Origin of the sequence: Brevibacillus antibioticus (assembly GCF_005217615.1) — a bacterium.
In the GTDB taxonomy this organism is placed as follows: Bacteria; Bacillota; Bacilli; order Brevibacillales; family Brevibacillaceae; genus Brevibacillus; species Brevibacillus antibioticus.
The window spans coordinates 5,923,735-6,036,865 of sequence record NZ_SZNK01000001.1; the positions used below are offsets into that span (position 1 = coordinate 5,923,735).

Annotated in this window: 122 protein-coding genes and 2 riboswitches (2 of these 124 running past the window's edge); of the genes, 86 read left to right on the top strand and 36 right to left on the bottom strand. The window is 47.3% G+C overall.

All coding sequences use genetic code 11. The features are described 5' to 3' along the window. From mtnA to E8L90_RS28475, 5 genes are all read left to right on the top strand, one after another. On the top strand, positions 1-903 hold the 3' portion of the coding sequence (gene mtnA / locus E8L90_RS28455) for an S-methyl-5-thioribose-1-phosphate isomerase (RefSeq protein WP_137032795.1). The gene continues 138 nt to the left of window position 1, outside the view; 903 of the gene's 1,041 nt are visible here — the last part of the coding sequence; its start codon lies beyond the left edge, outside the window; it ends in the stop codon at positions 901-903. Between the two features lie 99 nt (positions 904-1,002). After that, positions 1,003-1,578 carry a GNAT family N-acetyltransferase gene (locus tag E8L90_RS28460; RefSeq protein WP_137032797.1) on the top strand — a complete coding sequence of 192 codons (576 nt, stop codon included), beginning with the start codon at positions 1,003-1,005 and terminating at the stop codon, positions 1,576-1,578. A 135-nt stretch (positions 1,579-1,713) separates the two neighbouring features. Then, on the top strand, positions 1,714-3,456 hold the full coding sequence (locus tag E8L90_RS28465; protein ID WP_137032799.1) for an ABC transporter ATP-binding protein: 1,743 nt from the start codon (positions 1,714-1,716) through the stop codon (positions 3,454-3,456). A 15-nt stretch (positions 3,457-3,471) separates the two neighbouring features. Next, positions 3,472-5,556: an ABC transporter ATP-binding protein gene (locus tag E8L90_RS28470; protein ID WP_137032801.1), complete on the top strand. Its 2,085-nt coding sequence runs from the start codon at positions 3,472-3,474 to the stop codon at positions 5,554-5,556. Positions 5,557-5,584: 28 nt separating this feature from the next. After that, complete coding sequence (locus tag E8L90_RS28475; protein ID WP_137032803.1) at positions 5,585-6,769, top strand: MFS transporter; 1,185 nt, start codon at positions 5,585-5,587, stop codon at positions 6,767-6,769. An 812-nt stretch (positions 6,770-7,581) separates the two neighbouring features. Here the strand turns inward: E8L90_RS28475 and E8L90_RS28485 are convergent. From E8L90_RS28485 to sppA, 3 genes are all read right to left on the bottom strand, one after another. Further along, entirely contained in the window at positions 7,582-8,592 is a 1,011-nt protein-coding gene (locus E8L90_RS28485) for a CAP domain-containing protein (RefSeq protein ID WP_244297442.1), read from the bottom strand. 117 nt (positions 8,593-8,709) lie between these two features. After that, positions 8,710-9,201, bottom strand: a complete 492-nt coding sequence (locus E8L90_RS28490; RefSeq protein ID WP_137032807.1) for an RDD family protein — start codon at positions 9,199-9,201, stop codon at positions 8,710-8,712. 29 nt (positions 9,202-9,230) lie between these two features. Next, positions 9,231-10,196, bottom strand: a complete 966-nt coding sequence (gene sppA / locus E8L90_RS28495) for a signal peptide peptidase SppA (RefSeq protein WP_137032808.1) — start codon at positions 10,194-10,196, stop codon at positions 9,231-9,233. Between the two features lie 185 nt (positions 10,197-10,381). On the opposite strand from sppA, the gene E8L90_RS28500 reads away from it, so the two are divergent. Then, positions 10,382-11,110 carry an amino acid ABC transporter ATP-binding protein gene (locus E8L90_RS28500; RefSeq protein WP_137032810.1) on the top strand — a complete coding sequence of 243 codons (729 nt, stop codon included), beginning with the start codon at positions 10,382-10,384 and terminating at the stop codon, positions 11,108-11,110. A 58-nt stretch (positions 11,111-11,168) separates the two neighbouring features. Here the strand turns inward: E8L90_RS28500 and E8L90_RS28505 are convergent, their stop codons facing one another. Then, a complete protein-coding gene (locus E8L90_RS28505) occupies positions 11,169-11,870 on the bottom strand; it encodes a polysaccharide deacetylase family protein (RefSeq protein ID WP_137032812.1) in 702 nt (233 codons plus the stop codon). Between the two features lie 141 nt (positions 11,871-12,011). Here E8L90_RS28505 and E8L90_RS28510 point away from each other — a divergent pair, with 141 nt between their 5' ends. The 6 genes from E8L90_RS28510 to gcvH all read left to right on the top strand — a co-directional run bounded on the left by E8L90_RS28510 (position 12,012) and on the right by gcvH (position 15,656). Continuing rightward, positions 12,012-12,824 carry a DUF2797 domain-containing protein gene (locus tag E8L90_RS28510; RefSeq protein ID WP_137032814.1) on the top strand — a complete coding sequence of 271 codons (813 nt, stop codon included), beginning with the start codon at positions 12,012-12,014 and terminating at the stop codon, positions 12,822-12,824. A gap of 46 nt (positions 12,825-12,870) precedes the next feature. Next, a complete protein-coding gene (locus E8L90_RS30405) occupies positions 12,871-13,044 on the top strand; it encodes a hypothetical protein (protein ID WP_167497628.1) in 174 nt (57 codons plus the stop codon). 133 nt (positions 13,045-13,177) lie between these two features. After that, on the top strand, positions 13,178-13,543 hold the full coding sequence (locus E8L90_RS28515) for an arsenate reductase family protein (RefSeq protein WP_137032816.1): 366 nt from the start codon (positions 13,178-13,180) through the stop codon (positions 13,541-13,543). Further along, the gene (locus E8L90_RS28520) at positions 13,540-14,730 is read left to right on the top strand and encodes an aminotransferase class I/II-fold pyridoxal phosphate-dependent enzyme (RefSeq protein ID WP_137032818.1); all 1,191 of its coding nucleotides are present in this window, start codon (positions 13,540-13,542) and stop codon (positions 14,728-14,730) included. Before E8L90_RS28515 ends, E8L90_RS28520 begins: the two co-directional genes overlap by 4 nt. 33 nt (positions 14,731-14,763) lie before the next feature. Further along, the gene (locus tag E8L90_RS28525; protein WP_137032820.1) at positions 14,764-15,216 is read left to right on the top strand and encodes a redoxin domain-containing protein; all 453 of its coding nucleotides are present in this window, start codon (positions 14,764-14,766) and stop codon (positions 15,214-15,216) included. Positions 15,217-15,275: 59 nt separating this feature from the next. Further along, entirely contained in the window at positions 15,276-15,656 is a 381-nt protein-coding gene (gene gcvH / locus E8L90_RS28530; RefSeq protein WP_137032822.1) for a glycine cleavage system protein GcvH, read from the top strand. Positions 15,657-15,710: 54 nt separating this feature from the next. Here gcvH and E8L90_RS28535 read toward each other — a convergent pair whose 3' ends face one another. Continuing rightward, positions 15,711-17,765 carry a methyl-accepting chemotaxis protein gene (locus E8L90_RS28535; RefSeq protein WP_137032824.1) on the bottom strand — a complete coding sequence of 685 codons (2,055 nt, stop codon included), beginning with the start codon at positions 17,763-17,765 and terminating at the stop codon, positions 15,711-15,713. Between the two features lie 305 nt (positions 17,766-18,070). On the opposite strand from E8L90_RS28535, the gene E8L90_RS28540 reads away from it, so the two are divergent. The 10 genes from E8L90_RS28540 to sufB all read left to right on the top strand — a co-directional run bounded on the left by E8L90_RS28540 (position 18,071) and on the right by sufB (position 28,612). Continuing rightward, the gene (locus tag E8L90_RS28540; RefSeq protein WP_007726368.1) at positions 18,071-18,511 is read left to right on the top strand and encodes a hypothetical protein; all 441 of its coding nucleotides are present in this window, start codon (positions 18,071-18,073) and stop codon (positions 18,509-18,511) included. A 22-nt stretch (positions 18,512-18,533) separates the two neighbouring features. Continuing rightward, positions 18,534-18,926 (top strand): VOC family protein, encoded by a 393-nt coding sequence (locus E8L90_RS28545; protein ID WP_106839139.1) that lies wholly within the window; start codon positions 18,534-18,536, stop codon positions 18,924-18,926. A 503-nt stretch (positions 18,927-19,429) separates the two neighbouring features. After that, entirely contained in the window at positions 19,430-19,777 is a 348-nt protein-coding gene (locus E8L90_RS28555; RefSeq protein WP_244297445.1) for an SCP2 sterol-binding domain-containing protein, read from the top strand. A 58-nt stretch (positions 19,778-19,835) separates the two neighbouring features. Next, positions 19,836-20,978, top strand: a complete 1,143-nt coding sequence (locus tag E8L90_RS28560; RefSeq protein ID WP_137032826.1) for a M20 peptidase aminoacylase family protein — start codon at positions 19,836-19,838, stop codon at positions 20,976-20,978. Between the two features lie 292 nt (positions 20,979-21,270). Continuing rightward, complete coding sequence (pckA, locus tag E8L90_RS28565) at positions 21,271-22,854, top strand: phosphoenolpyruvate carboxykinase (ATP) (RefSeq protein WP_137032827.1); 1,584 nt, start codon at positions 21,271-21,273, stop codon at positions 22,852-22,854. Between the two features lie 562 nt (positions 22,855-23,416). Next, positions 23,417-24,205: a Fe-S cluster assembly ATPase SufC gene (gene sufC, locus E8L90_RS28570; RefSeq protein ID WP_137032829.1), complete on the top strand. Its 789-nt coding sequence runs from the start codon at positions 23,417-23,419 to the stop codon at positions 24,203-24,205. Positions 24,206-24,226: 21 nt separating this feature from the next. Continuing rightward, positions 24,227-25,525 carry a Fe-S cluster assembly protein SufD gene (gene sufD, locus E8L90_RS28575; protein ID WP_137032831.1) on the top strand — a complete coding sequence of 433 codons (1,299 nt, stop codon included), beginning with the start codon at positions 24,227-24,229 and terminating at the stop codon, positions 25,523-25,525. Continuing rightward, entirely contained in the window at positions 25,525-26,751 is a 1,227-nt protein-coding gene (locus E8L90_RS28580; RefSeq protein ID WP_048034590.1) for a cysteine desulfurase, read from the top strand. Before sufD ends, E8L90_RS28580 begins: the two co-directional genes overlap by 1 nt. Then, complete coding sequence (gene sufU / locus E8L90_RS28585; protein ID WP_007726380.1) at positions 26,738-27,175, top strand: Fe-S cluster assembly sulfur transfer protein SufU; 438 nt, start codon at positions 26,738-26,740, stop codon at positions 27,173-27,175. The genes E8L90_RS28580 and sufU overlap by 14 nt, the downstream gene beginning before the upstream one ends. Before the next feature lie 39 nt (positions 27,176-27,214). Beyond that, the gene (gene sufB, locus E8L90_RS28590) at positions 27,215-28,612 is read left to right on the top strand and encodes a Fe-S cluster assembly protein SufB (protein ID WP_017251432.1); all 1,398 of its coding nucleotides are present in this window, start codon (positions 27,215-27,217) and stop codon (positions 28,610-28,612) included. 81 nt (positions 28,613-28,693) lie between these two features. Here the strand turns inward: sufB and E8L90_RS30000 are convergent, their stop codons facing one another. From E8L90_RS30000 to E8L90_RS28645, 12 genes are all read right to left on the bottom strand, one after another. Next, positions 28,694-28,939, bottom strand: a complete 246-nt coding sequence (locus tag E8L90_RS30000) for a hypothetical protein (protein ID WP_088909202.1) — start codon at positions 28,937-28,939, stop codon at positions 28,694-28,696. A 202-nt stretch (positions 28,940-29,141) separates the two neighbouring features. After that, complete coding sequence (locus E8L90_RS28595) at positions 29,142-30,248, bottom strand: DUF418 domain-containing protein (RefSeq protein ID WP_137032833.1); 1,107 nt, start codon at positions 30,246-30,248, stop codon at positions 29,142-29,144. Between the two features lie 132 nt (positions 30,249-30,380). Then, positions 30,381-30,755, bottom strand: coding sequence for a hypothetical protein (locus tag E8L90_RS28600; RefSeq protein WP_088909200.1), 375 nt, complete (start codon positions 30,753-30,755; stop codon positions 30,381-30,383). Between the two features lie 560 nt (positions 30,756-31,315). Then, positions 31,316-31,597 carry a hypothetical protein gene (locus E8L90_RS28605; protein WP_137032835.1) on the bottom strand — a complete coding sequence of 94 codons (282 nt, stop codon included), beginning with the start codon at positions 31,595-31,597 and terminating at the stop codon, positions 31,316-31,318. Positions 31,598-31,847: 250 nt separating this feature from the next. Next, positions 31,848-32,069, bottom strand: coding sequence for a hypothetical protein (locus tag E8L90_RS28610; RefSeq protein ID WP_137032837.1), 222 nt, complete (start codon positions 32,067-32,069; stop codon positions 31,848-31,850). A gap of 72 nt (positions 32,070-32,141) precedes the next feature. After that, positions 32,142-33,044: an IS3 family transposase gene (locus E8L90_RS28615; RefSeq protein ID WP_162309125.1), complete on the bottom strand. Its 903-nt coding sequence runs from the start codon at positions 33,042-33,044 to the stop codon at positions 32,142-32,144. Beyond that, on the bottom strand, positions 33,011-33,328 hold the full coding sequence (locus E8L90_RS28620; protein ID WP_137032841.1) for a helix-turn-helix domain-containing protein: 318 nt from the start codon (positions 33,326-33,328) through the stop codon (positions 33,011-33,013). Before E8L90_RS28620 ends, E8L90_RS28615 begins: the two co-directional genes overlap by 34 nt. A 243-nt stretch (positions 33,329-33,571) precedes the next feature. Then, positions 33,572-33,976, bottom strand: coding sequence for an arsenate reductase (thioredoxin) (gene arsC / locus E8L90_RS28625; protein WP_137032843.1), 405 nt, complete (start codon positions 33,974-33,976; stop codon positions 33,572-33,574). A gap of 15 nt (positions 33,977-33,991) precedes the next feature. After that, positions 33,992-35,041 (bottom strand): ACR3 family arsenite efflux transporter, encoded by a 1,050-nt coding sequence (gene arsB, locus E8L90_RS28630; protein WP_137032844.1) that lies wholly within the window; start codon positions 35,039-35,041, stop codon positions 33,992-33,994. 18 nt (positions 35,042-35,059) lie between these two features. Continuing rightward, complete coding sequence (locus E8L90_RS28635) at positions 35,060-35,461, bottom strand: ArsI/CadI family heavy metal resistance metalloenzyme (protein WP_137032846.1); 402 nt, start codon at positions 35,459-35,461, stop codon at positions 35,060-35,062. 65 nt (positions 35,462-35,526) lie between these two features. Beyond that, positions 35,527-35,841: an arsenical resistance operon transcriptional regulator ArsR gene (arsR, locus tag E8L90_RS28640; protein ID WP_137032848.1), complete on the bottom strand. Its 315-nt coding sequence runs from the start codon at positions 35,839-35,841 to the stop codon at positions 35,527-35,529. Between the two features lie 113 nt (positions 35,842-35,954). Beyond that, positions 35,955-36,272, bottom strand: coding sequence for a hypothetical protein (locus E8L90_RS28645; protein WP_137032850.1), 318 nt, complete (start codon positions 36,270-36,272; stop codon positions 35,955-35,957). A gap of 297 nt (positions 36,273-36,569) precedes the next feature. On the opposite strand from E8L90_RS28645, the gene E8L90_RS28650 reads away from it, so the two are divergent. The 4 genes from E8L90_RS28650 (at position 36,570) to E8L90_RS28665 (ending at position 39,928) form a co-directional block, all read left to right on the top strand. Then, positions 36,570-37,106: a suppressor of fused domain protein gene (locus E8L90_RS28650; protein WP_137032851.1), complete on the top strand. Its 537-nt coding sequence runs from the start codon at positions 36,570-36,572 to the stop codon at positions 37,104-37,106. A gap of 16 nt (positions 37,107-37,122) precedes the next feature. Next, positions 37,123-37,587 (top strand): NUDIX domain-containing protein, encoded by a 465-nt coding sequence (locus E8L90_RS28655; RefSeq protein WP_026133939.1) that lies wholly within the window; start codon positions 37,123-37,125, stop codon positions 37,585-37,587. A gap of 260 nt (positions 37,588-37,847) precedes the next feature. After that, complete coding sequence (locus E8L90_RS28660) at positions 37,848-38,387, top strand: NfeD family membrane protein (protein WP_137032856.1); 540 nt, start codon at positions 37,848-37,850, stop codon at positions 38,385-38,387. Then, a complete protein-coding gene (locus tag E8L90_RS28665) occupies positions 38,387-39,928 on the top strand; it encodes a flotillin family protein (RefSeq protein ID WP_137032858.1) in 1,542 nt (513 codons plus the stop codon). Before E8L90_RS28660 ends, E8L90_RS28665 begins: the two co-directional genes overlap by 1 nt. Positions 39,929-39,991: 63 nt before the next feature. Here the strand turns inward: E8L90_RS28665 and E8L90_RS28670 are convergent, their stop codons facing one another. Next, the gene (locus E8L90_RS28670) at positions 39,992-40,744 is read right to left on the bottom strand and encodes a polysaccharide deacetylase family protein (protein ID WP_137032860.1); all 753 of its coding nucleotides are present in this window, start codon (positions 40,742-40,744) and stop codon (positions 39,992-39,994) included. 188 nt (positions 40,745-40,932) lie between these two features. Between E8L90_RS28670 and E8L90_RS28675 the strand changes: the two genes are divergently transcribed. After that, positions 40,933-42,336: an aspartate kinase gene (locus tag E8L90_RS28675; RefSeq protein ID WP_137032862.1), complete on the top strand. Its 1,404-nt coding sequence runs from the start codon at positions 40,933-40,935 to the stop codon at positions 42,334-42,336. Here the strand turns inward: E8L90_RS28675 and E8L90_RS28680 are convergent. Continuing rightward, positions 42,267-42,773, bottom strand: a complete 507-nt coding sequence (locus E8L90_RS28680; protein ID WP_137032864.1) for a M67 family metallopeptidase — start codon at positions 42,771-42,773, stop codon at positions 42,267-42,269. The genes E8L90_RS28675 and E8L90_RS28680 overlap by 70 nt on opposite strands. Before the next feature lie 50 nt (positions 42,774-42,823). Between E8L90_RS28680 and E8L90_RS28685 the strand changes: the two genes are divergently transcribed. The 5 genes from E8L90_RS28685 (at position 42,824) to E8L90_RS28705 (ending at position 46,728) form a co-directional block, all read left to right on the top strand. Next, positions 42,824-43,681, top strand: a complete 858-nt coding sequence (locus E8L90_RS28685; protein ID WP_137032866.1) for a DUF72 domain-containing protein — start codon at positions 42,824-42,826, stop codon at positions 43,679-43,681. A gap of 20 nt (positions 43,682-43,701) precedes the next feature. Continuing rightward, the gene (locus E8L90_RS28690; RefSeq protein ID WP_137032868.1) at positions 43,702-44,526 is read left to right on the top strand and encodes a sulfite exporter TauE/SafE family protein; all 825 of its coding nucleotides are present in this window, start codon (positions 43,702-43,704) and stop codon (positions 44,524-44,526) included. 24 nt (positions 44,527-44,550) lie between these two features. Next, positions 44,551-46,005 (top strand): bifunctional metallophosphatase/5'-nucleotidase, encoded by a 1,455-nt coding sequence (locus E8L90_RS28695; protein WP_137032870.1) that lies wholly within the window; start codon positions 44,551-44,553, stop codon positions 46,003-46,005. Positions 46,006-46,051: 46 nt separating this feature from the next. Beyond that, positions 46,052-46,291, top strand: a complete 240-nt coding sequence (locus E8L90_RS28700; RefSeq protein ID WP_137032872.1) for a DUF6154 family protein — start codon at positions 46,052-46,054, stop codon at positions 46,289-46,291. A 134-nt stretch (positions 46,292-46,425) separates the two neighbouring features. Further along, positions 46,426-46,728: a YunC family protein gene (locus E8L90_RS28705; protein WP_017251406.1), complete on the top strand. Its 303-nt coding sequence runs from the start codon at positions 46,426-46,428 to the stop codon at positions 46,726-46,728. A gap of 72 nt (positions 46,729-46,800) precedes the next feature. Here the strand turns inward: E8L90_RS28705 and E8L90_RS28710 are convergent, their stop codons facing one another. Then, the gene (locus tag E8L90_RS28710) at positions 46,801-47,814 is read right to left on the bottom strand and encodes a DUF2804 domain-containing protein (RefSeq protein WP_137032873.1); all 1,014 of its coding nucleotides are present in this window, start codon (positions 47,812-47,814) and stop codon (positions 46,801-46,803) included. Positions 47,815-47,972: 158 nt separating this feature from the next. Here E8L90_RS28710 and E8L90_RS28715 point away from each other — a divergent pair, with 158 nt between their 5' ends. Then, positions 47,973-49,067: an HD-GYP domain-containing protein gene (locus E8L90_RS28715; protein WP_137032875.1), complete on the top strand. Its 1,095-nt coding sequence runs from the start codon at positions 47,973-47,975 to the stop codon at positions 49,065-49,067. On the opposite strand, the gene corA is transcribed toward E8L90_RS28715, so the two are convergent. Beyond that, a complete protein-coding gene (corA, locus tag E8L90_RS28720; protein ID WP_137032877.1) occupies positions 49,068-50,003 on the bottom strand; it encodes a magnesium/cobalt transporter CorA in 936 nt (311 codons plus the stop codon). 389 nt (positions 50,004-50,392) lie between these two features. On the opposite strand from corA, the gene E8L90_RS28725 reads away from it, so the two are divergent. Then, positions 50,393-51,184: a hypothetical protein gene (locus E8L90_RS28725; RefSeq protein ID WP_137032879.1), complete on the top strand. Its 792-nt coding sequence runs from the start codon at positions 50,393-50,395 to the stop codon at positions 51,182-51,184. Between the two features lie 124 nt (positions 51,185-51,308). Next, a complete protein-coding gene (locus E8L90_RS28730; RefSeq protein WP_137032881.1) occupies positions 51,309-52,625 on the top strand; it encodes a globin-coupled sensor protein in 1,317 nt (438 codons plus the stop codon). Between the two features lie 11 nt (positions 52,626-52,636). Here E8L90_RS28730 and E8L90_RS28735 read toward each other — a convergent pair whose 3' ends face one another. Further along, positions 52,637-53,122 (bottom strand): cysteine dioxygenase, encoded by a 486-nt coding sequence (locus tag E8L90_RS28735; protein WP_137032882.1) that lies wholly within the window; start codon positions 53,120-53,122, stop codon positions 52,637-52,639. A gap of 403 nt (positions 53,123-53,525) precedes the next feature. On the opposite strand from E8L90_RS28735, the gene E8L90_RS28740 reads away from it, so the two are divergent. From E8L90_RS28740 to E8L90_RS28755, 4 genes are all read left to right on the top strand, one after another. Then, the gene (locus E8L90_RS28740) at positions 53,526-54,701 is read left to right on the top strand and encodes an MFS transporter (RefSeq protein WP_137032884.1); all 1,176 of its coding nucleotides are present in this window, start codon (positions 53,526-53,528) and stop codon (positions 54,699-54,701) included. 67 nt (positions 54,702-54,768) lie between these two features. Then, positions 54,769-55,494: a sporulation protein YunB gene (yunB, locus tag E8L90_RS28745; protein ID WP_137032886.1), complete on the top strand. Its 726-nt coding sequence runs from the start codon at positions 54,769-54,771 to the stop codon at positions 55,492-55,494. Positions 55,495-55,626: 132 nt separating this feature from the next. Continuing rightward, on the top strand, positions 55,627-56,268 hold the full coding sequence (locus E8L90_RS28750; RefSeq protein WP_137032888.1) for a hypothetical protein: 642 nt from the start codon (positions 55,627-55,629) through the stop codon (positions 56,266-56,268). Between the two features lie 90 nt (positions 56,269-56,358). Further along, a complete protein-coding gene (locus E8L90_RS28755) occupies positions 56,359-56,679 on the top strand; it encodes a LysR family transcriptional regulator (protein WP_137032890.1) in 321 nt (106 codons plus the stop codon). A gap of 58 nt (positions 56,680-56,737) precedes the next feature. On the opposite strand, the gene E8L90_RS28760 is transcribed toward E8L90_RS28755, so the two are convergent. Continuing rightward, positions 56,738-57,184 carry a hypothetical protein gene (locus E8L90_RS28760; protein WP_137032892.1) on the bottom strand — a complete coding sequence of 149 codons (447 nt, stop codon included), beginning with the start codon at positions 57,182-57,184 and terminating at the stop codon, positions 56,738-56,740. Positions 57,185-57,620: 436 nt separating this feature from the next. On the opposite strand from E8L90_RS28760, the gene E8L90_RS28765 reads away from it, so the two are divergent. From E8L90_RS28765 to E8L90_RS28840, 18 genes are all read left to right on the top strand, one after another. Continuing rightward, entirely contained in the window at positions 57,621-58,862 is a 1,242-nt protein-coding gene (locus tag E8L90_RS28765) for a helix-turn-helix domain-containing protein (RefSeq protein ID WP_137032893.1), read from the top strand. 25 nt (positions 58,863-58,887) lie between these two features. Beyond that, the gene (locus tag E8L90_RS31170) at positions 58,888-59,019 is read left to right on the top strand and encodes a hypothetical protein (RefSeq protein WP_279633700.1); all 132 of its coding nucleotides are present in this window, start codon (positions 58,888-58,890) and stop codon (positions 59,017-59,019) included. Between the two features lie 97 nt (positions 59,020-59,116). After that, complete coding sequence (locus E8L90_RS30005; protein WP_162309126.1) at positions 59,117-59,272, top strand: hypothetical protein; 156 nt, start codon at positions 59,117-59,119, stop codon at positions 59,270-59,272. A gap of 57 nt (positions 59,273-59,329) precedes the next feature. After that, entirely contained in the window at positions 59,330-59,638 is a 309-nt protein-coding gene (locus E8L90_RS28770) for a hypothetical protein (RefSeq protein ID WP_137032895.1), read from the top strand. Between the two features lie 634 nt (positions 59,639-60,272). After that, positions 60,273-60,452: a hypothetical protein gene (locus tag E8L90_RS28775; protein WP_137032897.1), complete on the top strand. Its 180-nt coding sequence runs from the start codon at positions 60,273-60,275 to the stop codon at positions 60,450-60,452. 459 nt (positions 60,453-60,911) lie between these two features. Further along, positions 60,912-61,907 (top strand): ABC transporter substrate-binding protein, encoded by a 996-nt coding sequence (locus E8L90_RS28780; protein ID WP_137032899.1) that lies wholly within the window; start codon positions 60,912-60,914, stop codon positions 61,905-61,907. Next, positions 61,904-64,090: a sensor histidine kinase gene (locus E8L90_RS28785; protein ID WP_137032901.1), complete on the top strand. Its 2,187-nt coding sequence runs from the start codon at positions 61,904-61,906 to the stop codon at positions 64,088-64,090. Before E8L90_RS28780 ends, E8L90_RS28785 begins: the two co-directional genes overlap by 4 nt. Before the next feature lie 7 nt (positions 64,091-64,097). After that, complete coding sequence (locus E8L90_RS28790) at positions 64,098-65,477, top strand: sigma-54-dependent transcriptional regulator (protein WP_137032903.1); 1,380 nt, start codon at positions 64,098-64,100, stop codon at positions 65,475-65,477. Between the two features lie 158 nt (positions 65,478-65,635). Next, positions 65,636-66,568 (top strand): c-type cytochrome, encoded by a 933-nt coding sequence (locus tag E8L90_RS28795; RefSeq protein ID WP_137032905.1) that lies wholly within the window; start codon positions 65,636-65,638, stop codon positions 66,566-66,568. A gap of 115 nt (positions 66,569-66,683) precedes the next feature. After that, complete coding sequence (locus tag E8L90_RS28800) at positions 66,684-67,226, top strand: YdbC family protein (protein ID WP_137032907.1); 543 nt, start codon at positions 66,684-66,686, stop codon at positions 67,224-67,226. Further along, positions 67,223-67,885: an HAD family hydrolase gene (locus E8L90_RS28805; protein WP_137032909.1), complete on the top strand. Its 663-nt coding sequence runs from the start codon at positions 67,223-67,225 to the stop codon at positions 67,883-67,885. The genes E8L90_RS28800 and E8L90_RS28805 overlap by 4 nt, the downstream gene beginning before the upstream one ends. 73 nt (positions 67,886-67,958) lie before the next feature. Continuing rightward, positions 67,959-68,107, top strand: a riboswitch (FMN riboswitch). Positions 68,108-68,220: 113 nt separating this feature from the next. Next, a riboswitch (FMN riboswitch) is annotated at positions 68,221-68,365 on the top strand. Positions 68,366-68,495: 130 nt separating this feature from the next. After that, complete coding sequence (ribD, locus tag E8L90_RS28810) at positions 68,496-69,602, top strand: bifunctional diaminohydroxyphosphoribosylaminopyrimidine deaminase/5-amino-6-(5-phosphoribosylamino)uracil reductase RibD (protein ID WP_137032911.1); 1,107 nt, start codon at positions 68,496-68,498, stop codon at positions 69,600-69,602. Positions 69,603-69,621: 19 nt separating this feature from the next. Continuing rightward, on the top strand, positions 69,622-70,278 hold the full coding sequence (locus E8L90_RS28815) for a riboflavin synthase (RefSeq protein WP_137032913.1): 657 nt from the start codon (positions 69,622-69,624) through the stop codon (positions 70,276-70,278). 16 nt (positions 70,279-70,294) lie between these two features. Beyond that, entirely contained in the window at positions 70,295-71,491 is a 1,197-nt protein-coding gene (locus tag E8L90_RS28820; protein ID WP_137032914.1) for a bifunctional 3,4-dihydroxy-2-butanone-4-phosphate synthase/GTP cyclohydrolase II, read from the top strand. A gap of 19 nt (positions 71,492-71,510) precedes the next feature. Continuing rightward, entirely contained in the window at positions 71,511-71,975 is a 465-nt protein-coding gene (ribH, locus tag E8L90_RS28825) for a 6,7-dimethyl-8-ribityllumazine synthase (RefSeq protein ID WP_015893048.1), read from the top strand. Between the two features lie 126 nt (positions 71,976-72,101). Next, complete coding sequence (locus tag E8L90_RS28830) at positions 72,102-73,604, top strand: spore germination protein (RefSeq protein WP_137032916.1); 1,503 nt, start codon at positions 72,102-72,104, stop codon at positions 73,602-73,604. A 4-nt stretch (positions 73,605-73,608) separates the two neighbouring features. Then, entirely contained in the window at positions 73,609-74,697 is a 1,089-nt protein-coding gene (locus E8L90_RS28835; RefSeq protein ID WP_137032918.1) for a GerAB/ArcD/ProY family transporter, read from the top strand. Then, positions 74,694-75,812 (top strand): Ger(x)C family spore germination protein, encoded by a 1,119-nt coding sequence (locus E8L90_RS28840; RefSeq protein WP_137032920.1) that lies wholly within the window; start codon positions 74,694-74,696, stop codon positions 75,810-75,812. Before E8L90_RS28835 ends, E8L90_RS28840 begins: the two co-directional genes overlap by 4 nt. A 23-nt stretch (positions 75,813-75,835) precedes the next feature. Here the strand turns inward: E8L90_RS28840 and E8L90_RS28845 are convergent, their stop codons facing one another. From E8L90_RS28845 to E8L90_RS28855, 3 genes are all read right to left on the bottom strand, one after another. After that, positions 75,836-77,368 carry an aldehyde dehydrogenase family protein gene (locus E8L90_RS28845; protein WP_137032922.1) on the bottom strand — a complete coding sequence of 511 codons (1,533 nt, stop codon included), beginning with the start codon at positions 77,366-77,368 and terminating at the stop codon, positions 75,836-75,838. Between the two features lie 21 nt (positions 77,369-77,389). Continuing rightward, positions 77,390-77,998: a TetR/AcrR family transcriptional regulator gene (locus E8L90_RS28850; RefSeq protein WP_137032923.1), complete on the bottom strand. Its 609-nt coding sequence runs from the start codon at positions 77,996-77,998 to the stop codon at positions 77,390-77,392. A gap of 105 nt (positions 77,999-78,103) precedes the next feature. Next, on the bottom strand, positions 78,104-79,111 hold the full coding sequence (locus E8L90_RS28855; RefSeq protein WP_137032925.1) for a M23 family metallopeptidase: 1,008 nt from the start codon (positions 79,109-79,111) through the stop codon (positions 78,104-78,106). 207 nt (positions 79,112-79,318) lie between these two features. Here E8L90_RS28855 and E8L90_RS28860 point away from each other — a divergent pair, with 207 nt between their 5' ends. The 4 genes from E8L90_RS28860 (at position 79,319) to lipA (ending at position 84,329) form a co-directional block, all read left to right on the top strand. Beyond that, entirely contained in the window at positions 79,319-79,870 is a 552-nt protein-coding gene (locus E8L90_RS28860; RefSeq protein WP_015893041.1) for a DJ-1/PfpI family protein, read from the top strand. A 136-nt stretch (positions 79,871-80,006) separates the two neighbouring features. Beyond that, a complete protein-coding gene (locus E8L90_RS28865; protein WP_137033657.1) occupies positions 80,007-81,134 on the top strand; it encodes a metallophosphoesterase family protein in 1,128 nt (375 codons plus the stop codon). Then, positions 81,131-83,326 carry an ATP-binding protein gene (locus E8L90_RS28870; protein ID WP_137032927.1) on the top strand — a complete coding sequence of 732 codons (2,196 nt, stop codon included), beginning with the start codon at positions 81,131-81,133 and terminating at the stop codon, positions 83,324-83,326. The genes E8L90_RS28865 and E8L90_RS28870 overlap by 4 nt, the downstream gene beginning before the upstream one ends. A 100-nt stretch (positions 83,327-83,426) precedes the next feature. Beyond that, on the top strand, positions 83,427-84,329 hold the full coding sequence (gene lipA / locus E8L90_RS28875) for a lipoyl synthase (RefSeq protein WP_047073014.1): 903 nt from the start codon (positions 83,427-83,429) through the stop codon (positions 84,327-84,329). A gap of 72 nt (positions 84,330-84,401) precedes the next feature. On the opposite strand, the gene E8L90_RS28880 is transcribed toward lipA, so the two are convergent. Then, entirely contained in the window at positions 84,402-85,370 is a 969-nt protein-coding gene (locus E8L90_RS28880; RefSeq protein WP_208759450.1) for a YhcN/YlaJ family sporulation lipoprotein, read from the bottom strand. 79 nt (positions 85,371-85,449) lie between these two features. Here E8L90_RS28880 and E8L90_RS28885 point away from each other — a divergent pair, with 79 nt between their 5' ends. Beyond that, positions 85,450-86,115, top strand: a complete 666-nt coding sequence (locus tag E8L90_RS28885) for a YutD family protein (protein WP_137032930.1) — start codon at positions 85,450-85,452, stop codon at positions 86,113-86,115. A 66-nt stretch (positions 86,116-86,181) separates the two neighbouring features. On the opposite strand, the gene E8L90_RS30410 is transcribed toward E8L90_RS28885, so the two are convergent. The 3 genes from E8L90_RS30410 to glpX form a co-directional block, all read right to left on the bottom strand. Beyond that, on the bottom strand, positions 86,182-86,799 hold the full coding sequence (locus E8L90_RS30410; protein WP_244297451.1) for a hypothetical protein: 618 nt from the start codon (positions 86,797-86,799) through the stop codon (positions 86,182-86,184). A gap of 72 nt (positions 86,800-86,871) precedes the next feature. Next, positions 86,872-87,141 carry a DUF3055 domain-containing protein gene (locus E8L90_RS28895; protein WP_137032932.1) on the bottom strand — a complete coding sequence of 90 codons (270 nt, stop codon included), beginning with the start codon at positions 87,139-87,141 and terminating at the stop codon, positions 86,872-86,874. A 12-nt stretch (positions 87,142-87,153) separates the two neighbouring features. Then, positions 87,154-88,128 (bottom strand): class II fructose-bisphosphatase, encoded by a 975-nt coding sequence (gene glpX, locus E8L90_RS28900; protein WP_137032934.1) that lies wholly within the window; start codon positions 88,126-88,128, stop codon positions 87,154-87,156. Between the two features lie 396 nt (positions 88,129-88,524). On the opposite strand from glpX, the gene E8L90_RS28910 reads away from it, so the two are divergent. The 4 genes from E8L90_RS28910 to E8L90_RS28925 all read left to right on the top strand — a co-directional run bounded on the left by E8L90_RS28910 (position 88,525) and on the right by E8L90_RS28925 (position 91,801). Continuing rightward, a complete protein-coding gene (locus E8L90_RS28910; RefSeq protein ID WP_137032936.1) occupies positions 88,525-88,959 on the top strand; it encodes a DUF86 domain-containing protein in 435 nt (144 codons plus the stop codon). Positions 88,960-89,071: 112 nt separating this feature from the next. Further along, the gene (locus E8L90_RS28915; protein ID WP_015893031.1) at positions 89,072-89,701 is read left to right on the top strand and encodes a helix-turn-helix transcriptional regulator; all 630 of its coding nucleotides are present in this window, start codon (positions 89,072-89,074) and stop codon (positions 89,699-89,701) included. A 125-nt stretch (positions 89,702-89,826) separates the two neighbouring features. Then, positions 89,827-90,897, top strand: coding sequence for a hypothetical protein (locus E8L90_RS28920; RefSeq protein WP_137032938.1), 1,071 nt, complete (start codon positions 89,827-89,829; stop codon positions 90,895-90,897). A gap of 124 nt (positions 90,898-91,021) precedes the next feature. After that, the gene (locus tag E8L90_RS28925) at positions 91,022-91,801 is read left to right on the top strand and encodes a TIGR01457 family HAD-type hydrolase (RefSeq protein ID WP_137032940.1); all 780 of its coding nucleotides are present in this window, start codon (positions 91,022-91,024) and stop codon (positions 91,799-91,801) included. On the opposite strand, the gene E8L90_RS28930 is transcribed toward E8L90_RS28925, so the two are convergent. Continuing rightward, a complete protein-coding gene (locus tag E8L90_RS28930) occupies positions 91,796-92,311 on the bottom strand; it encodes a phosphatidylglycerophosphatase A family protein (protein ID WP_137032941.1) in 516 nt (171 codons plus the stop codon). The genes E8L90_RS28925 and E8L90_RS28930 overlap by 6 nt on opposite strands. A gap of 120 nt (positions 92,312-92,431) precedes the next feature. Between E8L90_RS28930 and E8L90_RS28935 the strand changes: the two genes are divergently transcribed. The 3 genes from E8L90_RS28935 to E8L90_RS28945 are packed head-to-tail and all read left to right on the top strand — an operon-like array spanning position 92,432 to position 95,350. Continuing rightward, positions 92,432-93,517: a protein kinase family protein gene (locus E8L90_RS28935; protein WP_137032943.1), complete on the top strand. Its 1,086-nt coding sequence runs from the start codon at positions 92,432-92,434 to the stop codon at positions 93,515-93,517. Next, positions 93,474-94,433, top strand: coding sequence for a 2-hydroxyacid dehydrogenase (locus tag E8L90_RS28940; RefSeq protein ID WP_137032945.1), 960 nt, complete (start codon positions 93,474-93,476; stop codon positions 94,431-94,433). The genes E8L90_RS28935 and E8L90_RS28940 overlap by 44 nt, the downstream gene beginning before the upstream one ends. Further along, entirely contained in the window at positions 94,430-95,350 is a 921-nt protein-coding gene (locus tag E8L90_RS28945) for an alpha/beta hydrolase (RefSeq protein WP_137032947.1), read from the top strand. The genes E8L90_RS28940 and E8L90_RS28945 overlap by 4 nt, the downstream gene beginning before the upstream one ends. 49 nt (positions 95,351-95,399) lie before the next feature. On the opposite strand, the gene E8L90_RS28950 is transcribed toward E8L90_RS28945, so the two are convergent. Further along, a complete protein-coding gene (locus E8L90_RS28950) occupies positions 95,400-95,627 on the bottom strand; it encodes a NifU family protein (RefSeq protein WP_007715787.1) in 228 nt (75 codons plus the stop codon). Positions 95,628-95,821: 194 nt separating this feature from the next. Here E8L90_RS28950 and E8L90_RS28955 point away from each other — a divergent pair, with 194 nt between their 5' ends. The 10 genes from E8L90_RS28955 to E8L90_RS29005 all read left to right on the top strand — a co-directional run bounded on the left by E8L90_RS28955 (position 95,822) and on the right by E8L90_RS29005 (position 104,764). Further along, positions 95,822-96,745: a PLP-dependent cysteine synthase family protein gene (locus E8L90_RS28955; RefSeq protein WP_137032949.1), complete on the top strand. Its 924-nt coding sequence runs from the start codon at positions 95,822-95,824 to the stop codon at positions 96,743-96,745. Position 96,746: 1 nt separating this feature from the next. Next, complete coding sequence (locus E8L90_RS28960) at positions 96,747-97,880, top strand: bifunctional cystathionine gamma-lyase/homocysteine desulfhydrase (RefSeq protein WP_137032951.1); 1,134 nt, start codon at positions 96,747-96,749, stop codon at positions 97,878-97,880. Between the two features lie 29 nt (positions 97,881-97,909). Further along, complete coding sequence (locus E8L90_RS28965; protein WP_137032953.1) at positions 97,910-98,245, top strand: YuzD family protein; 336 nt, start codon at positions 97,910-97,912, stop codon at positions 98,243-98,245. A gap of 133 nt (positions 98,246-98,378) precedes the next feature. Next, the gene (locus E8L90_RS28970) at positions 98,379-99,596 is read left to right on the top strand and encodes a hypothetical protein (protein WP_167497630.1); all 1,218 of its coding nucleotides are present in this window, start codon (positions 98,379-98,381) and stop codon (positions 99,594-99,596) included. Between the two features lie 115 nt (positions 99,597-99,711). Further along, positions 99,712-100,605 (top strand): hypothetical protein, encoded by an 894-nt coding sequence (locus E8L90_RS28975; protein WP_137032955.1) that lies wholly within the window; start codon positions 99,712-99,714, stop codon positions 100,603-100,605. 144 nt (positions 100,606-100,749) lie between these two features. Continuing rightward, positions 100,750-101,091 carry a hypothetical protein gene (locus tag E8L90_RS28980; RefSeq protein ID WP_137032956.1) on the top strand — a complete coding sequence of 114 codons (342 nt, stop codon included), beginning with the start codon at positions 100,750-100,752 and terminating at the stop codon, positions 101,089-101,091. A gap of 111 nt (positions 101,092-101,202) precedes the next feature. Further along, entirely contained in the window at positions 101,203-102,108 is a 906-nt protein-coding gene (locus E8L90_RS28985; RefSeq protein WP_137032958.1) for an ATP-grasp domain-containing protein, read from the top strand. A 142-nt stretch (positions 102,109-102,250) separates the two neighbouring features. Then, positions 102,251-102,664 (top strand): hypothetical protein, encoded by a 414-nt coding sequence (locus tag E8L90_RS28995; protein ID WP_137032960.1) that lies wholly within the window; start codon positions 102,251-102,253, stop codon positions 102,662-102,664. Beyond that, entirely contained in the window at positions 102,654-103,523 is an 870-nt protein-coding gene (locus E8L90_RS29000) for a tetratricopeptide repeat protein (protein WP_137032961.1), read from the top strand. Before E8L90_RS28995 ends, E8L90_RS29000 begins: the two co-directional genes overlap by 11 nt. Positions 103,524-103,534: 11 nt before the next feature. Then, positions 103,535-104,764 carry an AAA family ATPase gene (locus E8L90_RS29005; RefSeq protein WP_137032963.1) on the top strand — a complete coding sequence of 410 codons (1,230 nt, stop codon included), beginning with the start codon at positions 103,535-103,537 and terminating at the stop codon, positions 104,762-104,764. A gap of 66 nt (positions 104,765-104,830) precedes the next feature. On the opposite strand, the gene E8L90_RS29010 is transcribed toward E8L90_RS29005, so the two are convergent. From E8L90_RS29010 to E8L90_RS29020, 3 genes are all read right to left on the bottom strand, one after another. Further along, positions 104,831-105,691: an MBL fold metallo-hydrolase gene (locus E8L90_RS29010; protein WP_137032965.1), complete on the bottom strand. Its 861-nt coding sequence runs from the start codon at positions 105,689-105,691 to the stop codon at positions 104,831-104,833. Between the two features lie 83 nt (positions 105,692-105,774). After that, positions 105,775-106,245 (bottom strand): NUDIX hydrolase, encoded by a 471-nt coding sequence (locus E8L90_RS29015; RefSeq protein ID WP_137032967.1) that lies wholly within the window; start codon positions 106,243-106,245, stop codon positions 105,775-105,777. 78 nt (positions 106,246-106,323) lie between these two features. After that, entirely contained in the window at positions 106,324-107,391 is a 1,068-nt protein-coding gene (locus E8L90_RS29020) for an NAD(P)/FAD-dependent oxidoreductase (protein WP_137032969.1), read from the bottom strand. 173 nt (positions 107,392-107,564) lie between these two features. Here E8L90_RS29020 and E8L90_RS29025 point away from each other — a divergent pair, with 173 nt between their 5' ends. Further along, on the top strand, positions 107,565-107,828 hold the full coding sequence (locus E8L90_RS29025; protein ID WP_047072975.1) for a DUF1450 domain-containing protein: 264 nt from the start codon (positions 107,565-107,567) through the stop codon (positions 107,826-107,828). Between the two features lie 105 nt (positions 107,829-107,933). Here E8L90_RS29025 and mqnE read toward each other — a convergent pair whose 3' ends face one another. Beyond that, positions 107,934-109,037, bottom strand: coding sequence for an aminofutalosine synthase MqnE (gene mqnE / locus E8L90_RS29030; protein WP_137032971.1), 1,104 nt, complete (start codon positions 109,035-109,037; stop codon positions 107,934-107,936). Between the two features lie 337 nt (positions 109,038-109,374). On the opposite strand from mqnE, the gene E8L90_RS29035 reads away from it, so the two are divergent. From E8L90_RS29035 to E8L90_RS29055, 6 genes are all read left to right on the top strand, one after another. Beyond that, positions 109,375-109,596 carry an aspartyl-phosphate phosphatase Spo0E family protein gene (locus E8L90_RS29035; RefSeq protein WP_106836313.1) on the top strand — a complete coding sequence of 74 codons (222 nt, stop codon included), beginning with the start codon at positions 109,375-109,377 and terminating at the stop codon, positions 109,594-109,596. 150 nt (positions 109,597-109,746) lie between these two features. Next, positions 109,747-110,106, top strand: coding sequence for an iron-sulfur cluster insertion protein ErpA (gene erpA, locus E8L90_RS29040; protein ID WP_007716763.1), 360 nt, complete (start codon positions 109,747-109,749; stop codon positions 110,104-110,106). A 144-nt stretch (positions 110,107-110,250) separates the two neighbouring features. After that, the gene (locus E8L90_RS30015; RefSeq protein WP_162309127.1) at positions 110,251-110,391 is read left to right on the top strand and encodes a hypothetical protein; all 141 of its coding nucleotides are present in this window, start codon (positions 110,251-110,253) and stop codon (positions 110,389-110,391) included. Between the two features lie 98 nt (positions 110,392-110,489). Beyond that, on the top strand, positions 110,490-111,074 hold the full coding sequence (locus E8L90_RS29045) for an RNA polymerase sigma factor (RefSeq protein WP_137032973.1): 585 nt from the start codon (positions 110,490-110,492) through the stop codon (positions 111,072-111,074). After that, positions 111,049-111,966, top strand: a complete 918-nt coding sequence (locus tag E8L90_RS29050; RefSeq protein WP_137033660.1) for a hypothetical protein — start codon at positions 111,049-111,051, stop codon at positions 111,964-111,966. Before E8L90_RS29045 ends, E8L90_RS29050 begins: the two co-directional genes overlap by 26 nt. Before the next feature lie 118 nt (positions 111,967-112,084). Then, a protein-coding gene (locus E8L90_RS29055; protein ID WP_137032975.1) for a DUF4153 domain-containing protein crosses the window boundary here: on the top strand, positions 112,085-113,131 show its 5' portion. The gene runs 435 nt beyond the window's last position; 1,047 of the gene's 1,482 nt are visible here — the first part of the coding sequence; it begins with the start codon at positions 112,085-112,087; its stop codon lies beyond the right edge, outside the window.

The window sequence follows — 113,131 nt, forward strand, 5'->3', positions numbered from 1 at the left end:
TTGGAAGTACGTGGCGCACCAGCGATTGGCATGGCGGCGGCTTACGGGCTCTACCTGGGCATTCGTGGCAGTGAAGCGAGTAACTACGATGAGTTTTGGCAGGAACTGAACCAGCAGGCAGACTACCTGGGCTCTTCCCGTCCGACAGCGGTGAATCTGTTCTGGGCGTTGGATCGTATCAAGGCTCGTGTTGAAAAAGAAAGCGGTGCGTCGATTGCCAATTTGAAGGCGGCAGTGCTCGATGAAGCACTGGCGATACAAAAGGAAGACGCTGAAGTATGCCGGACCATCGGAGAGCATTTGCTCACTCTGTTGCATGACGGTATGGGAATTCTCACGCACTGTAATCCAGGGGCATTGGCTACAGCAGCGTACGGTACGGCTACCGCTCCCTTTTATTTGGCAAAGGAACGCGGCTGGAACCTGAAGGTGTACGCGGACGAAACTCGTCCTGTCCTGCAAGGTGCTCGTCTTACTGCATTCGAATTGCAGCAAGCAGGAATTGATGTCACGCTGATCTGCGACAACATGGCGGCGATGGTCATGTCCCAAGGGAAAGTAGAGGCTGTCATCGTGGGTACAGACCGCGTAGCGGCGAATGGCGATGTCGCCAACAAAATCGGCACGTATGGGGTAGCGGTATTGGCAAAAGCTCACGGCATTCCTTTTTACGTGGCAGCTCCCTTGTCCTCCGTCGATCTGGAGACACCGACAGGCGCAGATATTCCGATTGAAGAGCGTCCAGCTGAGGAAATTACCCACGGCTTGGGCAAACAGGTAGCTCCAGACGATATCAAGGTGTACAATCCTGCGTTCGATGTAACGCCTGCGAAGTACATTACTGCGATCGTTACGGAGACAGGCATTTTCAAGCCGGAAGAGATCGGCAACAGCAAAAAATAAAAGAATCGTTTATAAGCGTTCGCCCTGTTGTTGCAGGCGGGCGCTTTTTGCTCATTTTGGTGTTTTCCAGTAAAATATCCAATAAAAGGGGAGATTCGTATGCAAACGATTCAACGGATAGCCATCAATGAAGATACGTACTTGAAACAATTAGAATTAGCCGATGCTGAGGAGTTATTTTTGCTTACGGATTCAAACCGCAAGAATCTTATGGAGTGGCTGCCATGGCTGAATTATACGAAGAAGGTAGAGGATTCTCGCCAATTCATCCAAGCGACGATCCAGCAGTACAACGATAATCGCGGCATCAACTACGGCATTTGGTACCAAGGGCGTCTGGCTGGAACAGTCGGCGTACATACGGTGGATTGGATCAATAAAAAAACGTCCATCGGCTATTGGCTGGGTGCGCAATTTCAGGGCAAGGGCCTGATGACAGAAGCAGTGGCGACGTACTTGGACGTGTTGATCTTCGGGTCATGGGATTTGGAAAAAGTAACGATTCAGGCTGCTACGGAAAACGACAAGAGCAGATCGATCCCGGAACGATTAGGGTTTCAACTGGAAGGGATACTGCGCCGGAATGAATTCCTTTATGATCATTACGTGGATCATGCCACTTACAGCCTGCTAAAAGAGGAATGGCTTGACTGGAAAACCGATAAAAAATCGTAGGTTGAACTGTATGCTTTGATTGACAATGAAAATTCTGTAAATTACGATGGTGAAGACAGATCAAGAGGGCTGCGCGTGATTCGCAAGCCCTTTTTTAGTCGTGCTGTTAGCTTTGAATAAATAGAGGTGATTTAGATGCAGACACTTCGGCAATTATCTTGGTTTTTTCGTGCCTATTGGAAACGATACGTCATTGGAATCTCAGTGCTGTTTATTATCGATGTCCTCATGCTTTGGCCGCCGAAATTAATCGGGGATCTGGTCGATTCAATTCGCAACAGTTCCCTGACGGACGCTGACTTGACGCAAACAGTGGTCATCTTGCTCGTATTGGGTGTGAGCTTGTATGGGTTGCGGTTTCTCTGGCGGTACTTGTTAAATGGGGGAGCCTTGATTCTCGAGAGGACGTTGCGTGAGCGACTGTTTGCCCATTTGACCAGAATGACCCCGTCGTTTTTTCATCGCAAACGCAGTGGTGATCTGATGGCTGTGGCTACCAACGATATTCCCGCCATTGAACAAACGGCTAGTACAGGAGTGCTTACGCTTGTCGATGCGCTGTTTATGACCTTGTTAACGCTGGGCGTTATGGTGACCTCAATTGATTGGAAGCTGACACTGGCTGCACTGATTCCGATGCCGTTTTTGGCTTGGTCAACGGCGTACTATGGAAAGTTGCTGCATGAGCGCTTTTACTTGGCACAGGAAGCCTTCGGAGAGATGAATGATCATGTTCAACAATCCGTATCGGGTGTTCGGGTTTTGAGAGCATTTGTTCAGGAAAAGGCCGATATTGAGGCATATCGCCGGGTTAGTGAAAAAACGTTGGAGCGAAATGTGAGCGTTTCGCGGATCGATGCCCTTTTCGAGCCGACGATCGGGATTATTATTGGCTTCAGCTTTTTGATCGGTCTGGGCTATGGGACGTATTTGGTGTTCACCAGCGCTATCTCCTTAGGGGATTTGGTTGCGTTCAATTTATACTTGGGACTTTTAATTTGGCCGATGTTCGCCTTTGGTTGGCTGGTCAATGTGTTGCAACGCGGCGGCGCTTCCCACAAGCGTTTTACAGAGCTAATGGTGGAGCAGCCAGATGTGACGGAAGCAGCGAATCCGGTCACGAGCCAAATCGCCAATACCGTAGAAGCACGCCATTTTTCCTTTACATATCCGGGCACTGACAAGCCGGCACTCACCGACATCTCGTTTCGTTTGGGAGAAGGAGAGACGCTCGGGATTGTCGGACGGACGGGAAGCGGCAAGTCGACGTTGTGTCGTTCCTTATTGCATCAATATCAGATGAAGGAACAAGCTCTGTTTATCGGGGGCATCCCGATCGAAGGACTCGCTTTCGATACGCTACGGGAAAAAATCGGCTATGTGCCTCAGGAGCATTTGCTGTTCTCACGGACGATTGCAGAAAATGTTACATTCGGAAAACCACAAGCAACGACTGAGGAAGTGATGCGTGCGTTGGAGCTTGCGGAGATGAAGAGAGATCTGGCGCAATTCAGAGATGGATTGCAAACCATGGTTGGAGAGAAGGGAGTCACCCTCTCTGGGGGACAAAAACAGCGTATTTCCATTGCACGCGCTCTTTTGACGGATGCGGATATTCTGATTCTCGACGATTCACTATCGGCTGTGGATGCGCGGACTGAGGAGAGTATCCTTCGTCATCTGCGACAGGAGCGCGCGGATAAAACGACGATTATCACTGCTCATCGATTGTCTGCCGTACAGCACGCACAACTGATTCTCGTGCTGGATGAGGGGCAGATCGTCGAACGAGGGACACATGACGAGCTGATGCAGCGCAACGGGTGGTATGCGGAGCAGTACCGTCGTCAGCAAATGGAACAGGACGTGGCTGGTTGAAAGGGGGAGCGTTTCATGAGCAAAGAAAAGGTATGGGGGCGTTTGACCGAGTTCGCCAGGCCATTTCAAAAGCAAATACTGGGCGCGCTGTTCCTGCTCTTACTGGGAACGAGTGCAGAGTTGGCGGGTCCTTTTTTAGCCAAGGTCATGATTGATAATCACATCTTGGCGATCCAAAAGCCTTGGTATCAACTGGACGAAGTGCCACCACAAGCAGCGGGGCAGGTCGCCTCATTGAACGGTACAAACTATATTCGAGAAGATGTCGCAGCAATGACGGGTCTTGCTTTGGACAGCATCAAACAAAAGGAAGTAACCGTGCTGACAGAAGGCACGACCTATTACTTGGTCTTTGGTAAGGTGAATCCAAACGCGGAGAAGCAATTCACTCCGATTGCGCCAGAAAACAGCAGGGAGCGCTTCGAGGTAACGACGAAGGATCCATCAGGTCAAAAGATGACCTCCACAGGCATTCGGCTAACCGCAGAGGAAGTCAAGGTGATGTATCAAGGGGATTTCCTGCCCATTGTCTGGCTGTCTGTAGGTTATGGAGCACTGATCTTGCTCTCTGCTGGTTTCAACTACGTCCAGATTTTGTGGCTGCAAAAGATCGCCCAGCGCATCATTCAGCAAATGAGGATGAAGTTGTTTATCCATTTGCAAAAGCTTCCGGTTGCCTTTTTTGACAAAACGCCAGTAGGTGCGCTTGTCTCCCGTGTGAGCAATGATACAGAAGCCATCCGTGAGCTGTATGTAAGTGTGCTCGCCACATTTGTACAGAACGGTCTTTATTTGATTGGAATCTTGATCGCGCTCTACATCTTGCAGCCTGAGCTCGCCTTCTTCTGCTTTTTGACGGTGCCAGTGCTCGTACTGCTAGTCTACGTGTATCAAAAGTATAGCTCTCGTTACTATGCGGTGATTCGCGCGAAGCTCAGTGATATGAACACAACGATCAATGAAATGATCCAGAACATGACGATCGTGCAGGCTTTTCGTCGGGAGAAAGGTGTACAAAAGGAGTTTGCGGATGTAAACGAAGACTACTTCAAGGTGCGGATGAAAGAAATCAATCTCGAATCCTTGCTTTTGCGCCCAGCGGTAGATTTGATCTGGAAAATTTCCTTGACGCTGATCGTGTGGTATTACGGCTCGACTTCCTTCCACAGTGCGATTTCCTTTGGTGCGCTTTTTGCTTTTGTCGATTACATGGGGCGTTTTTTCGAACCAATCAATATGATCATGAATCGGTTGTCGCAAATGCAACAGGCGACCATTTCGGCGGGGCGCGTCTTCGAAATTATGGATGAGATGACGGAGAAGCAAGAAACGGGTGCGCAAATCGAGCGCCCGCGTGGAGAGGTTGTTTTTGATAGCGTATCTTTTGCTTATCAGGGTGATGATTACGTCTTGAAAAACGTCTCCTTTACGGCGCAGCCTGGGCAGACGATTGCGCTGGTAGGGCACACCGGATCGGGAAAAAGCTCCTTGATGAATTTGCTGCTCGGGTTCTATCCGGTGACGAAAGGGAGCATTTTGATCGACGGGCAGGATATGAGACAGATTGATACGCATTCGGTGCGCAGTCATGTCGGTCTCGTTTTGCAAGACCCGTTCTTGTTTACGGGAAGCATTGGATTCAATATTCGCATGTACAAGGATACGATTACGGATGAAGAAGTGAAGCGGGCTGCAAAAGCGGTACGTGCTGATGAATTCATTTCCAAGCTGCCGGGCGGTTATGACGAACCAGTTGTCGAGCGGGGCATGACACTATCCGCTGGCCAGCGCCAATTGATCTCTTTTGCACGTGCATTGGCTGCTGATCCGGCGATGCTGATCTTGGATGAAGCAACGGCAAGCATTGACAGTGAAACAGAGCTAGCCATTCAGGAAGCGTTGCATGTACTATCAAAAGGTAGGACGACATTCATCATTGCACATCGATTGTCGACGATTCAGCACGCCGACCAGATTCTTGTTTTGTCCCGTGGAGAAATCATGGAGCGAGGTACCCATGACGAACTCATGGCGCAAAATGGTCTTTATCAAAAAATGTACCAGCTTCAGCAGGGGAGTGCTTCCGTAGAGAGTGCTTAGTAGGGAGCTAGGGAGGAGAAACAACACCATGTCACAGTCACGTTACACCTTTTGGGTGTTGATTTTGGCTGTCGGTATTGCGGGGGTAAGCCAAGGCTTGACGATCCCGATGCTGACGGTTTTATTGGAAAAACAAGGTGTTTCATCTGTGATGAACGGACTCAACGCCGCTGCCTTGTATATTGGGATGGTCATGGTCAATCCATTTTTAGAAATCCCACTGCGGCGCATTGGATACCGATCCACGATATTATGGGGATTGCTGTTAGTGACGATCGCAACAGCGCTCATCCCGATGTTTAGTCATTTGGCGGTCTGGTTCGTATTACGCTTACTGATGGGTGTGGGCGATAGTGGTTTACATTACGCTAGCCAAATGTGGGTGACGAAGATTGCAGCTCCGGAGAATCGTGGACGTGATCTTTCCATTTACGGGCTGGCATATGGCGTGGGCTTTAGCGTTGGTCCATTAGGCTTAAGCGTGCTCCATTTGGGGATTTGGGTACCTTTTGGCGGCTTGCTCGTTCTGTATCTGATTGCCTTCTTATTATTATCACGGATCAAAAATGAATTCCCAGCACAGATCGAACAAACGGAAAAAAAGCAAAACAAATACGCATTTGTTTTACGACTTGCCTGGCTGGCGCTGATTCCTTCATTTTTGTTCGGATTCATGGAGACGTCACTCAACGGTAGTTTCCCCGTTTATGCCTTGCGTACCGGCTTGTCCATTGAATGGGTTTCCTTGATTCTTCCGTCGTTTGTCGTGGGAAGTATTATCTTGCAGATGCCGCTGGGGGCATTGAGTGACCGTATAGGACGTAAGCAGGTCATGCTCGTGTGTGCGCTTGTAGGGGGATTGGCTTTCTTCTTGTTCCCGTTTGCAGGTGAAAACATATGGCTGATGATGCTACTGTTGGCCATAGCGGGAGCGGCTGTCGGCTCGTTTTACTCGCTGGGCTTGGCTTTTTCGGCAGATATTTTACCAGCATCGATGGTTCCTACCGCAGGAATTATCGCCGGTGTCAATTTTGGTGTCGCCAGTATTTTGGCTCCGAATGTGAATGGCCTGCTGATGGACGTGTGGGAGCCGTGGACGATCTTTTGGCTGATGGGATCGCTGCTCGTTGTTTTTGCGGCAGCTTGCCTGTTTTTCAAGCAAAAGACTACCCAGGAACAGACGTATTCGATGCCGTTGCAAAAACAGGGGTAAAAACAAGGATGGAAAAGCTTCGCCAAGTTTTTGGCGAGGCTTTTATTTTTTGCCCAAAAAAGCATAAACGGGCATCAAGGAGGGAAGCGTATGAATAATAAGTAGAACAGCATGATTGGAAGGGGTTACCCGATGCTGACACCTTGCATTTTCAGAAGAGGCCTTGCCTGGATTTTATTTTTCGTGCTCAGTCTGGTAATCATTCCGTTTTTCTCAGATGACGGCCAGGCTCCGAAACCGTCTGCACCTGCACCTGCTACTACAAATTCAACTTCGCAGCCATAGCAATTGACAAAGAGGCTACAAAAAAGACCGTTGATCTGAGAAAGGTACAGTCACTCACAAAAGATGAGGAGACTGTACCTTTTTCTTTACAAAAAATGCGATTGAACTTATTTGTTATTTGGTATTCGATAAGCCTTTTTTCAAAAACTCCTATAGATTGAAGAGCATGCAGGTGCACATATTTACGAATTTTCACATACGCCTATGATCTCTTTAGGTATTGACTCAAAAACCAACACTTCTGGTTTTAGATAAGGTTTTTTTAACAAGTACTCTTCAAGTGTCATCATACTATTCCAATACAATTTGATCCAATGCTCAAGAGATTCACCAGTATCAAAATCCAACGCATCTTCAAAGGTGAATTTATTATCTTCATAGAATGATTGGTCATATATTCATTGTAATATTCCCATCAAAAACTAAAATTTTATCTTGGATATGATTTTTAGATGGAACATACAAAAGACGACCCTATCCCCAAAAATTTGAGGACAGGGTCGTCTTTTGAATCAGTTCCGCGAAACTTAGCGAGTAACAAAATTTTGCGTGAAATACGGGCGGCCATCTTTCATAACGATACCGACACCGAGTTGCTTGAATTTTGGATTGAGCAAGTTTTGACGATGGCCTGCGGAGTTCATCCAGCTTATGTGGGCTTCGACCCCGTCTAGCTGTCCGTAGGCAATATTTTCACCAGCTGAGCTGTAGCGAATGCCAGCTTTCTTCAAACGGTCAAACGGACTTCCCGTAGATGGGGAGGTATGGTTGAAAAAGTTATGCTGGCCCATGTCTTGGCTGTGTGCTCTGGCCACTACTGCTACTTGTTCATCCCAAGTGATAACGGGCAGTTTGGCACGCTGTCTCGCCACGTTGAGCAAGTCCAAATTTTGTTTCTCGTATGCGAGCGCTGCTTGCTTTATTTGTGCGTCTGTCAGTTTTGGCAGTTCCGGTAATTTCGTATAGGAAATGGGATACATCAAGCCAATCGCAATGGTGGCAAAATGCTCAGGAGTAGAGATGCGTACTCCTGCGACCTTATTTCCACCCAGCTGATCGATGGAGAAGGTGATCACTTGATTGTTTTGGATATAGGTCGGATGAGTAAGGGTATTCTTTTGGATACGCAGACTCGGCATGATCGTCAGCGTGTCTTGCGGTGCACCCCAGCTATTTTGTAGGTCTTTTGTAGTAGATCCAATCGTGATGCCATTCAGATTCAGCTTGGCTCCATTGCTAAACAACGTCACGACTTTGCCGTTTTGCATGCCGACTTGAAGGTAGTTGTTCAAATCTTGATTGTAAATCCACCATTCCACACCCGTATGACTAGGATCAATGCGGGCAGGCTTGCCTAATGCTTGTTCTACCTGTGCTGGGCTCATTCCTAGTTGAAGGTTATAGACGTTATTCGTTTTAACAGCTACTGCTTGAGGGGCAGCAGATGCAACTGAAATAGGAAGGACAGGGGCAAAGTGGCCGAGCAGAGCCAGCGAAAGGCTCAGGGCGAGGATGCTGGTTATTTTCTGTTTACGCATGTATCTTCCTCCTCGGTTGGGATAGGATCTGCCTTGTTGGTAATGGTATCGGCAGGAAGCTCCTACAAAAATAGGGACCAAGGATGCAAAAATAAAACCCCCGCTATAGAGCGGAGGTTATGGTCGACGATCCCGGACGACGTATGTTTTGGCGATCAGATCATGCCAGCCTTGCTTACGTGGGTGCCATGCAACCCATAGATAGCCCAGTCCGAATACAAGTGAAGCGATGAATTTGCCAATGACTTCGCGTAATAATACTTGTCCGCCGGATAGATTGCCTCGCGCCTGTCTGGCACTGATGACACGGATGCCTGTGATCAGTTTTCCCAAGGTTTGTCCGGTCCACCAGGTCAGCAAGATCATATAGAGGAGATCAAATAACACCTCAACCAAATCGATGAAGTGAAAAGAGGCGTAAGGAACGGAAAAAACACGCCGTAACGGATTGAAAACGAGGTAGCTAATCCCGATCAAGAACATCGAATCAAGGAGCGAGGCTACGACACGAATCCAGAAGCCTGCATACGAATGCTGTGGATGGGCTTCATGATAGGGCTCATGGGATACAGGCTCATGTGCTTTTTCATCGTGGGGAAGCTGGTTCATGAGAAGCCACTCCTTTCCTTTTTAACAGGCTAAGGCATGAACTGATACAGGAGGCGAGGTGAGCTTTGGCGGTCCCATATTCGATTGAGACCAAGTGGATCAGGATTCGACCAGTACTGTTTCATGCTAAATAACAGCTTGCTGATGGAGAGCTGGTCTGCATAGCGGATGACCATGGCTTCTTTTTCTCCAGACAAAGAGTGCGCGTAGCGTGTTGCTTCCTCTAAATCACCGAATTCATCGATGAGCCCCAGACGTTTTGCTTGCTCACCGGAATAGACACGGCCGTCAGCGATTTCCAGCACGCGTTGACGGGAGAGGTTGCGGCCCTTGACGATGACGTCGACAAAATGGTTGTAGCTTTCGTTGACGAGTGTTTGGAAAATGTGCTGTTCTGGGTCCGTCAGTGGCCGGGACGGACTACCGATGTCTTTGAAGCGTCCGCTCTTGATCGCGTATTGATGCACACCCAGCTTGTTCGCAGCTTCACTATAGTTAAACAGATTGAAAATCACACCGAGACTGCCGGTTAGTGTGTTGGGATTGGCAAAAATCGCATCGCCTGTTGTGGCCAAGTAATAGCCGCCAGAGGCTGCTGTGGAACCCATGCTGACGACAATGGGAAGATTGCGCACCTGCTTGAGCCGTAGCAAGCGTCTGTGTAATTCATCGGTAGCGACGACCTCTCCCCCTGGACTATCAATGCGAAGGACCACGGCTTTCACTAGTTCATCCTCTTCAATTCGGCGTAGTTGTTCCGTTAATAGCTCCGTCATCGAAGGTAGCCCAGCGCTATTCTGTTGCCCCGAAATAACGCCGTTTACAAACAGCTGCACAATTTTGCTGTTGCCATAGCCCGACACCACATTTTCTTCCCAAGCGAACCCAGGATGGTCGACGAGATCTGTATAAGTCCCGTAAATACCTTCCACCAAAAGCCCTAATAGAAAAACGGCCAGTACGATTACTAGAGCGATCCATTTTTTTCGATGCATGAAAACCACCTCACACTTAGCATGAGCCGTCAAGGGCAGAGTTACGCATGGGGCGAGTGCTGGAAAAAATGGGATGGAGTCGATTGTCTATGGAGAGAATTTGTGTAATTTTTAGATTATTGCGTTAAAATAGAGATGCAAGAACCACAAACGAGCTTGTTTTATCGCAATAGGGGGGCAGACAAATGATTATACAGGTGTCGAATTTGACGAAGAACTACGGCGATCTGAAAGTGTTGAAGGGCATTACGACTCAGGTAGCAGAAAAGGAAGTAGTCTGTGTCATTGGTCCGTCAGGCTCGGGCAAGAGCACGTTTTTACGTTGCTTGAATCAGCTAGAGGAAATGAGCAGTGGAAAGATTGTCATCAACGGACATGATTTGTCAGACCCCAAGACCGATATGAATAAAGTTAGAGAAGAGGTCGGGATGGTCTTTCAGCGCTTTAATCTTTTTCCGCATAAAACGGTGCTGGAAAACGTCATGCTCGCCCCTGTAAAAGTAAAGAAGATGTCTCAGGAAGAAGCTCGCAAGCAAGGCTTGGCTCTCTTGCAGAAGGTAGGACTCCAGGACAAGGCCGATGTGTATCCCGAGCGGCTGTCTGGCGGACAGATGCAACGAGTGGCAATCGCAAGGGCGCTTGCCATGAATCCAAAGGTTATGCTGTTTGATGAGCCGACATCCGCCCTGGACCCGGAGCTGGTAGGAGAGGTGCTTGCCGTCATCAAAAATTTAGCCAAAGAAGGCATGACAATGGTGATCGTGACACACGAAATGAATTTTGCCAAGGAAGTGGGCGACCGAATCATTTTTATGGATCAAGGTATCATCATGGCAGAAGGTCATCCGAGTGAGGTTTTTGGCAATACCGTTAACGATCGCTTGCGTTCGTTCTTGGGCAAGGTATTGGCATAAAAAAGAAGGGCACCAGTTGCTTCGTTTCGTATCATGAAAAACGAGCACTGGTGCCGTATTATTTTGCTGCATCCAACAATTGGCTGACCGTGACAAACCGATAACCTTGCGAACGCAAATCCGTGATGAGCTCCCGCAGTGCAGCGACTGTTTGCCGTTGGTTTAAGCCCCCATCATGAAACAGGATGATATCCCCGGAGGAGACATTACTCTTGACGCTTTTGGCAATGACGTTAGCTGTGCGTGCCAAAGACCAATCACGAGGATCAATCGACCAGTGAATGATGTCGTAGCCACTGGTTTGAACCGCATTCATGACGTCATGTGTCAGGATACCGTAGGGTGGACGGTAGTACTGCGCCAAAATGCCAGTCGTCTTCAAAATGGAGCGCTCTGCATGCTTGATGTCTTCGTACACTTCATGCTCGGTCAGCTTGTTCAGATCAAAATGGTGGTAGCCGTGGTTGCCGATTTCATGCCCAGCCTTGTAAATCCACTGCAAAACTTTTGGATGCTTGTCCACTTGGGAGCCAAGGACAAAAAACGTAGCGCGAACATTGTACTGATGAAGCACCTCAAGAATTTTGGGCGTGTAAATAGCATCTGGCCCATCATCAAAAGTGAGGGCGACGACCTTTTTCACTGTGTCGATTCTGTGGATCGGCTCATACGAAGGCAGTGTTTGCTGGGCAAAAGCAGGTAGGGTGCCGTAGCCAAGAAGGCAGGCGAGTAGCAAGGCGTACCGTATGCATTTGTGCATAAACAATCGCCTCCTTCTTCTGGGATGTGATTAGGTTCACCTCCTGCTAGGCAAAACATGCTACCAAAAGAAAACAGCGGTCAGAGTAGGTGGCGGTTATGTTAAAATGGAAGAACCGTACATAGGAGAGGAGAGAGTTTGGTGGAACTCCGCGGTATGTTGCAAGGACTAACACACGAGTACCATGGAGGGGACAAGCCGGTAGACTACTATTTGAATATCGGCGGGTATCGCCTTCCGCTTAATGAATGGCTGGGCAGTGAATTGACGATTTCGTTTTTAGGCGAAAAAAATTGTATTGCCTGCGGCCGGAAAACAAATAAGACGTTTAACAGCGGGTATTGCTATCCCTGTTTTACCAAACTGCCGGAAAATGACTTGTGCATCGTCAAGCCGCATGAATGTCATTTTGACTTGGGGACCTGCCGGGACGAGAGCTTTGGCGAGAAATATTGCATGATCCCTCATTTTGTCTACCTGGCAGTGTCGAGTGATATAAAGGTAGGATTGACTCGCAAGCATAATGAATTGAGACGCTGGGTGGATCAAGGCGCGATTCGAGCGATTCCGATAGCAGAGCTTCCCACTCGTCGGATGGCTGGGGAGCTTGAATTCCACTTGAGTCAGTTTTTGCCGGACAAGACCAACTGGCGCAAAATGCTCAAGGGAGATGTGAAGGAAATCGACTTGCTCGCCATGCGCGATGAAGTGTACGGTCATTTTCCTGAACAGTTTAAAGCATTCCAATATCGCGAGGACGAATGGGTAGATATTGCCTATCCGATCTTGGAGTCACTGGATAAAATTAATTCCAAGACGCTCGATAAAGAAGAACAACTCGGCGGGCGATTGATCGGTGTGAAAGCACAGTATTTGATTTTTGAAAATGGTGTATTCCAGACGAGAAAGCACGCTGGCTACCAAGTCGAGATCAAAGCAAAACCGTCTGCATAATGACGTGCAAACTCCTCACACTAGGACATGTGAAGGAGGATGGCAGATGGATGAGCACATTGAATATACCATGCCTTTAACCGGGACACTGGCTGAGGCCGTGGAAGACCAGAATGCCGAGCAACTAGGGGTGCCCTTCTCGCCGCTTTCGCAAATGTGGCAGGTAAATCCTGACCCGACGAATGAGAGAGATTATGCAAAGAGAGAGCGCAACGAATAACAGATTCCACATGAGAAGAAAACGTATGACGACAGCCAGAAGAGAGGGACGGCTGTCGTTTTTGTTTGCTACACGTTTACCAATTCTTATACAATAAATACATGAACAGAAACAAAAAAGCGAGGAATTGAATATGACGATGAAAGCCTACCTATACAACAAATGTGATACATGCCGCAAAGCGAAAAAATGGCTTACCGATCAAAATATTGGCTTCGAAGAAATTCCGATTGTAGATGCACCGCCGTCTAAAGAAGAGCTACACCAAATTTGGCAGACAAGCGGCCTCGATTTGCGCAAGTTTTTCAATGTGAGTGGTGTCCATTACCGCGAGCTGGGCTTGAAGGACAAGCTTCCTACGATGTCAGAGGATGAAATGCTTGAGCTGTTGGCTTCTAATGGCAAGCTGATCAAACGGCCTCTACTCGCAAACGATCGTACCGTAACCCTTGGTTTCAAAGAAGAAGAACTCGAGAAGGCTTGGGGAGGGAAGGCATGATGCGCCAACCTTCCAAAAGACTGAATCATCTCTCCGCCGATATTTTTTCAGAGATGGAGGCTCGCAAAAGGGAAGTTGCCAAAACAAGAACGGTATACGACTTGAGCATTGGCAGTCCTGATCAGCAGCCTGACGAGAAGCTTCTGCAAACGCTAATCCATGCTATCTGGCAACCAACCTCTTTTCGCTATCCGTTGAGCGAGGGGACGGCGGCCTTCCGAGAAGAGGTCGCCCGCTGGTATCAATATCGTTTTGGGGTGGAGCTGGCGCCGGATGGGGAGGTTCATTCCTTGATGGGGTCACAGGATGGTTTGGCTCACTTTGCTTTGGCATGGACCGATCCAGGAGATATCGTTCTCGTACCTGATCCTGGGTATCCGATCTACGAAGGCAGTGTTCATTTGGCGGGAGCGGTACCTTACCGGATGCCTCTGCGGGCAGAAAATGAATTTTTGCCAAAGCTGACAGACATTCCAGAGGAGATTGCGGCTCGTGCAACGTTTATAATTCTGAACTATCCGAATAATCCAGTTTCCGCTGTCGCTACCCTCGCCTTTTTTGAAGAGGTGGTGGCTTTTGCCAAGCGCTTTGACATTATCGTGGTTCATGATTTGGCTTATTCGGAGATGGTGTTTGACGGCTACCAGGCGCCGAGCTTTTTGCAAGTGCCGGGAGCGAAGGAAGTGGGAATTGAATTTAATTCGTTTTCCAAGAGCTTCAACATGGCGGGTTGCCGGATCGCTTACGTTGTAGGGAATGCAGACATCATCAAGCCGCTTGCGATTGTAAAATCCAATATCGATTACGGCGTCTTTTTGCCTGTACAGCAAATGGCCATTGAGGCTTTGCGAAAGGATCGGGAATCGGGTGGGGAAAACACAGTCGCGCCCGTATACCAGGAACGGCGTGATGTGCTACTGGGCGCATTGGCAAAAGCAGGATGGAGCATTCCATCTCCCAAGGCGACCATGTTCGTCTGGGCAGCTGTACCAAACGGCTGGACGTCACGAGAGTTTGCCTTCGCGTTACTGGAGAAAGCCGGAGTCGTGGTCGTTCCGGGAAGTGCCTTCGGCGAAGAAGGAGAAGGGTATGTACGAATTGCTCTCGTCCAACCTCCTGAGATCCTGTTAGAGGCCGTGGCTGCCATTGATCAATCCGGAATTCTTCGCATGAAAACAAGTGTGTAGCGGTTGAAGTCAAAAAAGAGGGGATGAGCTTTCATGCGTTTGCGCGAAGAAATGCCTGACTTTCCCGGGATTACGGAGTGGATCAATGGACAAGTAACCAAAGCTGATTTGGCTGGAAGTCCTGTTTTGGTGCATATCTGGTCCGTCAGTTGTTACATGTGCATGGAATCGATGCCAAGCATAAATGAATGGCGAGACCAATACGCTGCAAACGGTTTGAAGGTCATTGGCATTCATACGACTCATTGGGAAAAAGATACAGATATCGAGCTGATAAAGAAGGCGATTGCAGAACAACATTTGACACACCCTATTGCAATCGATAATGATAGAAAGACAGCCGATGCATTCCAGAATGAATACGTCCCCGCTTTTTATTTGTTTGACGAGGCTCTTCAGTTACGTCACTTTCAGGCAGGAGAGAAGGGTCTCCAACTGGTAAAAAAACGCTTGTTCAGAATTTTGGGGATCGAAGAGGAATCCTAGAATGTTCGTCTAATTATGTATGTGTAATGGATTGTACCCGATAGGAGGATATGTAAACGATGGAATTCCCGAAAAATCTACGTTACAGTGAAGAGCATGAGTGGGTGCGAGTAGAAGGAAACAAGGCGTACATCGGAATCACTTCTTTTGCTCAAGCAGAGCTGGGTGACATCGTGTTTGTCGAGTTGCCTGAGGTAGGCGCGACAATCCAACAGGATGAGCCGTTTGGCAGCGTGGAATCGGTAAAAACCGTTTCTGAACTGTACGCTCCTGTAACTGGTAAAGTAGTAGAAGTAAATGGCGAACTGGAAGACGCACCTGAACTGGTGAACTCCTCGCCATACGAGCAAGCATGGATGATCGTCGTCGAATTGTCTGATGCAGCCGGGCTGGACAAGCTGATGGATGCAGACAAATACGAAGCGATGGTAAAAGAATAGGAAACAAAAAAGCCGGGGCTTTTGTGCTCCGGCTTTTCTTTATTGATGGACGAACTACTCCAGCTTGAATGTTCGTACGGCATCATTTAGCTCTTCTGCCATTTTCGCTAGCATCGTTGCAGCCGAAGAGATTTCCTCCATAGAGGCGGTTTGCTCTTCCGCCGCTGCTGCAACCGTTTGAGAGTTGCCGGCTGATTGCTCCGTGATTTGTGTAATATGTGTAATGGCGGATACAATCGTTTGCATTTGCTGACTGATTTTGCTCATTTCGCTTGTCACTTCATTCATACGAACGAGCAACCCCGACGTGGAGCCGGTAATTTGCTCAAATGCATTTCCTGTTGAGCGAACGAGAGTCATGCCTTCTTCCAAAATAGAAGCACCATGATTCATTGCCGCAATTGCTGAGCCTGTGTCCTGCTGAATCACGGTGACGATGTGACTGACCTGCTCGGCGGCAGAACTGGACTGTTCGGCCAGCTTGCGTACTTCGTCGGCTACGACCGCAAAGCCGCGTCCCTGTTCTCCGGCGCGAGCTGCTTCGATAGCGGCGTTCAGAGCAAGCAGGTTGGTTTGATTGGCGATCGTCGTGATGAGTGAGATCATTTCTCCAATCTCTTGGGAGCGTTGGCCTAGCGTATTGACAATGGCAGATGTCTTGGCCATCTGGCTATGGATCACATCCATGTGCTCGACTGTTTTTGCTGCCATCTGATTGCCATCTGTGGCTTGGTGATTCGCTTCTTGTGTGGAGAGATTTACATCCTCAATGCCTTTTTCCATCGCTTCGATGTGTACCGCAATCTCGTTGATGACCTCATAGCCTTGAACAGTCGCGTCCACTTGCTGCTCAGTACCGTAGGCAATTTCTTGAACGGATTGAGCAATCTGCTCTGTTGCTTTGCTCGTCTGTTCCGCACTTGCCATCAATTGCTCAGACGTAGCAGCAACCTGTTGAGCGTTGAAGCTGACTTGACCCAGTGTTTCGCGTAAGGTTGCCGTCATGGAGTTGAATCGATTTGCCATAACCCCGATCTCATCTACTGTCTTAATATCCATAGAAGCGGTAAAATCGCCATTGGAGAGGGCTTGCGACAGCTGGTTGGCACGCTCGATTTGTTTGGTTAAGTATTTGCTGAAGGAATAGATGACAGCAATCATGATCAACAGCCCGATCAGGCTCACTGTACAAAGCTCAAAGAACAAGTCATAGAGTGGATCGGCAATTTCTTTTTCTGGCATTACGAGAGCGATTGTCCAGTTTGTATTACCGAGCTCTTGAAAATAAACGCGATTGATGCCGTTTTCATCGGTAAATGTCTTCATCCCTGACTTCTCTTCTAAAAGAGAAGGACCTATTCCTGCCAAGGATGCATTATCGTCAGATTGAACGGAATGATTCATCAGCTTGTCTGCTTGTGGATGAGCGAGGTATCTCCCTTTTTGATCCACCAAAAAGGCCCAGCCTGTTTCGCCTACTTTTGTACTGGAGACGAGCTTTTCCACGTTAGAGAGTGTGATATCGTCTGTGGCTACACCCAGGAGCTTTTTATCCGGAGTGTAAAAAGGAGCGACTACCGTCACCATCGACACCTTGGAAATTGCGTCAAAGTACGGCTCGGAATAATCGGTTTCCTTCTTGGTTGAAATACCTACCTTGTACCAGTCATGGTTGGGATAGTTATAGGAATCACTGCTGTACTCATCTGTAATGTTAACCTTGCCGTCGTTCTTAGCCCCGTAAGTAGCAACGAGTTTTTTGTTCGGGTCAAAAGCGTAAGGTTCCATGAAAATTCCCATTCCAACCGTCGTATCATTAATGAGAACGGTTTTGGACAGCAGGGAATTTAACTGCGGAAGCGAATTTGTAATAGGAGCCATTTCAATAAAGCGAGCCATACTCAGGGTTACCTTGCTGTGGGCTTCCAGTTGCTTTTCCACATTGCTGCCGACCATATCGAGTTGATAATTCATTTTGTCTTCAATTTCCCGATTCAGTTGGTCGACAGAGAACCAGAAACCGATGCCCACGACGAGCAAAAGAGTCAAAATAATGACAGGCAGAGTAATGGTCAGGGTTCGAGCACGAAGACTTTTGAAACGAAGCATGAAACCGCTCTCCTTTTGAATTTTTGCTAAAATGATTATTATTTCTTATTATCGGATAGATGAAGACAACCTTTTATGATGGATTTAGGCAAATGGGGATGAGTATTCAAACTAGTCAGAAAATGTTGCATGAATCTAAGCAAATCGAGTAAAATGGATAAACCAAATCTTACTTCGATTTATTTATTGGTAGCATTTGCGGGTGGAGTGTCAGTGGGCATATAGGCTACAATGCGGATACAGACAAAGTTTCGACCAAAAAACGGACATGGACGTTTCATTTGGCGAATAGGGAGGGAGACTATATGAGTTTTTGTTGTGGTGCTGGAATGGTAGGTTCCGTAGGCTCAGTCCGTCATTATAAAACGCTTGTACACAATGTCCCGATCATGTTTTGTCCTGTATGTGACAGAATTGAAGTTCATCCTGGTATTGAGGGAGAATACGAAATTTTAGTAGAATATGCTCAAGGAGATCAGGCTCCAGAAGTGGATTTTGCTGACTTTGTGAGTGTTGACAATACATCCGAGTTGTTTGAGAATTGTACCATGACGGATGAAGCTGCCAGCTTCGCCGAAGTGTTAAAACAGCAGATCGATATTTCACTTGATCTGCTCGGGATCGCCAAGGAGTTACAGGATGACGATTGGCGGGAAGCATTGATGATTCGTTTGAGACGGTTAAGCGAGCGATTGAAGCAGTACAATAAAAGAAAAGCTAATGTCGCACAAGAGCGCATGACCTGAGTTGACGTGGGAGGCAGTGTGAATGTTTCATTTGAAAGCCGTTCACCACATCGCTTTGAATTGTAGTGATGTTGTGAAGGTAGCTCGTTTTTTTAAGGACATTTTGGAAGTCCCTATCCCGGAAGAGAATATGACGGAAGGAGCACCTGTCTACTTTCAAATTGGCACATACACACGGATCGGTCTTCATCCTCATGGCGGGGAAGCTGGGAAAGGCGGCGTAGGGCAAGTCGATCATCTCGCCTTCTCTGTGCAGAGCCGTGCTGAGCTGGACTATCTGGTCGATAAGCTAGAGGCAGAGAATATTTGCTATCGTGGCCCAATTACACAGCCTACTAGCTATAATGTGTATTTTGAAACACCCGATGGTCACCACCTTGAGGTGCGACTCGATAAAGACGAGTTTGATGAGTAGTGTTTGCAAAAAGCATCTGCGTAAAGCGGATGCTTTTTTGTTTTTTGTCATCTCATTACTGTGGTGCGGAAAAAGCTGTTGCGGTTGTGGATGGTTTTTAAAAGTTTTAGAAGGTACCGATGAACATACTAAGCTGTTGAGAAGAAAAAGCACAGGGCTCGTAGACCTTGACAAAGCCTCCCCAGTCGGAACTTCAAAAAGGGGACCACGCTTGTCGAACACTTCTTCCTTGAGAAACGTCCGCCCGTAGGGTGGCTTTGGCTCGACGGTCCCCTTTTTGAAGTGTAGACGACCAGTGAATCCTCCTTGCGGGCGTGTCAGAGTCGAAGAGAACTGTGCTTTTTCTTCTCCTCCACTATGTTGACTCAAAAGCTTTCTCTAAAGCTCTTTCTAAAATGTCGAGAAAAAGTGGCCCCCCTGACAACAGCCGACAGTGACTCTCATGCCTCGCCAAAGGATTCGACCTGACAGGCCACGAACCCAATTAGGAAGAGAGGGGTGCCATGCAGATGATCGGAATGGGCAGACTGCTTTTTGAACTGGGCGAGAGACTACAAGGAAAAGCACACTTGCGATTCATTACAGCAGGATGGGAGCGCAGGATCGGAATTGTAGTGGATGATTCACCGTCACAGTGGCAATTGACCATAGCAAAAGGCATTGCATCCTGGGATGTATGGACAGAAGATCAGCCTGCCGATTTGATCATTAGGGGAGCGGAGAAACAAATGCACATGCTCTTTGGCGGCGATGAGCTCGTCTATGTTCTAGCCAAAGAAAAGGTGCAAATAGCAGGGCCATTGCGCGACCAATTGAAGCTCGATACCATTTTGCGACTGACCTGTCGGTGAACTATCCATTGGGCAGTGTGATATAATAGGAAGAAACGGTTTTGGAGGAGGCGCTTTGATGTCTACTGTTATGTCGTTGCAACAAGCGGTTGCTGCACGTAAAGATGCTATTGCCGAAACATTCCGTCATCTGCATGAGAATCCGGAGATAAGCTGGAAGGAAGTAGAAACGACTCGTTATTTGGCTGAGCGCATGCGTGCCTTGGGACTGCGTGTTACGACTTTTGACGATTGTACAGGATTAGTGGCAGAATGGGGCGAAGGGAAGCCAGTTGTAGGCTTGCGCACAGATATCGATGCTCTCTGGCAAGAAGTGGACGGTGAATGGCGCGCGAATCATTCCTGCGGTCATGACGCTCATATGACATTGATCGTGGAAACGGTAGAAGCATTGGTTGCCGCTGGATATCAACCGCCAGGAACGTTAAAAATTTTGTTCCAACCAGCAGAAGAAAAAGGAACGGGAGCATTGAAGCTGGTGGAGAAGGGTGTCGTCGATGACATCGATTATTTGTACGGTGTTCACTTAAGACCGATTCAGGAGATGGCAAATGGAACCGCAGGACCCGCCATCTACAACGGTGCAGCCATGTTTCTCTACGGGGAAATCACAGGAGTCGCAGCGCACGGAGCGAGACCGCATCTCGGGATCAATGTGATTGAAGTAGCGGGAGCGATTATTTCTGGACTCGGACATATACATATCAATCCGATGGTGCCTGCCACCGTCAAAATGACCATGCTGCAAGCCGGGGGAGAGAGCTACAACATTATTCCGGATAAGGCGCGTTTTGCTCTTGATCTGCGAGCACAAACGAATCAGGCGATGGATGACCTAGTGAATCGAGTTCGTCAAATGATCGACGGAGTTGCGGAGTCTTTTCAGGCACGCATAGAGGTAGAGGCCGGGTCGCGCATGGTAGCGGCAGAGGTCGATGATCAAGCGAAGGCATTTATGGAGGTTGCGATCGTAGATGTGCTCGGTCAAGAGAATTTGCGAGCTGCGCCAGTCAGTCCGGGAGCCGAGGATTTCCACTACTATACGGTGGAGCGTCCTCATATCAAGGCGACGATGCTGGCTCTTGGATGTGATTTGGTACCAGGGCTGCATCATCCGCTGATGCATTTTGACCGCTCTGCATTGGAAAAGGGTGTGGCGATTTTGTGTCAGACTGTCGTAAAAACGTTTGAAAATACGTAAATCTTTATGCCTTGTGAGAGCAACACTAGGGGAGTAAACTCTTGGTGTTGCTCTTTTTGTGGGGAAAATGTCTCTGTGTACTTCCCGTATAGTCGATAGACTGATTGGTTTGTGGACAAAATACTGCTGTTGGGGAATAATACGCATGAGGAGGGTTATTCACACATTCTCCATGAGAGATTATAAAATTATGTAGCTTATTTAGCTAAATGTGATATACTAATTACAAATCGAGAGACAATTAGAAAGTCACAATAAATGATACACATTTTGGGAAGGAGATCGTTCACACATGGAAACCAATACGGTTCAAAAGCTTACTGACATTCTTGGAGCTACAAAAGTGTATCATAACTTGCCTGTAGCTAATCTTGTTGAGATGGCAGTGAAGCGTGGCGAAGGGATTTTGACCGATAAGGGGGCGCTCAATGCGCTAACAGGGAAGTTTACCGGCCGTTCGCCAAAGGACAAATTTGTGGTGGACGAAGCTTCCGTACACGATAAAATCAACTGGGGTCCAGTTAACCAACCAATCAGTACTGAAAAATTCCAAGCACTTCAACAAGACGTGCTCCAATACTTACAATCAAAAGATGAACTGTTTGTCTTCGATGGCTTTGCGGGTGCAGATACAACCTATCGCCTGCCAATCCGCGTAGTGAACGAATTCGCTTGGCATAACCTGTTTGCACGTCAGTTGTTCATCCGTCCGTCCGAAGAAGAACTGGCTGCGCATGAATCAGAATTCACGGTTATCTATGCGCCTAATTTCAAGGCCAATCCTGCGGTTCACGGCACGAACTCCGAGACCTTCATTGTGATGAGCTTTGAGCAAAAGACAGTGCTGATCGGTGGCACTGAGTATGCTGGCGAAATGAAAAAGTCGATCTTCAGCGTCATGAACATGCTGCTTCCAGAGCGCAACGTACTCCCGATGCACTGCTCTGCGAACGTAGGTAAAGACGGAGACGTTGCCCTGTTCTTTGGTTTGTCCGGTACAGGAAAAACAACGCTGTCTGCTGACCCGGATCGTTTCTTGATCGGTGACGATGAGCACGGCTGGTCTGACAATGGCGTGTTCAATATCGAAGGCGGATGCTATGCAAAATGCGTCAAGCTGTCTGAAGAAGGCGAACCGCAAATCTGGAAAGCAATCCAGTTCGGTACTGTACTTGAAAATGTAGACGTAAACGAAGCGACTCGTGTAGCAGACTACGATAGCACCAAATATACAGAGAATACACGCGCTGCGTACCCAGTGGAAGCCATTCCGGGTGCTGTGATTCCAGGCGTAGGCGGGCAACCAAATGTCATCGTCTTTTTGACAGCCGATTCGTTCGGTGTATTGCCTCCAATCTCTAAGCTGAGCAAAGAGCAAGCCATGTATCACTTCCTGTCTGGCTACACCAGCAAAATGGCAGGTACAGAGCGTGGTGTAACCGCTCCACAAACAGAGTTTTCAACTTGCTTCGGTTCTCCATTCTTGCCACTACATCCGGTCGTTTATGCAGAAATGCTCGGTAAGAAGATTGACGAGCGCAAGGTTCAAGTATACCTGGTGAACACTGGTTGGACCGGTGGCCCGGTAGGTGTTGGGCAACGTATGAAGCTGTCCTACACACGCGCGATGGTAACAGCAGCATTGAACGGTGAGCTGGAAAAAGTAGACTATGTAGCTGACGACATTTTCGGAGTGCAAGTACCGACTTCTTGCCCGAGTGTTCCTGCTGAGGTTCTGCAACCACGCAATACATGGGCAAACAAGGAAGATTACGACAAGCAAGCGGCTGATCTGGCTGCACGCTTCATTGAAAACTTCGAGAAGAAATTCCCGAATGCAGCAGATATTGCAAATGCGGGCCCTAAAGTAAAGTAATGGAATAGGAAAGAAACGGATAGACGATAAGGTCTATCCGTTTTTTCTTCGTGAAAACGTAAAAAAACCGTCAGCGTGTGACCGACGGTTTTTAGCGTATCCGTTATTTGCTGCCATCGAATACTTTCGAAGTAAGGATGGGGACAACTTTTCCATTTGACTGTCGGAATAGAGTCAGGTAAGCTTCCGAAGGGACCCCTTCAGTGGAATGATAACGATACATAACGAAGTACTCCTGATGACTCATTCCTGTCAGATTGACATATCCTTTGGAAACGACCTCTTCTGAGGCATGCAATCGTTAATCCAGTGGTGTTTTTTACAAAAAGCACCTGGAATTTAGACGGAAATGTATGTACAAAAGTTACAAAGGGAAAAATGCTGCGGAGGCAACAATATTTAGAAGGATTCATGCGCAAAAACGGACTTTCTAAATATAATGATATAAAAAATACAGATATGTTTCATTCCTTGATTTATAATTATTCTTATTATAAGATAGTTATTGAGAATGGATTGAGAATTTACCAACTCACTTTTGACGTGTATGGAGGGAATTCAGATGACAGCAGTACCGCATTTGCAAATAAAAAACCTTCGCGCCAAGATCGAGGACAAAGAGATCCTCAAAGGCCTGAATTTGGAGATCAAGGGCGGCGAAGTGCACGCGATCATGGGACCAAATGGTACCGGTAAATCGACATTGGCATCCACGCTGATGGGTCACCCAAAATATGAGGTAACCGATGGCGAAGTGCTGATCAATGACGAAGACTTGTTGGAAATGGCAGTAGACGAGCGCGCACGTGCAGGTCTGTTCCTGGCGATGCAATACCCGTCCGAAATCAGCGGTGTAACTAACTCTGACTTCCTGCGTTCCGCGATCAACGCACGCCGTGGCGAAGGAAACGAAATCTCCCTGATGAAATTCATCCGTGAGATGGACAAAAAGATGAACACGCTGGAAATGGATGAGGCTTTCTCCCACCGTTACCTGAACGAAGGTTTCTCCGGTGGTGAGAAAAAGCGTAACGAGATTCTGCAAATGATGCTCTTGGAGCCAGCTATCTGTATTTTGGATGAAATCGACTCCGGTTTGGACATCGACGCATTGAAAATCGTAGCGAACGGTGTAAACGAAATGCGCTCCGCAGACCGCGGATTCTTGATTATTACGCACTACCAGCGTTTGCTGAACTATGTAAAGCCTGACTTCGTACACGTCATGATGCAAGGTCGTATCGTGAAGTCCGGTGGTCCTGAGCTGGCTGAACGCCTAGAGGCAGAAGGCTATGACTGGATCAAGGAAGAGCTCGGCATCGAGGACGAAACCGTAAACGCCAACGTGTAGGATGAAGGAGGCAGCAGTGAAATGAGTGTGGATGTACAGCTACGCTTCGATTCCGAGGCGATCACCCAGTACTCCAAAGCTAATCAGGAGCCTGCCTGGTTCCTGGAAAAGCGCCTCGCTGGACTGAAGGCGGCGGGAGAGCTGGCGCTCCCTGCCTTGGAGAAAACGAAGATTGATAAATGGAATACCGTTGATTTCGATCCGTTCCAAACCTCTGCGAAGGTGGCAGCGGCGAATGAACTCAGCGATTTGGTAAAAGCACAAATCGATGTCGACAGCGTGAAAAACCTGTTGGTACAAAAAAATGCTTCTACCGTTTTTCAAGCAGTATCCGATGAGTTGAAGGCACAAGGCGTGATCTTCACGACTTTTGCTGATGCTCTGCAAACTCATGGCGATCTCGTGCAAAAATACTTGCTGAACGTTATCGCTCTTGATGAGCACAAGCTGACTGCTCTGCATACAGCAGTTGTGAATGGTGGCGTATTCCTCTACGTTCCGAAAAACGTAGAAGTAGATGTTCCACTGCAAGCTGTGTATGAAATCGCAGGCGACAACGCTCTATTGGCTCCACATGTTTTGATCGTGGCAGAAGCGAACAGCAAAGTAACCTACGTGGATACATATGTATCTGGCGAAGGCAAAAGCATGGTCGCGAACAGCCTAGTTGAAGTATATGTAGGCGCGGGCGCATCTGTGCAAGTCGCTTCTGTACGTTCTCTGTCTGTAGACGTTCACGACTACAGCTTCCGCCGTGCAACCGTTGAGCGCGATGGAAAAATGGAATGGATTTTGGGTGAGATGAACGATGGCAATACCGTTGCCAACAACACCACCATCCTCAAGGGAACTGCTTCGATCGCAGAGACCAAATCCATTTCTGTAGGGACTGGTTCCCAACGCCAAAACCTTACTTCCCAAGTTCAGCATATCGGTACGCACACAGAGTCTGACATGGTGAGCAAGGCTGTTATGACGGATGAAGCAGTGAGTATCCTGAACGGTATCACGAAAATCGAAAAAGGCGCTGAAAAGGCAAACGGCGTACAGGCGGAAAACATCCTGATGCTGAGCGATAAATCTCGCGGTGATGCCAACCCGATCCTGTTGATCGACGAGGATGACGTTAAAGCGGGTCACGCAGCTTCGGTAGGACGTTTTAGTGAAGAGTCTATCTTCTACTTGATGTCCCGTGGTATTTCCCGTCAAGGCGCAGAACGTCTGATCATTCTCGGCTTCCTGGAGCCAGTTGTTGCTGAGATTCCAGTAGAAGAAGTGAAAAACAGACTCCGTCAGGCGCTTGAAAGGAAGTTAGGCTAATGAACGCCAAGGAGCTTCGGAAATATTTTCCCATCCTACACCAAGAAGTAAACGGACATCCGCTCGTTTATTTGGACAATGGTGCAACCTCTCAAAAACCAATTCAGGTTATTGAGGCGATGGATAAATACTACAGGGAGTATAACTCCAATGTGCACCGTGGCGTGCACACCTTGGGTAACATAGCGACAGATGGGTACGAGGGCGCGCGTGAAAAAGTTCGCGCCTTCATCAACGCCCGTGAAGCCGCAGAAATCGTTTTTACGCGTGGTACGACATCTGCTTGTAATACGGTAGCGTACGGCTATGCTCGCATGTTCCTTAAGCCGGGAGATGAAATCGTGACCACATTGGTGGAGCATCACGCCAATTTCATTCCGTGGCAGCAGGCAGCCAAGGCGACCGGAGCGACTTTTAAGTTCATTCCGCTGGCAGAGGACGGCACCGTTACTCTGGAAGCGGTCAAGGAAACCATTACGGACAATACCAAACTCGTTGCTATTCACCATGTTTCCAACGTATTGGGGGATACTACCCCAATCAAGGAAATTGCCCAAATCGCCCATCAGCATGGTGCACTTCTATTTGTTGACGGCGCGCAGGGTGCTCCACACAAGAAAATCGACGTCCAGGATTTGGATTGCGATTTTTATACGTTTTCGGCACATAAGATGGCTGGCCCGACAGGCGTAGGTGTCCTGTACGGCAAGCGTGAGGTGTTGGAGCGTGTGGAGCCGATGGAGTTCGGCGGAGAAATGATCGACTACGTGGATATGTACGATTCCACGTGGAAGGAGCTTCCTTGGAAATTTGAGGGAGGAACTCCGATCATCGCAGGAGCTATCGGATTGGGAGCAGCGATTGACTTTTTAGAAGAGATCGGAATGGACAATATCGAGCGTCATGAAAAGCATCTCGTGAAATACGCGATGGAACAAATGCGCGAGATCGAAGGATTGAAGATTTACGGCCCACAGCAGGACCGCAGCTGTTTAATTACATTCAACCTGGATACAGTACATCCGCATGACCTGGCGACGGTGCTGGACAGTTACGGAATCGCAGTTCGTGCCGGTCATCATTGCGCACAACCGCTGATGCGTTGGCTGAATGTGACGGCTACCGCTCGGGCAAGCTTCTACCTGTACAACACAGAAGAAGAGGTAGATGTACTGATCGCGGGCTTGAAGAAGACGAAGGAGTATTTCGGCAATGTCTTCTCTTGATGATTTATACCGCCGCGTCATTATGGATCACTACCAGAAACCGCGCAACCGCGGAAAGCTGGAAGAATCCGACGGACTCATTGTGAATTTGAATAACCCGACCTGTGGCGACAGCATCTCGCTCTCCTTGAAAGTGGAGGACGGCAAGGTGGTTGACGCGAAGTTTCTCGGTGAAGGCTGCTCAATCAGTATGTCATCTGCATCCATGATGACGGATGCTGTCAAAGGCAAGCCAGTAGCAGAGGCACTGGAGCTGTCGCAGAAATTCTCTGATATGATGCAAGGCAAAGAAATCGATGACTCGATTGATCTTGGTGATATCGAAGCCTTGTCTGGCGTAGCCAAGTTCCCAGCGCGAATCAAGTGCGCGACATTGGCTTGGAAAGCATTGGAGCAAGGTGTCAAACAGGCGGAGCAGGAATAGGGATAGGTAAGGGACATGAACAAGAAGGAGTGAGCAACGATGGCTGTTAAAGGCCCAGAAATACAGGAGTACCAGTACGGTTTCCACGATAAAGACGTTTCTGTATTCCGTACGAAAAAGGGTTTAACCCGCGAGATCGTCGAAGAAATTTCGAAGATCAAGGATGAGCCAGCTTGGATGCTGGAATTCCGTTTGAAATCGCTGGACATCTTCAACAGCATGCCGATGCCAAAATGGGGCGGCGATCTGGATGACCTCGATTTTGACAGCATCACCTACTACGTAAAGCCTTCTGAAAAGCAAGGCCGTAGCTGGGATGAGGTACCGGAAGAAATCAAGGCAACCTTTGACAAGCTGGGTATTCCAGAAGCAGAGCAAAAGTTCCTCGCTGGTGTATCTGCTCAGTACGAATCTGAGGTTGTTTACCACAACATGCAGGAAGACCTGGAAAAACTGGGCGTTCTTTTCTGCGACATGGATTCCGCAGTAAAGCTGCACCCGGAAATCGTGAAGGAATACTTCGCGACAGTGATTCCTCCAGCAGACAACAAATTTTCTGCACTGAACTCGGCAGTATGGTCCGGTGGCTCCTTCATTTACGTACCAAAAGGCGTAAAAGTGGAAACTCCGCTGCAAGCATACTTCCGTATTAACTCCGAGAACATGGGGCAATTCGAGCGTACGCTGATCATCGCCGATGAAGATTCCTTCGTTCACTATGTAGAGGGCTGTACAGCTCCAATCTACAGCACGGATTCCTTACACTCCGCTGTTGTAGAAATCATCGTAAAAGAACGCGCGCGTTGCCGTTACACCACGATCCAAAACTGGTCCAACAACGTATACAACCTCGTTACCAAACGTGCGGTTGCTTACGCGGATGCGAACATGGAATGGATCGATGGTAACATCGGTTCCAAGCTGACGATGAAATACCCAGCGGTTATCATGAAAGGACCTCGCGCAAAAGGTACTGTTCTCTCCATTGCAGTAGCAGGAAAAGGACAACACCAAGACGCAGGTGCGAAAATGATTCACCTGGCGCCAGATTGCACATCGACGATCATTTCCAAGTCGATTTCCCGTGATGGCGGAAAAGTAACCTACCGTGGTCTGTCCCAGTTTGGACGCAAATCGGAAGGCTCTAAGTCCAACATCAAGTGCGATACGCTGATTCTGGATAAACTGTCCACGTCCGACACGATCCCGTACAACGAGATCATGAACGATAGCATCACCCTTGAGCACGAGGCGACTGTATCCAAAGTATCCGAAGATCAGCTCTTCTACCTGATGAGCCGCGGTTTGTCAGAAGCAGAAGCGACTGAGATGATCGTAATGGGCTTCATCGAGCCATTCACAAAAGAATTGCCGATGGAGTACGCGGTAGAGATGAACCGTCTCATTAAGTTCGAGATGGAAGGTTCTATCGGATAATTATTTCGATAACGTAAAAATACGTGTCTGATTCGTTCAGACACGTATTTTTTATTACACCCGATTCTAATAAGTGGACTTTTAAAAAAGGAAGTATTGAAAAATAACAAACGCATTCACGCCTGTATGCGAAAACAAAGCTCCTTGGAATTTTCCTGTCATCCCTTTTTCTTGTCTATAGTCTAAAAACAGAGAAATAGCAGAAAAAGATAGTAGAAGCGCTATCAATGCTATCTCCATTGTATTCACGAATGTGTGATTCCTTATTGCAACCATTAATGCAACTCCTAAGATACCATGAATAATAAACCGGACAAGTATGAACATAACTTCCCTCCCTATACACATCAATAAATAATCGGATGGCAATATCATACACTCCCATCCGATTATTTTCGATTTTAAAACATTATGGTAGAAGGTTCCGCACAATCCAGTACCTATGTGTGAAAATTGCAAATTTGCGTTCTGATTTTTCCCCCCTTCTTCAGGGTATCTAGAGAAACTGTGCCAGACTTCCCCCTCCCCTTTAATTAACGTGTGTTTGAGAAACCTTATTTCTTATGCGTCCATAAGTAAGAATTCGCCACAGTAACTCCATCGGACCGTGTTGAAATGATTTTAACCAAAGAACACTAAAAACCATCTGGATTACATATATCCCAATTGAAATAAATAGATCTTTTGTTAGTGAGTTGCTTATATTAACACCAAAAACTTTAGCTATGACCATAGCTATTGTCGTTTGAAGTAAGTAATTGGTGAGTGCCATTTGTCCAACACTTCGAATTGGTTGCAAGCATCGCTGGGCTCGTTTTTTTTCAAGTATAAAAACGAGAGTCGAGAGATAGAGCAACGCTAGAGGAATCCCACTGCAATTGACAAATAAAGTTTGTAGATTAGCATGATTTTGGAGTTTGGTTGAGCCTAATAATATTGCAGGGTGTGTCCATATAATTCCATATAAAAGAGGCAGGCTGATTATTAGTGATACTACTTGTACCCTACGGATCAACAAAGATGATTGAGATACACGTGTAAAAATACGAATTTTTCCAACATAGAGTCCCAATAGAAACATTATGCATATCTGAAACTTTGTTCCTGTGAAAAAGGAGATTGCACTAAACATATGAAGGCCATCATTAGGCATAAGGAAATAAATCATACAATAAACTGTAGCCGTAAAATGAATAACTATTAACGCAGCTACCCACGTGAATATAGTTGTAGGCTTTCTATTATAGAAAGGCAATAACAGAATGCCAGATACCGCATAGTCTCTAAGAATATCTCCTTGCCAAATCATGTGGTGTATGAACCCAAAGATAAGTAGCGCTAGAAGACGACGTATAAATAAAAGATATATCCGTTTCTCACCTTTTTCTTCGGCTCGGGACATAAAAATATAAAACCCAATACCAAACAAAAAAGAAAAAATAGTGAAGAATTTCCTTTGAATAAATAGATCATAGGAGAGTCTTAGCCAAGCATCTTCAGTCTGAGGTTCTACAATTTTTGAAAAATCCATATAAAAATCAGGCATATTAACTAGAAGTATAAAAAAAAGAGCTAGACCACGAATAATGTCAATAGATGAAATACGATCCTGTTTAGTAACTTGTTGAGCATTCACTTGCTTCCTTCCTCTCTTGAAGAATGGATATATTCACTGCCTAATCGAAATGTAGCGATACCTTCAATAATGAAATAACACAGATCCCCTTCTTAGTAAACCACAGGGGGCCTGTGTTATTTCGTTTTTGACTTACTTTGCGGTTACAGTGAAAATATATTCATCATCATCAAACCAACCATTTACTTGAATCACATAAGTTCCTGCTGCAGTGAATTTGATAATTTTGCCGTCAATTTCAACATTGCTGCTACTACCAGTGATGATGTCAACATCGTCACCAGATAGTGTGTAAGGAGTATTTACTACCAATGAAACACGAATGTAGTCATCTAGTGGTTTAACTTGTTGAGTTGATTTTTCAGTTGTAGCAGCCTCCTTAGTGGTAACTACATCTGTTGTAGCAGCCTCCTTAGTGGTAACTACATCTGTTGTAGCAGCAAAAGAAGGAGATGCACTAGCTAAAATAGCTGTAGCGGAAAGTAATGCGACTAATTGTTTCTTCATTTTTAAAACCTCCTTAAATTTCCAATTCTTACAATAGATAGAATGCATCATAGTAATAAAATTGTCAATACTGTATTAATTTACAATTTTATCTAATTTGTGAAGTTTTTTATAGTTTATAGAACTATCACAGACCTCATGGAAGTTTCACCTATATTTTATTTCTAGTTTTAGACAGTAGCAAAAGACATTTCACAATACCCCCGGCACTTAAGATAATAGAATATAGAGGGTCTTGTAATGGTCTGGTGATGGTCTATAGACGGTATCTATAGGGTATACATACGCACAGCTTCATGTGTTGATTTAATCGCATTTTTCAGCTATGTCATAAAGTGCTTTAGGAAAGAGACATGTGGCAAATTAAGATAAGCTACTTTATGAGACGCCAATTTCAGCTAATTTTTATTGTGTCATAAAACTTACTTTTTGAAATTGCTCTGAAAAACCACAATTACCACTTATTGTAAGACTGTGACCCAAAATTACACGTATCTCGGCTGTACCCCTATCGATCTGGAACGAACCGGGAAGCGGGAATCCGAAAGGACTGATTTTCTTCATTTCAAATACCTATCCATGTAATCCGAGGTATAAATAAACTGTGTTCCACCATTGATCATGTAGCGTTTCAGTTTCTCCCGAAACGACTGGTCTGCAAGTGCCAGCTCAACTACAAACGCCTGGGCACTCCCTAATGACCGATTTCGTTTCGCCCGACCGTTGAATATGGGATTCCGGAAGTCGAGATTATCTGCAATCTGAATCAAGTTTCCATACATCACTCGTGAATGAGTCGATGACACTCGCGGCAGCTCTACATGCGTTTCCCCGATATCCACGCTTCTCCCCTCCTAGTCTCAATTCAAAATCGTCCTAAAATTAAACATCATTCCGCACACTGCACACTGAGAGTTCCCCACGCAAGCAGCAGAGGATATGTAGCGCTGCACAACGCCCATCACCTATGGATGACGTCACCGCGCTTTATCGTCTCATCAAGAGCTGCTCTAACAAGGTTCTGATCGTCTAAGTTCACTACCCGCCCTGTGCCTATCTCTTCTGCTTGAAGACGTCCACGACTGACCGAAACTACTCGACGTCACCTGCTGGCAATGGTCCAGAGGGAACGTATAGGGCTTGAGCAATCGAGAGGAGCACGCCGAAACTCAATACAGCCAGCAGCCCCCAAGACGTTTTCCGTACCGATCGATCAATGTCGCCGGGATTATCCTCGTCATCTTCCCAGTCATCCTCCTCCAGGTATTCAGGCCGTCTTCGATCCTCGCGGTAATACCTACGCTTTCTAGACATCCGAACTGACCACCCTTCGCACTGGAATGATATTTACCCCCGTCAAGTAGACAGCCTTAAAACTGATAGGTCCTAAGCAACCTTGGTACGGTATTCCACCGGACTAAGGTTGTTTAATTTTGCCTGAAACCTTTCGTAATTATAAAACCGTATGTACTCATCTATAGCGGTTTTGAGCGCCTCTTCAGATTCAAAAGACTGTATGTATAGGCACTCTGATTTAAAATGTCCAAAAAAACTCTCTATACAGGCGTTATCCAAACAGTTGCCCTTTCGAGACATACTTGCTTTCATCTTGTAGTGTTTCAGAAGTTTACTAAAATGCCTAGAAGTATACTGATACCCCTGGTCACTATGGAGGAGGACACCTTTTGTTTCGCGTACATTTCGAGCTTTTTCCAATGTATCAATCACTAGTTGTAAGTCATTCCTGGCACTAAGGTGGAAAGCAATGATTTCGTTGTTGAATAGATCACATATAGCGGACAGGTATAGGTTTTTCTGTTTATACGGAATATAAGTAATATCCGTAACCCATTTTTCATTTGGACAGGTTGCATGGAACTCTCGGTTTAAAACATTATCAGAAACGACACAAACTTCCTTTTTGCCATAAAACCTTTTCTTCTTGCGGATCTGAGCTTGTATCCCCATTTGTTTCATTAAACGATAAATCCTTTTATGGTTTGCATGTATACCATACGTCTTCTTCACCCAAATTTGCATTCGAGGATATCCTAAGATGCCACGTAAGCGTTGATGCCCTTCTAATATCTTTTCTTTTAAAAATTGATCCTCCAGTTGTTTAGACGAAGGTGTACCACGTCTTCGCTGCCATTTGTAAAATCCACTTCTGGATACATGAGCGATTTCACAAAGCATTGAGATACTATATCCATTGACTGAGAGTTGCTCTACAACGGCATATTGGGCGATTTTACTTACGGTTTTCTTTCCCCCCTTTGAAGCGCCCAAAGCTTTTTTAAGTATTCATTTTCCGCGCGTAATCTAATTAATTCCTCTTCAGGGCTCAGAGGGTCCTTTCTCGGCCTGCCTTTGTTCAAACCTTTTGATTTCCCACGTTTCTCTTCTAGCCCAGCCATGCCTTCATTTTCGTAGTATTTAACCCAGCGTCTTATTGAAGCCTCTGGAATATTCAACTCTTTAGCAACGCGTTTATAGCCTAAACCACATTCAAGATACATCTGAACTGCTTTATATTTCGATATAGCTGAATGAGTATGTTGTAATCTTTTCATGAAAAAATCCCCTCCAAATTAACAGTAAGAGTCAATCTCTTAACTGTCTACCTAAAGGGGGATAATATCAAATACCGACGTCAGCTTATAGCCTAGGGCTTATTTCAATGTCTACTAAATGGGGTCTTGACCAACAATCCGGGGGAGGGCTTTTGATCTTGATCATAATCGTTTTTTTACCAGGCGATCACGTAGAAGGTGACTCTGTGGAGCCATCCCATCCTATGATGGAGGGGATGAAATTTATTCTCCTGTCTCGCTAAAATTCTTAATATGCGCGCCAATTTCATCACGAACTCGTTGAAACTCAGACCATTCTTTTCCCGCCGGATCGTCAAATCCCCAATGGACACGTTTTACATGAGTAGGAGTGGTTGGGCAAACAGAATCTGCATGGCTGCATAGTGTCACGATTAGATCGGCCTTGTTTAAAATATTTGGATCTATGACATCTGATGTTTGATGGGAAATGTCTATGCCAACTTCTCTCATCGCTCGAACGGCATTTGGATTCACACCATGGGCTTCAATCCCAGCAGATAAAACATTCCACATGGTACCCAAGTATTTCTTTCCCCATGCTTCTGCCATTTGGCTGCGACAAGAATTTCCTGTACACAAAAAGTAAATTGTTTTTTTGTTTTCCATGATGTACACACCTTTTCAGTTTTCATTAGAAAATGTGCTGCTAAAATATTTGCGCTTGAACCATAAAGCTACATGAACCAATGCAATCATCACAGGAACTTCAACAAGAGGACCGATGACGGCTGCAAAGGCGGCACCTGAATGAATTCCAAACACCCCGACTGCTACAGCGATAGCTAATTCAAAGTTATTACTTCCCGCTGTGAAAGCAAGCGTCGTAGTAACCGGATAATTAGCGCCAATCTTTTTACCCATATAGAAAGAGATAAAGAACATTAAAATGAAATAGATGAGAAGTGGAATCGCGATGCAAACAACATCAAGTGGAACGCTTAGGATGTTTTCTCCTTGTGTTGAGAACATGACAATGATGGTAAAGAGTAAGGCAATCAGAGTCATAGGGCTAATTTTTGGGATGAACACTTTTTCATACCAATATCTGCCTTTCACTTTTACAAAAGTAAAGCGTGTCAGCATCCCTGCAAGAAAAGGAATACCCAGGTAAATAAACACCGATTTTGCTACTTCCGCCATCGTAATGCTAATGACTGCACCCTGAATACCAAGCCATTCCGGAATTACGGTGACAAAGACATACGTATATATCGAAAAAAAAAGCATCTGAAACACAGAATTGAAAGCCACAAGTCCAGCAGCATATTCTGCATCACCTTTTGCGAGGTCATTCCACACAATTACCATGGCAATACAACGTGCCAATCCAATCATGATCAGACCCACCATATATTCAGGTTTATCTGGCAAGAAAATGATGGCTAATAAAAACATCAAAACCGGCCCTATAACCCAGTTTTGAATGAGGGATAGCACAAGAACCTTAAGGTCTTTAAATACACGTCCCATTTCTTCATATCGAACTTTAGCTAAAGGGGGGTACATCATCAGGATTAAGCCTATAGCAAGCGGTACGGATGTTGTACCAATTTGTAAGCTATTTAATCCATTTGTGAAAGTAGGAAAGAAAGTTCCGATAATAACCCCTACTGCCATAGCAAGGAAGATCCAAAGGGTCAAGAAGCGATCTAAAAATGATAATTGTTTCATTGGGCCTCCTACTTTGTCTTAGCAGCAAGATGTGGATTCAATTTTATGAACGTCACTGTCAGACTTTGTGTAGAAAAATTCCCACTCATTACCGTCTGGATCAGTAACCCAAAATTTATTCTGAACGGCATAACAACATGTCGTATCCATCTCGTCACGAGCGAAAAAGCCTTCTTTTTCTAGTCTTTCCTTATGAGTCAGGATTTCATTTGCAGTTGCAACCTGGAATCCGAAGTGGTTGACTTGATTTCCGCTAACCGCGTCCCTAGCATTTAAGGTAAAGTTTAATCCAGGGGTTTCAAGCAGGAATTTAGCGTAATCAGGTTTTACCTTTACTGGATTAACCCCAAAAACTTTCTGATAGAACTCAATAGATTTCTCAAGATTGGTAACGTTAATCCCAACGTGCACATACTTCATTTTCATCTTCCTCCTTTAATTTATATTCTATTAATCAAAAAAAATTGATATAATGTCTAAAAAAATTAGCAGCAGCTTCCTTTACCTGTTTTCCTGAAAATACAACAAAGCTCTTCCGATAACAGATGATTCACTTCGCCATCATTTAAATCATAGTAGCTCCATGTACCTTTCGTCTCTTTTATAATCAGATTGGCGTCCAATAAGATTTTGAGATGGTAAGATAACTTGGATTGAGGCATGTCAAAAATTTCAGTGAGATCACACACGCATGTTTTTCCTCTCTGACAAAGCTCATACATAATTTCTAAACGTTTCTGATCAGCGAGAGCTTTGAATTTTTTCTCATATAGCTCCAACTTTTGCTTGATGTCATTCATGGATTACGACCTCATTCATCAATTTTTTTTGATGCATTTATTATATGCACAGCTTCCATGATAATGCAACATGGTGGTTAAGACGGCAAATTATTCTTCCGTGGAGGGCTTATCTACGTAGACAAACTGAATTTCCACAATAAGATCATAAATGCCGCCATCGGAATGACCCAAAGTAAAGGAATGGCGTTGAGTGCGTAACTCGTTTTGAATTTCAACTTGTGATAGTAGTACCAACTGCCCATCGCTGAGGCAAGTAGTACAAGCGGATACGATAGGATCGTATAGAACACCTCTGGCGCTCCAGTATCATATTCATCTTCAGGTAGAAGCACAATGGTAAAAAAAACAGAAATTACCCAAGCCAATAAGAAAATGGCATATACGCTTTGACTAATAGAAAGGACGAGACAAGCTGTCTTGTTTTTCATAAGTGCCTGATTCCTCCTGAAAAGTGGAATTGCTATTAACAAGACGAGAGGGGATGGAAAAAGGTAACAGTAATCTAATCGTATGGGCTTTTTGTGCGTGTTCAAACATGTACATTCGCTCTACTCAATGATAAAATGTTCGTATATACAAGATAACGCTGCCCACCATCAACGAAGTATGCCTACGTATCCAGGCATGCTTTTTTCGGGCGAGCACAAACCTTTCCACAGCAGTTGCTCTTCTATGAGCAGGCAGTCGTAAGAGGTTTTCATACTTACTGGAGCGGGGTTACACATATGATAGTAGTAAAGCAATTAATGGATCATTGCCACCGCTTTTTTGGGAGTCAAGGCGATCTGTATCAATCGGAAGATGCGGATATCCTGATAGCCGTCTATCCGGCTACGCGCAAGCGAGGATGGTGGACGTATGCTACGCTTGAGCTACACAAAATGGTTGCAACGGAGTACCTCGTTTATTCCTATCAGTTCGAGCAGAGAATGATCACGCATTTGGCAAGAGTAGCAGCCCAGGTAATTCGTCAATGGGAGAGTCAATCTACCCGTATGGAGTCTGGGAGCATCTTTTCGCTCGGGGATACAATCGTGGAAAAATCGGTTTTGAATCATATGGTACTGACCCCTGCCTATTATGAAGAGGCTGGACTTGAATATTATACAAACGGCAAGGACGTAATCAGGTTCATGATGCTTCATGCAATCGCGGATTCTGAAGCAAAGTTCTTGGAACAATATGGACTTATGGCATTACAGGAATGGTTGGCGCACTCCGGTGTCGATTCCCTGAATGTTACGCGTACACCTGCCATCTGAGAAGGGAGCGAGCGAAATGTCAGCGATTCGCTTGAGAGTCACCGTAGTAGTGGAACACGAAGGGAAAGTCCTTCTCATCCGTGAGCAGACACAACGGGGCATCTTTTACAACCTGCCAGGGGGAATCGTAGAGTATTTAGAAGCGATTCCAGACGCGGCGAAAAGAGAAGTGATGGAAGAGACCGGACTCCTCGTGGAAATGGAGCGATTGATCTGGATAGACGATCGGATCGATCAGGAAGGAAACGGAAAGCATACAGTCGGAGTAGGAGTTTTGGCGAAGCTCGTCGGTGAAGAGACGAACCCTACGCCAGGTGGTATCGTCGACGAAGAAATCGAATGGGCTGGCTGGGTCACGCTAGACGAGTGGAAGCAACTGCCGAACGACCACAAGACACGCCCGGATCAAGTCAAGCAAGTCTTGTCTGATCCCACTTATCAACCGATGTACTTGGGAAATATGCTGAGCCGAGCAGAATAAAAACGAAAGACACCGCCCTTTTCTTAGTGAAGAGGAGCGGTGTTTTTTTTACTTACGCTTTTTGCCGAGCGGAAGCGGGCAGGCTGCTACTCACCTATTCGTGGGAGTGCCCGGCAAATATCGAGGAAGGAATTCGCCGTATCCAGAGAGTCCTTCAACAGAAAAAGCGATAAGAAAAGGGATTATTTCCTTATTTATGAAACTAATTTCCACCTCACTCGTATGCACTATAGAGGCAATTTTAGAAAGGGGGAACAGTCGTGGGCGTACTTGAAACCGTCTTCATGGTCTGCCTTGTACTTGGTCTAATCTACACGCTCATCTCGCTGTTGTTTGGCGATACGCTCTCGGATTGGCTGGGACATCTGCATCTGCCTTTTGCACAGCCCATTTTGTTGGTCAGTGGCATGACTGCCTTTGGTGGAGCGGGGTATCTGCTATCTCGATACACTGCGCTTGGTGCGCTTGTCGTGTTGATGCTGGCTGCTGTCATTGGCATCGCTTTGGCTCTTGCCTCTTACTTCCTGTGGGTAAAGCCGATGAGCCATGCAGAAAATTCCACGAGCTATTCCATGAGTCAATTAGGGGGAAAGCTAGGGGAAGTCGGGACGACGATCCCATCAGAAGGACTGGGAGAAGTGTTGCTGCCGATGATTAGTGGAACTACTTACCATATGGCGGCGAGTCTTGAGGGCGAGATTATCTCGCAAGGAACCCGTGTCGTCGTAGTCGAAGTGCGTGACCATGTCTTGTATGTGATCCCCTTTTACACTGAATCTGGCGAAGGAGATGAGAAGTGATGTTAGATCCCGGCGTTTTGACGGTAGTAGGTGTTGTCGTTGCAGTCTTTCTTGTTTTGGGTATTGCCTTTTGGGCCCGTTACAAAACAGTGGGTGCAGATGAAGCCATGATCGTGACGGGTAGCTATCTCGGCTCGAAAAACGTACTCAGTGACGAATCTGGACGCAAAATGAAGATCGTCCGCGGAGGCGGCGCATTTATCCTCCCTATTTTTCAACAAGCAAACTTTCTGAGTCTTCTGTCTCATAAGCTGGACGTATCGACGCCTGAGGTATATACCGAGCAGGGTGTTCCTGTCATGGCAGATGGCGTAGCGATCATCAAGGTAGGCGGCTCGATTGAAGATATCGCGACTGCATCCGAGCAATTCATGGGCAAGAGTGACGAGGCACTGCGCACAGAAGCACAGGAAGTACTCGAAGGCTATTTGCGGGCAATCCTCGGCAGTATGACGGTAGAGGAAATTTACAAGAACCGTGAGCGATTCGCGCAAGAGGTGCAATCGGTAGCGACAAAGGATTTGAAGAAAATGGGGCTGTCCGTTGTCAGCTTCACGATCAAGGATGTCCGGGACAAAAATGGCTATTTAGCTGCCCTTGGAATACCGCAAATCGCTGCAGTGAAGCGCGATGCGACCATCTCGCAGGCTGATGCGGACAAGGAAGCGCGGATCAAGCAGGCGCAGGCAGAGGAAGAGGCACGCAAGGCAGAGCTGTTGAAGGAAACGAACATTGCCGAAGCTGAAAAGGAAAAAGAGCTGAAGGTAGCGGCGTTTAAGCAAGAGCAGGACAAAGCGAAGGCGAGCGCGGACCAAGCCTACAAGCTGCAAGAAGCTGTGGCCAAACAGCAGGTAACCGAAGAAGAGATGAAGGTCGATCTCGTCCGCAAGCAGAAGGAAATCGAGCTGGAGGAAAAAGAAATTCTTCGCCGCGAAAAGCAATATGATGCGGAAGTGAAGAAAAAGGCCGACGCCGACCGCTACTCTGTGGAACAGGCGGCAGAAGCGGAAAAAGCGAAGAAGCTGAGAGAAGCAGACGCGATCAAGTACCGCATTGAAGCGGAAGCAAAAGCAAATGCGGAGCAGAAGCGTCTGGAAGGTTTGGCGATTGCCGAGGCTGAAAAAGCACGTGGTAGCGCTGAGGCAGAAGTCACACGCCTCAAGCTCGAAGCCGAAGCAGAAGGGAAAGAGAAGCTGGCTGAAGCATTTGAGAAATTCGGTCATGCGGCAATCCTCGATATTATTGCGAAAATGCTCCCTGAGTTAGCTGAGAAAATTGCCGAGCCAATGAAGGCGATCGACAAGGTAACGATCGTGGATGCAGGAGGCGGTCAGGGAGATGGCGTCAATCGTCTGAGCGGGAATGTTACGAAGCTGATGGCCCAACTGCCAGAGATGCTGAAAGACGTATCCGGTTTGGATATGAATAAGATGATCGCAGACTTTATGCAAAAGGGTGATATCGTCCCCACACAGCAACAGCCTGTACCCGTAAAAGTTCAGGTAGAGACGGATTCTATTTTGGAGGACGAAAAGAAATAATCAAATCGATCAGAGAAGAAGTGCCCCTTTTAAGCGAGGGGCACTTTTTCATGGGAAGAAAATCTAAGGATAGTCAACCTGCTTCGCACGTCCATATCTTCTCAACAATTCGCTGACTGTGACGAACTTATACCCTCTATTTTTCAGTTCAGGTAATATTTCCTCGAGAGCTTGAACGGTCTGTCTGCGATTGCCTCCGTAATCGTGAAATAGCACGATGTCTCCATTTCGCGCGTTGTTCAAAACCTTATTGACGATTTTTTTTACACCCGGATCGCTCCAATCACGTGTGTCTTGATGCCACGACCACATGACCACAAGAAAACCGGCTTGCTTGGCTGTATCGACGACGCTCTCGTTATAATATCCCCCCGGAGGACGAAAGAGGGTAGGGCGAACCCCTGTTGCCGAATAAATCGTCTCCTGCGTTTTTTGCACCTCTTCTAACAGTCGATTCGCTGACAGCTTTCGAATATCTGGATGGCTGTAAGTGTGATTGGCAATCTCATGTTGATCATTCGCGAGTGATTTGACAATTTCCGGGTACTGGCTCACACGATTGCCTACGACAAAAAAGGTAGATTTTGCTTGGTACTGCTTTAGCAGCGATGCGATCTGAGGAGTGTACACCTGATCAGGACCATCGTCAAAGGTAAGGGCAATCACCTTGCTCTCTGTCGGCACTTCCCAAACGATATCTCCCCTTGTTTCGTAATACTCGCGATTTTTTTCCCGAATGGCACTGGCTGTCTCGCTAAAGGAAGGAGCAAGAATGACAGCGAGCAAAAGGGGGAAAAAGAGGATATGCTTTTTCATCCGTTCACCTCTTTATCAGAGACTTTCATGCTAGGTAGCTGTACATGGAGATGTACTCCCCGTTACTATGCGACAAATCTTAATGATTATTCCTGTTCGTCCTCGTGGAAAAGACACTTGTTCTTTTTGTGCGGATAAATTAAGCTAGTAAAAGCATAAGACGTGAGAGTTGGGTGGAGGAATCGATCATGAAGGTTGCAAAATTTGGGGGAACATCATTGGCGAATGCCGAGCAAATAAAAAAAGTATGCCAAATTGTTATGGCGGATCGGGACAGACGATTTATTGTTGTATCGGCACCTGGGAAACGGCACAAGGAAGACACGAAGGTTACTGATTTGTTAATCGCCTATGCTGAGCGATTTTTGGCTGGGGAGCCTACAGAGGAAGCGAGACAAGCAATATTCGTGCGCTATCAGGAGATTGTGGCAGGTCTCGGGCTTTCTCCCGAGATTGGTCAAGCGATTGAAGCAGAGCTCGGGGAGGTTCTCGCAAACAAGGCGGGCTTGTCCAAGGAAAGATTCATGGATGCGGTCAAAGCTGCTGGAGAGGATACATGCGCCAAGGTTGTCGCTCGTTATTTGCAGAGCTTGGGCGAGGTGGCGACCTACATCAATCCAAAGGATGCAGGAATGCTGGTTACGGATGAAGCAAGCAAAGCTCATATCCTCCCAGAAGCGTATGCCAATTTGGCGACATTGCGAGAGCGGGAGGGAATCGTCATTTTCCCTGGCTTCTTCGGTTATTCGCGTGCCGGTGATCTGGTTACTTTTTCACGCGGTGGCTCGGATATTACGGGATCGATTCTGGCTGCGGCAGTTCAGGCAGAGGTCTACGAGAATTTTACCGATGTCGACTCTGTGTATGTGGTCAATCCGAATCTGATTGCCGATCCGAAAAAGGTGACAGAGATTACGTACCGAGAGATGAGGGAGCTGTCCTATTCCGGTTTTAGTGTGTTCCACGAGGAAGCGTTGATTCCGGCGTATCAAGCAGATATACCCGTATGCATCAAAAATACGAACAATCCGTCTGCGCCTGGTACGATGATTGTGGCCGAGCGAGGATCTGCTACCAATAGGGTGTCGGGTATTGCAAGTGATGGCGGCTTTTGTAGCATTTACGTCAGCAAGTATTTGATGAACCGTGAAATTGGCTTTGGCCGCAAGCTGCTGCAAATTCTGGAGGAGGAAGAGCTCTCGTACGAGCATACACCGTCTGGAATTGATAACATTTCTGTCATTTTGCGCGAGCGCGATCTTACGGAAGAGAAGGAGCAGCGGATTGTAGAGCGCATCCGCCGAGAGCTGTTCGCTGATGATGTCGCTATTCAGCATAGTCTTGCACTCGTCATGATTGTCGGGGAGGGTATGCGCCAATCTGTTGGGACAACAGCGAGAGCCACAGCTGCGCTGGCTGCTGCGAAAATCAATCTGGAAATGATCAATCAGGGGTCATCGGAGGTAAGCATGATGTTCGGGGTAAAAGCCGAAGAGGCAGACCGTGCTGTGATTGCTTTGTATCAAGAGTTTTTTGGAGCAGAAGAAGGAGTGGTTTCCTCATCGTCACAAGCTGCATCTGTCAGTGTGTAATCGCGTGCTTCAAAGGAGCCGCAGTTTCCATCCAGTGCCCATTGATAGACACGCCATTCTGGCTGTTCGGATGCGAGTCCCACAATCCAATAGCTGAGCGTGGGATAATGCCAGCCAGCTATGTCGCGTGCAGAAGGGATTGGCGGCGTATGGGGGTGTGTATGCAAGACACCCAACCATTGAAGATTGTGCTTGCGGATGTGCTGCAAAGCTTGAAGAAATGTTTTCTCATCCCAAGCGAACACATGCTTGTCAGGTGAGATGGGCATCGGTACACAGGCCGTAATCGTTGCTCCACGACCTGTGAGCAAAGCAGAATACTCAAAAGGAAACGCCTCTTGTGCTTCGGCCAGGAGGCGTTTCGCTACTTTTTTCGTCAGGAATATTTTGTTATTCTTAATCGCAAAGGGTTCACCCAACCAAGCGGGATTTTTCATTCGGCTTCCGTCCTTCTTCTCATTCGGCCATGTTTGGAGGTTAGCAATCGATGACTACGATACAAGTGGGAGTTTGCGGCTGGGGAGATCAGCACGAATTGTACGTACAAGGTGTACGCAATCGAGACAAGCTGTCCGTATATGCCAGCCACTTTCCCATTGTAGAGGTGGATAGTTCTTTTTACGCTATTTTACCACAGCGAAATTATGAATCGTGGGTGAAGGATACACCTGAACGATTTGGATTTATCGTCAAGCCTCATCAAGGGATGACGGGACATCAACGAGGGGACGCTTCGGGAAGCAGACGGGAATTGTTTCGTCAGTTCGAAGAGAGCATTCAGCCAGTCGTGGAGGCTGGCAAGCTCAAAGCATTGCTGTTTCAGTTTCCACCGTGGTTCGATTGTACCCGAGAGCATGTCCAGTATGTGACCGCTTGCCGCCAAGCCATGCAGGCGTATCCGTTTGCGGTGGAGTTTCGCCATCAAACCTGGTTTGAAGCACGGTATTCGGAGCGAACGCTGGATTTCTTGCACAAGATCGAAGCGACACATGTCGTATGTGATGAACCACAAGTGGGAAAAGGCTCAGTCCCGATTGTTCCTGCCGTGACGAAGGCATCCTTGGCGTTGGTTCGCTTTCATGGGCGCAACAAAGCAGGCTGGCGAGATCCCGGAGAGGGACAAAATTGGCGTGATGTCCGTTATTTATATCGATACAGTGAGACAGAGCTTGCAGAGTGGGTTGAACACATCAGACTGCTCGAACAGGAAGCGGATGAAGTCTGCATTTTGTTCAACAATAACTCTGGAGGAGATGCAGCAGCGAATGCGAAGCAGTTTTCGGAGATGCTTGGCCTTGCACCTACTGGTCTGAATCCTCGTCAGATGGACCTGTTCTCCACGTAGCAAGAAAGAAGGGGAGTTTCATGCTTGTAGTAATTGCCATCTTATTTGTCATCATCGGAGTCGTGGCTGGCGTCATTGGCAGTATCGCGGGTCTGGGTGGTGGGATTTTTTTCGTGCCTGCTCTGCTGTATTTTGCGAACTGGTACATGCCTGGATCGATGAATCCGCAAGTAGCGGCCGCGACTTCGCTGATCGTGATTGCGGTAACCGCCCTTTCTTCCTCCCTTTCTTTTCTCAAGCAAAAAAAAGTAGATAAAGAGAGTGCTATGCTCTTTTTTATTGGGAGTGCGCCGGGTGCTATTGTGGGCGTGTATCTTAATACATTACTAGCAGTGGAGGGCTTTTCGCTGCTGTTTGGCTTGTTTCAGCTCTGCATGTTCGTCGTATTGATGGTCAAAGACAAAATCAAGCCACGCAGCATTGAGTGGGAAGTCCAACGCCACTTCATCGACAACGAAGGAAATGAATATGTGTACGGGTATAGCAAATGGTCCGTGATTACGATTGCCTTCTTTGTCGGGATTACCTCGTCGCTATTTGGCGTGGGGGGCGGCATCCTGATGGTTCCAGCCATGATGATTTTGTTTCGCTTTCCGCCACACATTGCGACGGCTACGTCCATGCTAGTCATCTTTTTATCAGCGGTGGTTGGATCAATCACGAATATCTTCCATGACAACGTACACTGGCTGTATGCAGCGATGCTCGCGCCAGGGGCATGGGCGGGCGGAAAGCTCGGAGCGATTGCCGCCAGTAAGATGAAGGGGCGTACCATCGTGCTGTTTTTGCGTGTTCTGATATTGGGAATTGCTATACAAATGATCGGGGAAGCGATTTTTGGATAATAAGACGAGAGGGAGGGGAAAGTCGTGGCTGACACCTGTACCTTACACATTTTGCACACGAATGACTTGCACAGCCATTTTGATACGATGCCGCGAATTGCAACCTGCCTGAGGATGCACCGAGAAGAGTGGGAGGGCAGGGGAGAGCATGTGCTGACGGTCGATATTGGAGACCATATGGATCGAATGGATATCCGATCGGAAGCGAGCTTTGGGAAAATTAACGTCGAGATCATGAACCGAAGCGGGATTCAATACGCGACGATCGGAAACAACGAAGGCATCACACTCCCAAAAGACAAGCTGAATGAACTGTATACAGATGCACGCTTCCCGATCATTACGGGCAATCTGTTTGAACCGACAACAAATGCTGTCCCGTCTTGGGCTGTACCATATGTTATTCATACCATAGGTGAGCTGCGGCTGGCGATCTTGGGAATGACGATTCCTTTTGGCCCCTCCTATCAAAGTATGGGATGGGAGATCAAGGAACCGATCCCGATTTTGCGTGAGCAGATTGCAGCGCTGCGCTCGTCTGTGGATGTTGTCATTTTGCTATCGCATCTCGGCTATCAGACAGATTGTGTGCTGGCTAATGAAGTCGATGGGCTGGAGATCATTTTGGGCGGACACTCTCACCGGGCTCTTCCTCATGGAGAACGCCTGGGAGGCACCTTGATCACACAAGCGGGGCGATTTGGTGAGTATGTGGGTCATGTAAAGCTCGTTTGGGACGGGAAACGTAAAAGGATTACAGAAGTGCAAGCAGAGCTTTTTCAGACAGAACAGTATCAGGTAGACGAATCAGTAAGCCAGTTCATTGAGAGTGAAAAAGTATGGGCAGAGAATCGTTTGTTTCAGCCGATTGTTCAACTGGAGCAAGACATGCACATAGGCTGGACGGAGGAGACTCCCTATGGTTCCTTCATCGCAGCGAGTATTCGCAAATGGACGGATGCTGAGATCGGCATGGCAAATGGAGGACTATTGCTTGCAGATTTGCCGCGGGGTAGCTTGTCTTTTGCCGATTTGCTGCACAGTATGCCCCATCCGATCAATGCCTGTGCGGTCACGATTACAGGCGCGCAGCTCACCACCGTTCTGGAGCAAGCCATTCAACCGGAAATGGTTCATCGGGAGCTGCGAGGGTACGGTTTTCGCGGGAAAATAGAAGGCTGGATGTGTGTGGACGGATTGCGCATCCGCTACAGTGAGGATGACCAGCCGCAAATTATCCAAATTGAAGTCAACGGCCAACCGCTTGATCGCGAGCGATTGTATCGAGTGGGGACGATCGACATGTTTATGTACAATCGCATGTTTCCCGATTTGCTGCTCGGCAGTGAGCTTACGTTTTTCTTACCCGAGATGCTGCGTGAAGTGCTCGCCACCACGATAAAGGACCAGCAGATGCTGCAAAATGCGTTTCGACCACGTTGGGAAAAGATATCGTCAACGTTAAAAAACCAATCGTAGAGACCGGTTTTTCGGGAATGCTATCGAAAACGGGAGGAGACGAGCGATGCGTTTCATTGATGAAGTATACGGGCTGTACAGGGGACATTTTAATGGCGATGAAGAGGACATTACAGCAGTTGTCGTCGGCATTCTCGCAGAGCAGTCTCGGGATGATTTGTTGGATTTGGTCGAGGAAATGGACGAGGAAGAGCTGTTTCACATGCTCGCAACGTATATGATTGATGTCATGAAACGAAAAGTCGCGATGGAGGATGAGCACTTTCCGACAAGCGTCATGCATTAAAATAAGATCAAGTTCAGGACTACATCGTGATCAAAAGATAACTTTTTGAACGACCGTATGGAAACCTCACATTTCTCTTTTGAGCATCATAGGATGGTAACGCCAACAGACAGGAGAGAAAAGGAGGAATCTTGATGGTCGAGGTAGTGCCAATCCACTTTCCAGAGGGGACGGCTATTGCTGTCACTGTGCGTTTGCCCAAGACAACGCTATTGGCTGTAACGACCGATCATGGCTACATCATGTGTGGAGCGCTGGATGTGGGGCTATTAAATGAACGGTTAGCAGCGAGAGAAATTCTTGCTGGTCGTGCGGTAGGGGTCAAGACCATACAGGAATTGCTGGATGCGCCACTGGAGTCTGTGACGACGACGGCGGAACAGAAGGGGATTACGGCTGGTATGACTGGTCGAGATGCTGTCGTGAAAATGCTGTAAAACAACAAATGGTTTGCCGATAGAAAAACCTTTGTCCCATGACAAAGGTTTTTACGTTTTCTCGAGCCTTGTTTACCAACGGGCTGATTGCTCTTCACAGATTCCGATCTTGCTTTGCACCGCAATTATTTTTCCATCAGATGTTGAGAGGGTCCCGTCATAACGGCCGATTACTTGATGCAGAGTGGTTCGCACCAACGCAAAATTTTTGTGCTCGGTTCGAGCAAAGAGCGGCGTAAAGGTGAGGCGTACCGCAGAAGATTCTTCACTCGCAAGCGTCCAAGGGAGCATCCGGTTGTCAGGATCGTAGGAAAAACGAATTTGTTCACTCAGCTTGTAGAGGACACTATCAATCATCAAGCCATTTTCCGTCATGCCCGTTCCGTCCGTCCAGCCTCTGCCAAAGTTAAAGCCTGCGACCCCATCCGCGTGACGAAAAGAGCAGGTCGTCCAGTTCCATCGGGTGTGATACGGCCAAACGCCACGTCCAAAATCCAGACTGGCAAAAGAGTTCTGCCGATCGAGCAAATAGGTTTTCCCGTTATAGGCAATGGTGCCGTGCACAGGCCGGGCCGTTTGCTTCGATGTGAACTGAAAGCGCTCCGCACTCCACGGTATCACGACATTTAAGGACTCGGATGCCGGATCAATCACGATGTTGAGCAAGAGAGCTTTATTGCCGGGACAAATGGCAGTGGCTTCTACGCTCGTTCCGCTGGTTCCTGGCTGAAAGGAAACAGAGAGCTTGCGACTCGCAAAATGGCAAGCCTCATCTACAGTGGCACCAAGCCGAATCCCTGCGCCAAAAGGAACCGTAACGGCACTGTCTGCGGTCTCCCCTGTCGTCAGATCGATAAAATGGACAAAGACAATGCCAGCATAATCCAGATTGACCATCGCAATCGACATCGCACAATCAGGCGCGGTGATAAACCAAAAATTCCATTTTTTCCGGCGAAGCCAATGCCCGCTAAATTGGCAGTCATGCAACGGATAGCGGGACCAGCCAATCGCTTCGGGAAGCAAGCAGCCATCCTGGTCACATAATGAAAGAGGCTGCGTTAATTCTTTTTCGATAAGCGGCATACAATCATCTCCCTTGCAAACAAGGATTCTTCCAGACAAACTTTTCTCAACTGTCTTTCCACGGTAGACATAAAAAGAAAATCTAGAAAAAATTTCATGTAGAATCAAGTCGAATCACGCTATAATAGGGATACCCTGAGGAAAGGCGAAGGAAGGAAATGCGACTGAAATCCATTCAAAAATGCCAGCCGGGTGATAAATTGGCTCGTTCCATCTATACAGAGAATGGAACGATTCTCGTTGGGGCCGGAGTAGAACTAACTCAACGAATGATCACTCGACTCAAAAACAAAAACGTGAACAGTCTCTACATTCAAGACAAGCGCACCGATGATATCATCGTGGAGACAGTCATTTCCGAAAATACTCGCAGACAAGCAATGTCCATGATTCACGATACATTCCGAACCGTTCATCAAGTCCCGGACAAATGGCAGCAGCTTTTTTCGGAAAAGGGTTTGGGACGTAAGCTGCGGGATGTCATGCAAACCGTTGCGGATGAATTAAACAGCAGTGATTCAGCCATGAATTTATTGGCAGATGCTTGCGCCTTCGACAATTACATATTCACGCACTCCTTTAACGTTGCTTTGTATAGCACAGCTCTCGCCATAAATACTGGCTGTTCGGAAAAAGATGTGTTGGAGATTAGTATTGGCGGTATGCTCCACGACATTGGAAAAGTGCATATCCCAGACAACATTTTGCAAAAGCCGGGCCGCCTTACGCAAGAAGAATTTGAAGTCATGAAAAGACATACAGAGATCGGTTTTGAAATGCTTCGTCGGCAAGACGACATCCCGTTGCTTGCAGCCCACTGCGCTTTTCAACATCACGAGCGCTGGGATGGCTCCGGTTATCCACGGCACCTGAAAAAAGAAGAGATTCATCCATTTGGTCGCTTGATGGCTGTGGCTGATGTATTTGATGCCCTTACGTCGCATCGGGTATACCGTCGCGGAATGCTTCCTCACGAAGCAATGGAGGTGCTCTACTCCGGGTCAGGCAAACTGTTTGACCAAGTCTATGTAGAGGCTTTGCGAAATACGATTGCACTCTACCCTGTTGGTCTGACCGTCACCCTGAACAATGGTATGACTGGTGTTGTTGTTGATTCGAACAAAGGAATGCCGAGCCGTCCGATCGTCAGAGTTTTGGTGGATGAGGAAGGGCGGGATATCGAGCATCCCTATGAGTGTGACTTGTCCAAAATGCTGACGCTCATGATCATCACTTGTGGCGATTTGGTATAATCAGAGCCAGTCCTTCTTTTTAAAAATGATAAACATCGTCGTCCCGATAGCCGCCATACATCCCAGTACGATGTAGTAGCCGTAGGGTGAATGCAGCTCAGGCATCACATCAAAGTTCATCCCGTATATACCGGTCACAATCGTCAACGGCATAAAAATCGTTGTCAAGGCGGTAAAAACACGCATAATATCGTTGGCTCTGCCAGCAAGCGCTGCTTGATATGCTTCGCGCAAGTTCCCGATGAGGTCGCGAAAAGCTTCAAAGCTCTCTACAATTTTGCTAGCATCCTCTACAATATCGCCAAAGTACTTCCGTAGATAAGGTTGAATCAGCGGGAGTTCTTTTTTATGTAAGGCGTCAATCAAATCCCGCTGGGGAACGAGCATTTTACGGGCATATAAGATTTCACTGCGCAGCCCAATAATTTGATCCAGATGGGATTTTTTCGTGTGCATCAAAATTTGTTCTTCCAGATCTTCTAGCAGGTCCTCAATTTTTTCGGTCACATCGAAATAACGATCGACAATTTGATCTACCAAGTAGTACAGAAACGCATCGGGGCGATTGACTTCTTTTTCCCGGATGATCGACAGCATGGTAGTGAATTCGGGGGCCTCCTGCTTCGTTACAGTGATGATGGTGCTACTGCCCCAAAAAATATTGATCTCACGCAAGAAGATATCATGATTGTGGAAGGTAATGCCATTGATGACCATAAAGTAATGATCATCGTAATTTTGGAGCTTGGGCCGCTGTTCTTCCTCGTCGATGCAGTCCTCGACAGCCAGATGATGGAGTCCAAACAGCGGCTGTAAAATATCCAAATCGAATGGCGTGGCATGAATCCAATAAAACCCGTTCACAGGTGGAGTAGCAGCCTCTTCGATGTCTTCTACCTCAGTGATGATTCCGTTTTGTACGAGTCTGATCTTCATGTTCGATTCTCCTGCAAGTGGATTCGGTTGCGGCGGGTAGACGGGGCCAGATTTGTGTGAGAATCAGTTCATAAGCAGAGCGAAGTGCTCGGCGGCTAGGCGGAGCCTTTGATATGCGCTCTAGCTTGGGAGTCGTCATGCAAGTTCGCCTCCTCGATGAAAGCCTTCATCCTATATGTATGAACGTCAACTCGTCCGCTTTCCCGCTACGGCTAGTGATGGTAATTCCTTTTGATTCGTACTCATGCGAACCTCCGCACGTTTTATTGCCATAGTGTTCCTTACTTTCTACATTCCCTCTCAATTATTTTACCGTGTAGGACGGTATGACCAAAGCCATTTTTTGCATACTACAGATAAGCTGAGCAGATGAAAAGGTGGATGTCGACATGTGGACAAGCAAGAGGGCAAGTATGATTGGTTGTATCGTATGGTTGTTGACAGGAGCCGGTTGGGGACAAGCTGCTCTTGCCTTGGAGGCGAGAGACGTACAGCCTCCTCCGACTGTGTTTGAGGAAATCCAGATTAAACGGCAGGATGTGACAGGCGATGGTAAGCCAGATCTTATAACGCTGCTAGGAAAGAGATTTGCAGCAGACAGTCCTTACTTCGAACACTTAAAAATCATGGTTCAAGACCCCGTTGCGAAAAAAACAACCTTTTTTACAACACCGTATGGCGCCTATCAGCCGGAGATGTTCTTTTGTGATTTTACCGGAGGGGGTGTGCAACAAATTTTGCTTCAGGCACCGACTGGGGGCAGCGCAGGGACGTCTGAGTTTTATTTGTTCGCAGACAAGGACAACAAGCCGGCGATTCTGCCTGTTCCGCAGCCCTTGACGATTTCGGGCTCCTATCAGGATCATTACAAAGTACCTTTGACGATCAAGGAGACGGGGGAAACTGTCGTTCTTGATTTGTCTGACCGCAAAAAAATCTACGAAGAAAATGGGGTATACAAGAACGGGAAGCTGGTTTCGCCAGTAGAGGTCTTGCCTAACACATTCAGCGTACTCAAGCCCATCGATGAGAACCGCGATGGCATCTGTGAACTAAAAGGAGAACAGAGAGTCAGCGGTGTTGCCAACGCGGATACGATCGCCTATGTGGAGTCGTACTGGAAATGGGACAAGACAAGCTGGAAGCTGCAACGGGCAGTCGTGAGGAAAGCGGAAATGTAGGGGGTTACTAGGCTCACACAACCGTCCATAGCCCATGTGGGCGGTTTACACCCGTTTGTAAAGGGGTATATAATTGAAAGGATATTCTAGAGATATATGTACTCGGATAAAAGGAGTTCAGGCTATGAGCACATGTCCGTTTTCCACCTTTTTCGGATTGAAAGGGAAAGGAAAAAGTGAATCTTTTTTTCAGGGGGTGAAGGAAAAGGGGGAAGTACAAATTGTAGGGAAAGGCACCCTCGCGAAGCAACTAGCAATGATCAACCTGACCGAAGAAGAACTGAGCATTGTGAAAGCACTTCAGCCACTTATCATTCAAAATATTGACGCTATTGTCGACTACTTTTATGCCAGTATTGAAAATGAACCGCTTTTAATGATGATTGTAAACGAAAACAGCACGATTGAACGGTTGAAATTAACGTTGAACCGCCATATCTGCGAAATGTTTAGCGGACGCATCGACAGCGCTTACATTGAACAGCGCAGTAGAATTGCGGTTATTCATATGCGAATTGGCTTGGAACCAAAATGGTACTTGGGTGCATTCCAAAACTTGCAGGTTTCCTTGATGGATCTCTTGCAAAAAAACATCACGAACAAGGATGAGTTCGTACAAGCCCTCACGGCCGTCACGAAGATTCTCAGCATCGAACAGCAAATTGTGCTGGAGGAATATGAAAACGAGCATGAAAAGGCGCGTCGAGCGGAACAAGACAAAAAGGACGAGCTGCGGATCCTCCTGACCAATTCCGCGCATGAGCTGGCAGCGGTCTCAGAAGAAAACAGCGCGTCTGTTGTGCAATTGACAGAACAGTCGAGAGAAGTGCTTCGTTTTGCTGAAAATGGCACGGGCTTTTCCACGAAAGCACAAGACCTGTCCCGTGAAGGTAAAAAAAAGCTAGAAAAACAACAGGAACAAATGTGCTTGATTCAGAGCAGCGTCAAGCAAATCTCGGATGAAATGAATGCGATGGAGAAAAACGCAGAAAAAATCCAAGGGATTGTAGAGGTCGTGACGGCGATTGCGGAGCAGACAAATCTTTTGGCTTTAAATGCAGCGATTGAAGCAGCACGTGCTGGCGAACAGGGACGCGGATTCGCTGTCGTAGCCGATGAGGTACGCAAGCTGGCAGAACAGACCAAAAAGTCAGTCTTCGGTGTGCGTGAGCTGATCGAGAAGACGAACCAACAGACAGTAGTCCTCTCGTCTGTCGTTATAGAAATTCAGACGCTGGTGCAATCAAGCACTGCGGTAGTAAACGAGACGAATGCCTTTTTTGAAGGAATCATGAGCGCTGTCTCAGACGGTAAAGAGCAGAGCTCACGGATTCAGCGGGAGCTGGAAAACTTCTTCAAAGTCATGGAGGATATGAACCAAGCGGTGGCACAGGTAGCCAGCTCTGCGGATGAGCTATCGGAAATAACAGAAAACTTGTAAACAAACAAAAATCAGTAGTAAGTTGGCGGTTCAAAGGGACAATATTGGCGGCAATTACGCAATGGAGGACTGTAAACGTTTAAGGAAATAACTGGACTTTGTCCATTGTTGCGAATGGCATGAATTTCCCCAGGCTCTACAAAATAGTATTCACCCGTGCTGACATGAGTTGTTTGTGCTCGTTGTACTTCATTTTCATTATTCGTTTGGACATAAATCATATTTGTTAGCGTACCTGAGACTACCAATTCCCATCCAAAAGAGTCACCGTGATTATGCGGGATGGATTCTTGATCTGTCGGCAGATGGATCAACACAACTTCTACATGTGGCGTGGAGAATAATACTTTGCGTCCATAGGGTAGGTTTAGCGGCTCCGGGATGTATGGACCGAGTTGTTCCATGCAAGGAGACAGAGAGATGAGAGCGTGTCTAAGCTGGGAAGGAGTAGGCGAAACGAGGGAGCCAAATGCTTGTTCCAGACGTTCCAGATTCATAAATAACCTCCCAAACGAAAGTCATACTTCCTACACCATATGATCAAATTTCAAGAGTAGTGATAGCCTGAGCTTGACCAGAAAAGGGAATTATTTACCATTATTATTACATTGTAAATCAACAGGATTACTTGAGTTTAGGGCGCTTTTAGAGAAAAGCGTCCTTTTTTGTGCTATCGACAATCAGCTCACTCACCACCTATTATGAAGGTACGGTAACAAATGCCGTACAGGACGATTTGGGGAAACGTCCCCCATCAAAATGTTTCAAGAACGGAAGCTTTTTTGGATTTTCATTCAAGAGGAGGCATGCGCATGTCAACTGCCATAATCAGTGTACGCACCCACTAGAGGGGGGCGTTGATTCAAACCACCTGTCATGATCGGGGAGGTTTGGATGCAGATGAATAAGAAATGGTTTTTGTATGTCAATGCGTTGTCATCCTTGGGATCACGGATGAATTTGATCGCGTGTAGCGCGTTGATATTTACATTTGAACATAGTGCTTATTGGTTGACCGCTTTTTTTGTTGCAAGACAACTAGGGGGGATGCTGTTTAGTCCCTTGGCAGGCATATTGGCTGATCGAATGGACAGAAGGCGAACCATGATCGCAAGCGACATGGGGGCAGGTCTTGCTATTTTGGCCATCGCTTTTTATCCGACGCCGTATGTATTAATCGCAGCGGCTTTTCTCAATGGAATGCTGTATACGCTATTTCACATTAGCTTTCAGGCATCCCTGCCACAAATATTTGGGAGTGAGCAACTGCTCCAAATCAATGGATTAAAGGTCAGGCTGGAGTCATTGGTAGGCATCATGGGCTTCATGCTGGGAGGATGGCTGACAGATCACTCTGGTTATACAATGGTGATCGCTTTGGATGCCGCCAGCTTTCTTTTCTCTGCGTGGATTCTAACGAAACTTTGCTGGGAGGAGAAGGGGAACACGGCGCTTGCTACGTCATCTGATGCGGATATCAGAGGAAAAGCAGCGAACGGCTTTCGTGTCACCCTTCGCTACTTGCGGGAAACACCGGTGCTTCTGACGATTAGCCTGCTAGCTTTTCCCGTATCGCTCAGTACGTCTGCGTATAATTACGGGCTGCCTTTTTTGGCGGATCAATTGCGTGGTAGTGATGCTACCCTGCACGGATTGATGTGGACCGCGATGAGCGTCGGGGGCTTGATTGGCTCCTATGTGGCTGCTCGTTTGCGGGTAAAGCTGGTGAATGGGATGCTCGCTACTTATGCTGTTTTTTCTGTGGGGATTGTAGGGGCATTCGCGGCAAACCATGCTGTGTCTGTGCTATTGCTTTTGGTTTTCGCGGGTCTATTTTCTGGGGCAGCACAGGTGTATGAGAGCACACTTTTGCAACAAGCCCAAAATGATCTACGCGGCAAAGTGATGGGAGTGCAGGGGCTCTTGAGTAGAAGTGGGTACTTCGCTGGTTTTCTCATGGCTCCATTTTTGGCGGGTGCCTTCACTTTATTTGGGATGCTGGTCTTTGCCCAATTGATGTTTGTCGCAGGGCTGGTTGGATTTTGCTTGTATCTCGTTTTTTCTCTCCAAAAATAGAAATTAGCCTCCCATATACACGTAGTCTTTTTTCCACCTTCTAACCATAGGATTTACCAGTTGGGAGGTGTCGGGATTGGCCTTATTTCGACCCCGTCGGCGTTGGAGAAACCCGCTTTCACGTACGAAAGCGTTTTTGATCGCGTTGGTTATCTTTTTTGTTTTGACGATACAGACCCTTGTGTTTTTGCAAAATCGATTGGAGCCTACTCTCTTGATCCTGGCGACGCAAAAAGCTGAGCAATTGGCAAAAGAAGCGATAACAGATGCCGTAACCAAGCGGATTTCGCAGCAAGGCGTCGACTTCAATCAGATTGTCAAAATTGAGAAGAACAACAAGGGGCAGATTCAGGCATATCAGTTCAACTTCAAGGAATATGCGAGAATCGTGGGCGAAACAACAGCGAGAGTCCAGAACAAGCTCCAAGAGTTTGAGCAAGAAAAAGTTGACCGAACGATCCCGCTTGGTTTGGCAACTGGGAACTCCTTTTTGGCGTCGATGGGGCCGAAATTGCCAGTGACTTTCGTGCCCATTGGTTCGGTCAAGACCAAGCTGGAAACAGAGCTGAAGGAAGCAGGCATCAATATGGTGCTGGCGACGGTTTATATTTTCGTGGAGGTCGACCTGCGCATCGTCATCCCTTTTGCGACTGAGCAGCAGACGGTCACGACGAAAATCCCGATTACCCACTCCTTGATCATTGGAGATGTACCGACCTATTTGTACAACAACCCGGAAGGCAAGCCGGATGTGCCGCGGATCCCTGGGGATACACCGAACAGCACTCCTTAATCGCGGAATAGGAAAAGCGGCAGCTCTTGGCTGTCGCTTTTTTGTGTGCACCCAACAGGGATTGTCAGCGCAAATCTAGACTTGTATGATACAGGTAAAATCCTTCGAGAATAAGCTTGAGGAGGAAATTGGATGAATTTCGCTAAGATAGTTGAGGGTATATGGGGAAAGAATTGGTCTTGTTCAGAGGATATGGAACAAGATATAGAGTGTGATACGGCTCTCTTAGATCATAGTCACCTTGTGGCGGAACGTTTCCCACAAAAAAGTTTTAATCTGGATAGATTCCCCTTGCAAATTAAAAATCAAACTGTGTTTGAACAGGTAAATATCTTTTTTGATAGGACGGATGATAATCCTACCCTAATTTCCTATCTAAGAGAAGAAGAGAAATTTAAACAGGTATTCCGTAAACTTTGGGCATACAATTCAGTTTGGATTGAAACAACATTACCTAATGTAAACGTGGAAATGGCAGCAAATGCTCTAGATAGTGAGAATAAAAAAATAAGGGTTAAAGAAATTCATTTACAATTGAAAGCATCTGGTAGTAAGAGCATGAAAATAAATCATCTACATGATTTTGAATTATTCCTTGAGTTAGGGCTTCGTGAGAAAGTCTCTACCGTGTTTGTATTTGAAGATATGAAGATTTGTGTATGGTCAAATTTTGATTTTACGTTACCTTTGTATTCGGATGATGATAAATACACGGAGCTACTCCAAAGGATTTGTACTACGGAGGGAATATATTTGCGCTCATTAACGGATTGATCATAGCTGGAAATGGGCAGCGAACGCTAAGAGCCGCCGAAAAAGCGACAGCGCACTGCTGTTGCTTTTTGTCGTGCGAGTAAACTGAATATGACGCAACCACCGTGGACTCAACAAATTCAAAGTCTGGAGGAAGAACTTGGCGTGAAGCTGTTGGAGAGGAACAAGAGACAGGTTCGTTTTACGGTAGCAGGCACGATGCTGGTTAACACCATAAAGGGATTTCGAGAGGTTTTCCCGTGGTGGAGCGGTCTCTATATAGAAATGACATCTACCGAGCAACGGAAAGCTTTAGAGGATGGGAAAATGGATGTTGGCTTCCTTCGCGTGGCAGAACCGTCTATCCATATCACTTCGCCTTATGCCCTTGACCCAGTTGGTTCCGTGAAAGATGTCCTAATTAGGGGATGAAACCTTTTCAATATCGGTTGATTGAGTTTACACAAAAATCTTGACAGACCCTTAATTTCTAATCTGAATTATCCTTTGAAACAACCCATTTTAAGCTTGGATCTTCAAACATTTTTTTAAAATTATTTTGATTCACGATCTTATAATCACCCTCTTTACTAATCATCACATAATTTTTATCAACGAATACTGCCATGCTCAACTTTTCTACTCCATTAACATATATTCGTACTCTATAGTCACCATCTATCTCTGTAAAATTCTCTTTTTTCAGTTCCACAACTGATAATTCATTCAAAATTTTATCTACCATTTCCTTATTTGTAACGGAAACTCTTGCACTATCAGATTCTCTACGAATGTCAATACGAACTTCATCATTTTTCGTGATCTGATTTAATGCCTTTTCATTAAGAGATGTATATTTCATCCTATCAAATGCATAAAAAAGACCAGCAATCACAATAATTAAAACTACAGTCAAAATTATTCTCTTTTTATTCAAAATTGAGACACCCTTCCCAAAATATACTTATACTCGATTCCACAAAGTTCAATCAAGACTATATTCCTATAAAAATGTAAAAATTTCAAACTATATCCAATGATGAATTTTTATGAAACGTTTACGTATACTTTCCCGCCTCATGACATGAGGCTCCTCGATGACCTTTGCCCAAGAAGCTGAAAAGCCCCTTGAGAACCGCGTTCTTCGTCAAGTTAAATTGAGAAGTGTCTTTTGAGCAACTACAAGCGGTCCTTTTTGTGTTTTTTAACTTAGATTTGGAGTAGGGGTTGTTTGAAAAACGGTAGACCTCTTTGTTAAATTATGCATGATTGCATAATTTAACAAATTTTGCATAGGTAACTATTACCAAATCGTTATGTCTGTGTTATCATATAAAAAATTATAAACGATAAATTTTTTTAGGGGGCTTTGTATGTCTACGCAAATCGGAGATTTACTCCATGCCTACCGACGACGGGAAAATATATCGTTGAATGAGCTTGCAGAGCGTACAGACATGAGCAAGACAGCACTTTCCAAGATCGAATCAGGGGAGACAAAGCAACCAGGGTTTTCCCAATGGAAGAGGATTGCAAGCGTCATCAAAATCCCGTCAGTCGACGTAATCACCGCATATCTGGAAAACACGGAAAGACCTGCGACACTTCAATTACTGCTGAAAGAGGCTCTGGCTCTCGACAGCAAACAGCTAGTACAGCGGACTGCTCAGAAGCTACTGGACACACCGAAACTGGACACATTCCACGGGTTGGACTATCTCCTACGGGTGGCGAACGAGGCAGAGGATCAGAGTGCTAAACTGGCCTTGTACGACGTGCTGATCGACTTCACACGAAAGCGCGGCATACCATTCTATCTAGCAAAGGGACTCTACGAGCGCTATATGCTCGAAAGGGACGACTTTTCACGGTTTGAGGAAACCTACCGCAGAGGAAAGGAATTGCTGCACTACGTCGACCAACTACAGCCACCTGATCGCCTTGACTACTATTACCGGATGGGTGCTCACGCCTACATACTCGAATACTACGGTGAGAGTGTCGAACTATGCGGAAAGGCTATCAGCGAGGATGGAAACAAAGACAGCAAGCAAAAAGCGTCAGCTCTGATCTCGATGGGGAGCGCATACTTGCGACTGGAATATCCTATTTTGGCAGAATACTATCTGGAATTGTACGAAGAAAGTGAATACGCTGATTTTAGGAAAACGCATTTAAGAGCGCTGTTACACGCGAAAAAGGGAGAGTACGCACACGCAGTTGCGCTGTACACAGAATGCTTACAAGAAGCGAAGCCCGGTAGTCGAATTACGATTGCGAGCGATCTCCTCGATGTGTACCTTGAAGCAGAGCAGAGCGACGCAATTCAAGAGCTGATCGCCGCTGAACACACGTTTTTGACGATAGACTCCCATCCTAACAGGATTAAACATGCAGCTAGGTACTACAAGCGAAAAGGCATGTGCTTACTCTCAATAGGACAGGCAGACGCGGGAATAGACAGCCTCATGCAAAGTCTTCGCTTCTACCGTCAAATCGGCGCATTAGAAAAGGTGATAGGTGTTCTCGGCGTACTTTTCGGGTATCACCGAGAAATTGAATCGTCCTTGTCTTTAGAAAATATGGAAAAAATTATGGAAGTCTGCCATAATTAAAGATAACAAATAGGAGGTGCTGTCTATGAAAAAATGGCTATCAGGACTTATGGTTTTTGCTTTTATCTTTACCCTCAGTAACGTGCATGGCGCTTCTCAGAACGTTGACCCAGACTGGAAAAGAGTCATTATTGCAACCGTAGACCCCGATTGGTAGGGCGTAGTGCTTGTTAATGAATAAAGGGAACCTGATCATATGGTATGGGGCCGAACCGAACTGGTAAAAACCAATTTTTAGGGGAGCGTATAAATGAATGTATAAAAAGGCTACGTTTGTCCTCGCTGGCATCGGTGCGCTGCTGCTAGTCGGAAATAGCGCAGCGGCAAAAATCACTGAGGCTGAATCCTATGTTACTATCAAAAGTGCGACAAAAGAGGATTCACGGTACGATATAACGCCACAACGTTGAACAACGTCTCAAACGCTTCTATTTACAACTGAGGCTCGCTTGTATAGGGGCGATATAGTGGTAAAAGCCGCCAAAACATTCGAAAACATTTTAATCCAACGAGCTAATGAAATCTCTCACGATACGGGTATCGATCTGTCCGAATACTCTCTAATCGATAAACAAAAGGTTTTTGAAATGGACAGCGAGCTATTCGAAGGGGGACACGAGCTGACCCGAGCCAGCAGTCTTCAAGTAGGGGACTCAATGCCTCAAATCCATCTACATGAGTCAGGCGAAAGTCTGTACGTACTGAGACAGTACGCAGATGGGACGAACATGGCTGTAGAGTTCGTGTTGGAAAATGGCAAGTGGGAAAAGCAGTAACCACGAGGGGCGGCGAAAGCTGCTCTTTTTTATTGGACTTGACGGGGTAGCACCAGCAAAACGGGGATAAACACCGTTAAAGGATGTGGACAGCTAAAAAACCCATTTCTGGATGTGATGGAAGAAACGACATCTTAGCCCGTTTTCCTATATATTCGGATGATGATAAATACACGGAGCTACTCCAAAGGATGTGTACTACGGAGGGAATATATTTGCGCTCATTAACGGATTGATCATAGCTGGAAATCGGCATTGAACGCTAGGTGCCGCCGACAAGCTCACCATGATGACTGAATAGAAAAAGAGGCAGCGTACTGCTTGTCGTTTTTTGTCGTGAAGGAACAGAGAAGGTTTGACACGAATACGATTCATGAGCAAATCAAAACATGTACGCAGGCTTGTGCTGTTGTTTTGTGAAAATATAGTTATAGACTAGAAAATAAAGTAATAGCCTATGTACCCAGTGTCATACAATACACCAGAAATTGCATAATGTTGTGACAGATAGAGATGGGGGGGCCACTCACTGGCTGCGTTACTGTATACAAAAAGCCGATTGCATAAGCAATCGGCTGAGAGAAACTTTTCGCGTGTCGTGAAGACTAAAAACTCATAGGTGGTGGATCGTACCATGACACAAGTGATTGTAGTTCTGATTATATGTACTTTTGTAGCCCTGATTGCCCGAATTATTTTTCGATCAATCAAGGAGAAAAGACTTCCAAATCCACCTAACTATACCCCTTACGATGATGTAATGTCTGGAAAAGTACGCTCGGATGAAACCCGTGAAACAAATAAGAAAAACTAGACGGGTTTCCACTTTCACTTATTCAATCGATTGAAGATGATTTTGTTAATGTTTTTTCCCACTTCTCGCTCAAAAGCCTCTCGTCTAAAACCTATTTTTACTAGGCAGCTCAACCGATAAAAAATAAACAGCGCTACAACGTGCGCTGTCAGTCTACTACTTTATTTTTTTGAGAGCAGCTGTGGTGTCATCTACTTGTGCTCCGTGAGTGATCCAGTTACCCAATGAAATTTCGCATACGGACAAGCCATTTTTGCCAAGTCTCCGATATTCCATGAAGTCCTTCCTCCTTCCAATTTCAAACTGTGTATAACAAGGGAAATTAAATATATTAAATCATCATGATTACTATGAAAAACATATTATTTAGACCAATCCGTATTCATTGACCAAGGTTTGTTAATTATTCACATTTTCTGCAATCATTTGCCGCTATGATGAGAGTTGGATGTGATACCGATGAAGAAGCAAAGAAAAATCCTCTTTCTCATCTTGTTAGTGGCAGAGTCTCTGCTCGATTGGTCCAGTAGTCAGCAAAAACAGGACGACGATCTATACACGATAGGAATTGTGATTGCCAATGAAGATCGAAAAGATAAAGTAGCGGGATTGAAGGCGGGATTGAAATCGCTAGGTCTCGGCGAAGGAGTACGTGTTCAGTATGCGCCTGTTTATTTGAATACGGCTCAAACTCTTGAAGAGGAGCGATCCCTTGTCCAGGACTTGATTTCCAAAACACCTGATGTAGTCGTCACGACAGGGGCACACGAGACCTTTTTGATTCAACAGGAGACAACGGCAGTTCCCATTGTTTTTATTGGTGTTGCCTCATTGGTCGAGCTACCCCTTGTTGAGACAAAGGGGACGGTTACGTGTGGAATCAGCAATGGCCAAATGAATGTGATCGGGAAAAGGCTAGAGCTGACAACTCGTTTGTTGCCTGATGCCAAGCGCATTCTGATCATTGCCGATTCTCATGCTCCTACAACAGAGCAAGCCATCGTAGAAGCAGGGTCAGCTGCTTCCTTGCTTGGCGTTCGCTTGCAGGTGAAGCAGGTTGCTTCCCCAAAAGATTTAGAGCAATTGCTCAGTAAGCTCTCTCCAGGAGAATACGACGCCATGCTTCCTTTACCTAGCTATGTTTTGGAAGACGCGATTACCGATTGCTTGCCTCTTTTGATCGAGAAGCAATTGTTTGTCATGGGCGCATACCCTGAGCAGGTGAAGGCTGGTCTGTATGCCGCTTACGGCGTTTCTTTTCATGCACAAGGCATGCAGGCTGCTCATATGGTGGCTCGGGTATTGGATGGTGTCCCTCCTACAGAACTGTCAATCGAATGGCCGGATGACGTGCGGTTAGCTGTCAATGCTACTTCCCTGTCCAAGCTTCCCATTACCGTAACTGATCAACAGTGGTCACTGGCACAAGAATGGTATGGAGTGAGGAACAAATGAGGAGGAGCATACTACCGCGCATCAATCGACTGAAGACAAAAATGCTCCTGTTTGGGCTATGCATGTCCATCATCCCTTTTCTGATTCTTGGTTATATCAATTTGCATACCAGTAAAGAAAAGGTTCGAGAAGAGGTAGACAGAGCCAATCAGATCTACGTGGAAAATACGTTGGCGCAGTTGGATATGCTTTTTTTACATACGTCACAATCCATGCAGGTGGTCCAGCAGCGTTTTCTCAATGAGCGCCCTAGCGCTGATGATGCTTATTTTTTGTTGAATACGTTATTGAAAACCTCGCCTTACATGGAGGAGGTCGCGCTTTTTCATCAGGATGGAGAGCCGCAGTTTTTGCTGAATCGCTGGAAACACCAAAGGCTAGACGCACCTAAGGAGAGAGACAGCCAACTTCTTTCCATGATCCAGTCGGGAAAACCATACATCGGAAGCATTGTCCGATCAGCGGAAGGGAAGCTGCTGGTAACGGTCGCGATCCCGCATGTATCTGCCAACGGTGTAAAAGGCGGCATGTACGCAAAGCTCAATGTAAAACAGTTGCTCGAACAAGTTACGCTGCGAGCTCGATATGAAAACGAGGCCTATTTGTTTGTCACAGATGGGAAAAGAGATAGGTTTGCAGATCCGTTTATGCTGGGCAAGCCTTCTGATGGCTCTTTGACCTATTATGAACAAGCGGTTCCTCCCTCCTGGACACTACCAGATCGAACTGACAAGCCTGTTATCCGAACGTATCAAGCTTCCAATGGAGATGTCATGGTCAACTATGCCATGCGCTCTTCTGTCACACATTGGGTCATTATGCTGGAGCAGTCGAGCCAAACGGCGTTTGCTGCCTTTTCAAGATTGGAACAATCTCTGCTCTTTACGACCTTATTCATCGCACTTATCGTGTTGGGGATTAGCATTGTATTTTCTGTCTCGTTTAGCCGATTAATGGAAAAGATCGAATCCGCTGTGCAAAAAATCGCAGGCGGCGACTTATCCGTACGAATACCAGTGACGACCTCAGATGAAATTGGCAGGTTAGCAGCGTCCTGCAATGAAATGGCACAGAGTCTGGAGACGAAGACCAATCAGCTTCTGGAAGAAAAGAAGCGGCTTGATCTCGTCGTCAGTGGCATGGGGATGGGGCTAATTCTCGTAGATGAATCTTTTCGCATTCGCTGGATAAACCAAACAGCATCGGCGTGGTTCCAGGATACGGCTAATCTTCTGGGGAAAGACTGCCATCAGACGATTGGTCAGCAATTTAGTTCATGCAGTGGTTGCATGCTCCGAACGCGACAAATGGTAAACCAAAAACAGACTGACCTTATTTCCTCCAGAGTCGATCAGGATGGACGTATTCGTTCTTATCGACATCAGGTTTTCCCTCTGCATCCGGAGAAAGAATCGTCTGCTTTTCTGGAGGTCATCGAGGACATCACGGAGAAACGAGAGCTAGAAGCCGCAATCGCACAAGCAGACAAGCTCGCTGCTGTTGGACTCTTGGCGTCGGGAATCGCCCATGAAATTAATAATCCATTAGGCATTCTGTCGTTGTATGGACAAGACTTGCGAGACCGTTTAGTGGACGAGGATATTCGAGATTTACAGGACACAGGAGAGCTTGCTCAGTACTTGGACACGATGGACAAACAAATTAACCGTTGCAAGGAAATCACGACCCGATTGTTGCACTTCTCGGGAAAATCACCTGTTATCGCAGACAAAGTAGATATTCATCAAGTGCTATCAGACATTCTCATTCTTCTGTCTCATGAAATCCGTGTCAAACAGGTAACGGTAAACCAATCCCTGTCGGCCTCTGCTCCGTTTCTTCTTGCTACGCCTGGACAGCTTCAGCAGATCTTACTCAATCTGTTAACCAATGCGCTGTACGCGACCCAGGAGAGGGGAAATATTGAGATAGCAACTGATTCTCCATCGAATGATAGACTCCGTCTGTGGATCAGAGATGATGGATGCGGTATACCTGCAGCAGATTTGCCACATGTTTTGGAGCCGTTTTATACAACCAAGCCTCCTGGAAAAGGGACTGGTCTCGGGTTATCGGTCTGCTACGGGATTGTGACGAATTTAGGCGGAGAAATCGAGATCGAAAGTACGCCAAACATAGGCACGACTGTTACGGTCATCCTGCCGTCGGCAAAGGGGGAATGAACAAAAGATGCAAGCTGACACTCGTATACTCATTGTTGATGACGAAGCAGATTTCCGCCATCTATTAACCAATCGATTAAAGAGAAAGGGATATACCACGCTGGAAGCATCTGACGGAATCAGCGCACAAAAGCTAGTAACCAGCGAAACGATTCATGTCATTCTGCTTGATTTGAAAATGCCCGGGATGGACGGTCTCTCCTTTCTGCAATGGTGCAAGGAAGCCTTTCCTGCCATTCAAATCATTGTTGTGACGGGACACGGAACCATCGAAACAGCTATCGAAGCAATGAAACGCGGCGCCTATGATTATTTGACAAAGCCTTACAACCTCAATGAATTGGAGGTTTTGATTTCCAAGGCCGTCGAAAAACAGCTGTTGACCGAGGAAAACCAACAGTTAAGAGAAGCTCTATCGACAAACGGGAAAACGACGTTTCAAATCGTTGCGGAAAGTCCGAAGCTAAAAGAGGTACTAGCTACAGCCAAGCGAGTAGCCAGTACGGATTTTCTCGTTCTCTTAAAAGGGGAAAGTGGGACAGGGAAGGATGTCATCGCGAGACTTATTTATGAATGTAGTGAGCGAGCATCAGAGGCATTCGTACCGATCAATTTGGGGGCGATACCAGAAACGATGCTGGAAAGTGAACTATTTGGGCACGAAAAGGGAGCTTTTACAGGCGCAACTGCGCAGAAAAAAGGACTGGTAGAGATTGCTCATCGTGGGACGCTCTTTTTGGATGAAGTAGGGGACTTGCCTTTTCCTTTGCAGGTCAAGCTGCTGCGTTTTTTGGAAACCGGCGAATTTCGCCGAATAGGGAGCCCGATTTTGCACAAGGTGGATGTTCGTATCATTGCTGCTACCAATGCCGATCTGGAGAAGAAAGTGGAAGAAGGAACGTTTCGATCTGATCTATATTTTCGGCTGCATGTCATGGATATAACGATTCCACCCCTCATAGAGAGAAGAGAGGACATTTTGCCACTGTCTGCTTTCTTTTTGAATCGACTCAAGCGTAAGTATCCGGTCAAACCGCTTTCTGTGAAAGCGCAGGCAGCTCTTTTGGCCTACTCATTCCCGGGGAATGTTCGGGAGTTGGCTCATATGATCGAACGGGCTGTCGTTTTGGCAAAAGGAGAGGAGATTGAGGACAAGGATCTCTTTCCTCACGAACAGCCAGTAGCGCACAACTCGTCAGATAGGAAGCTCATTTCATCAACAGAAACGGGGGAAGAAGAGGCGTTTTTACTGAAAAATGTAGAGCGAGAACATATCAAGCATGTGTTGGACGTTCTGCAATGGAACAAGACCAAGACAGCAGAGAAGCTGGGAATCAGCGTGCGTAATCTGTATCGAAAAATCGAAGAGTACGAGCTACGACCGTGACATTTTGTCGCGTACTGAACATGACATTTTGGCATGGTCTTTTCTTTTTCTTGCTGTTTGGAATCGCCAAGTCGTTCGTTTTCCTGCTTTTATGGTTTGGCACGCCTCTTGCTACTCTCATGGTGTGAACGCACGATCAACATGGAGGAGTGAGACCTATGATCAAAAAAGAGAAGACAGGCTGGAAGAAGCTGTCGGTGCTAGTAGTGGCGATGCTGGTCTTTGCAGGCTGCGCTACACAGCAGACCGCTCAACCCACCTCAACAGCGGGTGAGGCCAAAGATAAAACAGCGAGTGGGGCAACGGGAGCGATCAGCCTCGATACCTACACCCCGCCTAGTATGGACAAGGTGCCAGAAGGACCATTGGGAGAATCGATTAAGTATGGACATAAGTTAATGAATGAAACGAGCACAGCACTCCCTGAATACACAGGGAATAAGCTCTCCTGCTCCAGTTGTCACGGTAATGCCGGAATGGATGCGACCTCCCCTTTAACGGGTGTCACCGCAGTCTATCCCCAGTACATTCCAAGGTCTGGAAAAGTGGTTACCATTGAAGATCGCATCAATGGTTGTTTTCAACGAAGCATGAACGGAAAGCCATTGCCTTACAACAGCGATGAAATGCGAGCGATGGTTGCCTATCTGTCGTATATCTCAACAGATGTACCAGTAGGAATTAAAGAGCGCCCGTGGATCGAGAAAAATGATATGAAGAGCGTACCTCAACCGAATCTAGCAAATGGAGAAGCACTCTTTCAAAAATCGTGTTTGCAATGCCATGCAGCTGATGGTTCAGGAACAGGACCAAACTCTGGACCAGCGCTATGGGGAGATAACTCTTTCAATATTGGTGCAGGTATGGCCCGAGTTTCCAAAGCTGCTGGCTACATTCAGCGCAACATGCCATTAGGGGAAATGGGCGGTATCAAGCAAGGGTCGTTAACGGATCAAGAAGCAGCGGACCTGGCAGCCTATATTTTGTCTAAGCCGCGTCCGGACTTTGCCAAAAAGGCACAAGACTGGCCAGCTGGAGGCGTTCCAAAGGACGTGCCGTATGAAGTAGACAGCGCCAAGAAGAAGCAATAGGAACTTAATATATAACCCAAAAAGGGACTGTCCCAAACGTTATAAAATGACGGAGGGATCGTCCTCTTTTTGATAAAATGGAAGTATCTTGCATTGGACTGTAGGAGGCTTGGAAATGCTGATCAAATGGATTACGTGTAAAGTATCGGAGAGTCAGAAGCAATCGTTTTCCCTCGCGCAGGAAAAATGGCGACCATTAGAACGAAACGAAGGCTTTCTTGGACAAATAGGCGGATGGAATCAGGATCAGCCGTTGGAGTCTTGTATCCTTGCTTTTTGGGAGGACATGCAGCACTATCAATCCTTCATGGAGAAGGATCATGATCAGATTTTTCATCAGTCGGGGCAGAGTCAGACGTACGAAGCCATTTCCGTAAAGATTTTCTCAAAGATCGTGGATATGGATGAACGAAATATCCTGGATGCCTTAGAGAACGGGGACATTCTTCGCGTAGTCCGTGCCAAAGACAGGATGTCAGAAACCGAGGCCATGCTGGGAAGAGTCGTCGCTCAAAGCCAAAAGAACAGCATGGAGTATTTGACCGCATCGCTGTGGAAAAGGGATAGCAGCCAAGTCAATGAGAATGAGCAGCCACCCGATTATTCCGTCATTCTTGAACCAGCATGGCGTATTGTCAAAAAAGGAGGCACAAAATGAGCAGAACCTTTCAAAAAGGCATTATTTTCGACATGGACAACACCTTGCTGCAATCTAGGATCAACTTTGCTGAGATGAAGCGGGCCATTTTTCAGCTATGGGTGGATAATAGGATCGTTTCTCCCACACTTGAGTGGGAAAAGCATACCGCGTCGCAGCTCATTGAGATCGGGCGAAAAGCGGAGCAGATGACGAGTGAGCTGGAGCAAGCGATGTGGGATGCAGTAACCGCGATCGAGAAGGAAGGGATGCATGGCGCTGTTCTGGAGCAGCACGCGGTAGAAGTGCTAGAGGAGTTGAAGAACCGCTATCAGCTGTATATCCTGACCAACAACGCTTATGCCGCCGCAGAGGAGGCTTTGAACGAGACGGGAATCGCCTCTTACTTTGACGAAATCGTCGCCCGCGAACAGATGACGATCTTGAAGCCATCTCCATCGGGCATTCACTATATTCGCAGCCGCAAGCCAGATTGGTCTGTTTCGGCTTGGACGATGATCGGGGATTCGTGGATCGATGGTAAGGCGGCATGCGACGGACAAGTCGCTTTTATTGCCTATCAAGGGAACGAGCTGGACATGGAACGAAATGGCGTTGTGCCAAAGGCGTACATCAATGATTTGAAACAACTCCTGACGGTCCTCGAAGAGTGCGAGTAAGGGTAAAGTGCACTTCCCCAATAAATGATTACAGACAATAGCGAAAAATGTGCTATACTTTGCCTAACTGAATACCAGCCTTCAGGGTAGGGTGCAATTCCCGACCGGCGGTAATGACGAACGCACGTCTGAGCCCGCGACTCGCTATCGTAAGCAGTTGATAGCGACTGACTTGGTGCAAATCCAAGGCCGACGGTACAGTCCGGATGGGAGAAGGTATTTGGAACGGCCTGTTTCGCTGTTTTTTTTCAAAAAACGGTAGAAGCAAGGCTTCTTTCTGAACGCCCTGAGCATAATATTCATGGGCGTTTTTATTTTTCATAAAACTTCATAGCGACAATCTTCAGGGCAAGGTGAAATTCCTGACCGGCGGTAATGGCGTACGTACGTCTGAGCCCGCGACTCGCTGACCACACTTGCAGCGACTGATCTGGTGAAAGTCCAGGGCCGACGGTACAGTCCGGATGGAAGAAGATTTTTATGCTTTCTTCATTTGTTTTTGAAAAAACGGATGAGGTAAGGCTTCTTTCCCTATGCCCTGAAACGCTTTGAGGTTTCAAGGGCTTTTTGTGTTGTTTGGCTGGAATGATGGAACAGGAAGGAGTGCGGTATGGAACAGGACAGCAAGTACATGGATCTGGCGCTGGAGCTGGCACGATCGGCACGAGGCCAAACCAGTCCGAATCCCATGGTCGGAGCTGTGATTGTGAAGGATGGAACCATCGTCGGAATGGGAGCGCATCTGCGGGCAGGAGAGCCCCATGCTGAGGTGCACGCACTGCGGATGGCTGGGGAAAAAGCGCAAGGTGCGACCGCGTACGTGACCTTGGAGCCTTGCAGTCACTACGGGAAAACTCCGCCGTGTGCAGAGGCGTTGATCGCAGCTGATGTACGTCGTGTCGTTGTAGCGACGCTCGATCCGAATCCATTGGTGGCGGGACGAGGAATGGAGATGCTGCGAGCAGCAGGAGTGGAAGTAGCGGTGGGCGTGAGAGAAGAGGAAGCGAAGGCGCTCAATGAAGTCTTTTTCCATTACATCCAAACCAGACGCCCATTTGTGACGGTAAAGACGGCCAGTACATTGGACGGGAAAATCGCTACATTTACGGGACACAGTCGGTGGATTACTGGAGCAGAGGCTCGGGCAGAGGTGCATGAGCTACGCAGGCAGCACGATGCGATCCTCGTTGGGGTTGGGACGATTCTCGCGGATGACCCACTGTTGACGGCGCGCCAGGAAGAGCAGCGTTTTGGAAGCCAGCCAGTTCGTGTGATTTTGGACAGCCATTTACGGACGCCGCTGGATGCCCGTGTGGTCCAGAATGCAGATGCGAAGACATGGATCTTTGCGACAGATGCAGCCCCAAAGGAAAAGCAGGAGCTGCTTGCGGTAAGAGGAGTAAAGGTTATCTCAACGGCAGGGCCAATTCGCGTGGAAAAGGTGCTGGATACGTTGGGTGAGCTGGGGATTACCTCGCTACTTGTGGAAGGCGGGCAGGAAGTCAATGGCTCCTTTTTGCAGGCGAGAGCGATTCAAAAGGTCGTGAGCCATATCGCGTTAAAGCTGATCGGGGGAAGCGGTGCACCTTCGCCATTTGGAGGTCAAGGCTTTGCGACGATGGGAGAAGCGGTACAGCTGGCAAATGTCACGATCACGCCGATCGGGAAAGGTGATGTACAGATCATCGGGTACCCACAATGGGAGGATCAGACGTAGCGAGTGAGGAGGAGAGAGCATGTTCACGGGACTGGTCGAAGAAGTGGGCGTGTTGGAATCAATTCAAGGGAACGAGCAGGCGAGTCGACTGGTCATCCGCGCACAGCAGGTACTCGAAGGGGTGAAGCTCGGGGACAGTATCTCGGTCAATGGCATTTGCCTTACGGTTACTTCTTATACGAATCGTCAGTTTAGCGTCGATGTGATGCCAGAGACGATGAACAAGACGAGCTTGCGGCAATTACGGAGCGGACAGCGATTGAATTTGGAGAGAGCGATGCGGCTGGGGGACCGTTTTGGCGGGCATATCGTCTCCGGACATGTAGATGGGACCGGAATGGTTGCTTCACGAGAGGTGAATGCGAATGCTGTCGTGTTTCGGATGGAGGCCACACCGCAACTGTTGAAGTACGTCATTGTCCGTGGATCGATTTGCATAGATGGCATCAGTCTCACCGTGGTGGACGTAAACGATATCGGTTTTACTGTTTCAATCATTCCGCATACGCTGGCGAATACGAGTCTTGCAGACAGACGACCTGGGGACTTAGTGAATCTCGAAACGGATGTCATTGGCAAATATGTGGAGCGCTTGTTAGGTTATCAAAAACATGGTGACCCAGAGAAATCTGGCGGGCTCAGTCTAGCCTTTTTGCAGGAAAACGGCTTCGCGTGACTAGGAGGGAGAAAGCATGTTTCATCGCATAGAAGAAGCATTGGAAGATTTGCGTCTGGGCAAGGCGGTCATCGTGGTCGATGATGAGGATCGGGAAAACGAAGGGGATTTTGTCTGCATGGCCGAAGCGGCTACGCCTGAAATGATCAACTTCATGGTCACACATGGCAGGGGACTCGTTTGCGTACCGGTGACAGAAGAGCACGCGACTCGCTTGCAGCTGGCTCCGATGGTGAAGGCCAATACAGACAAGCAAGGAACGGCTTTTACCGTGTCTATCGATGAAGGGGGTACACACACAGGGATATCCGCTCATGAGCGATCTCAGACTGTCTTGGCGATGCTCGATGATCAGAAGACCGCAGAAGATTTCCGTAAACCGGGACACATTTTTCCGTTAATCGCGAAGTTTGGCGGTGTATTGCGCAGAGCGGGACATACGGAGGCGGCAGTTGATTTGGCTCGCTTGGCAGGAGGCATTCCAGCGGGAGTCATTTGCGAAATTATGAACGAGGATGGTTCCATGGCACGTCTGCCGCAATTGGTAGAGATCGCACGCCGCTTTGATCTAAAGCTGATTACGATTGCAGACTTGATCGCGTATCGGATGCGGATGGAATCCTTGGTGAAAAGGGAAATCGAGGTACAGCTTCCGACCGCCTACGGTGATTTTCGGCTGGCAGCTTATACGAACGAGCTGGATGGCAAAGAGCATGTGGCTCTCATCAAGGGAGAGATCGAACCGGATGAGCCCACTCTCGTCCGCGTTCACTCGGAGTGCTTGACAGGCGATATTTTCGGATCTCATCGCTGTGACTGCGGTCCACAGCTGCACGCTGCATTGGAACAGATCGAAGCGAATGGACGCGGGATTTTATTGTACATGCGCCAGGAGGGCAGAGGCATTGGCTTGATGAATAAGCTACGTGCCTACAAGCTACAGGAGGAAGGCTTGGATACGGTTGAGGCCAATGAAAAGCTGGGGTTCGCGGCTGATCTGCGAAATTACTGTATCGGTGCGCAAATTTTGCGAGATTTAGGAGTGCAGCGCATGCGGCTTTTGACCAACAACCCACGAAAAATCCGCGGGCTCACCGGTTACGGATTAGCAGTAGAAGAACGGGTGCCGCTTCAAATGCCAGAGCATCTGCACAATAAACAGTACCTATCAACAAAACAAGAGAAGCTGGGTCACCTGCTTCATCTACAGTGATAAGGAGAGGGAATAAGCGATGAGAACATTCGAAGGACATTTGGTTGGAACAGGTTTGCGTGTAGGGATTGTGGCAGGACGCTTTAACGAATTGATCGTAAGCAAGCTGGTCGGAGGGGCTCTCGATGCCCTGAAGCGTCATGGTGTAGAAGATGAGCAGGTAGACGTGGCATGGGTACCGGGGGCATTTGAAATTCCGTTGATCGCCAAAAAAATGGCTGAATCCGGTCGCTATGATGCGGTTGTTACATTGGGAGCTGTCATTCGTGGCTCGACTCCGCACTTCGATTATGTTTGCAACGAGACCGCAAAAGGAGTTGCGTCCCTATCGCTATCGACTGGTATCCCCGTTATTTTTGGTGTTTTGACGACAGATAATATCGAGCAAGCCATCGAGCGAGCGGGAACCAAAGCAGGCAACAAAGGCTGGGAAGCAGCAACAGCAGCGATCGAAATGGCTAACTTATCTAAGCAGTTCGCCTAATCATTTCAAAGGAATAACGAGAACTTTCAACGGGGGCTTCGGCTCCCGTTTTCTATTTTTTTGGATAAAATCACCACGGGCAGGTCAAAGTAAGAAAGATTTTCCTGAAAAAAAGGGGGATCTAGCGTGAAGCCGACTGATTGGTGGAGAACGCAAGTAGAGGCTATACAAGCAAAGCGGCGCATCGGTTCGGCTCAAGCGCGGCGAAGCGAACAAATTACACCGGATATGGTAAAACAATGCATGCAAAACGTGGATGACCTCAGCAGCTTGTCATTGAAGATGAATGACGAAGAGGTACACGTTTTTTTTCTCGAAACGCTGGTGGATGAATCCCAAATTTATGAGAATGTCTTTCTTCCGTTGCAGCGTTCCGATGGTAAAGATCCGATGCAGGCGCTCCCTTTTTCAAAGGAATGTGTTCTCGACGATATGGAGACGTTGATGAGTAACTTGCTACGTGGTCATACCATCTTGTTTTTCTTGGAAAGGGATCTCATTCTGCATGTGAATACATTTCAGGTCGCGCATCGTTCTATTACGAAATCCGAGACGGAGGCGACCGTCCTCGGACCGCAAGACTCCTTTGTTGAAATGCAGGAGATCAATTTGTCCTTGCTTCGGAGAAGACTGGCTACGCCTCATCTGAAAGTATTGAGCTACACGATTGGCACCGAGGCACAGAACAAGGTAGCTGTGATTTATTTGGACAATATCGCAAACGCCGAAAATGTGGAGCGCGTGAAAAAAAGGATCGACAATGTCCGTTACCACGGATTTGTCGGGATGCCTATATTGAAGCAAATGCTGGAGGACAAGCCGTACTCTCCGTTTCCGCAGTTTGGCTTGACGGGTCGCCCTGACAATGCAACAGCAGCTTTGTTGGATGGCAGGCTCGTAATCATGCTGAATGGCAGTCCGGATGCTGCCATCTGTCCGACTTCCTTTCTAGAGATGTTTAGCAGTCCCGAAGACTTTTACAATCGATGGTCAACGGCAAGCTTGCTACGGATGATTCGCTTTTTCGGTTTATTTATCACCATTATGCTCACCTCCAGCTACGTCTCTGTCTTGACGTATCATCCGGAAATGCTTCCCCCCGCTTTGCTGACGATTTTGTCTGAATCGCGGAGTCGGGTGCCTTTTCCACCCGTGATCGAGGTGCTCATTATTGAGCTCGTCATCGAAATCCTACGAGAAGCGGGGATACGCATGCCGACTAAAATCGGTCAGACAATCGGTATCGTTGGCGGTATCGTGATCGGGACAGCCTCTGTACAAGCGGGGTTAGCCAGTAATATCCTGATTGTCCTTGTTTCGGTATCGGCACTGCTTTCTTTTGTGCCACCCAATTTTTTGATGAGTAATGCGATTCGGCTCGTTCGCTATGGTTTCATCTTGATGGCAGGCGTATTGGGCATGTACGGCCAGATACTGGCGCTGGCGTTTTTATTCGCGCACTTGCTCAATCTGACTTCGCTCGGGACGCCGTATATGGCTCCGGGGGTTCCGCGTCAATGGACGGATTTGATGAATAGTCTCGTACGTGCACCATTGAGGTTTATCGTCAATCGCAACCGCATGTCCCGGGCAAAGCAAAAGCGTGTCCGGCCAGTTGGGGAGGACTAGGGAGATGGATAGAGGGAGAATTCACAGCCTGAATCCGATCCTGGTAATCGGATTGATTATGAATACGATGGTAGGGGTTAATTTACTTGGACTAGCTCATCATGCGAGCAAAATGGGCTACAATCTGTGGTGGTCTCCGATTTTGCTGGGATGCATCGTCAGCCTAACGCTATTTCCAATGATGGCCTTGTGCCGTCGCTATCCAGAGGATAATCTTTTTCGGATTCATGAAAAGCTGTTGGGGAAATGGCTGGGGCACTGTTTCAATATCCTGATCATCGTTTATGCTACTCTAAACGTATCTACCGCCAATGAAGGATACGTCAGGCTGGTGCAAACCTCCATGCTGAACAATCAGACTGTCACGTTGCCCTTGCTAGGATTGACATTGGTCATGCTCTACATTGCAAACGGCGGTATCAAATTAATCGCGCGTTTTTGCCTGCTAACGTTCTTTTTTACGGGCTGGATGGTTTTTCTCTTGCAGTACGGATTTCAAAAGGGAGGATTCGCGCATATTTTTCCTCTTTTTAACACAGATTGGCGCAGTATAGCCGAAACCGTGCACAATTCTTACGCGAGCATGCTTGGGTATGAATTGGTCCTGTTTTTCTACCCATATATCCAAGAGAAGAACAAGGCACACAAGCATGTGCTGATTGGGGTATGGATCGTTGTTTTGCTGTACGTCATGATCTTGATCACAAGCGTAGCTTATTTTTCCGAATGGCAAATGGACAATCTCATTTATCCCATTTTGAATTTGTTTAAGGCTGTAGAGCTGTCTTTTTTGGAACGGATCGAAAATCTCGGGATTGGTCTCTGGGTTTTCCTCATTCTCAGCACGAGCACGGGATACTTGTGGGTTGCCCGTACCGGAATTGAAGAAATGGCAAATAAGACGAGGTTGTGGCATCTGCTTTTACCGACAATCATTTCGTTTCTATTCATTGTGGGGCCATTATCTGTAGAAAAACAACGCTACATTTATGACAAGGTGACTGTTTATATGGCCTATGGCTTGATCTTGTGGCCGATCTTTTTGTTAGTGCTGCATTCCTTGAGGTTCGGCAGAGGAGAGCGGGTATCATGAAGAGGGCGAGCTGGTTCATTGTTACGGTTATCCTCTTGCTCAGCCTTTGCGGTTGTGGGCGCGAACTCGAACAGCCAGCACTGGAAGACATGGCCATGATTGGGGTGATGGGCTTCGATTATGTGGATCGTGAAAAGATAGATGTCACCGTATCGGTACCGGTTCCTTCCAAAACAAAGGAATCGACGCAGGTGTACGCGACATATGCCTCGATGACGAGCGAGGCGATGCTGAATCTCGCGACAAAAGCAGAGAGGACCATGTCCCTCTCGCAATTGCGTGTGATTTTGTTCAGTGAAGAATACGCCCGCAAAGTTGGGATCGGAAAAGTCATCCTTGATCTCTATCGCAATCCGATTGTAGGAGAAAATGTATACATTGCCATCGTAAAAGGAAAAGCGAAAGATGTCATCAAAGGAACCTATAACCACAGGCCGGAAATCAACACGTATTTGAACAATTTGCTCCGTCCGCGAGTGGAAACAGCCTTTACGTCTTTTGCGACCATTCACGATTTTGTTTTTATGATGACCAGCAACACGATGGACCCCAATCTGCCTTATCTCATCCAAAGTGACGGAGAGATTCAGATCACCAGGGCGGCCCTTTTTCGAGTGGACAGGATGATCGGAATGTACGCACAGCGAGAGGGGAAGCTGGTTCAGGGGTTTCTGGGAAGAGAACGCTTGCCCCGTATGAGCTTTGAGTTCCAGCACGAGGCGAAGACAGGTAAAAAACAAACGGAAAAGGTCGTCTTCGATTTTGTGCGGGCAAAAACGAAAGTAAAAAGCAAGGGCAGCCTGAAAAAGCCTGTCATCAACATCGAGCTTCGGGTAAGAGGGATGCTGGTAGGCTATTCAGGCAGCAAGGATTTGGAGAAGCGGGCTCAATTTCGGACCATGGTTCAAGAGCTTGAGAAACGAATCAAAAAGGAAAGCGTGGATATGTTGGTACGTTTTCAAAAGCAAGGGGTCGACCCGGCGCAGCTCGAGGAGAGTATTCGCCAAAGATATTATGGCAAATGGACACGCGAAACGGGTCTCGCCCTTTATAAAAAAGCGAAATTTAACGTCAAGGTTCATGTGGATGTAGTCGGCTTTGGCACACTGAAATAAGGAGCGATAGCATTCCGGCGTGGTTAGAACAGACGCTTGAATTCGCGCCAGATCGCACCCAAAGTCCGGCGATTTACGTTTTGGAGCTTGCCGTACAACAGGTTTGTCAATCCAATAAAGGTGAGCTCCTGATCTTTCGTATATGGATACCAATTGAACTCACGCTTGCGTTTGCCCGGATCATGGATGACAGAGATGCTGTGCGTAAAGGCTTGCAATCCGGAAGGTCCGCGATAACGGCCGATGCCGCTCTGTTTGACCCCACCAAAAGGAAGATGGGGATTGGCGTAGCTGATAATGACGTCATTGATGCACACATTGCCACTGTCGAGCTGACGAGCTACGCGATTCGCTTTTGCTTTATCGGCTGACCATACCGAGGCATTCAGCCCGTACGGTGAGCTATTAGCCAAGCGCACAGCCTCTTCTTCGGTGGCAAAAGTCATGATCGGCAACACCGGACCAAAGGTCTCTTCCCGCATGATTTTCATGTCAGATGTCACGTTTGTGAGAATGGTCGGCGCGATATACATGCTATCAGAGGAAGGAAGTCCCCCGGTGACTGCGGTCGCGCCCGCAGCAAGTGCTTCGTCCACATGCTCACGGACAATTCCGATTTGTTGGGAAGACGTCATCGAACCGACCTCGGCCTGATTCGGATAGCTTTGGCGCAATGCTTTTGTCTTTTCGGTGACCAGCTTGAGAAATTCAGGATATACCTTTTCATGGACAAAAAGCCGCTCAACAGACATACATACCTGCCCTGAGTTCGTAAAAGCCCCCCACATCGCGCCATTTGCTGCCCGTTCCAGATGAGCGTCTTCGAACACGATCATCGGGTCTTTTCCCCCAAGCTCTAGTTCTACCGGAATCAAATGCTCCGACGCTGCCGCCATAATTTTTTTGCCTGTCGCAACAGAGCCTGTGAAAAATATTTTATCTGGGCGAGCAGCTACCAGCGCCTGTCCAGCTTCGCGTCCCCCATGCAGAACGGTCACGACTCCGTCCGGTATTGAAACAGCAGAAAACACCTCTTCCATGAGCAGTCCGGTAGAAGCAGTCACCTCGGAAGGTTTTAAAATTACGGTATTGCCTGCTACGAGGGCAGATAATACAGGAATGACGGCAAGCTGAAACGGATAATTCCACGGAGAGATGACCGCGACCACACCCATCGGCTTGTAGTGGACATACGATTTCTTCGGCCACAGCACGAGGGAGGTTGGTACCGGCTGATCGGCCAGCATCTGATAAGCATGTTTTTCATAAAACCGAATCGTGTCGACAGTGACGAAAATTTCGGTCATGTACGCTTCTAATGTAACTTTTCCGGTAGCCTCACTAATTTTTCGGGCGATCTCTTCGCCGTGATCGACTAAATAGTGCCGCAACCGTGTCAAATAGTCCAGACGCTCGGCCAACGATGTAGTGGACCAAGCTGGAAAGGCCAGACGCGCACGTGCCATCGCGTCTTCTACTTGTTCTGGAGTCGCTTCCAGTAAAGAACCAAGTAGCTCTCCAGTGGCGGGATTTTGCATGGACATGACTGCCATCATGATTCACCTCGATTCAGGAGATTAGGATTCAGTTGAGAAGAGTGTATACATCAAATGGGCAAAGGTCTGTTCAAAGCGGGCAATCGCTTCTTCACGATTCTGTAACTCATCGAGTAAAAATTGAAAAAGGAATCCGTCGATTACAGAGTAAATGAGTGAGATTGCGGAGTCTTCGTCGATGGTCAAGGAAGTTTGTTCTTCGCGCTGCAATCGTACGAGCATACGAGAGATGAGCTGTTGTAGACGGGATCGAATGACTTTTACCTGTTCACCAAACACTGGAACGTACATGGCCTGTACCTGCAAGTCATACCAGAGCCGATGCAGCTTTCGATCTTCTTGTAGACTACGGCACAAAACACGGGATAAAGCTGCTGACCATTGTCCGGATGGAGCTGCGAGTACTTCGCGTTCCAGCTCCTCTATAAAACGTCCTTTGTAGCTAGTGATTACAGCGAGCAAAAGCTCTTCTTTGCTTGCAAAGTAATAATGCAGAATGCCAAGTGAGACGCCAGATTCCTTGGCAATGTCGCGCAAGGAAACAGAGGCATACCCTTTTTCAGCCAAACAAGCAGTCGCTTGCTCAATCAAAAATGCCCGTTTTGCTTCGGCTTTTTTCTGGGTAGTCACTTTCTCACCTCTTTTTTGGACAATTGTCCAGTTTTTCTGTTTTTATTGTATTTTGACGGATGATGTCTGTCAATGAAAAGAGCTACCCATAAAAAAGAAGCGGCTTCATTGCCGCTTCTTTTGCCGCTCCCAGCGTCGTAAATACGGATAAGGATCAAATGACCAATCTGCGCCACCTGTTTCCCGATACATACCGTAGTGCAGATGGGGAGGGAATTTGCCTGAGGTGCCGGGCTTCCCATAACCTGAGCTGCCGACATATCCGATCACTTCACCCGGCTCCACGATGTCACCCGGCTTCATCCCCTTTTTAAACGAGGACAGATGTGCGAAGTAATGGTACACATTGCCCATGTCACGCATGCCGATCCGCCAACCGCCAAATCTGTTCCAGCCGATTACTTCGATGACTCCGTACGCTGTGCTGAGTACAGGGGTGCCGTGACTTGCAAAAATATCAGTCCCCTCGTGGATACGGCGACCACCCCAACCGCGCGGAGCACCCCATGTACTGCGGTAGCTGTATTCATACCTCGCGGGGATAGGGAAATGCCGCTCATCCAGGTCCAGATGCCGATACTTTGCATACACCTGCGCGAACTGCCTGATGGTCTTCACGGAACGATCACGTTGGTAGTACGACCAGAGACCAATTTGCCAATCTTCGTGGGAGAAGCCGTATTGGGACAGGTAGTGTATGAAGGTAGTGAGTGCATCGAGATCGTTGTGCCGATCTGCGACACCATCGCCATCGCCATCCATCCCAATGCCTTTAAAAAATTGAATGGATACCGGATTCGTGTCCTCTGCATCAGGATTGAATGCACCTGCCCAACGATCGCTTGGAATGTCCACGGCTGTTAGCCGTGAAACGTTTTCTTGCTCCTGCTTCTTCCGACGTATTTTCATGGTTCGCTCGTATTGATCAATGGCTGCTAAATAATTCCACGGAATGCCGTACATCGATTCCAAGCGCAAAAAAACTTGCAAGCGCTCTTGAAGAACCGGATCTTGCTCATTGGCGGACGGAGCAACTCCGGCGACGGATTCTAGTGGTGAAATAGCTGCAACCACGCACAAGCTGATCTGAATGATTAGGCGGAAAACTCGCATGCCGTCTCCCTCCAGCCTCGTAGTCTTTTGTTGTAGTTTCTGCCAGTTGGAGTGGATTATCCAAGATACTTTTGGTAAGCGTTTTGGTAATTCGTTGAGGAAATATTTGTAAAATTTCAGGGAAGGAGGCAGGAGCATGTCGCACAGCCAAAGAATTGAAATCAAGAGGAGTGATTCCTTAAAAAATCGTCATGAGGAGGCTGTGTGATGAGCAAAAAAGTGTTGATTGTAACAGGCGACGCTGTAGAGGCACTGGAGGTTTTCTATCCGTATTACCGCTGCTTGGAAGAAGGGTATGAAACGGTCATTGCAGCACCCAGCGTGAAAACCCTGCACACCGTTTGCCATGATTTCGAAGCACACAGTGAGACGTACACAGAAAAGCCAGCTTATCAGCTTCCCGCCCATGTTGCCTTTTCAGATATTAACCCTGAGGCGTTTGACGCTTTGATTATTCCGGGTGGACGAGCACCAGAGCATATCAGGCTCAATGAACACTTGAAGCCAATTGTCGCGCACTTCTTCGAGACGAACAAGCCAGTCGCAGCCATCTGCCATGGCTCTCAAGTATTGACGATTGTTCGCGAGCATTTAGCCGGTCGTGAAATCACAGCGTACCAGGCTTGCAGACCCGATGTAGAAGCGTGCGGAGCGATCTACCAAACGGAAACGCTCCATGTCGATGGCAATCTTGTTTCCGGACATGCTTGGCCAGACTTGCCAGGCTTCATGCGTGAATTCCTCCATTTACTCAAGTAAACAACCAGGTCCCCAAACTTCCGTCATTGCTGGCGGAAGTTTTTTCGTTCTGACAGATGCTTTTCATCCAGCCTTTTCCTCTGTATCATAAAGGGAAAATATGTTCGTCTGTCTCATGTGAGGAGTGGAAATAATCGTGCTGTCATTTATTCATACAGCGGATGTCCATCTGGATGCGCCGCTTCAAATGTTGGGGGAGCGCTACGAGCTGCGTCAGGATGATTTTCGTCAAACGATGAAAAGAATCCGTGACCTCGTGTGGGAAAAGGAAGCAGACTTCTGGCTCATTGCTGGAGATTTGCTGGAATACCACGGGGGGAGACGATCCACTGCCTTATTTTTACGTGATCTTTTTGCCAGCATCGCACCAATTCCTGTCGTGATCGCACCTGGCAATCACGATCCGTGGCGAGCGGATTCGTTTTATCAAACATTGGAATGGTCGGGGAACGTCTACTGGTTTACACCCGAGTGGGGCGTGTATGAATTTCCCGAAAAGTCATGCGTGATCTACGGCTGGGGCTTCGGGCAGCCACATGTGTACGAGTCGCCGCTCGATACATTTCCAGGCAAAATGGAAGGGTATGCCCATCATCTGATGGTTTTGCATGCTAGTGTGCTTTCCAATTCAGGAGACGAAGAGCATCATCCGTACGCGCCTGTCACCTTGCAGCAGCTCGTACAAACGGGCATGGACTATGTAGCGATGGGACACATTCACAAGCCGGAGCAATTCATGCATCCTGTCAAAAAACAACCCTTTGCAGCTTACCCAGGCTCTCCAGAAGGATTGACAAGTAAGGAAGCGGGAGAACGAAATGTTTTGTATGGAGAGCTGGATCATGATGGCAGATTGCAGCTCACGGCGATTCCTGTCCAGTCACGCAAAATTCGCAAGCTTACAATCGAAGGGAATGGAGTCGAAACGAATGAGCAGCTCATTGATCGGATGGAGCAGCAACTCATAGAGGAAAAGGATTCAGATATGATGTACATCACGCTGACAGGGGAGCGCGCTGCCCATTTTCAGCCTCCATTTTCCGTCCTTCAGCAGCGATTTTCCCGTTTTTTTTTGCTGCAGCTGACAGACCGGACCTGGCCTGATGTGGATGAGGACAAGCTGATCGCAGAGGGTGGCGTCTGGGGGAGATGGCTTTCCAAGCTGGCAGAGGTTGAGTCCCGTGCGCAAAATGAGGACGAACGAGAAATCGTCAGGTTAGCCAAGCAAGAGGCTTTGGCGCGGATTGGAGGGACCATTCGATGAAAATAGAGGAGCTAGTGCTGGGGGGCTTCGGAAAATGGCAGGATGCTACCTTCCGTTTTGCTCCAGGCATCAATCTGTTTTATGCCCCCAATGAGTCAGGAAAATCAACGATCCTACAAGGTATTTTCGCGGCCTTGTATGGAATGAAGCGCGATTACGTCAAATCGACGCGATACTTGCCTGAATATGAAAAATATCGTCCGTGGCAGAGTGGCTCGTATGAAACGATCATTACGTACAGATTAGCGGGAAAAACCTATCGCCTGCACCGTCAGTTGACGAAGGAACGGGAGGAGGCGCGCCTCTTTTTGGACCCCGAATGGACGGAGCTGACTGATCTTTACTTGGAAGACAGACGCAAGGAACGGAATTTTATCGAAAAGCATACGGGTCTTACACGTAGTCTATTTACGGATTTGACGTGGATCAGGAGGGAACCACTTCAGGCGGCTGAGCATTTGATTCCGACTTTTACGACTGCGGAAGAAGCCAATCCGGCTGTCCAACAAATTTTGGCGGAGCTGGATCGAGAGGTTGCCCTCATCGGTAAAAAAGAACGGGCCGAAAATACACTTTTGGGAAAAGCAGCTACGAAGGTGGCACAAAAAGAGCTGGAGAAAGAAAACGCAAAGGCAGCTTGGCGTACAATCAGTCAACTGACGCTGCAAATAGCGGAAGCGAAAGAAGAATGTCAGCAATTAGAGCTGCGGCGAAGCCGATTGCAGCAGCATCTGGAGCGTTCAATTGGACAAGCAAAAGTGTTGCAGGAACGCTGGCAACGAAGCCATGCTCCTGTCAGTCAGCAAGACTGGGCGTGGTGGGAACAAACAGCTCTCTCTGAGGCCGAGCTGGCTATTCACGAAGAGGCAAGACGTGGTTTTGCTCAGGTAACTATGCCGAGGGAAGCCGTACAACAGAGTGATGATCAGCTCATCCCCGTACAGCAAGATTATGAAAAAGGCGCACAATTGCTCAAACAGCGAGAAGCATTGCATATTCGGTTGGCGTCACTGGCTGTATCGGCCCTTTCTACAAGTCCGCGAAGTACAGCATCACGAAGCACCCGCCAAGGCAATTTGGCAAAAAGGAGGCGGGGAGCTGCACTCATGTGGGGCGGCGCAGGGATATTCTCCGTTCTTGGGGTAATCGGCTTCATGAGTGGACATCCCGTTCTGGGAGGAATTTCTGTGACTGCGGCTTTGTTGCTGTTCGGCTTTGGGGTTTTCTTGTTGCGAGTCGGTGGAAGTACGGGCGGAGCTAAACAGACAGTAGATCATGATGCGGTACAGGAAAGTCAAAGGCTACAAGAAGAGATTGCTTTACTCGATGCTGAAATCGCCACAATCGTTCAGAGATGGGGGGCGAGTAATTGGGATATATTTTTGGAAAGACGGGAAGAGCTACTGAAAAGTACAAGCAAGCAACAATCTGCGCATCTTCTATCCGAAATGGCGAAAACCAAGCAGGAGGCTGATCTGTCGGCCAGCTGGGGTGAGGCACTTCGGACCTTGCTGGATCAGGAGAAAAACGCGTTTGAGACCGAGCAAGGCAAATTTCGTATCGAGATGGTGGAGATTGAGGAGAGACTGCAAGAGCTGCGGGAACAAATGGCCAGAGGAAATGGGGAGATGGCGGTTCACGAGAGCTTGTCATTAGCTCGCGCGACTGATGAGCTGGAGGAAGCGCAGGCAGAACTTCGTCAGCTGCAAAATAAGCGAGATGCCCTTCAGCTAGCTCGGGAAATGCTGCAGGAGGCAATAGGGGAATGGCGGCGGGATAGTACACCCGCTGTAAATCAGCAGGCTTCGGAGATCATTGAGCATATTACGGGGGGAGCGTATCGCGATGTCAGGCTCGATCCTCGTGACGGGTTTGCCATCCGTTTGCTTGCGCCAACCAAACAAATGGTGCTCGAACAAAACCAATGTTCCACGGGGACTATCGATCAGCTATACCTTGTCCAGCGTTTGGCATTGGTGCATCATGCCAAGCAGTTGGAGCCATTGCCGCTCTTTTTCGATGATCATTTTGTCCATTATGATGAAGAGCGCCTGCGTCGAACGCTTGACTATGTCGCGATGCTGGCACAAGAACATCAAGTGTTTCTTTTCACCTGTCATGAGCGAGAGCTACGTATCCTGGAGCCATTGCTTCGTCAAGGGAACCGCCATGCCGTGCATCGAATCGGGTAATTGTTTCCGGGGAGGAAAGAGGTTGCCCCTCCGAAATCCAGCCTCTATAATGGAAATTGTTATTGTCTTGTATCATGATGTCACATGAGGAGTGAGCCCTATGACGCAACGCAAGCCGGAGTGGCTCAAGATCAACCTTGTTTCAGGATCAGAACTAGCCAGCTTTAAAGAGCTTAAGCAAACCATGCGCACGAAGACGCTACATACCGTTTGTGAAGAAGCAAAATGCCCCAACATTCATGAATGCTGGGCAAGCGGTACAGCAACGTTCATGATTTTGGGTGATATATGTACCCGTGCTTGTCGGTTTTGTGCAGTAAAAACGGGACTGCCGACGGAGCTGGATACGGCCGAACCAGAACGTGTAGCAGAAGCAGCAGAACAAATGCGTTTGAAGCATGTCGTTGTTACTTCCGTTGCTCGTGATGATTTGGCAGATGGAGGCGCACAGATTTTTGCCGATACGATTCGTGCGATTCGTCGTCGACTGCCGTTTGCCTCCGTAGAAGTATTGATTCCCGATTTTATGGGGAACTGGGATGCGTTAAAAGTAGTCATGGACGCAAAGCCTGACGTACTAAACCACAACATTGAGGCGGTTCGCCGGATGTCAGATCGCGTACGGGCAAGAGCCAAATACGATCGGACGCTGGAACTGTTGAAAAAGGCGAAGGAATTCCAGCCGAGCATTCCGACGAAGTCTAGTCTGATGATTGGTGTAGGCGAGACGATGGAGGAAATCATCGAAACGATGGATGACCTGCGTTCTGTCGACGTCAACATCATGACGATTGGTCAGTATTTGCAACCGACCAAAAAGCATTTGAAGGTAGAAAAGTTCTACCATCCAGATGAATTCGCTCGTTTGAAGGATGAAGGCATGAAGCGTGGCTTTAGTCACGTGGAGTCAGGGCCATTAGTGCGCAGCTCGTATCACGCTCACGAGCAGGCGAGTGCCGCGAAGGAAACGATTGCGAAAGAATCCATGCCGAAAGCACAATAATAAGTAACCCCCTCAACCGCCCGATACGAGCGGAATATTGAGGGGGTTTTCACTATATGGGGGAGAGGGCTTTTAGCGGCTGGTTGTTGTCTTCACGTTATGGGATGTTCCACCCATACGCTTGACGAGCGTGTCAATGCTTTTCGCATCTTCTGTACGCGCTGTACTCACATTGCTGGAGCGACTTGCTACACGAGCGATTTCTTGGATGTCATTCGGATTATCGGTGACATACACTTTGTAATAGCGTGGTGAAACCGATTCAGCGTTCATTCTTGCCTGTTTTTTCGCTGTGTGCGCATCTGCTCCTTGTGTATGCACGCCTACAAAAACTTCTTTGTCCGTTACCAAGACGGTAGAACGCTGTACACCAGGGCAGCTGGCAGTGACATTTCCAACAGCTTTTGCCAATGCTTCACGGTCTACATAAACGTTGGTGACACTGGCAGTTCTCATATGCTGACGGTCAGTCTGCGCATAGCCCATGCGTGGCATTCCAGTTTGCATGACACCTGCTCCACCGCGGTTTACACCATGCTGCTGATAAATGGAATGGTGTGTACCTGTACCTGTTGGTGCATTGTAAACACCCGCTGTGCCCATACCAGCTTTATGATCCGTAAAGGCATTGTACGGTCTCATTCCACTTGTGTAGGCGTTGTAGTTGTTTACATGTGGGTAAGTACCATTTGGATATGCACCATAGTTATTCCCGGCATTATTGGTTAGTCCCATGCCATTGCGGACGTGAAGTCCATCACGAGTGCCGTCGTAGTTGCGGACGTGAAGCCCGTCAAAACTAGTGGTGCCAGCACCAGTGTAGTTGCGAGTATGGTGGTACCCGTCGATGTTCGTCGAGCGCATGCCATCGTAGTTACGGACGTGCATTCCATCAAAGTTTCGAACGTGCGGAGCAGACTGGTACGACATCGTCTTGTTCGGATGCGTGTAGTTAGGCGCAGCATTGTTGTAACAACCAGTAGCTAAGAGCGCAATACCTGCAATTGCAGGATACAACCATGTCTTTTTCAATGGTAACACCCCCTACACGATAGAATGTCCAAAGGCACAGATCAGTTATCGTGGGAAATTTAGCTCATGTTGCGCGAAATATGATAAGATGGACATAGTATACATGCGTAAGGAGGAAGCGAGTTTGATTCGCACGCAAGCCGGTACTTATGAAGTCATGGAAGTAAATCGAGACGGCTGGAACCTTGAGGCGTTCAAGGAGCGCTATAGCGACATCCTCGACAAGTACGATTATATTGTAGGGGACTGGGGCTATGGTCAGCTTCGTCTTCGTGGGTTTTATACTGACGCTAATCGCAAAGTACCGTTCGAGCAGCGGATCGCCGCTTTGGATGAGTACCTGCATGAGTTCTGCAATTTTGGTTGTCCGTACTTCGTTTTGCGCAAGGTAAAAGCAAGCGTTGGCAACAGTAACGACCAAAGCGAGCAAGACGAAGCTGGCTTTGATGTCATCATTGATATTCGCCAGGACATTCCTCGTGAAGAGGGTGGCTCTTCGCCTTTTGTAGAACGAAAAGAACGCAGACGCTACCACCCGCGTCAAAATAAACAGGATCGCCAGAACAATGCTGGCGCGGATCGTAATGGAGCAGGGAGAAACGAACGCGGGGAGAAGCCAAAGTTTCAAAAGGATCGACCCGATAAAAACGGCAAGGATGCCAACTCACGAGAGCGCCGTCCCAATCAAATGAAACCCAATCGCGAACGCGATAAAGTCCCAACAGGACCAAATACACCAAAGCGTGATTCCTAAAAACGTAATGGAAGAAGAGAAGCGTAAAAAGAGCCCTGTATGTCAGGGCTCTTTTCGTTTTTCGATCTAAAAACCGCCGGGACCACCGAGTCCACCGAGTCCACCAAAACCACCGGGACCACCAAAACCACCGGGACCACCAAAACCACCGGGACCACCAAAACCACCGGGGCCACCAAAACCACCAGGACCACCAGGACCACCAAAACCACCGGGACCACCAAAACCACCGGGGCCACCAAAACCACCAGGACCACCAGGACCACCAAAACCACCGGGTCCCCAACCTGGCCAGCCCCATGTAGGCCAGTAGCCAGGCCAGCATGTATTGCATCCCCACCAAGGATATGGCTGCGGGACGACAACGACCTCAGGACCTCGTCTTCTACGGAAAAAGACGGGATGAGCCTGATCTTCTGGAATGTATCGATAATCCTGGTCTGCTTGGTAATAAGGTGGTTGGTCATATTGAGCGGGAACGAAGTGGTTTTGATTGTATTCGTTTTGATCATATTGAGTTTGATGATATTGATTTTGGTCGTATGAACTTTGGTCGTATGAACTTTGATCGTATGAGCTTTGGTCGAATGGATAAGATTGCATGATGCGATTCGCACTCCTCTCGTTATCTGTCTGTGCATCTGTGCAGTAGCAGTATACGAGGCATACGCCTGTAAGGAGCATTGTCCAGCAGGAATTGGGCGGGGACTACAAATAAAAAAAGGAAGAGCCCGTAATCGGTCTTCCTTTGGTAAATTAAATAGCTGCTTCCAAAAATGCTTTCAATTCTTCTGCTTCACTCTCGTTCAAGTTGAACGCGAATTCCAGATAGCCTTCTTCTTCCAGATCATCATGTCCAATAATAGCAGAACGTCCATTTTGAATGTTGATGACAATTGCCTTCCCATAAAAACGGCTGGTGGTCGTAATCGCGAGGTCAAATCGCGTAGCTTCCCCCGTGAAGCTGACAAAGCGCGTTCGAGTATCCTCCGCTTCGTCGTACAAGTAGAACAAATCATTTGCCATATGGGTGTCCCTCTACTTCCATAAAAGATTTGGTTTGTGTTCGGTATTGTGTACAGCGCGGACAAAGCGAATGGTTTTGGTTTGGGCACGCATGACGATCGAATGAGTTTCCACCATATCATCACCGAGATAGCGCACGCCTTGCAACAGCTCTCCATCAGAGACGCCTGTTGCAGCGAAAATGGCGTCGTCCCCTTTGACCAGATCGTTCAGCGTCAAGAGCTGCTCCGGATTGACGAGCCCCATTCTGATGCAGCGCTCGCGCTCGATATCGTTCTGCGGCTTGAGCTGGGCTTGCATGTCGCCACCCAGACACTTGATGGCTGCGGCACTGATCACGCCCTCTGGCGCACCACCGATTCCCAAGAACAGGTCAATCCCTGTATGCGGCAGACAAGCAGCAATCGCGGCACCTACATCACCATCTCCAAAAAGCTTCACTCGCGCACCCTTTTCACGAATGGCGTCAATAATCGCCTGGTGGCGGTCGCGTTCCTGAATAATGACCGTTACATCTTGCACGCGCTTGTTGTTTGCTTTTGCTACAACCTCTATCATTTTATCCACGGGATCATAAAGGTTGATTTGTCCGGCAGCACGTTTGCCGACGGCCATTTTCATCATGTACATGTCTGGTGCATGCAGCAGTGTTCCACGGTCCCCGATGGCGATAACAGACATGGCATTATTGTGTCCCTTGGCGACAATCGTCGTTCCTTCAAGCGGATCAACCGCCACATCTACCTCAGGCCCGCCAGCTTCAGGGTTACCGAGCTTTTCACCGATATAGAGCATGGGGGCCTCATCCAGTTCACCTTCTCCAATGACGACGGTACCCCTCATGTTGATCGTATCAAACATGGCGCGCATGGCGCTGGTCGCTGCTCCATCTGCTTCATTCTTTTTCCCGCGTCCCATCCAGTGAGAAGAGGCGAGTGCAGCCATTTCCGTTACCCGCACAATTTCCAGTGCCAATTCGCGTTCCACAGTGTGTTCCTCCCCTTATGCTTGCCGACAAAAATTCACCCCATCATTGTAACATAAAGTTATCACTGATTCGTCTTTTCAGCACCGAGAAAGTGGCGAGAACCTGAAAAGGAGAAGTGGAGTGTAGGGGATCTACATGAGCACCGGACTTTGAAAGGTGAACGCCACTTTCGATGTCGAATAATCCCCCGGTAAAACTACGTGATCAAAAGACGAACGTGATTCGTGACAGGCCGTACAAATTTGGTATACTGATGGATGAAAAGAGGTGAAACCCGGTGAGCAATTCCTATTTGCAGGAAGGGGAATTGGTGCTTCTCGTCCTGGTGCTAACATTTGTGTTTACCGTTTACTACTCAAAACGCAAATCAAAAAAGCGAAAGTAAGGAGAAATATATGTACGACGTGAATACAAAACGAATCGACCAAGTATTGGAACATATGTCTCGCATGCTTGATCTGCTGGACAAGCTCAGCGAACGAGGAGCCAAAGCGGTTTTGGCAGATGAAGTAGCTGTTGCAGCGATGGAGCGAGCCCTGCACTTGTCTATCGAAGGAATAGTGGATGTCGGAAACGCGCTGATCGACGGATTTATTATGCGAGATCCAGGAAGCTACAGCGACATCGTGGAAATTTTGCGGGATGAGCGAGTCATCACAGATGAACAGGCTTTGATCCTGACACGTGTAACTGATTTCCGCAAGCATCTGGTCAATGATTATACAAGTGTGCCAGTCAATGAGATGTACAGTCTGGTAGAAGAAGCGACCAGTACGATTCGTCAGTTTGAGCCACAGGTAAGAGCCTTCTTGAAAAAAGAACTGTTTTAAAAAAGTGTTTTCAATCCATCACTAACGTAGCGGATATTTTATACAAAAGACTTTCGTTTGTTTACTAAAACGTCTTCATCCACTACAATAGGGAGAAAGGACGGTGATACGTATGACAAACGAAGGAACGTCCACTCGTGATCAAATCCTGCACATGCTCAAGGTCAAAGGTTCACTCCCTGTCAGCGACATGGCCGTCGAGCTAGGGATTACTGAAATGGCGGTACGACGTCATTTGAACACCCTGGAGAGAGATAATTTGATCAAGTCTACGCTTGTTCGCCAAGCGATGGGACGCCCAACGAATGTTTATTCATTGTCGCAGGAAGCAGACGAACTGTTCCCGCGCAATTATTCTCATTTGACATTAGATTTTTTACAAGACATAAAGGAAATCGACGGTTTGTCCAAAATAGAAATGCTATTTAGACGCCGCGAGAATCGCTTGGAGGAGACTTATCGCTCCTACATGCAAGGTGACTTGGAAAATCGTGTAGCCAAGCTGGCCGAGCTGCAAAACGATAAAGGCTACATGGTGGAATGGGAAAAGGACGAAAATGGAGACGGCTATCGGATTCAGGAGTTCAATTGCCCAATCTCGCAAGTAGCTCGTGAATTCAACCAAGCGTGTAGCTGTGAGCTTTCCTTGTTCCGTCGGGTCTTGAATGCCAATGTCGAGCAAACCACGTGCATGGCAAAAGGTGGAGACAAATGCGTGTTTCACATCAAGGAAGCGAAATAAAATCGTCATAACGAAGGTCCACTCAAAGTCGGGTGGATTTTTTTCTTTTATTTACAGGATTCCCCTGATACGATTTCCTTATCGTTCTAATAGTGAACTAGACTGCTTCATGGAGAGTGAAATGGATGATGGTAGAGGTATTGCAACCGCTCTTATCTTTTTTGGAGCGAGATGTACATCGGCTAGAGGATATACATAAAGATTCCCGTGCCTTTCAGGACCCGTCTATAAAAGCGATGTTTCAACACGCTGTCTCGAATCCTGAGTCGATCAACGAAATTCTAGGTCAGCTCACTGCATTTCTTGACAGCGAAGCTGATACGTATAAAAAAGGGATGGCCTGCATTATGAGCGGAACGCTGGTCGAAAACGGCGGCGCCCCGAGCCTGATTGTCGATTCCGTTGTCCGGCAGCTGGAGCGGCATCTTATTTTGATAGAAGCGTATTTGGAGAATGAAGAGCTCTCAATGGAAGAGCATTTTTTATCAAGTCCAGATACGGTCAAAGCGCGAGTGACGTCTGACTTTGTGATTTTGGCGACGATGACCATGATTTGCCGAAACAAGCAAGCACGAAATCAGATGCGACAAAAGGAAGGGCTCGTCCGTTTGATCGAATCGCTCTATGAGCACGTCGACAACTTGGAATATGTACATGATGTTTTAAACAGTGTGGATGATCTGGAGGTTGTCGCCTTGCACCCGGAAACCTTGACTGGTGTAAGAGTGCGCCTGGAGACCGTGCAAAACAATTTCCATTTATTTACGTTGCTCCAGGATGTGATGCTGCGATCCTTCCATAGCATGGAACCCTTTGCCTCCATGCAGCGTAACGAAGTCGCCATCAAAGCAGCGTCTGGGATTGAATACCCCGAGACAAGTGGTGCTTCGGATGAGGCTTTATTCGGTTTCTTCAATATGTATGGTCTGGACGAAAATAGCAGCGAGCTTAAGCAAAATCAGCTAGAGGGCTGGGTGTTTGGAGAAATGATGCCCACGCATATTCCAAGAATAGATGGAAAAGTAATGATCTTGTTAGGGGAGAAAATTTTTGCGAGTCGCTCCTGGGATTTATCCTTTTGCATACCCGTTCACAGCGCACTATCACCTAAGACTGAGCTGCTGGAAGTATTGTCCCCCGAACAAACAAAAGCATGGCTGGACAGAATTGTGGCGATGAGAGGAAGAGCCGACTAGACAAAAAGCAGGAAGCGGTGGAAGGCCGTTTCCTGCTTTTTTGCGATAGGAAGGACGAAGGATTACACTAAGAGGAGAAAGCTTGTTCAATCGGCTTACGACAACAGATGGGAGATGGAACAACGTGAAACAATATAAAGGCTATTTGCTTGATCTGGATGGGACGATATATCGAGGAAAAGAAGCGATTCCGGGAGCAGCAGCATTCATCACCCACTTGAAAACTCATCAGATTCCGTATTTGTTCCTGACCAACAATTCTTCAGCCTCTGCACAGCACGTCGCAGAACGGCTGGTAGCAATGGGCATAGAAGCACAGGCTCGGGACGTATATACCACGAGCATGGCGACCACTACCTATTTACGAGAGCAGGCACCAGCGGGTACGCGCGTCTACGTGATTGGAGAGGCGGGCCTGCATGATCAGCTGAAGGATGCAGGCTATGTGATTACAGAAGAAGATCCGGCTTATGTCATTGTCGGGATTGATCGTGCTTTCACGTATGAAAAGCTGGCGATCGCTGCACGCGCTATCCGTGAAGGAGCAACTTTTATCGCTACAAATGCAGATGCAGCCCTGCCGACGGATGCCGGTTTGTTCCCTGGCAATGGTTCACTGGTGGCAGCCGTCTCTGTTGCCTCCGCGACCAAACCAATCGTGATTGGCAAACCAGAGTCCATTATCGTCCGTTACGCTCTGAATCAGCTTGGTACTGCTGCGGCTGACACGCTGATCGTCGGGGACAATTTATATACGGACATTGAGGCAGGTGCCAACAGTGGCTTGGACAGCTTGCTAGTTTTGACAGGCTATTCCACGCGCGAAGAAGCAGACCAGCATCATGCTGCTCCTACCCATATTGCGGAAGATTTGCCGGAATGGCAGCAGCGAATCTCACTATGATTCAACGCATTCTTCCTGCTGCTTCTGGCGGTGGGCAATGCGGCTGGAGGCGGCTGCTGCGACCGCACCAACAAGATCGTCCAAAAAAGTATGAACACCATTACGCTTGTCGTTGAGATCGGCGAGTTTGCCGTGCTTCAGCTTGTCTACATAACCGAAGTTGGTAAATCCGATGCTTCCATACAGGTTGACGATGGCAAGGGCGAGTACCTCGTCTATGCCGTATAGCGGCTCGTCTGTTTCAATAATCGCCTGGAGTGGGGGCAGCAGCTGCTTTTGTTCTGCGAGGATGTCGAGCTGAATCCCAGTCAGCAACGCGTTTTGGACCTCGCGTTTTTTCAAGACGGAGGCCACGCTGTCGAGACACAAGTCCAAGGTGATGTCCGGGATATATTTTGACTGCAGGAACATGACAATTTCAGCAATGTCGTTCATGCTGACTCCTCGTTTTTCCAACAGCTCAATAACGAAATCTAGACAACTCTCACTATTTAGTGGATGCTCACTCATGCTTGTCGCTCCTCCTTATCGGCATGAATGTATCTAGTATCTGCATACAGATAGGCACCTATCCCGATCTACCGACATACAATGCCAGAAGAGCAGTATGCAAGGAGGGTGAACAACTGTATGGAAGAAAAAGAGCTTCTTCAGGAGAAGTACGGTTTTGAACTCCAGGGATATCGTACGACGGGGGCAAGCAAGGTACTGGAAACGGATCGAGGCCTTTACTACATGTTCGAGGCGCCAGCCGGATATAAATACAAAAGCAAGTTTATTGAGAAAGTAAAACAGCATTTGAGTCAACAGCAAAACATTCGCTTGTTAAAGCTGGTGAACACAACAAGCGGGCAGGCTCACATCGTTGATGATGAGCAGCTTTACTATTTATACAGAGGCGTGCGAGAGGCGGTTCCTGAAAATCCCTATTATGCCGGTGGGCAGTCGCTCGCAAAGTTCCATCTGGCCACGAGTGATTTTTCATCTGACAAGATGTTTATCCCCTACAGTTCACTTGGCAACTGGCCGAGCACGTGGCACAAAAAGCTGCGGAATTTTTATGAGTACCGAGATGAGATGGATGAGGATCATGTCGAGCTCGCGCCAATGGATGAATATTTGTTGACCTGCTTCACGTACATTACTCAGCTCGGGGAATTGTCCGTTCAATATTTGGTGGATGCTGGATACGATAAAGTCGTGAAGGAAACAGCTAGTCTCGGGAAAGTAGCCTACCAAAATTTTGATCAAGGGTATATGCTATGGAAAGAGAAGGATGTACGTCTAATGGCAGGTGAATGGAACTGGGTTCTTGATATGCGTACTCGCGATGTGGGGCAGTGGATCAAAGCCGAGACAAAGCGAAACGGCTGGAATGAAGAGGCTGTGTCCAGCTTTCTCGACGGCTACAACAGCGTCTCTGCTTTGCTGCCAGCTGAATATGCCGTGATTTATTCGCTCATGCTCTACCCAGGCAGGTTTTTGAAGCTCGTGGAGACTTATATGGAGTTGCCGGTAGAAGAGCGCCAGGAAGTCAACATCCAAGCATGGCAAACGCAGTTGGAAGACGAGCTAACCAAAATGGAAGACGGACTTCGAAAGTACCCGCTATTCATTGCTGAGCGTTATGACGTATCCATTCCACAAATTGATTGGTTGTGGAGGAAAAAAGATGATCAAGCAACAAGTTTTCGTTACGAGGAAACTCAATCCTGAAGTAATCGCGATGCTTGAAAAAGTAGCCGAGGTCGAGCAATGGACAAAAAATGCGCCGATCCCGCGTGAACTGTTGCTGGAAAAGATTAAACATGTAGATGCCGTCTTGACCATGCTGACAGAACGAGTGGACGAAGAATTTTTGTCGAGTACAAAACGACTCCGAATTGTGGCGAACATGGCGGTCGGTTACGACAATATTGATTTGGAAGCGTGCAGACGACACGAGGTCATCGTAACCAACACGCCCGATGTGCTGACAGAGTCTACTGCCGATTTAGCTTTCGCTTTATTGATGGCGACAGGCCGCCGATTGACGGAAGCCAACCGATTTTTATTGCAGGGGGAATGGACATCGTGGAGTCCGACCCTCATGTCTGGACAAAATGTATATGGTTCAACTCTGGGGATCATTGGGATGGGGCGAATTGGGGAAGCCGTGGCGAGACGCGCCAAAGGCTTTGGCATGCGAATCTTGTATCACAACCGGAATCGCAAACCAGAGGCTGAGCAAGAGACAGGAGCGCGGTATGCAGACATGGCAGAGCTTCTGCAAGAGTCCGATTACGTCGTGCTGCTTACACCGCTGACAGAGGACACACGCATGTTGATGGGGGAAAAGCAGTTTTCGCTCATGAAAGAAACTGCTGTGTTTATCAATGTTTCTCGTGGTGGGACAGTCGATGAGTCCGCACTGTATCAGGCGCTGGTAGATAAAAAAATTTGGGCGGCAGGCCTGGATGTTTTTGCGGTCGAGCCTGTCCCGATGGATAACCCGCTCTTGCAACTGCCGAATGTAGTCGCATTGCCGCATATTGGTAGTGCAACTGTGCAAACGAGGGCGGAGATGGCGAGGCTGGCTGCTGCTAACATCGTAGCGGTGCTAAGTGGAAGGGGACCACTGACTGCCGTATGAACATGTTCTTTGTTTTGATTTCAGGACTCTTCGTGCTTCTCTTGATTGCAGCAGTAGCCGTTTCGTTTCACGTAACCTGGCGCTTGACGCATCCTGTACGAAAACCGATTCACATGGAACCCCGAGATTTTGGAATCGAACAGGTGGAGCCCGTTGTTTTTTCGAGCAGGGAAACGACGATTTCGTTGGCTGGATGGTACTTGTCGGCAGAAAAAAATGGGCGAGTTCCGAATGGAAGTACCCTGATCTTTGCTCACGGGTATAGTCAAAATAGATTAGAGCCACATCTGCCTGCCTTGTCATTGGCTGCAAGACTTGTCGAGGCTGGATTTGATGTGTTGATGTTTGACTTTCGCAATGCGGGAGAGTCAAGCAAAGCACTAACTACGATTGGTCTTCGCGAACAGCAAGATCTCCTTGGGGCCATCGATTTTGCAGCAGCGAGGAAGCCAGAGCACAGATTTGGTCTCGTCGGTTTTTCCATGGGGGCGGCAACCTCTTTGATGGTTGGCGGAGTGGATGAACGCATCACAGCGATTGTGGCAGATTCACCGTTCTATTCCTTGCGTGAATACCTGACTGAGAACTTGCCGCAGTGGACGGGCCTGCCCCGATTTCCATTTAACTGGCTCATTCTTACCTTGTGTCCTGTTTTCCTAGGGGCCAACCCGCGAGAGGTCAATCCGTATCAGGCAGTCCAGCAAGCGAATAAACCGATTCTTTTTATCCACGGGACAGGCGATACGACAATCCCCATGGTAAACAGCGAACGACTATTTGAGCTGACCCAAGACGAAGGTTCCGAGATTTGGATCGTACCGCGAGCGGGGCACGTACGCAGCTATTCGTTAGTTCCCGAGGAGTACGGGAAGCGTGTCATTGCCTTTTTTGAAAAAGGAAGGGGAAAGGGGAAATGAAAAAAGCAGCTACGCGGTTGCTGTAGCTGCTTTCATGTCGATGTGTGGATTAGAATACTTGTTGAACTTCTTTGATGCCTGGGATTTCTTCCACCAGTGCACGCTCGATTCCTGCTTTTAGGGTGATGGTAGAGGAAGGGCAGCTACCGCAAGCACCCATCAGGCGCAGCTTCACGATGCCATCTTCTACATCAACGAGTTGTACGTCTCCGCCGTCACGTTGCAGGTAAGGGCGCAGTTTATCGAGAACTTCTTGTACTTGATCCATGATATCCATGTTATACATTCACTCCTTTCCAACCTCTCCTTTATTATAATCATACCATGGTGAGAAATCCATGGCTTACATGCCCTGTTGACACTTTGAAGTTCAGCTGACACACCGAAGTTTAGTAGCATGGACTTTTTGTAATCTTCGCATGTTATAATGAAAAGGAAAGCAAGTACTTCAATATAAGGGGTCAGATCTTCGTGAACGTATTTCGCAATGTAAAGGAACTGATTGGTAATACGCCGATCGTCGAAATTACACAATTTGAGCTCCCCGAGGGTGTCCGCTTGTTCGCCAAACTGGAATATTTTAACCCGGGTGGCAGCGTAAAAGACAGACTGGGTATGGAGCTGATTCGTGCGGCAGAAGAGAACGGCCAGTTGGCCCCAGGTGGTACCATTATCGAACCGACAGCAGGAAATACAGGAATTGGTGTAGCACTGGCCGCTGTAGGAACCGGTTATAAAGTCATTTTCTGCGTACCAGCGAAGTTTTCCGAGGAAAAGCAAGAGCTGATGCGTGCCCTCGGAGCAGAAGTCGTCAATACTCCGACAGAGCTGGGGATTAAGGGTGCAATCGCCAAGGCAAAAGAACTCGCAGAATCCATTCCGGGCGCTTTTGTACCACAGCAATTTGCTAACCCGGCGAATCCAGACGCACACTACAAAACAACAGGTCCGGAAATTTGGAGTCAAATGGATGGCCAAGTACATGTATTTGTGGCAGGCGCGGGCTCTGGCGGTACTTTCATGGGTGCTGCTCGCTACTTGAAAGAACAAAACCCAAACGTAAAAACGGTCATTGTCGAGCCAGAAGGTTCTATCTTGAATGGGGGAGAATCCGGCCCGCATAAAACAGAAGGGATCGGCATGGAGTTTTTGCCTCCGTTCATGGATACGAGCTACTTTAACGCGATTCACACAATTCTCGATGTGGAAGCATTCGATCTGGTCAAGCAGTTGGCTGCCAAGGAAGGCTTGCTCGTAGGCAGCTCCTCAGGTGCAGCCATGGCAGCGGCGCTGCGCGAAGCAAGAGAAGCAGCTCCAGGGACTCATATCGTTACACTGTTTGCTGATGGCAGCGAACGTTATCTAAGCAAGAAAATTTACCAGGGGGGAATTTAAGATGCGTATCAAAACTCGTCTGATCCACGGCGGAATCGATGGAGATCCACATACAGGAGCCGTATCCGTTCCGATTTACCAGGTAAGTACTTATAAACAGGAAGCCATTGGCGTTCACAAGGGATTCGAATACTCCCGGACTGGGAACCCGACCCGTCACGCATTGGAAACATACATCGCAGAAATCGAAGGCGGCGCACGCGGCTTTGCATTTGGTTCTGGTATGGCGGCACTCTCTACCATCCTTTCCATGTTCAACAAAGGCGACCATCTCGTGGTAGGTGACGATGTATACGGTGGTACTTACCGTGTCGTTACACGTGTTTTCTCCCGTATGGGTCTGGAAGCAACTTATGTAGATACGAGTGATCTGGCAGCAGTAGAGGCGGCAATTCGCCCGGAAACCAAAGCAATCATTATGGAAACACCGACAAACCCGCTGCTGAAAGTAAGCGACATCAGCGCGTTGGCAGGCATCGCGAAAGCAAAAGGCGTGCTGCTCGTGGTAGACAACACGTTCATGACACCATACTGGCAAAATCCGCTGGATCTTGGTGCTGACATCGTGTTCCACAGCGCAACGAAATATTTGGGCGGACACAGCGACGTAGTAGCAGGTCTGGTCGTAGCAAAAGATGCGAAAGTGGGCGAAGACCTCCATTTTGTGCAAAATGCAATTGGCGGTGTGCTTGGACCACAAGATTCTTGGCTCTTGCTGCGCGGTATGAAGACGCTGGGAATTCGGATGGAAGAGCATGAGCACAACGCACGTACGATAGCAAAATGGCTGTCTGAGCGCAGTGACATTAAACGCGTGATCTATCCTGGTCTGTCCAGCCATTCCGGTCATGAGCTGATTCAAAAGCAAGCGCGTGGCTTCGGTGGTATGATTTCCTTCGACGTAGGCAGCGCAGAGCGTGCTGACGAAGTGTTGGCAAAGGTAAAATACTACACGCTGGCAGAATCGTTGGGTGCAGTGGAGAGCTTGATCAGCGTACCTGCACGCATGACACATGCTTCTATCCCGGCAGAGCGCCGTGCTGAGCTGGGCATTACGGATGGCTTGGTGCGCATCTCTGTTGGTATTGAAGATGTTCAAGACTTGATCGAGGACCTGGAACAAGCATTGTCCTAAGCTAGCTGACCCGGGGGAGGGCGGATATAGTGACTGTCGATATCAAGGTTTTTGGGACAGAGCAATTGTGCGCTAGCTGCGTCAATTTGCCATCTGCAAAGGAAACAGCCGAGTGGTTGGAGGCGGCACTCTCTCGCAAGTATGGAAGTGACAGCATCCGCATCGTATATAGCGACTTTCAACAGCCGCAGACAGACGATGACAAAAGCTGGGCGAATCGCATTATCGAGGAAGATTTATGGTATCCGCTTGTCGTAATTTCCGGGGAAATTGTCGGTGAGGGAAATCCGAAATTAAAGGATATCTATGAAAAGCTGGAGAGCATGGGCGTGCAGCCGATTGCTTCGACAGCAGATACCGAATAACAGCATAAGCGCAACGACAATCATTTTTTACAGCGACCAGATGCATGAGCCTGGTCGCTTTTTTTATCTGTGCGAAACGACATCGTTCATTTTCACGTATAACTAATATTACGACAAAGAGGATGATTTTGGTATGTATGGAAAAAGAATGATGATCAGTGCTCTGACATGTACAATTTGCTTTACGGGTATTTTAACTGCTCCCTTGCCTCAAACGCAGGCAGAAGCAGCTACCCATCAAATTACCTACAAGCTACCGCCGAATCCGGAAAAGTATTTGTTTTTGAATAAACAGATGGTTTCCATTACGAATCCACAACCTCGCCCATTAAAGTTGCGCCCCTACTCGTCTGGTGACTTTATCTCGGATATGCATGGTGGTGATGATCCACAATCACTAAACAAAATGTACTACTCTTATAACCTGAAATTTCAAACCTCGAAAAAAGGATTTCTATGGAATGTCTACGATTTTATCGGAACACTTCCACCGGCTTATCCCGCAGATGTGAATCTGGATGAGCTGGACAATCGGATCAGGAGCCTCGAGCGTCTAACAAGTGAAGACGAACAAGTAATCCAAAGACGTGCCCAAATCCATATGGATGCTCGCCTGAAGCCACTCATCCAGGCTGGATACGTCATGCCTAACGAAATTGATGATGAGAGAGCAACGAAGGAATTCGTCGCAACGGTACTCTATCGTATGTTTGGAACAACCCGTCCCTATCATGGGGGAATTGACCTGAAGGACTCGGAGAATGTTGCTGTTCGGTGGGCTGTCGAGGTAGGCTTGCCTGGTTTTGAAGTCGATAAAGAAGGATATATTTATCCGCAGTCACCACTTAGCATGGACCCTGGTCCGAACGAATATGGGCAAGAATACGCGTATGATCGCCTGTTTCACTTTATCACGCTCGTTCTACCGGGAAAAAAGACGGCCGGGGGTTGGGAGTATTACCAAGTCAAGCTGTTAGATGGCATGCTGCCTGTTCAGCTCAACGAGTTCATCCATGTGAATGGCAAACCTTATAAGGATAACCAAGATTCCTCTATTAATGAAACGAAGGAATACCAGAATGCAAGGGGGAAAATCTCTCAGTATTTCGTTCCGCGTTTCCCCAAGATGCTGGAGTTGGCACGCAAGGATGCGATGAAGCCCCGTGCATGGGAGTGGAGCCGCGATTTCATCCACCATCCGAAGTTTGCCAAGCAAGTAGCTGCTTATCGCAAAAATAAAAGCAGCAAAAACGTAGATGCCGTCTATCAGGCACTCAGACAGCATTACAATCTGAACACCCATCAAGACTCGCCAGCCATTATCAAAAGTGTGCTAGATAATGTCAAGTAACGTGCTGTTTACTATTTGTATATCATTCGTAAACATTTTGTAACGAACTAGAGCAGGCTTCGTCCTATAGTAGTAAATGTAACCAATAACCTAACATCTAGTGGAGGCAATTACAATGAATAAAAAATGGATGAAGCCTGTTACATATTTGCTGCTTGCAGGAGTTGTAGGCGTAGCTGGATTTTCTGCAATGAATACACAAGTAGCTCACGCAGATTCTGAAAAAGGAAAGCTGTTCTCTGCCGCAGCTGAATTGAAGCTCGCGAAAAACACCTATGTGATCGATCAAAAAACGGCTGACGTGAATGGCGATAAGAAGGAAGACATCGTATACCTGATTGGCGAAAAAGAAAAAGCGGATGACATCTATTCCTCCAATATGAACATCGTAGTGAAGGACGGAAAATCCGGCGCTTATAGCCAAACCGATATGAAAGAGCTGGGCGGCTATGAAGGCGAGCTGACTCTCGTAGACTTCACGGGTGATCATGTTGCGGATGCCTTCGTGAAAACAGCGACTGGTGGAAGCGGCGGTATATACAGCCACGTAATCGCTACCTTTGAAAACAATAAGCCAGCCGTAATTTTTGGTGAAAAGGAAAACGAAGGAATCCGTTACGAAGGGAAATTCGTGGATGGCTTTAAAGTAGAGGGCAAAGGCTCCCACCTGGATAAGCCGCTGACGCTTGACGTGAGTGCCAACCAGGATGTATACGTAGCTGCCAAGCTGTATGACAAAGCAGGCAAAGTACAGCCAACAGAAGATGCTGTTTCTGTATCCTCCTACCCATTCGGTTCTTTGACACCAGTCGATATGGATGCGAACGGTACATTTGAGCTGGTAGGGGAGCAACGACTTGTAGGTATGAACAACACAGATACCGTTTCCCGCATCAACTCCGTATGGGGCTACCAAGGTGAAGGAAAATGGAATCCATGGGAAGTAGAGTATTCTACTTTCTTGAAAAAACACGCAGGTGAAGCAATCAACACGATGATTGAAAAGTAATAATTGTAGAGCTTGATACGCAGCCTCTTTTTCATGATGGAAATGAAAAAGGAGGCTGTTTTTCGTTGTCAGAGAATGGTTCTACCAACTGACTTTTTCTCATATGGATTTTGGGTACAGGGGTAACCAAAGGAGGAAGAGCGGATGGACCAACCGATTGCTCGCTACTACGAATTGAAGGAAATTCAAAAGCAGCTAGAGGAAGAATTGAACGAGCTGCGGAGTAAACTAATTGAAGCTTACAGTGAAGCAGGCAGCGCAGAGGAAGGCGAATACAAGCTGCTGATTTCCTATCAGGAGCGGCGAGAATACAACGATGAGCGCCTTTACAACGCCTTGCCAGATCCTTCGCTTTGGCGCCTCATGTCGAAGGCGGATACCGGGAAAATTTCGAGTTTGCTCAAGCTGAATGTCATCCATGAGAAGGTGTTGGCAGACACCTTTGAACCGAAAAAAGTACCTATTTTACGTGTCCAAAAGCGATAAATCAGCAAAATGAGGGAACCGTCAGGAGTAGTCTTGACGGTTTTTTACGTTCGAACAATTATCTTGTATAATGGGATGGTACTGCCAATTTTTGAGAGGAGGATCGTGCAGATGAAAGTCTTATTTTGCAGTCAGCCATTTCAAGAAAACAAAGTCGATGAAACCTACGAATATGAGTATACGTGCGCAAAACAACTAGGTTTGGATATTCATCTGATCAGCTTGGAACAACTGATCTACCAGGACAACCCGTTAGCGGCTGTGAAACAAATCCAACCCTCTCCTGAAAAAGTATTGGCTATCTACAGGGGATGGATGCTAAAACCGTTCCTGTACCAAAAATTATATGACGCTCTGCTAGCCAAAAATATAGTGTTAATCAATACACCCGAAAAGTACGTGCATTGCCATTACCTGCCTGAATCTTATGGGGTCATCAAAGATTTCACCCCGCTGTCGGTCTGGCTGCACAAAAAAGAGATAGACGCGTCATTTCAAAACGTGTATCGGATCGTAAATAGATTTGGACAGGCTCCGATCATGATCAAAGATTATGTGAAATCTCGAAAACACGATTGGAATGAGGCGTGCTATATTCCCGATGCTTCCGATAAAGAAAAGGTACAGCAGGTGACCAGTCGATTTTTGGAGCTGCAACAGGATGAGTTGAATGAGGGAGTTGTCTTTCGAGAATTTGTAAAGCTTCAGTTTTTGACCCATCACTCGCAGAGCAACATGCCATTATCCCAGGAATATCGCGTTTTCTTTTTGGATGGCGAACCCATGTACATGGCAAATTACTGGGAGGAAGGACAATATGATGATACGCCGCCAGACCTTCAGCCATTTTTAGAGGTAGCGAAAAAAATCAAGAGTCGCTTTTTTACTATGGATATCGCCAAGCTGGAAAATGGCTCATGGACCATTCTCGAGCTAGGGGATGCACAGGTGTCTGCTCTGCCTGAACAGGCTGATAGATGTGAATTTTTCACGAGGTTAAAAAGAAAACTTCCATAGAAAGGGGATTCTCCATGAAAATAGGCTTGGCTCAGACGAGGAGCTGCTAATTTACGAGATTGATCTTGTTAGAGCTACACGATTATTGGCAGAGCATTTCCATCCTGAGTTGGTTGATTAGTTATAGAAAGAGCGTGAATGAATGAATACAGAATTGTTTCAACCAAGTCTGAAACCCGGTGTGAACTATGAAACCAAATCGTACAATCTGACCTCTTATCTGTATGCATGTATGATTGGCGGTTTTTTACCCGCACTTGTGTTGGGGATGCAAAATGCAGTGTGGTTACGTGTCAATCCGTTATTGCGTACCGTCATTTTGATCGTAGGAATTATTCTTTATTTCGTCTTACCACTAGGGATACTCAGATTTTTTTTAGGGACGTGGATTGGGATTGCGTATTACTTTTTAATGAAAAGAAGATATAAGGTTCATGAGGGAATCCACGGTACAATTCAGCCAATGCTCCATACAGCTATTGGGTGCTCCTTCGTAGGCAGGATGCTGGAAGTGGGTTACATTGTAAAAGGAGTGCCGTTATTATATGGATCTTAAAGTTTTGGAGGGTTCTCCCCACTATCAGTTGGGCGAGCATTACTATGAAATGGGGCGCTATGAACAGGCGAGAGAACAATTTAAGCAGGTATTGGCCGAAGATGCAACGCATCCCAGACTGCTATACATGATGGCATATTGTGAATACCAACTGGACAATTATGAAGAAGCCTATGAGCTTTGCACAAACGCCATCAAAGAGGGCTTCGTTACAGAATATGTCTATAATACCCTTGGATTGATTCTGAAACAGCAAAAAAAATGGTATGAAGCGGAGGAGGCGATGCTTTATGCGTTGTCCTTAAATCCCCTCGAACCGAGTAACATTGCCACGTATGCGTTCCTGATGTACGAGACTGGCCATCTAAAAAGGGCTAGGCTAATGCTGGAAGAAGCGAAACGTCTAGACCCGATGGACCCAACCGTGCTGCATTACCAATTTTATATGGCCATGATCGATGGTAAGAAAAAAGAGAAATACGAAGCGCTGGCAGGGTACATGCAAGTAGCCGAAGACGATTTGTACAAGGTAATCAAAATTGGAGAAGAGGCTTACTTTCGAGATGATTTCAAAACAGCGAAGGAAGCTCTGATCCACGCCTTTATGCTAGACCCGACAAATTCCCGAGTAAAGGAACTACTAGACGGAATTGAAAAGGAGACCCATTTTCTTTTTTATCCGAACCGAATTGTCCACAAGCTGGGAGGACCTATTGGTTCATGGGCAGCTAGCGTGGGACTAATTTTACTGGCTATTTACTTGTATCCACCAGCGTTTGGGGGCATCTTGCTCTTTCTGCTTATCTTTAATGTTTACACGTGGATTTCGGGGTTTGTTTATAAATTGTTTGTAAAGTGAGGAATTTTCATATGAATAAAATCGATGTCGTTAAACAAATGGCGGAAAGCAATCCTGAAAACGGATCTGCTTGGTACCTGTTAGGCTTGGAATATGCGCAGATCGGTCAAAATAATGAAGCGTTACAAGCATTCACTCAAGCGCTTCGGTTCTGTGATCACGCCCTCCAGCAGCAAATCATCGTGGAGTTGGGTAAGTTAGCAGCTTCAAATACGTCTCCCAGTCACCCTCAACTAGTTCAGCATGAGGCTTTTGAACAGACTTCAGTAACAGTACAAGAAGTGGAATTGGATATCCCCCAGCAAGTTGAAACCCAAGAGGACTCTTCGACCTTTCAGGTAATTTCCGGCGGACAAGCTGGCAAACGGGGGAGAGAGAAAGAACGGGTGACCTTCGAGGATGTAGGCGGACTTCATGAGGTGAAGAATGCCATTCATATGAAAATTATCAAGCCGTTTGTGTCCCCAGAATTGTTCGAACTCTTCAAGAAAAAAGTGGGGGGCGGAATCCTCCTTTACGGGCCGCCCGGATGCGGAAAAACGTTCATTGCCAAAGCAACAGCAGGGGAATGCCGTGCCCGCTTTATTCCCATACATATTTCGGATATTCTCGATCCTTATATCGGCGGTAGTGAGCAAAACCTTCGAGAGATCTTCTCGTCTGCGAGAGCGAACAACCCGAGTGTCCTGTTCCTCGATGAAATGGATGCACTCGGCTATAATCGTAGCCGAGCTTCGTCTAATTCAATGCGAACAGTTGTTGATACGCTCTTAACCGAGATCGAAGGCATCGAAACTAGCACAGAAAAGATGCTCATCATCGGTGCGACCAATATGCCTTGGGATGTAGACCCTGCCTTTAAGCGTCCGGGCCGTTTCGACAAGATGATTTTTGTCTCACCTCCAGATGAAGAAGCGAGGAAGACGATTTTTCAAATCAAGCTGACAGAACGACCGGTGGTTGATATTGATTACGATTGGTTGGCCAAGGAAACAGACCTGTATTCTGGCGCAGATATTGAGAATGTCGTAGAGACCGCGACAGAGATGGTGATCACTGAAATTATGAAGACAGGCGTTGAACGCCCAATTCAGATGAATGATTTGAAGCAAGCCATCGCATCTACCAATCCTTCTACCATTGAATGGCTACGCACAGTCAAAAATTACGTGAAATACGCCAATCAGGGCGGGATGTACAATGATGTAGAGTCGTTCTTATCACGTTATAAGCGCATTTAACATGTACCCAGCACAAATTCAAAAAAGCTGACGTCCAACCATCCCGACGTCAGCTTTTTTGCCAGTCTACATCTTATTGTCCACATATCGCCCATACTTGGGGACAGCTATCCGATCAAACTCCGCAACCAATTGGACCAATCCATCGGCCAATTCCTCGCCATACATAGGTGGACCGTGACCAGTGATTGCATATGCAGGGGAGAGATTGGCAAGCTTTTCGACGGATTCTCGCGCTGCCTGCCAATCAGTTGTCAAATAAACAGGGGGGCCGGTCAGTTGCTTTTGCTGAGTCACGACTTGATATAATGAGTCCTGTTTTACCGTAACAAAAGCGTCCCCTGCGAGGAGAGTTCTGTCTTCATCACGAAAGAAGGAAATGTGCCCGGGGGAATGTCCAGGTGTATGTATCCAGCGCCATCCAGGCATTCCGGGAACACTCCAGTCTTCGGGCAAAGGATGAACATGGCTGCCCAAATCGATTGGTTCATTTGGAAACAACGGGGATATCTTCGCAAGCAGCCCACCCTCAACCGTTCCATCTGGCTCGGGATAGTATGTTTGGCCTGTCAAATAAGGGATTTCAAGCGAATGGGCATAGACGGGCACCCTCCACGCTTTTACGAGCTCAATGACTGCCCCGACATGATCGAAATGACCGTGAGTGAGCAGGATGGCTCTTGGCTTGGCATCCTCACCAAAGCGCTCCTGGGCAATCCCGATGATTTGTTCCGCCGATTGTGGCATCCCCGCATCTACCAGAACCCATGATTTTGCATCTCCGACCAGCGCGATATTCACAATTTGAATGGTGTAGCATTCTACATCTGGTCTGACTGTCTCTTCGACGCCACTTCGAAAGGAAGTCATCGGCATGTAATTGTCAGCCAGCGTATCTTTCATATCCTCATATGTGTTGGGTTCCACTAAAAAACCTCCAAGCTGGTTATTCCGGTCTACGATATTATGTGGGTTTCGCTTGGAGATTATCATTGTTACGTTTTTTTGAATTATTTGACGATAGGTCCCGTAAGCCCTTCCGCCCAATCCAATATAAACGCTGCCTGACCGGGATTGAGTGTTTGCGGGAGTTTGTCCCGTGTAAAAAACGTATGCTCAGAGCTCTCAGGGCCCTCCTGTTTGAGTTCCCCATGAAACGAGGTTACTCGAAAGATGATTTGCACGCTGAACACCTTGTCGCCGTTCGGGTATTCTCTGCAACCCGATGGGCCGGAGTATATTCCAAACAGCTCTGGCGCCTCAATGATCAGGTTGGTTTCTTCTTCTACTTCACGAAATAGTGTCTCTACAAAGGTTTCCCCGATTTCCATCAGACCTCCAGGGAGACACCAGTTGTTCTGGTCTTTGCGCCTTTGCAGCAAAATACGTCCCAGCTCGTCCTCGATGATCGCACCACAGCCTACCGTTATCAGCCGTTCTTGCCCGATCAGACGGCGCATCGTTTGAATATAATCATTCATCTGGAAATATCACCCTCCTAATCCTTTGATTATACAAAAAGAAAACCTGTTAGACCATCCGGTCAACAGGCTTGTTTGCTATCCCATATGCTTTTTGTACATCCATAGCTGACCGCTCTTGATGACACGAGCCATCTGACCGACCAGAGACATTTTTCCCATGCTGGCAAAGCCTTCCTTTTTGCCGAGGGAACCGAGGAAGCCCTTATGCTTGAGAGCAGGCAATGAAGCTGGATACTCCTCACCTTTGATGTCCTTTTTCAACATCAAGGCAATTTGATCGCCTTGGATCTCAGCTGTTTGCGCGCTCGGAGCGATGATTGTACTTGCACAGTCACCTACTACATACACGTTCGTATGGGATGGGATTTGATGATACTGATTGAGTTTGGCGCGTCCGATGTTGTCTGTTTCGATCGGCAGAGAGCGCACGATTTTGTTCGCTTGAATACCTGCTGTCCATACGATAACATCACTTTCAACCGGCTGGTTGTGGTTGAACACGATCCCTTGTTCAATGCCAGTGACATTCGCCATGGAAACAAGCTGTACATCGTGCTCAATGAACCATTGAGAAGCATATTCCTGAAGCTTTTTCGGGAATGGGCTCAAAATGCTTTGACCGCGGTCGATGATGCGTACATTCAGGTCGGGACGGCTCTCGCGCAGCTCAGCAGCCATTTCCACGCCGGAAAGACCACCGCCCACAACGCTAACCGTGCCGTATGGGTTCACATTATTGATTGCCATGTATGTGTTGCGGGTAGCTCCCATGGATTGAATCGAACAAGTAAATTGTTCAGCACCAGGGATATCATGGTAACGATCCTCACAACCCAATCCCATTACAAGCCAATCGTAGGAGAGGGTGTCCCCGTTAGCAAAATTGACGACCTGCTCGTCCAATTCCACACCAGCAATTTCACCGTATTTGACGGTCAGGCGTGGATCGTTTGGAAAAGTAACACGCAGGTGAGATTCCGGTGTAGTACCTGCCGCCAGAGCGTAATACTCTGTTTTCAAGCCATGAAACGGCATACGGTCTACGAGGGTTATAAACACGTCATCTGGTAAATCAGGGGACAGGACTCGCTCAATAATACGAAGACCCCCGTATCCTCCTCCAAGGATCACAAGTCGTTTCATAGAAGGTCTAGTCCTTTCTTCTGTCCGTTTTTTACAGCACCCACTCTATTTTTAGTCTCTTTCACTAAAAATGCAAGCAGAATCTTTTTCCCGTTTTCTCCGCTGGATTTTTATCAAAGTCGCGGTACAATAAAGTACATGATGATGTCGAAATAATCGGTAGGTGACAGTAGATGAAACCACTAGTAGAATTTTGCGCGAGCAATGTTTCCTCTTATACGCAATCCGTCGTGGATGCATTGGAAAATGATCCTGATCTAGATGTGGACGTACTTGAGTACGGCTGTCTGGGGTACTGCGGTGAGTGCTACATGGAGCCATTCGCGCTCGTAAACGGCACGTTGGTACAAGCCCCAACAGCGGATGAATTACTGGTGAAAATCAAGAATAAATTACGGGAGGAAGAAGAGCTGCTGGATGCAGACTTTCCTCTGTAGATTGTTCTCTTAGGATGTTCATTGGGGAGCATGATCAACCGCGCACGTATCAAAATAGTAAAGCTGATGCCCAAGTGATTTGGAGCATCAGCTTTTTATTATGGATTAATGTTCTTTGATCACGTTGTAGAAGGTATCGCGTTCCAGGGCGCGTTTTCCTGCGCCTTTGATCAACCAAACCAACTCATCTACAGTCAGAGCTTGCTGGGTAAGTGCACCGGCTGAGTGGCTGATGCGCTCCTCGATCAAGGTTCCGTGAGCATCGGAAATTCCCATTTGCAGAGAAAGCTGTGTGAGCTGGGTACCGATATTGATGAAGTATGCTTTGATATGCTGGAAGTTATCGAGCATCAGACGGCTGATTGCCATTGTTTTCAAATCATCAATCGCAGAGTTGCGGCGTTTGATGCCAGCTGTTGCTTTAATCGGTTGAACAGCCAATGGAATGAACACCATGAAGCCGTTTGTGTCATCTTGCAGCTCGCGCAGGCGGAGCATGTGGATCACGCGCTCTTCCAATGTCTCGATGGAGCCGTACAACATGGTGGTATGTGTTTTCAAGCCCAACTCATGAGCTGTGCGGTGTACTTGCAGGTACATGTCTGTACTTGCTTTTTCCGGGCTCATTTTCATACGATAGCGCTCAGTCAAAATTTCAGCGCCACCACCTGTAAGGCTTTGGAGACCAGCTTTCATCAGCTCTTGCAAAACCTCGCGGATGGATAGACCGGAGATGCGGGAGAAGAACTCAATCTCTGCACCTGTATACGATTTAATCGTCACATCTGGGTACGCTTTTCTCAAGGTACGAATGGTGTCGAGGTAGTAATCAAATGGTTTGTGCTGGTTATGTCCGCCAACGATATGGAATTCACGGATACCCGGATGGAAGCGTGTTTCTACATAATGAAGCAACTCATCTGTGCTCATCGTGTAGGCACCCTCATCCCCTTCATCGCGGCGGAAGCCACAGAATTTGCAATGAGCTTCACATACGTTGGTTGGGTTGATGTACAGATTTTGCAAAAAGTAAACGTTATCCTGATTCTTGCGATAGTTAACAACGTTAGCCAATTGTCCAATCGTCAAAAGATCGTTGGAATTAAAAAGGGTGACACCGTCTTCCAAAGTCAGTCTTTCGCCATGCATGACTTTTTCTGCGATTCCGGCGAGAGCTTTGTCTTGTATGGCAATCGTTTCAAGCGTCATTCCAAACACTTCCTTTCAAAGTCAATGGTTCTTAGATGAAAGAGCTTTAATCCAGTCGTACCCAATCGATATTCGTTCCATGGGAGTGGAAAGGCTCTTAGGAATAGAGTGAATCTCGGGCAACAAGAGCACCTATATTATAAACCTCTTGGTAAGTACGAACAATAACATAAGTTCTCCAACTCTCTAGGAAGGAAGTTGCGGATGTAAAAATATAATAATTACCGTCGTATTTTTGGTATATTTTCGGAAATAAAGGAATTTTTGTTTGCGAATTTCTAGCTGTTCTTGTAAAATATAGTAAGAAAGCCTGATCTATTATTAGGAGGAGCTTCAAATGCGGGACGTTTTGCTCGAGAAAATCGAACTCCTTCGACAGCGTATGGTACATATGGGGTTAGAGTTTGGGTTAGATCATCCAGATGTCCTAGAATACAGTATACAAATTGATCAACTACACAACGAACTGAACCAGATCGATCATAGTCTGTCTAAGGCAGGGAACCGGAAGAAAGCTTATAGATTTTATCTAATGGAAAACAATGCACATTTTGCATAGGAAGGGGAAACCCTTCTTTTTTATTTGGAAAGAGAGAATGAGTGCGTAAAGTGCAGGGGAACCTTGTGGGAAGAAGCGTTTCTTAGTAAACTGAATATACTGGTTGTAACACGTGCAGGAATGATGAGCCTGTGAAGGAGGGAAAGAAGCATGATTACATTGACAGAGCGCGCCAGTCTGAAAGTAAAAGAAATGCTGGCAGCAGAAGGTAAGCCCGATGTGTTTTTACGGGTAGGTGTCAGAACAGGTGGTTGCAGCGGCTTTACCTACGGGATGGGCTGGGACGAAGAGATGAAGGAAGGCGACGAGACCTTCGAGCAAAACGGTGTGAAAATTGTTGTCGATAAGGACAGCTATCCATACATTAAAGGTACAGAGATCGATTTCAAGGAATCGATGATGGGCGGAGGCTTCTCCATCGAGAATCCAAATGCAGTCGCTTCCTGTGGCTGTGGATCTTCGTTTAAGACGGCACTCGCTGAAGGCAAAGCGGAGAAATGTGACGACTAATAAGAAGACGAAGACGGAACCCCTTCGACTTGTGTGAATAAATGCACACGAGTTGAGGGGGTATTTTGTTGTGCGAAATGAAAGGAATTCACAAAATAGAGGCCGTCACTTATAATTAGGAATAATTGGGAATAAAATGAAAAGATGAGCGGCAGGATTGTTACGGGGAAGAAATTCAAACGGGTTACTGCTTGCAGCGATACGATTGTAGAGATAAACGTACCAGCACAATACATTCTCTATGCCAAAACGAACAATGAGCTTTACAAGGTTCAGTGGAAATAACACAAGGAATCCATACTTCGGTATGGATTTTTTTTGCGGCAACATGTCACAAAATGACGCCTTTGTTTGTTATATGGGCGAATCGGAGGTGAGAGGGCTTGGATCATAACGAAATGGAGCAAGCGCTAAAGGAGGTCAGAGCCGGGGATATCGACCAATTTGGTTTGATCATCGATGCGATGCAAAAGCCGTTGTTCGTGTATTGCTATCACATGCTGGGACACCGACAGGAAGCGGAGGATGCTGTCCAGGAGGTTTTCTTGAAAGCATTCGAGCAGCTGGACAGCTATCGGCACAACGTTTCTTTTTCGGCATGGATGTATAAGATCGCGTATCATCATTGCTTGAACCTGTTAAACAGGGCGAAGCTGAATCGCGTGGTCACTTTTTTGCGAGCGGGGATTCAGACGTTCAGTCGCCATGAGGGGGAAAAGAAGGTAGAAGATACGGAGTATTTGAACAACCCTCTTCATGTAGCGATATCAAAGCTCTCCGTAAAGGAGCGGAATCTCCTAATCTTGCGTGTTGTGGAAGAACGCAGCTATGACGAGCTGGCCTTATTGTTTGATACAAAGCCAGCCACGCTGCGCAAACAGTATGAGCGGGCATTGAAAAAATGCAAATCTTATATGCTCGCGAGCGAAGGCGGTGATAGACATGACTCGATCTCAGCAACCCGATGATTGGAAACAACAGTTAACCGCCGCCGCCGATGATTTCGATGTCAAGGATCAGGTCCTTCAAAAAATCAAGGAACGAAAAAATATGTCGGAGGGAAAACAAATGAAAAAAAGATTGGGATTACTTGTCGTGGCTATTCTTGTGTTTGGAGGAACATCCGCTTATGCAGCCATGAAGGTATACGAATTGAAGAATGAAAAAGGGGAAGCCGTTGTAAAAGTGCAGCAGACTACTACACCACAACCGCAAAGTAGTCAGGAAAGTATAAAAAACTTTGAAGATGCAAGGAATTCGCTAAAGCCAGGCGAAGGCGCAGCAATCTATATGCCTGGCCCGGACAATCCGAAGAAACGTGTTTCCTTCACCTATGTTCCTGTTATTCATGAATCCACACCACCGCTTCAGAAAGAAGTGGGGGGCTTTTATGAGGTACCAGCTGAGCTTGTGGGTGGCTACAAATTTGTAAATGGTCATGTAAACTATCCATTTAATTATAGCCAACCAGAGTTATTCGAAGAAATGCACAAAGAGGCAGAAAACGAGAAGAAGCAGATCGTTGTGCGAAAAGTATCGCCTAAGCCAAATTTTGATAGAGTCTATACGCTGTACAAAGGGAGTGAAGGGGCAGAGACGGAAGGGGACGTCTACATTGCTATTACGAACCTTGAAGGTATGAAATGGATCGAGGAAGAAGCAGGAGAGGATGGAATCGTAGAAAAAGTAAAAGTGCAAAAATACGAGGGAATGTATGTGGCCAGGAAGTTATTGGACGGAAAAGAAGAAAAAAAGGTACAGGTTTATCAAGAGGACAAGAATAGACTTATCGAAGTGGTTGCCCTGAATCCTGCTCTGACGAAAAAAGATTTACTGATGATTGCCGAGAAATTAAAGTAGATACACCTGGTTGGAATTGTAACATTTATCCAAATGCGCACGTACTTACAAGAGCAGCTCCTTATTGGAGTCTGCTCTTACTTTTTTAGGGTAAAAGCATGAGTAAGGAGTGAAGAGAGTGGCTGATGTTACGCAGGAACAAAAAGGCTTACAGTGGCTTTTGCTGGGGGCATTTGGGATCGGCATACTGTTCGACTGGATGTTTTACGGGAAAGGCTTGGGCATCTCTTATCTGTTGTTCGTAATAGGCTTGTACGGTCTTTTTATTTGGCAGGCTAGGAAACGCATTCATTTACGCTTTTTTCGAAAGCAAGTATTCGACTGGATATGGACGGTCCCGATTTTTCTACTTGCGCTAACCTTTTTTCTATTTTCCAATCCGCATTTTCATCTGTTCAACCTGGTACTGATTCCGTTTTTATTCGTGATCCAAACGATCTTGATCACCAAGCGTCATCAAGCGAATTGGTACGAAGCAGGCTTTTTCATAGAGATGATGGAGATATTGCTCCTTTACACCCCGAAGTATACGCGCCTGCCATTTAGGCTGACAAAGGAACGGATCAAGGACAGGTTGGACGAGGAGAAGTATGGGGTAATGAAGAAGGTTTTCATCGGAATCGGAATCTCGGTGCCTCTTCTGGTGATTGTACTCTCCTTGCTCTCGAATGCGGATAGTGTGTTTGGACATTTTCTGGGTCAAATCCCGCGAAGGGTGATTGATGTCCATTCACTTGAAGCAATCTTTCGAATGATGCTAATCGGGATTATTACGATCCTTGTGTTTGCTTACATGTATTCCCTTTTCGGGAAACGGGAAAAAGTAATAGATTTGCCTGTACCCGAAGATGACAAAAAGATCGTGTGGGACGGAATTATCCTCGGGACGATTCTTGCCATTATCAATATCGTGTACATAGTGTTTACATATATTCAGATATCGTATTTGTTCAGTGGGGCGAAGCGAGTTTTACCAGATGAATTGACGTACGCCGAGTATGCTAGAAATGGCTTCAATGAGCTGGTGACGGTCACCGTTATTAATTTTTTGATTCTCCTATGCACGATGCACTTCGCATCACGGGCAAAACCAATGCTCTACCGGATCAATCAGGTTCTGCTGAGTATGCTGACGATTTGCACGGGCTTCATGCTCATGTCCGCC

Excerpts from the sequence above, each read along its gene's own strand:
- E8L90_RS28460 (WP_137032797.1), top strand. The coding sequence starts at position 1,003 with ATGCAAACGATTCAACGGATAGCCATCAATGAAGATACGTACTTGAAA.
- E8L90_RS28465 (WP_137032799.1), top strand. The coding sequence starts at position 1,714 with ATGCAGACACTTCGGCAATTATCTTGGTTTTTTCGTGCCTATTGGAAA.
- E8L90_RS28470 (WP_137032801.1), top strand. The coding sequence starts at position 3,472 with ATGAGCAAAGAAAAGGTATGGGGGCGTTTGACCGAGTTCGCCAGGCCA.
- E8L90_RS28475 (WP_137032803.1), top strand. The coding sequence starts at position 5,585 with ATGTCACAGTCACGTTACACCTTTTGGGTGTTGATTTTGGCTGTCGGT.
- E8L90_RS28485 (WP_244297442.1), bottom strand. The coding sequence starts at position 8,592 with ATGCGTAAACAGAAAATAACCAGCATCCTCGCCCTGAGCCTTTCGCTG.
- E8L90_RS28490 (WP_137032807.1), bottom strand. The coding sequence starts at position 9,201 with ATGAACCAGCTTCCCCACGATGAAAAAGCACATGAGCCTGTATCCCAT.
- sppA (WP_137032808.1), bottom strand. The coding sequence starts at position 10,196 with ATGCATCGAAAAAAATGGATCGCTCTAGTAATCGTACTGGCCGTTTTT.
- E8L90_RS28500 (WP_137032810.1), top strand. The coding sequence starts at position 10,382 with ATGATTATACAGGTGTCGAATTTGACGAAGAACTACGGCGATCTGAAA.
- E8L90_RS28505 (WP_137032812.1), bottom strand. The coding sequence starts at position 11,870 with ATGCACAAATGCATACGGTACGCCTTGCTACTCGCCTGCCTTCTTGGC.
- E8L90_RS30405 (WP_167497628.1), top strand. The coding sequence starts at position 12,871 with ATGGATGAGCACATTGAATATACCATGCCTTTAACCGGGACACTGGCT.
- E8L90_RS28515 (WP_137032816.1), top strand. The coding sequence starts at position 13,178 with ATGACGATGAAAGCCTACCTATACAACAAATGTGATACATGCCGCAAA.
- E8L90_RS28520 (WP_137032818.1), top strand. The coding sequence starts at position 13,540 with ATGATGCGCCAACCTTCCAAAAGACTGAATCATCTCTCCGCCGATATT.
- E8L90_RS28525 (WP_137032820.1), top strand. The coding sequence starts at position 14,764 with ATGCGTTTGCGCGAAGAAATGCCTGACTTTCCCGGGATTACGGAGTGG.
- gcvH (WP_137032822.1), top strand. The coding sequence starts at position 15,276 with ATGGAATTCCCGAAAAATCTACGTTACAGTGAAGAGCATGAGTGGGTG.
- E8L90_RS28535 (WP_137032824.1), bottom strand. The coding sequence starts at position 17,765 with ATGCTTCGTTTCAAAAGTCTTCGTGCTCGAACCCTGACCATTACTCTG.
- E8L90_RS28540 (WP_007726368.1), top strand. The coding sequence starts at position 18,071 with ATGAGTTTTTGTTGTGGTGCTGGAATGGTAGGTTCCGTAGGCTCAGTC.
- E8L90_RS28545 (WP_106839139.1), top strand. The coding sequence starts at position 18,534 with ATGTTTCATTTGAAAGCCGTTCACCACATCGCTTTGAATTGTAGTGAT.
- E8L90_RS28555 (WP_244297445.1), top strand. The coding sequence starts at position 19,430 with ATGCAGATGATCGGAATGGGCAGACTGCTTTTTGAACTGGGCGAGAGA.
- E8L90_RS28560 (WP_137032826.1), top strand. The coding sequence starts at position 19,836 with ATGTCTACTGTTATGTCGTTGCAACAAGCGGTTGCTGCACGTAAAGAT.
- pckA (WP_137032827.1), top strand. The coding sequence starts at position 21,271 with ATGGAAACCAATACGGTTCAAAAGCTTACTGACATTCTTGGAGCTACA.
- sufC (WP_137032829.1), top strand. The coding sequence starts at position 23,417 with ATGACAGCAGTACCGCATTTGCAAATAAAAAACCTTCGCGCCAAGATC.
- sufD (WP_137032831.1), top strand. The coding sequence starts at position 24,227 with ATGAGTGTGGATGTACAGCTACGCTTCGATTCCGAGGCGATCACCCAG.
- E8L90_RS28580 (WP_048034590.1), top strand. The coding sequence starts at position 25,525 with ATGAACGCCAAGGAGCTTCGGAAATATTTTCCCATCCTACACCAAGAA.
- sufU (WP_007726380.1), top strand. The coding sequence starts at position 26,738 with ATGTCTTCTCTTGATGATTTATACCGCCGCGTCATTATGGATCACTAC.
- sufB (WP_017251432.1), top strand. The coding sequence starts at position 27,215 with ATGGCTGTTAAAGGCCCAGAAATACAGGAGTACCAGTACGGTTTCCAC.
- E8L90_RS30000 (WP_088909202.1), bottom strand. The coding sequence starts at position 28,939 with ATGTTCATACTTGTCCGGTTTATTATTCATGGTATCTTAGGAGTTGCA.
- E8L90_RS28600 (WP_088909200.1), bottom strand. The coding sequence starts at position 30,755 with ATGAAGAAACAATTAGTCGCATTACTTTCCGCTACAGCTATTTTAGCT.
- E8L90_RS28610 (WP_137032837.1), bottom strand. The coding sequence starts at position 32,069 with ATGTCTAGAAAGCGTAGGTATTACCGCGAGGATCGAAGACGGCCTGAA.
- E8L90_RS28620 (WP_137032841.1), bottom strand. The coding sequence starts at position 33,328 with ATGAAAAGATTACAACATACTCATTCAGCTATATCGAAATATAAAGCA.
- arsC (WP_137032843.1), bottom strand. The coding sequence starts at position 33,976 with ATGGAAAACAAAAAAACAATTTACTTTTTGTGTACAGGAAATTCTTGT.
- arsB (WP_137032844.1), bottom strand. The coding sequence starts at position 35,041 with ATGAAACAATTATCATTTTTAGATCGCTTCTTGACCCTTTGGATCTTC.
- E8L90_RS28635 (WP_137032846.1), bottom strand. The coding sequence starts at position 35,461 with ATGAAGTATGTGCACGTTGGGATTAACGTTACCAATCTTGAGAAATCT.
- arsR (WP_137032848.1), bottom strand. The coding sequence starts at position 35,841 with ATGAATGACATCAAGCAAAAGTTGGAGCTATATGAGAAAAAATTCAAA.
- E8L90_RS28645 (WP_137032850.1), bottom strand. The coding sequence starts at position 36,272 with ATGAAAAACAAGACAGCTTGTCTCGTCCTTTCTATTAGTCAAAGCGTA.
- E8L90_RS28650 (WP_137032851.1), top strand. The coding sequence starts at position 36,570 with ATGATAGTAGTAAAGCAATTAATGGATCATTGCCACCGCTTTTTTGGG.
- E8L90_RS28655 (WP_026133939.1), top strand. The coding sequence starts at position 37,123 with ATGTCAGCGATTCGCTTGAGAGTCACCGTAGTAGTGGAACACGAAGGG.
- E8L90_RS28665 (WP_137032858.1), top strand. The coding sequence starts at position 38,387 with ATGTTAGATCCCGGCGTTTTGACGGTAGTAGGTGTTGTCGTTGCAGTC.
- E8L90_RS28670 (WP_137032860.1), bottom strand. The coding sequence starts at position 40,744 with ATGAAAAAGCATATCCTCTTTTTCCCCCTTTTGCTCGCTGTCATTCTT.
- E8L90_RS28675 (WP_137032862.1), top strand. The coding sequence starts at position 40,933 with ATGAAGGTTGCAAAATTTGGGGGAACATCATTGGCGAATGCCGAGCAA.
- E8L90_RS28680 (WP_137032864.1), bottom strand. The coding sequence starts at position 42,773 with ATGAAAAATCCCGCTTGGTTGGGTGAACCCTTTGCGATTAAGAATAAC.
- E8L90_RS28685 (WP_137032866.1), top strand. The coding sequence starts at position 42,824 with ATGACTACGATACAAGTGGGAGTTTGCGGCTGGGGAGATCAGCACGAA.
- E8L90_RS28690 (WP_137032868.1), top strand. The coding sequence starts at position 43,702 with ATGCTTGTAGTAATTGCCATCTTATTTGTCATCATCGGAGTCGTGGCT.
- E8L90_RS28700 (WP_137032872.1), top strand. The coding sequence starts at position 46,052 with ATGCGTTTCATTGATGAAGTATACGGGCTGTACAGGGGACATTTTAAT.
- E8L90_RS28705 (WP_017251406.1), top strand. The coding sequence starts at position 46,426 with ATGGTCGAGGTAGTGCCAATCCACTTTCCAGAGGGGACGGCTATTGCT.
- E8L90_RS28710 (WP_137032873.1), bottom strand. The coding sequence starts at position 47,814 with ATGCCGCTTATCGAAAAAGAATTAACGCAGCCTCTTTCATTATGTGAC.
- E8L90_RS28715 (WP_137032875.1), top strand. The coding sequence starts at position 47,973 with ATGCGACTGAAATCCATTCAAAAATGCCAGCCGGGTGATAAATTGGCT.
- corA (WP_137032877.1), bottom strand. The coding sequence starts at position 50,003 with ATGAAGATCAGACTCGTACAAAACGGAATCATCACTGAGGTAGAAGAC.
- E8L90_RS28725 (WP_137032879.1), top strand. The coding sequence starts at position 50,393 with ATGTGGACAAGCAAGAGGGCAAGTATGATTGGTTGTATCGTATGGTTG.
- E8L90_RS28730 (WP_137032881.1), top strand. The coding sequence starts at position 51,309 with ATGAGCACATGTCCGTTTTCCACCTTTTTCGGATTGAAAGGGAAAGGA.
- E8L90_RS28735 (WP_137032882.1), bottom strand. The coding sequence starts at position 53,122 with ATGAATCTGGAACGTCTGGAACAAGCATTTGGCTCCCTCGTTTCGCCT.
- E8L90_RS28740 (WP_137032884.1), top strand. The coding sequence starts at position 53,526 with ATGAATAAGAAATGGTTTTTGTATGTCAATGCGTTGTCATCCTTGGGA.
- E8L90_RS28750 (WP_137032888.1), top strand. The coding sequence starts at position 55,627 with ATGAATTTCGCTAAGATAGTTGAGGGTATATGGGGAAAGAATTGGTCT.
- E8L90_RS28755 (WP_137032890.1), top strand. The coding sequence starts at position 56,359 with ATGACGCAACCACCGTGGACTCAACAAATTCAAAGTCTGGAGGAAGAA.
- E8L90_RS28765 (WP_137032893.1), top strand. The coding sequence starts at position 57,621 with ATGTCTACGCAAATCGGAGATTTACTCCATGCCTACCGACGACGGGAA.
- E8L90_RS31170 (WP_279633700.1), top strand. The coding sequence starts at position 58,888 with ATGAAAAAATGGCTATCAGGACTTATGGTTTTTGCTTTTATCTTTACC.
- E8L90_RS30005 (WP_162309126.1), top strand. The coding sequence starts at position 59,117 with ATGTATAAAAAGGCTACGTTTGTCCTCGCTGGCATCGGTGCGCTGCTG.
- E8L90_RS28775 (WP_137032897.1), top strand. The coding sequence starts at position 60,273 with ATGACACAAGTGATTGTAGTTCTGATTATATGTACTTTTGTAGCCCTG.
- E8L90_RS28780 (WP_137032899.1), top strand. The coding sequence starts at position 60,912 with ATGAAGAAGCAAAGAAAAATCCTCTTTCTCATCTTGTTAGTGGCAGAG.
- E8L90_RS28785 (WP_137032901.1), top strand. The coding sequence starts at position 61,904 with ATGAGGAGGAGCATACTACCGCGCATCAATCGACTGAAGACAAAAATG.
- E8L90_RS28790 (WP_137032903.1), top strand. The coding sequence starts at position 64,098 with ATGCAAGCTGACACTCGTATACTCATTGTTGATGACGAAGCAGATTTC.
- E8L90_RS28795 (WP_137032905.1), top strand. The coding sequence starts at position 65,636 with ATGATCAAAAAAGAGAAGACAGGCTGGAAGAAGCTGTCGGTGCTAGTA.
- E8L90_RS28800 (WP_137032907.1), top strand. The coding sequence starts at position 66,684 with ATGCTGATCAAATGGATTACGTGTAAAGTATCGGAGAGTCAGAAGCAA.
- E8L90_RS28805 (WP_137032909.1), top strand. The coding sequence starts at position 67,223 with ATGAGCAGAACCTTTCAAAAAGGCATTATTTTCGACATGGACAACACC.
- ribD (WP_137032911.1), top strand. The coding sequence starts at position 68,496 with ATGGAACAGGACAGCAAGTACATGGATCTGGCGCTGGAGCTGGCACGA.
- E8L90_RS28815 (WP_137032913.1), top strand. The coding sequence starts at position 69,622 with ATGTTCACGGGACTGGTCGAAGAAGTGGGCGTGTTGGAATCAATTCAA.
- E8L90_RS28820 (WP_137032914.1), top strand. The coding sequence starts at position 70,295 with ATGTTTCATCGCATAGAAGAAGCATTGGAAGATTTGCGTCTGGGCAAG.
- ribH (WP_015893048.1), top strand. The coding sequence starts at position 71,511 with ATGAGAACATTCGAAGGACATTTGGTTGGAACAGGTTTGCGTGTAGGG.
- E8L90_RS28835 (WP_137032918.1), top strand. The coding sequence starts at position 73,609 with ATGGATAGAGGGAGAATTCACAGCCTGAATCCGATCCTGGTAATCGGA.
- E8L90_RS28840 (WP_137032920.1), top strand. The coding sequence starts at position 74,694 with ATGAAGAGGGCGAGCTGGTTCATTGTTACGGTTATCCTCTTGCTCAGC.
- E8L90_RS28845 (WP_137032922.1), bottom strand. The coding sequence starts at position 77,368 with ATGATGGCAGTCATGTCCATGCAAAATCCCGCCACTGGAGAGCTACTT.
- E8L90_RS28855 (WP_137032925.1), bottom strand. The coding sequence starts at position 79,111 with ATGCGAGTTTTCCGCCTAATCATTCAGATCAGCTTGTGCGTGGTTGCA.
- E8L90_RS28860 (WP_015893041.1), top strand. The coding sequence starts at position 79,319 with ATGAGCAAAAAAGTGTTGATTGTAACAGGCGACGCTGTAGAGGCACTG.
- E8L90_RS28870 (WP_137032927.1), top strand. The coding sequence starts at position 81,131 with ATGAAAATAGAGGAGCTAGTGCTGGGGGGCTTCGGAAAATGGCAGGAT.
- lipA (WP_047073014.1), top strand. The coding sequence starts at position 83,427 with ATGACGCAACGCAAGCCGGAGTGGCTCAAGATCAACCTTGTTTCAGGA.
- E8L90_RS28885 (WP_137032930.1), top strand. The coding sequence starts at position 85,450 with ATGGACATAGTATACATGCGTAAGGAGGAAGCGAGTTTGATTCGCACG.
- E8L90_RS30410 (WP_244297451.1), bottom strand. The coding sequence starts at position 86,799 with ATGCTCCTTACAGGCGTATGCCTCGTATACTGCTACTGCACAGATGCA.
- E8L90_RS28895 (WP_137032932.1), bottom strand. The coding sequence starts at position 87,141 with ATGGCAAATGATTTGTTCTACTTGTACGACGAAGCGGAGGATACTCGA.
- E8L90_RS28910 (WP_137032936.1), top strand. The coding sequence starts at position 88,525 with ATGTACGACGTGAATACAAAACGAATCGACCAAGTATTGGAACATATG.
- E8L90_RS28915 (WP_015893031.1), top strand. The coding sequence starts at position 89,072 with ATGACAAACGAAGGAACGTCCACTCGTGATCAAATCCTGCACATGCTC.
- E8L90_RS28920 (WP_137032938.1), top strand. The coding sequence starts at position 89,827 with ATGATGGTAGAGGTATTGCAACCGCTCTTATCTTTTTTGGAGCGAGAT.
- E8L90_RS28930 (WP_137032941.1), bottom strand. The coding sequence starts at position 92,311 with ATGAGTGAGCATCCACTAAATAGTGAGAGTTGTCTAGATTTCGTTATT.
- E8L90_RS28935 (WP_137032943.1), top strand. The coding sequence starts at position 92,432 with ATGGAAGAAAAAGAGCTTCTTCAGGAGAAGTACGGTTTTGAACTCCAG.
- E8L90_RS28940 (WP_137032945.1), top strand. The coding sequence starts at position 93,474 with ATGATCAAGCAACAAGTTTTCGTTACGAGGAAACTCAATCCTGAAGTA.
- E8L90_RS28945 (WP_137032947.1), top strand. The coding sequence starts at position 94,430 with ATGAACATGTTCTTTGTTTTGATTTCAGGACTCTTCGTGCTTCTCTTG.
- E8L90_RS28950 (WP_007715787.1), bottom strand. The coding sequence starts at position 95,627 with ATGGATATCATGGATCAAGTACAAGAAGTTCTCGATAAACTGCGCCCT.
- E8L90_RS28960 (WP_137032951.1), top strand. The coding sequence starts at position 96,747 with ATGCGTATCAAAACTCGTCTGATCCACGGCGGAATCGATGGAGATCCA.
- E8L90_RS28970 (WP_167497630.1), top strand. The coding sequence starts at position 98,379 with ATGTATGGAAAAAGAATGATGATCAGTGCTCTGACATGTACAATTTGC.
- E8L90_RS28975 (WP_137032955.1), top strand. The coding sequence starts at position 99,712 with ATGAATAAAAAATGGATGAAGCCTGTTACATATTTGCTGCTTGCAGGA.
- E8L90_RS28980 (WP_137032956.1), top strand. The coding sequence starts at position 100,750 with ATGGACCAACCGATTGCTCGCTACTACGAATTGAAGGAAATTCAAAAG.
- E8L90_RS28985 (WP_137032958.1), top strand. The coding sequence starts at position 101,203 with ATGAAAGTCTTATTTTGCAGTCAGCCATTTCAAGAAAACAAAGTCGAT.
- E8L90_RS28995 (WP_137032960.1), top strand. The coding sequence starts at position 102,251 with ATGAATACAGAATTGTTTCAACCAAGTCTGAAACCCGGTGTGAACTAT.
- E8L90_RS29000 (WP_137032961.1), top strand. The coding sequence starts at position 102,654 with ATGGATCTTAAAGTTTTGGAGGGTTCTCCCCACTATCAGTTGGGCGAG.
- E8L90_RS29005 (WP_137032963.1), top strand. The coding sequence starts at position 103,535 with ATGAATAAAATCGATGTCGTTAAACAAATGGCGGAAAGCAATCCTGAA.
- E8L90_RS29015 (WP_137032967.1), bottom strand. The coding sequence starts at position 106,245 with ATGAATGATTATATTCAAACGATGCGCCGTCTGATCGGGCAAGAACGG.
- E8L90_RS29020 (WP_137032969.1), bottom strand. The coding sequence starts at position 107,391 with ATGAAACGACTTGTGATCCTTGGAGGAGGATACGGGGGTCTTCGTATT.
- E8L90_RS29025 (WP_047072975.1), top strand. The coding sequence starts at position 107,565 with ATGAAACCACTAGTAGAATTTTGCGCGAGCAATGTTTCCTCTTATACG.
- mqnE (WP_137032971.1), bottom strand. The coding sequence starts at position 109,037 with ATGACGCTTGAAACGATTGCCATACAAGACAAAGCTCTCGCCGGAATC.
- E8L90_RS29035 (WP_106836313.1), top strand. The coding sequence starts at position 109,375 with ATGCGGGACGTTTTGCTCGAGAAAATCGAACTCCTTCGACAGCGTATG.
- erpA (WP_007716763.1), top strand. The coding sequence starts at position 109,747 with ATGATTACATTGACAGAGCGCGCCAGTCTGAAAGTAAAAGAAATGCTG.
- E8L90_RS30015 (WP_162309127.1), top strand. The coding sequence starts at position 110,251 with ATGAGCGGCAGGATTGTTACGGGGAAGAAATTCAAACGGGTTACTGCT.
- E8L90_RS29050 (WP_137033660.1), top strand. The coding sequence starts at position 111,049 with ATGACTCGATCTCAGCAACCCGATGATTGGAAACAACAGTTAACCGCC.